The sequence below is a fragment of the Aliiroseovarius sp. S1339 genome, from assembly GCF_023195695.1.
Classification (GTDB): domain Bacteria; phylum Pseudomonadota; class Alphaproteobacteria; order Rhodobacterales; family Rhodobacteraceae; genus Aliiroseovarius.
The window spans coordinates 1-112,592 of the sequence record NZ_JALPQG010000002.1 but is presented as its reverse complement, the minus strand read 5'-3'; the positions used below and the strand labels follow the sequence as shown (position 1 = coordinate 112,592).

109 protein-coding genes, 3 tRNA genes, 1 pseudogene and 1 other annotated feature (1 of these 114 running past the window's edge) are annotated in these 112,592 nt (G+C 57.6%); of the genes and pseudogenes, 54 read left to right on the top strand and 59 right to left on the bottom strand.

What is annotated here, in order from left to right; translation table 11 throughout:
- The 3 genes from MUY35_RS03575 to MUY35_RS03565 form a co-directional block, all read right to left on the bottom strand.
- Positions 1-694, bottom strand: partial view of an ATP-binding cassette domain-containing protein gene (locus MUY35_RS03575; RefSeq protein ID WP_248363987.1) — the 5' portion only. It extends 95 nt beyond the left edge of the window; the window shows 694 of its 789 coding nt (coding positions 1-694); the start codon lies at positions 692-694; its stop codon lies beyond the left edge, outside the window.
- Position 695: 1 nt separating this feature from the next.
- On the bottom strand, positions 696-1,817 hold the full coding sequence (locus MUY35_RS03570) for an ABC transporter permease (protein ID WP_248363986.1): 1,122 nt from the start codon (positions 1,815-1,817) through the stop codon (positions 696-698).
- A gap of 70 nt (positions 1,818-1,887) precedes the next feature.
- Positions 1,888-2,838: a sugar ABC transporter substrate-binding protein gene (locus MUY35_RS03565; protein ID WP_248363985.1), complete on the bottom strand. Its 951-nt coding sequence runs from the start codon at positions 2,836-2,838 to the stop codon at positions 1,888-1,890.
- A 185-nt stretch (positions 2,839-3,023) separates the two neighbouring features.
- On the opposite strand from MUY35_RS03565, the gene MUY35_RS03560 reads away from it, so the two are divergent.
- Positions 3,024-4,022, top strand: a complete 999-nt coding sequence (locus MUY35_RS03560; RefSeq protein WP_248363984.1) for a LacI family DNA-binding transcriptional regulator — start codon at positions 3,024-3,026, stop codon at positions 4,020-4,022.
- 2 nt (positions 4,023-4,024) lie between these two features.
- Here MUY35_RS03560 and MUY35_RS03555 read toward each other — a convergent pair whose 3' ends face one another.
- From MUY35_RS03555 to MUY35_RS03545, 3 genes are read right to left on the bottom strand one after another with little or no spacing between them, the layout of a single operon-like run.
- Positions 4,025-5,182, bottom strand: a complete 1,158-nt coding sequence (locus MUY35_RS03555) for a Gfo/Idh/MocA family oxidoreductase (protein WP_248363983.1) — start codon at positions 5,180-5,182, stop codon at positions 4,025-4,027.
- A gap of 12 nt (positions 5,183-5,194) precedes the next feature.
- Positions 5,195-6,088: a TIM barrel protein gene (locus MUY35_RS03550; RefSeq protein WP_248363982.1), complete on the bottom strand. Its 894-nt coding sequence runs from the start codon at positions 6,086-6,088 to the stop codon at positions 5,195-5,197.
- 21 nt (positions 6,089-6,109) lie between these two features.
- Complete coding sequence (locus MUY35_RS03545; RefSeq protein WP_248363981.1) at positions 6,110-7,216, bottom strand: Gfo/Idh/MocA family oxidoreductase; 1,107 nt, start codon at positions 7,214-7,216, stop codon at positions 6,110-6,112.
- A gap of 120 nt (positions 7,217-7,336) precedes the next feature.
- Between MUY35_RS03545 and iolD the strand changes: the two genes are divergently transcribed.
- Genes iolD through iolG form a run of 5 tightly spaced genes read left to right on the top strand, consistent with a single transcriptional unit; the run spans position 7,337 to position 12,859 of the window.
- Complete coding sequence (iolD, locus tag MUY35_RS03540) at positions 7,337-9,208, top strand: 3D-(3,5/4)-trihydroxycyclohexane-1,2-dione acylhydrolase (decyclizing) (protein WP_248363980.1); 1,872 nt, start codon at positions 7,337-7,339, stop codon at positions 9,206-9,208.
- Positions 9,208-10,188 carry a 5-dehydro-2-deoxygluconokinase gene (gene iolC, locus MUY35_RS03535; protein ID WP_248363978.1) on the top strand — a complete coding sequence of 327 codons (981 nt, stop codon included), beginning with the start codon at positions 9,208-9,210 and terminating at the stop codon, positions 10,186-10,188. The genes iolD and iolC overlap by 1 nt, the downstream gene beginning before the upstream one ends.
- 13 nt (positions 10,189-10,201) lie before the next feature.
- Positions 10,202-11,044, top strand: a complete 843-nt coding sequence (locus tag MUY35_RS03530) for a 5-deoxy-glucuronate isomerase (protein ID WP_248363977.1) — start codon at positions 10,202-10,204, stop codon at positions 11,042-11,044.
- The gene (locus MUY35_RS03525) at positions 11,041-11,871 is read left to right on the top strand and encodes a class II fructose-bisphosphate aldolase (RefSeq protein WP_248363976.1); all 831 of its coding nucleotides are present in this window, start codon (positions 11,041-11,043) and stop codon (positions 11,869-11,871) included. The genes MUY35_RS03530 and MUY35_RS03525 overlap by 4 nt, the downstream gene beginning before the upstream one ends.
- A gap of 1 nt (position 11,872) precedes the next feature.
- Positions 11,873-12,859, top strand: a complete 987-nt coding sequence (gene iolG / locus MUY35_RS03520) for an inositol 2-dehydrogenase (protein WP_248363975.1) — start codon at positions 11,873-11,875, stop codon at positions 12,857-12,859.
- Positions 12,860-12,984: 125 nt separating this feature from the next.
- On the opposite strand, the gene MUY35_RS03515 is transcribed toward iolG, so the two are convergent.
- Both MUY35_RS03515 and MUY35_RS03510 read right to left on the bottom strand, forming a co-directional pair.
- The gene (locus MUY35_RS03515) at positions 12,985-13,668 is read right to left on the bottom strand and encodes a Crp/Fnr family transcriptional regulator (RefSeq protein WP_248363974.1); all 684 of its coding nucleotides are present in this window, start codon (positions 13,666-13,668) and stop codon (positions 12,985-12,987) included.
- Between the two features lie 117 nt (positions 13,669-13,785).
- Positions 13,786-15,660, bottom strand: a complete 1,875-nt coding sequence (locus tag MUY35_RS03510) for a cation:proton antiporter (RefSeq protein ID WP_248363973.1) — start codon at positions 15,658-15,660, stop codon at positions 13,786-13,788.
- Between the two features lie 530 nt (positions 15,661-16,190).
- Between MUY35_RS03510 and MUY35_RS03505 the strand changes: the two genes are divergently transcribed.
- Positions 16,191-16,280 (top strand) — tRNA-Ser (locus tag MUY35_RS03505).
- 306 nt (positions 16,281-16,586) lie between these two features.
- On the opposite strand, the gene MUY35_RS03500 is transcribed toward MUY35_RS03505, so the two are convergent.
- The gene (locus MUY35_RS03500; RefSeq protein ID WP_248363972.1) at positions 16,587-16,787 is read right to left on the bottom strand and encodes a hypothetical protein; all 201 of its coding nucleotides are present in this window, start codon (positions 16,785-16,787) and stop codon (positions 16,587-16,589) included.
- A 1,057-nt stretch (positions 16,788-17,844) separates the two neighbouring features.
- Here MUY35_RS03500 and MUY35_RS03495 point away from each other — a divergent pair.
- From MUY35_RS03495 to MUY35_RS03485, 3 genes are all read left to right on the top strand, one after another.
- Positions 17,845-18,138 carry a DUF1127 domain-containing protein gene (locus MUY35_RS03495; RefSeq protein WP_248363970.1) on the top strand — a complete coding sequence of 98 codons (294 nt, stop codon included), beginning with the start codon at positions 17,845-17,847 and terminating at the stop codon, positions 18,136-18,138.
- A gap of 128 nt (positions 18,139-18,266) precedes the next feature.
- Positions 18,267-18,746, top strand: a complete 480-nt coding sequence (locus tag MUY35_RS03490) for a DNA starvation/stationary phase protection protein (protein WP_248363969.1) — start codon at positions 18,267-18,269, stop codon at positions 18,744-18,746.
- Between the two features lie 252 nt (positions 18,747-18,998).
- Positions 18,999-20,255 carry an MFS transporter gene (locus MUY35_RS03485; protein WP_248363967.1) on the top strand — a complete coding sequence of 419 codons (1,257 nt, stop codon included), beginning with the start codon at positions 18,999-19,001 and terminating at the stop codon, positions 20,253-20,255.
- Between the two features lie 30 nt (positions 20,256-20,285).
- Here the strand turns inward: MUY35_RS03485 and MUY35_RS03480 are convergent, their stop codons facing one another.
- From MUY35_RS03480 to MUY35_RS03465, 4 genes are all read right to left on the bottom strand, one after another.
- Complete coding sequence (locus MUY35_RS03480) at positions 20,286-21,329, bottom strand: PLP-dependent cysteine synthase family protein (RefSeq protein WP_248363965.1); 1,044 nt, start codon at positions 21,327-21,329, stop codon at positions 20,286-20,288.
- Between the two features lie 265 nt (positions 21,330-21,594).
- Positions 21,595-22,854 carry a D-amino acid dehydrogenase gene (locus MUY35_RS03475; RefSeq protein ID WP_248363963.1) on the bottom strand — a complete coding sequence of 420 codons (1,260 nt, stop codon included), beginning with the start codon at positions 22,852-22,854 and terminating at the stop codon, positions 21,595-21,597.
- Positions 22,855-22,979: 125 nt separating this feature from the next.
- The gene (gene rnk, locus MUY35_RS03470; RefSeq protein ID WP_248363961.1) at positions 22,980-23,411 is read right to left on the bottom strand and encodes a nucleoside diphosphate kinase regulator; all 432 of its coding nucleotides are present in this window, start codon (positions 23,409-23,411) and stop codon (positions 22,980-22,982) included.
- A gap of 48 nt (positions 23,412-23,459) precedes the next feature.
- The gene (locus MUY35_RS03465) at positions 23,460-23,912 is read right to left on the bottom strand and encodes a hypothetical protein (protein ID WP_248363959.1); all 453 of its coding nucleotides are present in this window, start codon (positions 23,910-23,912) and stop codon (positions 23,460-23,462) included.
- 568 nt (positions 23,913-24,480) lie between these two features.
- On the opposite strand from MUY35_RS03465, the gene MUY35_RS03460 reads away from it, so the two are divergent.
- From MUY35_RS03460 to MUY35_RS03450, 3 genes are all read left to right on the top strand, one after another.
- On the top strand, positions 24,481-24,786 hold the full coding sequence (locus MUY35_RS03460) for a DUF1127 domain-containing protein (RefSeq protein WP_248363958.1): 306 nt from the start codon (positions 24,481-24,483) through the stop codon (positions 24,784-24,786).
- A gap of 485 nt (positions 24,787-25,271) precedes the next feature.
- Positions 25,272-26,159 carry a universal stress protein gene (locus MUY35_RS03455; RefSeq protein ID WP_248363957.1) on the top strand — a complete coding sequence of 296 codons (888 nt, stop codon included), beginning with the start codon at positions 25,272-25,274 and terminating at the stop codon, positions 26,157-26,159.
- Positions 26,160-26,344: 185 nt separating this feature from the next.
- The gene (locus MUY35_RS03450; protein ID WP_248363956.1) at positions 26,345-26,560 is read left to right on the top strand and encodes a hypothetical protein; all 216 of its coding nucleotides are present in this window, start codon (positions 26,345-26,347) and stop codon (positions 26,558-26,560) included.
- Positions 26,561-27,219: 659 nt separating this feature from the next.
- On the opposite strand, the gene torD is transcribed toward MUY35_RS03450, so the two are convergent.
- The 8 genes from torD to MUY35_RS03410 form a co-directional block, all read right to left on the bottom strand.
- Positions 27,220-27,900, bottom strand: a complete 681-nt coding sequence (torD, locus tag MUY35_RS03445) for a molecular chaperone TorD (protein WP_248363955.1) — start codon at positions 27,898-27,900, stop codon at positions 27,220-27,222.
- Between the two features lie 7 nt (positions 27,901-27,907).
- The gene (gene torA, locus MUY35_RS03440; RefSeq protein WP_248363954.1) at positions 27,908-30,427 is read right to left on the bottom strand and encodes a trimethylamine-N-oxide reductase TorA; all 2,520 of its coding nucleotides are present in this window, start codon (positions 30,425-30,427) and stop codon (positions 27,908-27,910) included.
- Positions 30,428-30,441: 14 nt separating this feature from the next.
- Positions 30,442-31,671, bottom strand: a complete 1,230-nt coding sequence (torC, locus tag MUY35_RS03435) for a pentaheme c-type cytochrome TorC (protein ID WP_248363952.1) — start codon at positions 31,669-31,671, stop codon at positions 30,442-30,444.
- Between the two features lie 68 nt (positions 31,672-31,739).
- Entirely contained in the window at positions 31,740-31,928 is a 189-nt protein-coding gene (locus MUY35_RS17080) for a hypothetical protein (protein ID WP_282569176.1), read from the bottom strand.
- 372 nt (positions 31,929-32,300) lie between these two features.
- On the bottom strand, positions 32,301-33,041 hold the full coding sequence (locus MUY35_RS03425; RefSeq protein WP_248363950.1) for a pirin family protein: 741 nt from the start codon (positions 33,039-33,041) through the stop codon (positions 32,301-32,303).
- 50 nt (positions 33,042-33,091) lie between these two features.
- Positions 33,092-34,027, bottom strand: coding sequence for a pirin family protein (locus tag MUY35_RS03420; protein WP_248363948.1), 936 nt, complete (start codon positions 34,025-34,027; stop codon positions 33,092-33,094).
- Positions 34,028-34,044: 17 nt separating this feature from the next.
- Complete coding sequence (locus tag MUY35_RS03415) at positions 34,045-34,629, bottom strand: NAD(P)H-dependent oxidoreductase (protein WP_248363946.1); 585 nt, start codon at positions 34,627-34,629, stop codon at positions 34,045-34,047.
- Positions 34,630-34,664: 35 nt separating this feature from the next.
- Complete coding sequence (locus tag MUY35_RS03410; RefSeq protein WP_248363944.1) at positions 34,665-35,096, bottom strand: DoxX family protein; 432 nt, start codon at positions 35,094-35,096, stop codon at positions 34,665-34,667.
- Between the two features lie 111 nt (positions 35,097-35,207).
- Between MUY35_RS03410 and MUY35_RS03405 the strand changes: the two genes are divergently transcribed.
- Positions 35,208-36,113, top strand: a complete 906-nt coding sequence (locus MUY35_RS03405) for a LysR family transcriptional regulator (protein ID WP_248363943.1) — start codon at positions 35,208-35,210, stop codon at positions 36,111-36,113.
- Positions 36,114-36,193: 80 nt separating this feature from the next.
- Here the strand turns inward: MUY35_RS03405 and MUY35_RS03400 are convergent, their stop codons facing one another.
- Positions 36,194-36,451 carry a hypothetical protein gene (locus tag MUY35_RS03400; RefSeq protein ID WP_248363940.1) on the bottom strand — a complete coding sequence of 86 codons (258 nt, stop codon included), beginning with the start codon at positions 36,449-36,451 and terminating at the stop codon, positions 36,194-36,196.
- Positions 36,452-37,085: 634 nt separating this feature from the next.
- Complete coding sequence (locus MUY35_RS03395) at positions 37,086-37,988, bottom strand: dihydrodipicolinate synthase family protein (RefSeq protein WP_248363939.1); 903 nt, start codon at positions 37,986-37,988, stop codon at positions 37,086-37,088.
- A 161-nt stretch (positions 37,989-38,149) separates the two neighbouring features.
- Here MUY35_RS03395 and MUY35_RS03390 point away from each other — a divergent pair, with 161 nt between their 5' ends.
- From MUY35_RS03390 to nagB, 7 genes are read left to right on the top strand one after another with little or no spacing between them, the layout of a single operon-like run.
- Positions 38,150-38,887, top strand: coding sequence for a FadR/GntR family transcriptional regulator (locus MUY35_RS03390; protein WP_248363938.1), 738 nt, complete (start codon positions 38,150-38,152; stop codon positions 38,885-38,887).
- 58 nt (positions 38,888-38,945) lie between these two features.
- Complete coding sequence (locus MUY35_RS03385; protein ID WP_248363937.1) at positions 38,946-39,908, top strand: sialic acid TRAP transporter substrate-binding protein SiaP; 963 nt, start codon at positions 38,946-38,948, stop codon at positions 39,906-39,908.
- Between the two features lie 60 nt (positions 39,909-39,968).
- On the top strand, positions 39,969-40,448 hold the full coding sequence (locus MUY35_RS03380; protein ID WP_248363936.1) for a TRAP transporter small permease: 480 nt from the start codon (positions 39,969-39,971) through the stop codon (positions 40,446-40,448).
- A complete protein-coding gene (locus MUY35_RS03375) occupies positions 40,445-41,719 on the top strand; it encodes a TRAP transporter large permease (RefSeq protein ID WP_248363934.1) in 1,275 nt (424 codons plus the stop codon). The genes MUY35_RS03380 and MUY35_RS03375 overlap by 4 nt, the downstream gene beginning before the upstream one ends.
- Positions 41,720-41,724: 5 nt before the next feature.
- Positions 41,725-42,411 carry a putative N-acetylmannosamine-6-phosphate 2-epimerase gene (locus tag MUY35_RS03370; protein WP_248363932.1) on the top strand — a complete coding sequence of 229 codons (687 nt, stop codon included), beginning with the start codon at positions 41,725-41,727 and terminating at the stop codon, positions 42,409-42,411.
- Positions 42,408-43,316 (top strand): ROK family protein, encoded by a 909-nt coding sequence (locus tag MUY35_RS03365; RefSeq protein WP_248363930.1) that lies wholly within the window; start codon positions 42,408-42,410, stop codon positions 43,314-43,316. The genes MUY35_RS03370 and MUY35_RS03365 overlap by 4 nt, the downstream gene beginning before the upstream one ends.
- Positions 43,313-44,095, top strand: a complete 783-nt coding sequence (gene nagB, locus MUY35_RS03360) for a glucosamine-6-phosphate deaminase (RefSeq protein WP_248363929.1) — start codon at positions 43,313-43,315, stop codon at positions 44,093-44,095. The genes MUY35_RS03365 and nagB overlap by 4 nt, the downstream gene beginning before the upstream one ends.
- Before the next feature lie 1,050 nt (positions 44,096-45,145).
- Here nagB and MUY35_RS03355 read toward each other — a convergent pair.
- From MUY35_RS03355 to MUY35_RS03335, 5 genes are all read right to left on the bottom strand, one after another.
- Entirely contained in the window at positions 45,146-45,874 is a 729-nt protein-coding gene (locus MUY35_RS03355; RefSeq protein ID WP_282569175.1) for an amino acid ABC transporter ATP-binding protein, read from the bottom strand.
- Entirely contained in the window at positions 45,874-46,704 is an 831-nt protein-coding gene (locus MUY35_RS03350) for an amino acid ABC transporter permease (RefSeq protein WP_248363928.1), read from the bottom strand. The genes MUY35_RS03355 and MUY35_RS03350 overlap by 1 nt, the downstream gene beginning before the upstream one ends.
- Before the next feature lie 11 nt (positions 46,705-46,715).
- Entirely contained in the window at positions 46,716-47,537 is an 822-nt protein-coding gene (locus MUY35_RS03345; protein WP_248363927.1) for an ABC transporter substrate-binding protein, read from the bottom strand.
- A gap of 179 nt (positions 47,538-47,716) precedes the next feature.
- Positions 47,717-49,012: an HlyD family type I secretion periplasmic adaptor subunit gene (locus MUY35_RS03340; protein ID WP_248363926.1), complete on the bottom strand. Its 1,296-nt coding sequence runs from the start codon at positions 49,010-49,012 to the stop codon at positions 47,717-47,719.
- Positions 49,002-50,741: a type I secretion system permease/ATPase gene (locus MUY35_RS03335; RefSeq protein ID WP_248363925.1), complete on the bottom strand. Its 1,740-nt coding sequence runs from the start codon at positions 50,739-50,741 to the stop codon at positions 49,002-49,004. The genes MUY35_RS03340 and MUY35_RS03335 overlap by 11 nt, the downstream gene beginning before the upstream one ends.
- 602 nt (positions 50,742-51,343) lie before the next feature.
- Between MUY35_RS03335 and MUY35_RS03330 the strand changes: the two genes are divergently transcribed.
- The 13 genes and pseudogenes from MUY35_RS03330 to MUY35_RS03270 all read left to right on the top strand — a co-directional run bounded on the left by MUY35_RS03330 (position 51,344) and on the right by MUY35_RS03270 (position 65,237).
- Positions 51,344-52,105, top strand: a complete 762-nt coding sequence (locus MUY35_RS03330) for a metallophosphoesterase family protein (protein WP_248363924.1) — start codon at positions 51,344-51,346, stop codon at positions 52,103-52,105.
- 135 nt (positions 52,106-52,240) lie between these two features.
- Positions 52,241-52,972 carry an ABC transporter ATP-binding protein gene (locus MUY35_RS03325; RefSeq protein ID WP_248363923.1) on the top strand — a complete coding sequence of 244 codons (732 nt, stop codon included), beginning with the start codon at positions 52,241-52,243 and terminating at the stop codon, positions 52,970-52,972.
- 2 nt (positions 52,973-52,974) lie between these two features.
- Positions 52,975-55,338 (top strand): ABC transporter permease, encoded by a 2,364-nt coding sequence (locus MUY35_RS03320; RefSeq protein ID WP_248363921.1) that lies wholly within the window; start codon positions 52,975-52,977, stop codon positions 55,336-55,338.
- A 4-nt stretch (positions 55,339-55,342) separates the two neighbouring features.
- Positions 55,343-56,557 (top strand): HlyD family efflux transporter periplasmic adaptor subunit, encoded by a 1,215-nt coding sequence (locus tag MUY35_RS03315; protein WP_248363919.1) that lies wholly within the window; start codon positions 55,343-55,345, stop codon positions 56,555-56,557.
- A 383-nt stretch (positions 56,558-56,940) separates the two neighbouring features.
- A complete protein-coding gene (locus MUY35_RS03310; RefSeq protein ID WP_248363917.1) occupies positions 56,941-58,041 on the top strand; it encodes an ABC transporter ATP-binding protein in 1,101 nt (366 codons plus the stop codon).
- Positions 58,042-58,153: 112 nt separating this feature from the next.
- Positions 58,154-59,260: an extracellular solute-binding protein gene (locus tag MUY35_RS03305; protein WP_248363916.1), complete on the top strand. Its 1,107-nt coding sequence runs from the start codon at positions 58,154-58,156 to the stop codon at positions 59,258-59,260.
- 122 nt (positions 59,261-59,382) lie between these two features.
- On the top strand, positions 59,383-60,657 hold the full coding sequence (locus MUY35_RS03300; protein WP_248363915.1) for an ABC transporter permease: 1,275 nt from the start codon (positions 59,383-59,385) through the stop codon (positions 60,655-60,657).
- A gap of 11 nt (positions 60,658-60,668) precedes the next feature.
- A pseudogene (locus MUY35_RS03295) lies at positions 60,669-61,517 on the top strand (ABC transporter permease); the annotation flags it as partial.
- A 239-nt stretch (positions 61,518-61,756) separates the two neighbouring features.
- Entirely contained in the window at positions 61,757-62,386 is a 630-nt protein-coding gene (locus MUY35_RS03290) for an ATP-dependent Clp protease proteolytic subunit (protein WP_248363913.1), read from the top strand.
- Between the two features lie 163 nt (positions 62,387-62,549).
- Complete coding sequence (gene clpX / locus MUY35_RS03285) at positions 62,550-63,818, top strand: ATP-dependent Clp protease ATP-binding subunit ClpX (RefSeq protein WP_248363912.1); 1,269 nt, start codon at positions 62,550-62,552, stop codon at positions 63,816-63,818.
- 182 nt (positions 63,819-64,000) lie between these two features.
- Complete coding sequence (locus MUY35_RS03280; protein ID WP_248363911.1) at positions 64,001-64,375, top strand: NADH:ubiquinone oxidoreductase subunit NDUFA12; 375 nt, start codon at positions 64,001-64,003, stop codon at positions 64,373-64,375.
- Between the two features lie 47 nt (positions 64,376-64,422).
- Positions 64,423-64,878 (top strand): outer membrane lipid asymmetry maintenance protein MlaD, encoded by a 456-nt coding sequence (locus MUY35_RS03275; protein ID WP_248363910.1) that lies wholly within the window; start codon positions 64,423-64,425, stop codon positions 64,876-64,878.
- 53 nt (positions 64,879-64,931) lie between these two features.
- Positions 64,932-65,237 carry a DUF2155 domain-containing protein gene (locus tag MUY35_RS03270; protein WP_248364304.1) on the top strand — a complete coding sequence of 102 codons (306 nt, stop codon included), beginning with the start codon at positions 64,932-64,934 and terminating at the stop codon, positions 65,235-65,237.
- Here the strand turns inward: MUY35_RS03270 and aat are convergent.
- From aat to MUY35_RS03240, 6 genes are all read right to left on the bottom strand, one after another.
- Complete coding sequence (aat, locus tag MUY35_RS03265) at positions 65,201-65,857, bottom strand: leucyl/phenylalanyl-tRNA--protein transferase (RefSeq protein WP_282569173.1); 657 nt, start codon at positions 65,855-65,857, stop codon at positions 65,201-65,203. The two genes, MUY35_RS03270 and aat, sit on opposite strands and share 37 nt — an antisense overlap.
- 7 nt (positions 65,858-65,864) lie before the next feature.
- Positions 65,865-67,217 (bottom strand): acetyl-CoA carboxylase biotin carboxylase subunit, encoded by a 1,353-nt coding sequence (accC, locus tag MUY35_RS03260; RefSeq protein WP_248363908.1) that lies wholly within the window; start codon positions 67,215-67,217, stop codon positions 65,865-65,867.
- A gap of 10 nt (positions 67,218-67,227) precedes the next feature.
- Entirely contained in the window at positions 67,228-67,731 is a 504-nt protein-coding gene (gene accB, locus MUY35_RS03255; protein ID WP_248363907.1) for an acetyl-CoA carboxylase biotin carboxyl carrier protein, read from the bottom strand.
- 176 nt (positions 67,732-67,907) lie between these two features.
- Positions 67,908-68,315, bottom strand: coding sequence for a hypothetical protein (locus MUY35_RS03250; RefSeq protein ID WP_248363906.1), 408 nt, complete (start codon positions 68,313-68,315; stop codon positions 67,908-67,910).
- Positions 68,316-68,420: 105 nt separating this feature from the next.
- Positions 68,421-68,963 (bottom strand): helix-turn-helix transcriptional regulator, encoded by a 543-nt coding sequence (locus MUY35_RS03245; protein ID WP_248363905.1) that lies wholly within the window; start codon positions 68,961-68,963, stop codon positions 68,421-68,423.
- A 575-nt stretch (positions 68,964-69,538) separates the two neighbouring features.
- A complete protein-coding gene (locus MUY35_RS03240; protein ID WP_248363904.1) occupies positions 69,539-69,820 on the bottom strand; it encodes a glucose-6-phosphate isomerase in 282 nt (93 codons plus the stop codon).
- 392 nt (positions 69,821-70,212) lie between these two features.
- On the opposite strand from MUY35_RS03240, the gene MUY35_RS03235 reads away from it, so the two are divergent.
- The 8 genes from MUY35_RS03235 (at position 70,213) to MUY35_RS03200 (ending at position 79,161) form a co-directional block, all read left to right on the top strand.
- Positions 70,213-71,553 carry a helix-turn-helix transcriptional regulator gene (locus MUY35_RS03235; RefSeq protein WP_248363903.1) on the top strand — a complete coding sequence of 447 codons (1,341 nt, stop codon included), beginning with the start codon at positions 70,213-70,215 and terminating at the stop codon, positions 71,551-71,553.
- Between the two features lie 141 nt (positions 71,554-71,694).
- On the top strand, positions 71,695-72,063 hold the full coding sequence (locus MUY35_RS03230; RefSeq protein ID WP_248363902.1) for a response regulator: 369 nt from the start codon (positions 71,695-71,697) through the stop codon (positions 72,061-72,063).
- 54 nt (positions 72,064-72,117) lie between these two features.
- Positions 72,118-72,432 carry a hypothetical protein gene (locus tag MUY35_RS03225; protein ID WP_248363901.1) on the top strand — a complete coding sequence of 105 codons (315 nt, stop codon included), beginning with the start codon at positions 72,118-72,120 and terminating at the stop codon, positions 72,430-72,432.
- Positions 72,432-75,143: an ATP-binding protein gene (locus tag MUY35_RS03220; RefSeq protein ID WP_248363900.1), complete on the top strand. Its 2,712-nt coding sequence runs from the start codon at positions 72,432-72,434 to the stop codon at positions 75,141-75,143. The genes MUY35_RS03225 and MUY35_RS03220 overlap by 1 nt, the downstream gene beginning before the upstream one ends.
- A 58-nt stretch (positions 75,144-75,201) precedes the next feature.
- Positions 75,202-76,212, top strand: a complete 1,011-nt coding sequence (locus MUY35_RS03215) for a flagellar motor switch protein FliM (RefSeq protein WP_248363899.1) — start codon at positions 75,202-75,204, stop codon at positions 76,210-76,212.
- An 82-nt stretch (positions 76,213-76,294) separates the two neighbouring features.
- Complete coding sequence (locus tag MUY35_RS03210) at positions 76,295-76,621, top strand: TraR/DksA C4-type zinc finger protein (protein WP_248363898.1); 327 nt, start codon at positions 76,295-76,297, stop codon at positions 76,619-76,621.
- A 68-nt stretch (positions 76,622-76,689) separates the two neighbouring features.
- The gene (locus tag MUY35_RS03205) at positions 76,690-76,902 is read left to right on the top strand and encodes a hypothetical protein (protein WP_248363897.1); all 213 of its coding nucleotides are present in this window, start codon (positions 76,690-76,692) and stop codon (positions 76,900-76,902) included.
- A 165-nt stretch (positions 76,903-77,067) separates the two neighbouring features.
- Positions 77,068-79,161 carry a 3-hydroxyacyl-CoA dehydrogenase NAD-binding domain-containing protein gene (locus tag MUY35_RS03200; protein WP_248363896.1) on the top strand — a complete coding sequence of 698 codons (2,094 nt, stop codon included), beginning with the start codon at positions 77,068-77,070 and terminating at the stop codon, positions 79,159-79,161.
- Positions 79,162-79,194: 33 nt separating this feature from the next.
- Here the strand turns inward: MUY35_RS03200 and MUY35_RS03195 are convergent, their stop codons facing one another.
- The gene (locus tag MUY35_RS03195) at positions 79,195-79,410 is read right to left on the bottom strand and encodes a hypothetical protein (RefSeq protein ID WP_248363895.1); all 216 of its coding nucleotides are present in this window, start codon (positions 79,408-79,410) and stop codon (positions 79,195-79,197) included.
- A 155-nt stretch (positions 79,411-79,565) separates the two neighbouring features.
- Here MUY35_RS03195 and MUY35_RS03190 point away from each other — a divergent pair, with 155 nt between their 5' ends.
- Positions 79,566-79,823 (top strand): DUF2312 domain-containing protein, encoded by a 258-nt coding sequence (locus tag MUY35_RS03190; RefSeq protein ID WP_248363894.1) that lies wholly within the window; start codon positions 79,566-79,568, stop codon positions 79,821-79,823.
- 68 nt (positions 79,824-79,891) lie between these two features.
- On the opposite strand, the gene MUY35_RS03185 is transcribed toward MUY35_RS03190, so the two are convergent.
- Positions 79,892-80,767, bottom strand: a complete 876-nt coding sequence (locus MUY35_RS03185; RefSeq protein WP_248363893.1) for a hypothetical protein — start codon at positions 80,765-80,767, stop codon at positions 79,892-79,894.
- Between the two features lie 89 nt (positions 80,768-80,856).
- Between MUY35_RS03185 and MUY35_RS03180 the strand changes: the two genes are divergently transcribed.
- From MUY35_RS03180 to MUY35_RS03155, 6 genes are all read left to right on the top strand, one after another.
- Complete coding sequence (locus MUY35_RS03180; RefSeq protein ID WP_248363891.1) at positions 80,857-82,518, top strand: iron ABC transporter permease; 1,662 nt, start codon at positions 80,857-80,859, stop codon at positions 82,516-82,518.
- A gap of 47 nt (positions 82,519-82,565) precedes the next feature.
- Positions 82,566-82,641 (top strand) — tRNA-Thr (locus MUY35_RS03175).
- A gap of 206 nt (positions 82,642-82,847) precedes the next feature.
- Positions 82,848-83,297, top strand: coding sequence for a hypothetical protein (locus tag MUY35_RS03170; protein ID WP_248363889.1), 450 nt, complete (start codon positions 82,848-82,850; stop codon positions 83,295-83,297).
- A 259-nt stretch (positions 83,298-83,556) separates the two neighbouring features.
- Positions 83,557-84,312 (top strand): phage Gp37/Gp68 family protein, encoded by a 756-nt coding sequence (locus tag MUY35_RS03165; RefSeq protein ID WP_248363887.1) that lies wholly within the window; start codon positions 83,557-83,559, stop codon positions 84,310-84,312.
- Between the two features lie 12 nt (positions 84,313-84,324).
- Entirely contained in the window at positions 84,325-85,464 is a 1,140-nt protein-coding gene (gene tcmP / locus MUY35_RS03160; RefSeq protein ID WP_248363886.1) for a three-Cys-motif partner protein TcmP, read from the top strand.
- Between the two features lie 167 nt (positions 85,465-85,631).
- On the top strand, positions 85,632-86,813 hold the full coding sequence (locus MUY35_RS03155) for a PIN domain-containing protein (protein ID WP_248363885.1): 1,182 nt from the start codon (positions 85,632-85,634) through the stop codon (positions 86,811-86,813).
- A 255-nt stretch (positions 86,814-87,068) separates the two neighbouring features.
- On the opposite strand, the gene MUY35_RS03150 is transcribed toward MUY35_RS03155, so the two are convergent.
- From MUY35_RS03150 to MUY35_RS03130, 5 genes are all read right to left on the bottom strand, one after another.
- Positions 87,069-88,280 (bottom strand): hypothetical protein, encoded by a 1,212-nt coding sequence (locus tag MUY35_RS03150; RefSeq protein ID WP_248363884.1) that lies wholly within the window; start codon positions 88,278-88,280, stop codon positions 87,069-87,071.
- A 166-nt stretch (positions 88,281-88,446) separates the two neighbouring features.
- Positions 88,447-88,662, bottom strand: a complete 216-nt coding sequence (locus MUY35_RS03145; RefSeq protein WP_247037741.1) for a hypothetical protein — start codon at positions 88,660-88,662, stop codon at positions 88,447-88,449.
- Between the two features lie 138 nt (positions 88,663-88,800).
- A complete protein-coding gene (locus MUY35_RS03140) occupies positions 88,801-89,013 on the bottom strand; it encodes a helix-turn-helix domain-containing protein (protein ID WP_248363883.1) in 213 nt (70 codons plus the stop codon).
- Positions 89,014-89,120: 107 nt separating this feature from the next.
- Positions 89,121-89,798, bottom strand: coding sequence for a hypothetical protein (locus tag MUY35_RS03135; protein ID WP_248363882.1), 678 nt, complete (start codon positions 89,796-89,798; stop codon positions 89,121-89,123).
- A gap of 55 nt (positions 89,799-89,853) precedes the next feature.
- On the bottom strand, positions 89,854-91,017 hold the full coding sequence (locus tag MUY35_RS03130; protein WP_348984493.1) for a tyrosine-type recombinase/integrase: 1,164 nt from the start codon (positions 91,015-91,017) through the stop codon (positions 89,854-89,856).
- A 501-nt stretch (positions 91,018-91,518) separates the two neighbouring features.
- Positions 91,519-91,574, top strand: a sequence feature (sul1 is cis-regulatory element that is thought to sense ions involved in sulfur or methionine metabolism; They are found in Alphaproteobacteria).
- A gap of 73 nt (positions 91,575-91,647) precedes the next feature.
- On the opposite strand from MUY35_RS03130, the gene MUY35_RS03125 reads away from it, so the two are divergent.
- Positions 91,648-93,144 carry a SulP family inorganic anion transporter gene (locus MUY35_RS03125; RefSeq protein ID WP_248363881.1) on the top strand — a complete coding sequence of 499 codons (1,497 nt, stop codon included), beginning with the start codon at positions 91,648-91,650 and terminating at the stop codon, positions 93,142-93,144.
- 12 nt (positions 93,145-93,156) lie between these two features.
- The gene (locus tag MUY35_RS03120; protein WP_248363880.1) at positions 93,157-94,008 is read left to right on the top strand and encodes a universal stress protein; all 852 of its coding nucleotides are present in this window, start codon (positions 93,157-93,159) and stop codon (positions 94,006-94,008) included.
- Between the two features lie 97 nt (positions 94,009-94,105).
- On the opposite strand, the gene MUY35_RS03115 is transcribed toward MUY35_RS03120, so the two are convergent.
- Together MUY35_RS03115 and MUY35_RS03110 are read right to left on the bottom strand one after the other, a co-directional pair.
- Positions 94,106-94,339: a DUF6552 family protein gene (locus tag MUY35_RS03115; protein ID WP_248363879.1), complete on the bottom strand. Its 234-nt coding sequence runs from the start codon at positions 94,337-94,339 to the stop codon at positions 94,106-94,108.
- Between the two features lie 7 nt (positions 94,340-94,346).
- Positions 94,347-95,051 (bottom strand): SDR family oxidoreductase, encoded by a 705-nt coding sequence (locus MUY35_RS03110; protein WP_248363878.1) that lies wholly within the window; start codon positions 95,049-95,051, stop codon positions 94,347-94,349.
- Positions 95,052-95,149: 98 nt separating this feature from the next.
- Here MUY35_RS03110 and MUY35_RS03105 point away from each other — a divergent pair, with 98 nt between their 5' ends.
- Both MUY35_RS03105 and MUY35_RS03100 read left to right on the top strand, forming a co-directional pair.
- Complete coding sequence (locus tag MUY35_RS03105; RefSeq protein WP_248363877.1) at positions 95,150-96,028, top strand: LysR substrate-binding domain-containing protein; 879 nt, start codon at positions 95,150-95,152, stop codon at positions 96,026-96,028.
- A gap of 158 nt (positions 96,029-96,186) precedes the next feature.
- Complete coding sequence (locus MUY35_RS03100; RefSeq protein ID WP_248363876.1) at positions 96,187-96,990, top strand: lytic murein transglycosylase; 804 nt, start codon at positions 96,187-96,189, stop codon at positions 96,988-96,990.
- Positions 96,991-97,141: 151 nt separating this feature from the next.
- On the opposite strand, the gene MUY35_RS03095 is transcribed toward MUY35_RS03100, so the two are convergent.
- The 16 genes from MUY35_RS03095 to MUY35_RS03020 all read right to left on the bottom strand — a co-directional run bounded on the left by MUY35_RS03095 (position 97,142) and on the right by MUY35_RS03020 (position 112,064).
- On the bottom strand, positions 97,142-97,627 hold the full coding sequence (locus MUY35_RS03095) for a hypothetical protein (RefSeq protein WP_248363875.1): 486 nt from the start codon (positions 97,625-97,627) through the stop codon (positions 97,142-97,144).
- Between the two features lie 192 nt (positions 97,628-97,819).
- Complete coding sequence (paaZ, locus tag MUY35_RS03090) at positions 97,820-99,847, bottom strand: phenylacetic acid degradation bifunctional protein PaaZ (RefSeq protein ID WP_248363873.1); 2,028 nt, start codon at positions 99,845-99,847, stop codon at positions 97,820-97,822.
- Positions 99,848-99,885: 38 nt separating this feature from the next.
- Positions 99,886-100,644 (bottom strand): Phenylacetic acid catabolic protein, encoded by a 759-nt coding sequence (locus MUY35_RS03085; protein ID WP_248363871.1) that lies wholly within the window; start codon positions 100,642-100,644, stop codon positions 99,886-99,888.
- 22 nt (positions 100,645-100,666) lie between these two features.
- Positions 100,667-101,731, bottom strand: coding sequence for a 1,2-phenylacetyl-CoA epoxidase subunit PaaE (paaE, locus tag MUY35_RS03080; protein WP_248363870.1), 1,065 nt, complete (start codon positions 101,729-101,731; stop codon positions 100,667-100,669).
- 20 nt (positions 101,732-101,751) lie between these two features.
- A complete protein-coding gene (gene paaD / locus MUY35_RS03075) occupies positions 101,752-102,213 on the bottom strand; it encodes a 1,2-phenylacetyl-CoA epoxidase subunit PaaD (protein ID WP_248363869.1) in 462 nt (153 codons plus the stop codon).
- Positions 102,213-102,974, bottom strand: coding sequence for a 1,2-phenylacetyl-CoA epoxidase subunit PaaC (paaC, locus tag MUY35_RS03070; RefSeq protein WP_248363868.1), 762 nt, complete (start codon positions 102,972-102,974; stop codon positions 102,213-102,215). The genes paaD and paaC overlap by 1 nt, the downstream gene beginning before the upstream one ends.
- Positions 102,974-103,258 (bottom strand): 1,2-phenylacetyl-CoA epoxidase subunit PaaB, encoded by a 285-nt coding sequence (gene paaB / locus MUY35_RS03065; protein ID WP_247036633.1) that lies wholly within the window; start codon positions 103,256-103,258, stop codon positions 102,974-102,976. The genes paaC and paaB overlap by 1 nt, the downstream gene beginning before the upstream one ends.
- Positions 103,259-103,269: 11 nt before the next feature.
- Positions 103,270-104,262 (bottom strand): 1,2-phenylacetyl-CoA epoxidase subunit PaaA, encoded by a 993-nt coding sequence (paaA, locus tag MUY35_RS03060; RefSeq protein ID WP_248363867.1) that lies wholly within the window; start codon positions 104,260-104,262, stop codon positions 103,270-103,272.
- A 2-nt stretch (positions 104,263-104,264) separates the two neighbouring features.
- The gene (gene pcaF / locus MUY35_RS03055; RefSeq protein ID WP_248363866.1) at positions 104,265-105,467 is read right to left on the bottom strand and encodes a 3-oxoadipyl-CoA thiolase; all 1,203 of its coding nucleotides are present in this window, start codon (positions 105,465-105,467) and stop codon (positions 104,265-104,267) included.
- A 142-nt stretch (positions 105,468-105,609) separates the two neighbouring features.
- On the bottom strand, positions 105,610-106,551 hold the full coding sequence (locus MUY35_RS03050; protein WP_248363865.1) for an AEC family transporter: 942 nt from the start codon (positions 106,549-106,551) through the stop codon (positions 105,610-105,612).
- Complete coding sequence (locus MUY35_RS03045) at positions 106,552-107,352, bottom strand: MBL fold metallo-hydrolase (RefSeq protein WP_248363863.1); 801 nt, start codon at positions 107,350-107,352, stop codon at positions 106,552-106,554.
- Complete coding sequence (locus MUY35_RS03040) at positions 107,352-108,167, bottom strand: TatD family hydrolase (RefSeq protein WP_248363861.1); 816 nt, start codon at positions 108,165-108,167, stop codon at positions 107,352-107,354. The genes MUY35_RS03045 and MUY35_RS03040 overlap by 1 nt, the downstream gene beginning before the upstream one ends.
- Positions 108,168-108,183: 16 nt before the next feature.
- Positions 108,184-109,314: a DNA polymerase III subunit delta' gene (locus MUY35_RS03035; protein WP_248363860.1), complete on the bottom strand. Its 1,131-nt coding sequence runs from the start codon at positions 109,312-109,314 to the stop codon at positions 108,184-108,186.
- Entirely contained in the window at positions 109,311-109,949 is a 639-nt protein-coding gene (gene tmk, locus MUY35_RS03030) for a dTMP kinase (RefSeq protein ID WP_248363859.1), read from the bottom strand. Before tmk ends, MUY35_RS03035 begins: the two co-directional genes overlap by 4 nt.
- Before the next feature lie 9 nt (positions 109,950-109,958).
- Entirely contained in the window at positions 109,959-111,158 is a 1,200-nt protein-coding gene (locus MUY35_RS03025; RefSeq protein ID WP_248363858.1) for a D-alanyl-D-alanine carboxypeptidase family protein, read from the bottom strand.
- A gap of 39 nt (positions 111,159-111,197) precedes the next feature.
- On the bottom strand, positions 111,198-112,064 hold the full coding sequence (locus tag MUY35_RS03020; RefSeq protein WP_248363857.1) for an SPOR domain-containing protein: 867 nt from the start codon (positions 112,062-112,064) through the stop codon (positions 111,198-111,200).
- A 200-nt stretch (positions 112,065-112,264) separates the two neighbouring features.
- On the opposite strand from MUY35_RS03020, the gene MUY35_RS03015 reads away from it, so the two are divergent.
- A tRNA-Ser gene (locus MUY35_RS03015) sits at positions 112,265-112,354 on the top strand.
- Positions 112,355-112,592: the final 238 nt, after the last annotated feature.

Genomic DNA, 112,592 nt, shown 5'->3' with positions numbered 1-112,592 from the left:
CAGCAGTGCCCAATGTCTGACCCCGGTTCAACACGGTAAAACGGTCGCCTACAGCCATTGCGTGGCGTACGTTGTGGGTGATCAGAACCACCGCAATGCCTTGTTTGCGCACCTTGTCGACGGTCGCCAGAACGTTTGCTGTTTGGCGGACCCCCAGCGCTGACGTTGGTTCGTCAAGAATCAACACCTTCGCCCCGAAATGCACCGCGCGTGCGATGGCGACGGTCTGGCGTTCGCCTCCCGAAAGGGTGCCGACAGCCTGATCGGGACCACGCAGGCTGATGCCCATCTTACCCATCTCTTCCATGGTGATCCGGTTGGCTGTTTCATGGTCGAAAAAGCCGATTGGCCCGAGCTTCTTAATTGGCTCATTGCCCATGAAGAAGTTGCGGCTGACTGACATCAGAGGGATCATCGCGAGGTCTTGATAAACCGTCGCGATTCCAGCGGCGATTGCGTCGCGGGGGCGGTCGAATTCCATCGGCTTGCCCTCAAAAATGATCTCGCCCTTGGTGGGTTTATGAACCCCGGCCAATGCCTTGATAAAGGTCGATTTCCCGGCACCATTGTCGCCCAGAAGGCAGTGGCATTCGCCGGGGAACACGTCAAGCGACACCCCGGCCAAAGCGATAACCGCGCCAAAGTGCTTTTCGATGTTCTTCATCTGGACGATTGGTTTGCTTTTATCGGACATGCTATTTTTCCCCCGTAATCATGCGACGGATATAGGTGTTCAGGATCACCGCAAGCAGCAAGATCACCCCAAGGAACACACGGAAGAGCGAGCTTTCGACGCCCGCAAAGAACAGCCCCTGCTGCACCACGCCGAAGATCAGCGCGCCCAAAGCCGCGCCAATCACCGACCCATAACCGCCGGTCAAAAGCGCGCCACCGATGACCACCGAGATGATCGCCTCGAATTCCTTCAGCAGGCCGCGATCCGCGCCCGCCGAGCCGAATTCCATAACTTGGCAGGTGGCAAAGACTGTGGCGCAGAACGCGGTGAACATGAACATCAGAATTTTTACGCGGTTGACCGGCACCCCGGTATAGCGGGCGGATTGCGCGTCGCCGCCCGAAGCGAAAATCCAGTTTCCGAACCGTGTGCGGGTCAGAAGGATGTGGCCAAACACGATCAAAACGAGTGCCCAGACGATCAGCATCGGGATGCCGTCGACCACTGGTTGGCCCTTGCGGGTGCCGCGTTCAAAGACCTCAATCAGTCCGGTATCTCCCATCCACTGAAAGAAACCGGTCAGAATCTTGCCGCCAAATATGGCCGCCAGCCAGTCGCCTTCGGCCACATCGCGCACGCCGCCAATGATGGTTTTGCGGGTCGTGGCAATGGCTGCGAAAATGGTCAGGCCGCGAAGGATATAAAGAAACGCAAGGGTGACGATAAAGCTGGGCAGGCCGGTCTTGATCACCAGCCAGCCGTTCACCGCGCCCAATGCGGTGCACAACACGAAGGTCGTGATGATTGCCATCCACATCGGCCAGCCCATCTGAACCGACAGGATGGCGATAATAATACCCGCAAAGCCGATCATCGAGCCGACAGAAAGGTCAAACTCGCCTGCGATCATCAGTAAGCACGCGCCGACTGCGATGATGGCGAATTGTGCCGACACGATCGACCAGTTCATCACGCCAGCCGGTCCGAACATTCCGGAATCCGCGGCCGTCAGAAGGAAGAAGAAAAACACCAGAATGATCCCGGCGATCCCACCCAGTTCGGGTCGGATCAAGGCTTCGCGAAACCGCGAGCGCGCGATGATCCGCTCGTCATCAGGTGGATTAGTCGGAGTATCAGACATGATCAGCCCTGCGTATTTTGAGTGGAAAAAAGGGCGGCCCGATTAGTCCGGCCGCCCGTTCGGGAAGGTATCAGCGGTATTCGCCCGCAAACATCTCGACCTTCTCAAGCCCATCAGCGGTTACGAAACCGGGGCCCGAGTTGATATTGTTGCCCGGCAAAACGCCGTAGCGGTCATAATTGGTCAAGATAACAACCGGCAAATAGGCTTGCAGGAAGGGCTGTTGGTCGATGCCCCACTGAATGATCCCGTCTTTGATGCCTTTGACGATGTTTTCGCCCAGATCGAATGTGCCGAAATAGATGTCACCAGCCAGCCCCATTTCTTCCAGCGCCAGAATGGTTGGATCGGCCGAGGTCGGCCCAAGCGTCAGAACCGCATCGGTGTCCGGATTTGCATTCAGATGCGCAATCACCCGGTTTTTAATTTCGGCCGGGTCCTGTCCCGAGTCGATCATAGAATTACCCAACTCGATCCCCAGACCGTCAGCAAAGCCACGACAGCGTTCAGCGACGACTGTGTTCGAAATCACGTGGTTCACGCAGACGAACGACGTGATGCCGTCGCCCTTGGCGCGCAGCCCGGCGGCGTATCCGGCGTCGTATTCCGGCTGCCCCACAAACATCAATGCACCCACTTCGCGGGTCTGTTCAGCCGTGCCCGAGTTCATGATAATCACGTTGATGCCCTGATCGACGGCGGCGCGGATCGGACCGCTCAGCACGTCGAAATCCGCCAGCGTGGTGATAATGCCGTTCGGACCAGAGGCCGCGGCTTGTTCGATGATCCGGGCCATGTCGGCCAGATCGCCGGTTGGCGGGTTGCGGTATTCAACCTCGACCCCCATTTGCTCGCCCGCCAGGGCGATGCCGTTTTTGATGGTGTTCCACCAGCTGTCGCTGTCCGGCGCATGGCTGACCAGTATGTATTTTTCGCCTTCTGCCGCAGCCGTGGTCGCGGCCAGCAGTGGTGCCGCGACAACAGCCGTCGCAAGCACGAGTTTTCTTATCAGTGAAGTCATGATTTCCTCCCAGGTTTCACCGTCGTCATGGCAAAAGACCGGTCTTTGCCGATCCGTCCGACTCAAGGTAACCACATCTTTCCCTTTTTTGCAACCGGTTGCAAAAAAGCCCCGACCTTTTTATGCTGTCCTTAGGTTGCATCTAAGATACAAGGACGCCGCCACAGAACAGGGACACAAACAAGATGGTCGTAACGCTTAAGGATGTCGCGAGACGCGCGGGTGTATCCCGCTCTGCTGTTTCGCGCACCTTCACTGATGGCGCATCGGTCTCGGACAAGATGCGGCGGAAGGTGAAAAAGGCTGCGAATGAATTGGGTTACCACCCGAATGCGCTCGCCTCCAGCCTCACGACCGGGCGCACCAAACTGATCGGCCTTGTGTCCAACAACTTTCACAACCCGATCTTCCTCGAGGTGTTCGACCTTTTCACACGCGGACTTCAAGACCGGGGTTTGCGCCCGCTTCTGGTCAATCTGACTGATGAAACCGATCCCGGAAATTCGGTGCGAATGCTGCGCCAATATTCTGTCGATGGTGTCGTGGTTGCCTCGTCTACCCTGCCGCCGGGATTCGCGAAGGCCTTTCGGGACGCGGGGGTGCCAGTGGTGCATTCTTTCGGTCGTTCATCCAGCGCGCCACAGGTGCATGTTGTCGGCATAGACAATGTGGAAAGCGGGCGCATGGCCGCAAGTGAACTGGTGGCGCGCGGCTATAATTCGGTCGGGTTTCTTGGTGGGCCCGAGGCTGCAACCTCGACCCAAGACCGCTTTCAGGGCTTCATGAGCGAGCTTGCCAAACACCCTTCGATCAAGGTCAGCCACTCGTTTGCTGACGCCTATACGTTTGACGCGGGCCGACGCGAGATGCTGCGGCTGTTGCAAAGCGTCCCGGCGCAGGCCTATTTTTGCGGCGACGATGTGCTGTCAATCGGTGCCCTTAGCGCGGTGCAGGACAGCGGGCTGGCGGTCCCGCAGGACATTGGTCTGATCGGGCTGAACGATATGGAAATGGCCGGGTGGGAGAACATCAATCTGACCACGATCCGTCAGCCGATCCGGCAGATTGTGTCATCGACAATCGAGTTGATGGTCGCGATGCTGGACGAGCCGGATCGTTATCCCGAAGCACGGGTCTTTCCTTGCACGCTCGTCGAACGCGGCACCCTGAAGCCCCGCGTCTAAGCTCAGCGGAACATTGGCGGGCGGGCGTCCACCCATGCGCCATCGGCTTTCCCGCTTTCGGCAACCGCGAACACCGCCGCCATCGAACGCAACCCATCCTCCGCACGTGGATACAGGTCTGCGGCCGGGTCCATCGGACGGCCTTCCTTTCCGGCGCGGATCGCTTCGGCCAGATCGGTATAGATATTGGCAAATGCGAGCGGCATTCCCTCTGCGTGGCCGATGGTTACGCGGCTGGTGCGGTCAGCCTCGGGCGACAGGTTTGCCTCGCCGCGTTCGATGATTTCCAACCGCCCGTTCAGGGGCATCCAAAACAACTGGTTCGGCTGTTCCTGCGCCCAGCGCAACCCACCGTTTTCGCCGAAGACTTGCAAGGTCAGACCATGCTGCCGTCCGATTGCAATGGACGAGGTCCAAAGCCGCCCGACCGCGCCGCCGTCCATGCGAAGATTGACCATCGCGTCATCCTCAAGTTCGCGACTGGTGATGCAGGACACCGTGTCGGCCGACAGCTTTTCAACTTGTTGACCGGTCACGAAGGATGCCATGTGCAACGCGTGAATGCCACAGTCGGCGAATTGCGCCGAAACGCCCGCCTGCGCCGGATCATAACGCCAGCGCACCCGCGGATTATCCGCGTCCGCCGCGTCAGCGTGATGGCCATGGGCGAATTCAGCCTTGATGAGACGGATCTTGCCCAAGTCGCCACGCGCCACCATCGCTTTCATGTGGCGCACCAGCGAATAGCCGGAATAGCCGTAGTTCACCGCGCAAATCTTTCCGCTGGACTTGGAGAGGCGCACAATCTCTTCGCCCTCTTCCACCGTCATGGTCATCGGCTTTTCGCACAGCACATGGAAACCGGCTTCAAGGAAGGCCTTAGTGATTTCGAAATGTGTTGCATTGGGCGTTGCGACGGTGACAAGATCAACGCGGTCGTCGCGCGCCCGTTCACCGTCCAGCATCTCGCGCCAATCACCATAAGCGCGATCAGCGGCCAGGCCCAGCCGTTGGCCGTAAGCGCGCCCCGCGTCCGGCCTATGGTCTAACGCTCCGGCAACAAAAGAGAATTCTCCGTCCAATCCCGAGCCCAGCCGATGCGCTGGCCCGATTTGGCTGCCTTCGCCACCGCCGATCATGCCCCAATTCAGTTTTGTCATAGTCGTCTGCCCTTAGTTAAAACCGATGCTTTCAAGGTATTCACGATTAAGCCGCGCATCGCCCAGCGGGTCGGGGTCAAGCGTTGGGTCGCAATCCTGTTCGACAGTGCACCAGCCTTCAAAACCAGCGTCCAGAAGCACTTGGCGTACAGCCGGGAAATCTACGTCGCCATCGCCAAGATTGCAAAAAATGCCCTGTCCGCAAGCGTCGTAGAATCCGGTGCGATTGGCAATGACGTCCGCCTTCACTTTGGGATCGATATCCTTGAAATGCATGTAAGATATCCGATCAATATGGCGTTTCATGAACGCCACCGGATCGAAACCCGCATAAGAATGATGCCCGGTGTCGAAACAGATTTTCAGGATGCTTTCATCGACTTCGTTCAGCAGCCGTTCCAACTCCGGCTCGAAATCCATGAAGCCGCCAGCATGGGCGTGGATGCCGACGGTCAGGCCGTAGTCCTCAGCGCCCATTTTCGCCACGGTGGCGATGCGGTCGCGATAGGCAGTCCATTCCGCCCGATCCATCTGCACGGCTTCCTCAGACCTGCCAGCGGTGGGTGCGCGCTGCGGCGAGATTGAATCGATCAGCACCAGATGTTCGGCCCCGTGCGCCTTCAGGGCCTTGCAAGTGCGGACGGCCCCATCCATCACATCGTCCCATGCGTCGGGATCGTGAAAGGCGCGAAATACAACGCCGCCGATCAGCTCAAGACCGTTTTCGTTCAACGCCTCTGCCAGCACCTCAGGGTCTTCGGGCATGAAGCCAACCGGTCCCAACTCGATGCCGGTATATCCCGCAGCTGCGCAGTCACTTAGCACCGAACGCCACGACGGATTGCGCGGATCGCCTGCAAATTCCACACCCCACGAGCATGGCGCGTTGCCAATTTTGATGGTCATATTTCCGTGCCTTTCACAATCTCAGAAGGTTTCGACATTCTGCCACGATTTGGTCCGGGATGCCTCCATCGCCGCGGCAATCACGAGGTTCACGTCAAGCCCGTCGCGGAAGGTTGGCCACACGGCTTTCCCGGTTTCAATCGCGTACAGAAAATCGCGGGCTTCAATGATGATCTGGTCTTGATATCCGGTGCCATGCCCCGGTCCCTGACAGAATGGCAGATAGTCGGGATGCGCCGGGCCAGTCAGGATTTTACGGAACCCACGCGTCGCCTCGGGATCGTCCATGCGGTATAGCCACAATGCGTTTTGATCTTCCTGATCAAACCGAATGGCACCCTTGGTTCCGGTGACCTCATAGGCATAGCCCATCTTGCGGCCTGTCGCGATGCGGCTGAAATACATCTGGCCCATCGCGCCATTCGTAAACCGGCACATCATCTGGGCGTGATCGTCATTGTCCACTTTGCCGCCGGGGCGATCCGTGTGAACCGTTTCAACCTCGGCGATCAGGCTGCTGATCGGCCCCAACAGCGCCAAGGCCGCGTTGATCATATGTGGGGCCAGATCGCCCATGGTGCCATTCGCGTCGCCCGATGTGCGCCATGTGGCTGGCGCGTTCGGATCGGCAAAAAAGTCCTCGGTGTGTTCCCCGCGAAACCAGGTGATGTCTCCGATTTCACCCGAAGCAATCAATTGGCGCGCAAATTGGCTGGCGGGGGTGCGAATGTAGTTGAAGCCAACCATATTGGGAGCGCCCGCAGCCTCGGCGGCGCTTACCATAGCGCGCGCATCTTCCAATGACGCGCCCATTGGTTTTTCGCAAAACACCGGCTTACCAAGCGCAAAGGCAGCCTCGGCCACGGCGCGGTGGGTGTCTTGAGGTGTCGCGATGACAATCGCCTCGACCTTGGGGTCACTCACCAGCACCTGCCAATCGTCGGTGGCGCGCGCGAAACCAAAAGCCGAACGATAGTGCTCAGCCGAGGCCACAGTGCTGGCGCAGACCATCTCAAGGCGCGGGCGCAGGGCTGTGTTGAACACCGCGCCGACGGCAGACATCGCAACCGCATGCGCCTTGCCCATATACCCGCCGCCAAGGATTCCGATACCGATTGGTTTCGTCATTTGCGTCACCTTAAGAAAATACGGTTTGCAACCGGTTGCAAAACTTGTATCCTCAGAATCGAATTCTCGCAAGCTGCAATCGGTATGAAGCCGGATTTTCCCGAGAGGTCCAAGGGTACAATGAACATATCACAAGACTGCATTCGCCTGACCACGGCGCAGGCCATCATTCGGTATCTGTCAAACCAGTTTATCATGATTGATGGCGAAGAAATGCGCGTTTGCGGTGGCGGTTTCGGCATTTTTGGCCATGGAAATGTGACCTGTCTGGGCGAAGCACTACATGGCGTGCAGGAAGAACTGCCGCTGTATCGCGGTCAGAACGAACAAAGCATGGGCTTCGCCGCAGCGGGCTATGCCAAGCAATGGTTGCGCCAACGCTTTATGTTCTGCACGGCTTCGGCTGGCCCAGGTACGTCGAACCTTTTGACAAGCGCGGCGCTGGCCCACGCGAACCGGTTGCCGATGCTGTTGCTGTGTGGTGATACCTTCATCACGCGCCTGCCCGATCCGGTGTTGCAGCAGATGGAGCATTTTCACGACCCGACCCTTGGCGTGAACGACGCGTTCAAACCGGTGACGCGGTACTGGGACCGGATCACCCATCCAGCGCAGATAATCCAATCATTGCCAGCCGCCTTGGCGACACTGCTGGACCCCGCCGATTGCGGTCCGGCCTTCCTTGGTCTGCCGCAGGACGTGCAGGGCTGGACTTATGATTACCCAACCAAGTTCTTTGAAAAGAAAGTGCACCGGATCCGCCGCATGGCACCTGATGTAGACGAAGTTGCTGAGGCTGCCGGGTTGCTGGCTCAAGCCAAGCGCCCGATGATTATCGCAGGCGGCGGTGTGCAGTATTCACGCGCGGTGGACGAACTGACGGCATTTGCCGAAGCGCACAACATCCCAGTGGTTGAAACCATCGCCGGGCGCGCCAACATGCTGGCAACCCATCCGCTGAATATCGGCCCCGTGGGTGTCACCGGTTCAAACAGCGCAAATGAAATTGCCGAACAGGCGGATGTGATCGTTGCGGTCGGCACGCGACTGCAAGACTTCACCACCGGGTCGTGGACCGCGTTTGCCAAAGACGCACGGTTCATTTCGGTGAACGCCGCGCGCCATGACGCGGCCAAGCACCTGTCGCTGCCCGTCGTGGGCGACGCGAAACTTGCGCTGACCGCGCTAGGCGCGCGCGCCAAGGGCTATGCCGCGCCCACTGACTGGACCGCAAAGGCGCAAGCGCTGCGGGCGGAATGGGACGCCGAGGTGGCGCGCAATGTGGCCCACGGCAACCGGCCAAATTCTTATGCACAGGCAATCGGCGTGGTGAATGAATTGTGCACACCCCGCGACCGGATCGTCACCGCCTCAGGTGGTCTGCCCGCCGAGGTCACTGCAAACTGGCGCACGTTGGACATCGGCACGGTTGACGTCGAATTTGGTTACTCCTGTATGGGGTACGAGATCGCTGGCGGCTGGGGCGCGCGCATCGCGCAGGCGCAGCGCGAACCAGATATGGACACCATCGTCATGGTCGGCGATGGCGCCTATCTGATGCTGAACTCTGACATCTATTCATCGGTTCTAAGCCAGAAAAAGTTGATCATCCTGCTGTTGGACAATGGTGGCTTTGCGGTCATCAACAAGCTGCAGAACAACACCGGCAACGAAAGTTTCAACAACCTGCTTGCCGACTGCCCGACGGTGCCCGAACCTTTTACGGTGGATTTTGAAGCGCATGCGGCCTCGATGGGTGCCAGCGCCGAAACGGTTGCCGGCCCGGCCGAACTGGGTGACGCGTTCAAGCGCGCCAAGGCCAGCGACAAGACCTATGTGATCGTCATGCAGGTCGCAGCGCATGACAGTTGGACCGAAGGCGGCCACGCTTGGTGGGAGGTCGGAACCCCGCATATCAGCGAAAGCGACAAAGTGCGCGCCGCGCATGAGGAATGGGAATCCAGCCGCGCCAAGCAGCGCAAAGGTGTCTGATGGCCAATCTGGACCGTATCAGGGGCAACGACTTTGTCATCATCGGGCGCGCCGGGATGGATTTATACCCAGACCCGCCGGGCACGCGAACCGAAGACGCGACGCAGTTTTTCACCTGCCTTGGTGGATCCAGCGCCAATATAGGCGTTGCGATCAACAGGCACGGCGGCAAGACAGCATTGGTCACCAGTGTTGCCGATGATGCCATCGGGCGGTTCTGCCTGAACGAGTTGGACAAATATGGTATCGACCGCAAGCATGTGAAAAGCGTCGGTGGCGAGGCGCGCAATTCGCTGGCCGTGGTCGAAAGCCGCATCGAGGATCACCAGTCGGTGATTTATCGCAATGGCGCCGCCGATTTCCAGATGACCATTGAGGACGTCGAGGCTGTGGATTATGCAAGCTACAGCGCGCTGATTACAACCGGCACCGTTTTCGCCGCCGAACCTTCCCGCAGCGCTGCGTTCCGGGCTTTTGATCTGGCCCGCGCCGCCGACCTGCCGCTGATTTTCGACCTGGATTACCGCCCCTACAGCTGGCCTTCGCCACAGGACGCCGCCGACACATACTCGCGCGCCGGAGCGCTTTGCGATATTATCATCGGCAACGATGTCGAATTCGGCTTCATGGCAGGCAATTATACCCAAGGCCTCGATAAGGCACGTGAACTGGCGCAGGCCAACGCGCAGATCGTCGTCTACAAGATGGGCGAAAAGGGCGCGATCACCATCACGCAGGACAAAGAATTTCGAACCGGCATCTTCCCGGTCACAGCTTTGAAACCCACCGGCGCCGGTGACAGTTTCATGGGCGGCTTCATTGCGTCCCTCGCGGCCGGTCATGCATTGAAGGATGCGGTGCTGCGCGGCTCTGCCTGTGCCTCAATCGTCGTCAGCCGCGTCGGCTGCGCGCCTGCCATGCCCACAACTGCCGAGCTTGAGGCTTTCCTGTCCTCGCATCCCGGCCCCACACACGATTGAAAGGACCAGCGACATGCATATCGCCCCCTATGACAACCAGAACAAACCCATAGTCGACGCCGATAACGAACTGGTTCCACTTAACTATTTCAATATCGTGAAGCTGAAGAAAGGCGATGCGTTCACCTATCAGGTTCCGGGCTATGAAACCTGTATCGTGCCTGCGACTGGCACTGTGGATGTCGAGGTTGAAGGCGTTGCCTTTCCATCCCTCGGCAAACGCACGGTCGATGTCTGGGATGGCGAGCCCGAAGGCGTTTACGCGCCCGTCGGCGCAAAGGTCACCATCGTCTGCACCTCGGATCAGACCGAAACCTTCATCGCTGGCGCCAAATACGAAAAGGTGTTGGAGCCGTTCGACGTGCGCGTCGATGGCATCGACAAAGTTCAATATGGCTCGGATGACACCAAGACGCATCGCAAGATCAAACATATTCTGGGCCAGAAGCAGCATGACAAGGTTGGCCGATTGCTGGTCAGCGAACTTTATACAGTCGGGCAGGGCGGTTGGTCTGGCTTCCCGTCGCACAAACACGACACCGACCGCTTGCCCGACGAAACTCGCCATGACGAGACCTATAATTTCCGTTTCCGCCCCAACTACGGCTCGGGCATGCAGATGCTGCAGCGTGAGGACAACGAACCGGGCGACGCCTATCACATCGTCGATGGATCGACGATCATGATCGACAAGGGTTATCATCCCTGTGCGGTGCTGCCGGGTTATGAGATGTATTATTTCACCATTTTGGGAGGGCTCAGCCAACGCTCTCTGGTGCAATATTTCCAGCCGACCCATGCAGCACAACTGGAAACAATTCCCGGCATCAAGGACATGATCGCGAAGTTTAAATGACACTGGCAACCCTTTCAGACGTGCTCCAGCCCGCCTTGAGGGGTGGCTATGCGGTGGCTGGGTTGGTGACACTGGGTTGGGAGGATATGCGGGCCTATGTGGCGGCAGCCGAGGCCGAAAATGTGCCGGTGATCCTGCAGGCTGGTCCGTCCTGCCGCGAACACACGCCACTGCCGATCCTTGGCAAGATGTTTCGATATCTGGCCGAACAGGCGAGCGTTCCGGTCGTGGCGCATCTGGATCACGGCTATACGGCCGAGGACTGCCGGATCGCCATCGACAGTGGGTTTACCTCGGTCATGTTTGACGGCTCGCGCACGCCATTGGCGCAGAATATCGAAGACACCGCCGCGATCGCCGACATTGCTCATGCGGCAGGTGTGTCTTGCGAAGGCGAGATCGGATTTGTCGGATATTCGGGTGGCGAAGGTTCAGCCGGGACGGACCCCGACGAGGCCGCGAAATTCGCGCGCGAGACCGGCATTGACGCAATGGCCATTTCGGTCGGCAACGTCCATCTGCAACAAGAAAAACAAGGCGGTCTGGACCAAACTCGCATTCGCGCGATCGAAGCGGTGACGGATTTGCCCTTGGTGATTCACGGCGGCTCTGGTGTGCCGGTGGCGCAGCGCACCGCCTTGGCGCAAAGGTCGAAAATCTGCAAGTTCAACATTGGGACAGAACTGCGCATGGCCTTTGGCGAGGCACTGCGCGAAGCGGTGAACAAGGATCCGGCCCGCTTTGATCGCGTGCAAATCCTGAAGGAAACCCACGACCCACTGGTTGCGAAAACGCGTCACGTATTGCGCGCGTTCAAGGGAGGATAACATGCTGAACATCGGACTTCTGGGATGCGGCCGGATCGGTCAGGTCCATGCCCGTTCAATCGGTCGACTGGATGGCGTCCGCGTGGTTGCTGTGGCCGATGCCTTTCCCGAAGCCGCGAATGCGCTGGCCGCCAAAACCGGGGCCGAGATACGTGACACCGCCCAAGTGATCGCCAGCGCCGATATTGATGCGGTGGTAATCGGCACGCCGACCGACACGCATTACGACCTGATCCATGCGGCAGCAGCGAGCGGCAAGGCTATTTTCTGCGAAAAGCCGGTGGATATGTCAGCCGAACGTATCGTCGCCTGCCAGCACGCTGTTAAGGCCGCGGGCGTGCCGTTTCTGACCGCGTTCAATCGCCGCTTTGATCCAAACTTTGTAAACCTGCAGGCGCGGCTGCGCGCGGGCGAGATCGGCGAGGTCGAGATCGCCACCATCCTCTCGCGCGATCCAAGCCCGCCGCCGATCAGTTACATCAAAAACTCCGGTGGGATATTCCGCGACATGATGATCCATGATTTTGATATGGCGCGATTTCTTCTAAATGAAGAACCGGTTCAGGTCTTTGCCGTTGGCGCCGCGCTGGTCGATCCCGAAATCGGAAAAGCTGGCGATGTTGACACTGCTGCCGTTGTGCTGACGACCGCAAACGGGAAGATCTGCCAAATCTCGAATTCCCGCCGGGCCACTTATGGCTACGACCAGCGCATTGAGGTGCATGGATCAAAGGGAATGCTGCGCGCGGCCAACGTCTTGGAAAACACGGTCGAAGCTGCAACGGGCACTGGGTTTCGGACCGCACCTGCGCAGCATTTCTTTTTGGAACGTTACGAGGCAGCCTACCAAGCAGAAATGGCGCATTTCGTCGAGGCCGTGCAGAACGGCACAGCGCCGACACCAAGCATTGACGACGGATTGCGCGCGCAACTGCTGGCCGATGCAGCCGCGCAATCTCTGGAAACTGGCGCACCAGTGCAGCTCTGATCAAGGTGGCGGATCACGGTCCACACTGGCTGGCATGAAATAGGCGATGTAACATTTTCAAACCACATGCCAGACTTGTCGAAACTGGCGAACAGGTCTTCGACCGCGATGCATTTCGGTTCGCCTTAGCCGTCGTTGCGGGCGTAGTCGCGCAACTTCTGCACATCGCTGATGATCGCACTGCTCTTGTCGATCTGCACCCCGAATGCCCCCAAGCGGGAAAACGCACGTGACAGGCTTTCTGGCTTCATGCCCAGACGTCCAGCGATCAGCACCTTGTCGTAGGGCAATTTTATCGAGCAATCGCTTGGCGCCCCATTACACAGGCCCAGCAGAAACTCTGCGACCCGCTGAGGGGCGGTCTTGGCCTTCAACTGCTCAAGCTGGGTAACCAGCCCGTGCAGGTGGGTAAACGTCGATGACAGGATCGACAACGCAACCTCGGGATCACGCTTTACAAGCTGGACCAGAACACTGGTCGGTATGTGCATGATTTCGCAACTTGTGGCGGCTTCGCCAGACACCGGATAGGGCAGATTTCTCAACGCGACCGCTTCGCCAAAGCTTTCGCCCCGCGTAAAGACGCTGACCACGGCTTCTTTGCCACCACGGGTCATGCGGTAGAGTTTGACCCACCCGTCTAGAACGATGTGAATCGCTTCGGCAGGGTCTTCTTGCATAAACAGGGTCTCGCCACGTTCAAAATGACGCCATGTCGCTTGCGACAGAAGCGCCTCGACATGCGCATCGGGCAGGGCACGCATGAAAAGTGAATTGCGCGCAATGATTTTATACGTTTCGTGTGGCACTTTGTGTCCCCTGTAAGTGGCACCGTGCAAGCTGCGTGCCATCCTGTAGCGCCATGAAGTCTACCTGTGCTGCCAGCCGCCGTCCACCAAGTGGATTGGGCCGCCAACAGGTTCGACCTAATCAGCGATTTTCGTTGCGTTTGATACCCTTCCGGCCAGTTGTTCCTGCCAAACTTCCATCATCTCGCTGACCCTTTGCATATAGGCGTCGTTTTCCACCGCAGGTATGTTAATGTCGTGAAGTTCAGCGAGATCAAGCATGACCTCGCGATCAGATGTATCGAATTCGGCGACCATGCGTTCGGCAGTTGCGCGGCTGTGGCCCAACGCCTCAAATGCCGATCGGGTGGCACGTAATGAACTGTCATAGGTCTCGCGGATAACATCGCGGCATCCAACGGACCACAGGTCATAGACGTGGTTGCGGTCGACAGCGCGGGCAATGACATGCACATGCGGGAAATGCGCGCAAACATATCGGGTCAACTCGGTAATTGCGTCTTTGCCGTCAATGGCCACGACAAGGATCTTGGCCTCGCCAATGCCAGCGGCTTGCAGAAGGTCGGGGCGCGTTGCATCGCCAAAATGCACGCTGATTTTGAAGCGGCGCAGCAGGGCCAACTGCTCTGATGAATAGTCGAGCACCGTCGTATCATGCCCAGCGGCCCGCAACCCCCGGTTCACGATGCCGCCGAACCGACCATGACCCGCAACGATGATTGGGGCGGGCTCCTCGATCATATCTGCTTCGCGCTCTTCTTTGTTTGAATAACGCGGCGCGATAACGCGGTCATATAGGATGAACAGGGCAGGGGTCAGCAACATCGACAAGGCCACGACCAGAAGCAGAATGCCCGCGATGTCCTTGGGAATAACGGCATTCGCGACGGTGAAGGACAGCAGGACAAAACCGAACTCACCAGCTTGCGCAAGTCCCAGCCCGAACAGCCATTTGTCGCCCCCCTGCAGCCGGAAAGCCCGCCCCAGCGCCAGCAGGATAACGCATTTCAGAGCAATCAGACCAAAGGTCAAACCCAAAACCAACACGATGTTCTGGCCCAACAGCCCAAAATCAATGCTTGCCCCGACGGTGATAAAAAAGACGCCCAGAAAGATGCCCTTTAGTGGGTCAATATCGCTTTCCAATTCATGCCGGTATTCGCTACCGCCCATCACCACGCCCGCCAGAAACGTGCCCAAAGCCGGTGATAGTCCGACCAAAGTCATCAGAAGCGCAATGCCAAGCACCATCATCAAGGCGGTGGTGACAAAAAGCTCCCGCAGTCGGGCGCGTGCAACGAACCGGAAGACAGGTGTGGTCAGGTAGGTGCCAATGAAGACAACAGCCGCGATGGCCGCCAGCGTAACCAGACCTGTCTGCCAGCCATTCAACCCGTCAACCAGACTCAGGTTCAGACCGCCCTCGCCGTGCGCCCCTTCGCCCGTGGCACCATGAGACATCGCTTCCGTCAGTTCAGGCAGTGCAAGCAATGGGATTAACGCCAGCATCGGAATCACCGCGATATCCTGCATCAGCAGAACCGAGAAGCTGGCCTGCCCACCGTCCGACCGCAACAGACCTTTTTCCCGCAAGGTCTGGTTTACGATCGCGGTCGAGGACAGGGCGAGGACCAGACCAATGGCCAGCCCGATGCTCCAAGGTTGGCCAAAAGCCATGGCGATTGCCATGACGATCAGCGTTGTGACCACGACTTGCAGGCCACCGAGTAAGAAAATGCGAGACCGCATCGCCCAAAGCGATTTCGGGTTCATTTCAAGTCCGACAATGAACAGCATCATGACGACGCCAAATTCCGAGAAATGCTGAAGCGCAACCACATCCGTGCCGACCCAGTGCAGGAACGGGCTGATAAGGATGCCGGCTGTCAGATAGCCCAGCACTGACCCAAGGCCGAGCCACGATGCGATGGGCACAGCCAGAACCCCAGCCAGAAACAGCGTGAAGGCGATCAGCATGAACTCGGCGGTCATTGAATTTCCTATTCTGTCAGGCGTGATGGGTCAGGGAGCCGCCGCGCAACTCCTGGCGATATGATTACAGGCGCTTTTTTGCAGGCAGCGCATGTCTTGCCGCCGTCTCTCTGTTGTATTGCGACCATTATCTTAACGTGTTCACTTCTTACTGAAACCTTTGCGTCCAACGGGGTCAAGAGATTGCATCTTTTTTGCGCAGAGCAGATCCAATGGACATGGCAACGGGCCAACGCCGTACGACCTAGATGGGGTGTGCCAAGGAAGGTTTCTGAAGGCGCTCCCTCTGCAGGGGGGGGCACCAAGCCGATCCGTGCGGTTTCGCAGCGCTAGGATTGGCGCTGCGAACGTAGTGGCCGCTGCGCATCCGCGATCTTGTGTTCTCCGATCATCCTGTGCGCAACAGCACAACTGACCATGACACTCGATTGTGCACCCGTCATTACATGATGCGGTAATAGCCAGCCCAACAGGACATTTTTTCCATTTCGCCCTTGCCCCGTCTTTTTGAGATGGATAAACGGGTCAGCGGAGACGTGGCCGAGTGGTCGAAGGCGCTCCCCTGCTAAGGGAGTAGGCCCGGAAGGGTCTCGAGGGTTCGAATCCCTTCGTCTCCGCCACTAATTCCAGCTAAGGTTTTGGGATTGAACATAAACTTTTCTTTCCTCCCAGTTGCGGTACATTTCAGGGTGCAAATTTGGCGAACGTATCAGCCCTTGTGCGTTCTTCGTCGCAAGAGCGCAGGGTCGCAAATCGTACAATGTTACGTGATTGAACCCCATATTTTTCGACGGTTTTGGCCGTTGTAGCGTTATGAGTTTGGGAGCTTAACCATCACGCTTAGTTTGTCGCCTTTGATCAGGCAGTTAGTGGGGGTTTGCGCCTTGTTTTGTAGGCGTTTCACAAAAATGTGGGTGCATCAGAATTCACCTTTCTTCGTCCCCATCCCAATAATCATCTGGTTGGAACACAGTGACCTCCCCAAGGTCAATGTCGAGGTGTTTAAGGTCAAGTTCACTTTCGACAAATACAATATCTTCTTCGTCCGTTCCAACGTCAAAGACGTATAGGGTGATCGCCGCGCGGGCCTCTGCTTCTTCGTCAACATCAAGCTCACGTCCGCCCACTTTGTCTGCGTGACATTGCTCTTTCAACTGCCAAATGGCGCCGCAAAGCACAGGAAGAGAACCAGCCGAGCAATCGAAAGAAGTATTTTCAACGATCTGCCTATCCCGCCTTGCTGTCGCTCGTTCCGTTGCGCGTCAAAGATTTGGATTGTTTGCTGATCGGAAGCCACATCGTGCGTCAAGAAGGTGGGTGGACGCTGAATGTCACATCCAGAAAATCAGAATTTCGCCACAGTGGAATCCTTCATCATAGTTTGACACCTTATCGGGATGAACTCCTCCTTTATGGCAAAGGCAGGAATTGTCGGTCACGCTATGCCGGGCGTCGGGGTACGCCACTGTTCACGAATGATATGAACGAAGCCTTGTCAGCGAGGGCCATGCCGGGAAGTTTCAGAGTTGCGACGGGACACTCACCTCATATAGCAGGGACCCTTGTCCATGATACCGTGGCGGTCTATGGCGCTCGCGGCAGCGATCTGGCTCGTATACTTTGTGGGCAGACAAGCGCTCAAATGCCAAGATTTATGAAGTCCACGCAGAACGGGCCCCGGGCCGAGAGGGCTCAAGAAGTGTTGTCAGACATTCATGAGAAGGTGCTTGGGGTGAGTGCGGGGTCGATCGCCTACACTAAGAATGTCGTCTGACCCCGCGTCGCGTGAATGGAAGGACGGGTCTGAGATTGGCTTATTTCGTTGAAAACTCTTCCTTGATCGAAGCATGAACTGCTCATCCGCATGCTGCTGCTTGGGTATTGCTTCGGCATCCGATCTGAGCGCATTCATGCCAATGGGTGATATGGCGTGATTGATGCCTTGAAAGACCACATCACGAGGCCCATATGAGGGTTATGATGTTGTTCAGCTTTCATAGAAGGTTCCCGATTGTCGCGGGAAGACTACTGAACCGCCTGTAGCCCCAGGCGGACGCAGCGTTCGCGCGCGTCCCTGCTCTGGGGTTATTCTGATCTCTCATCCAATGCATGAAAATGAACGAAGATGACCCGCCAGCGGTGCGGGAAAATCCAAGTTCCATCTTATCAGAATCGGAGGATAGCATGTCCATTTATCTGACTAGAAAAATGATCAACATTCCTACGCACGAAGATCGGGCAGACGACGGTATGGGTCTTTTCGCGCGGTTGCGTTATGCAATGATCGACAAGTGGCAACGCCGTAGAATGACCGTTGAATTGCAGCACCTCGATGACCGAATGCTCACTGATATCGGACTTCGACGAGACGAGATTCCCAGTTTTGTGGCTGTCTGCCACGAGCGAAAGGCACGGATCAGCCCGCGTCAAGCCGGTGTCGATAACATCAATCAGCTGGGCGCGTTGCGACCGTCGTGATAGGGTTGGCAGCTGGAAGCAGCGCGCTGTCGCGACACTCGATGTCGCGCGAACAGCGTGCAACTTCACCATCCCTATCCCGGCACGAATGCACATCGCAAAGCACCTCTTTCAGAATTGGAGAAGACATGACCACGACTTTGAAACAAACTGCCATGACCGACACCCCAAAACCCGACATTCGGAATGCCAAGCCGGTTGTCGACGCACTGGCTGAGGTGTTGAACGACACCTACGCGCTTATCATCAAGACACATACCTATCACTGGAACGTGACCGGTCCGTTGTTCTTTGCCGTGCACAGTCTGACGGAAGAGCAATACGACGAGATGTTCGCGGCGGCAGACGTGATTGCCGAACGTATCAGGGCGCTGGGTCAGCTGGCATCGGTAAAGGTCTCGGACACGGACAAAAGCGCGAACGAAGCGCTGAGCGCGGTTCAGATGATCAACGACCTTCTGGCGGATCACGAAACGCTGACAGAGCGTGCACGTGCCTTGGTTGAAATCGCGGAAGCGGAAAATGATCCGGCGACCGCCGACCTTGCAACGGAACGCGCCGCTTTTCATGAAAAAACGGCTTGGATGCTGCGGTCACTGGCCGCCTAGCCTCATTCAATAATCTAGACAAACAACAAGCCCCGGCATCCCCGGGGCTTGTTTCATCTGTTCGCGTCAGACATGCTTGCCATCCGTTCCGGTATTGATCCCACTTGTGATGGCAAAGCAGGACATGGCTTGCAAACAGCCATTCATTAAATATCGACAAAATCGGTGTTTCTAGGCAGGGTTGTTGAAGGCATACCCTTGCCCACACTTCCTTGCACACAGCCTCACAAGGGCGAAGACCGGAGCACGAACTTGGCACAAAGCATTCGCGAAATTCTTGTCTCGGTAAAAGCCCTTTTGGGAGGTACTGCAGCCTTCATGATCGGTAATAGCCTTCTGGGTGTCATACTGCCGCTTCGGATGGAGGGTGCTGGTTATCCCGTCGCCCTTACCGGCGCGATTATGGCGGCCTATTACCTTGGCCTGGCATTGGGCGGTCTGCGCGGCAAACACGTGATTTTTCGCATCGGCCATATTCGAGCCTTCGCCGTTTTCGCGGCGCTGACCGCTGCTGCGACACTGGCTTATGCGGCCTTTTTCCATCCCGTGGCGTGGCTGATCCTGCGCATTGTCAACGGCTTCTGCATCGCTGGTTTGACGGCCACGATTGAAAGCTGGCTGAATACCCGCAGCAGCAACGAGACGCGCGGGCGGGTTCTCAGTTTCTACATGTTGACCTTTTATCTCGCGATTGCGACGGGGCAGACGCTGGTCAACATCGCCGATGTCTCTGGTCCAGACCTCTTCATGTTGGCGGCGTCCCTGATCGGACTTGCACTGATCCCGGTTGCAATGACCAGCTTGGGCGAACCCAATCTAAGCGAAAGCCGTGTGCTGAACGTCAGGGATCTTTATTCGGCGTCGAAGGTTGGCGTGGTCGGTGCAGGCGTGGCAGGCCTGATGGTCGGGTCCTTCTATGCGATGGGTGTCGTGTTTGCGCTTAAGATCGGGCTGGGCGTGTCGCAAGCAGCCATGTTCATGAGCGCCGTGGTTCTTGGGGGGCTGGTTTTCCAACTTCCTATGGGCGTGGTGGCAGACCGGTTCGACCGGCGTATTGTCATGTCAGGTGCATTGATCGCGGTCGGCACCGCTTGGGGGATATTGGCCACATTTGTCGCCTCTGGTCTGCCGTTTACGACCTTGCTGACCATGGCCGTATTCTTTGGGGGGGCGATGAGCAGCGTCTATCCGCTCTGCGTTGCGCAAACCTTCGACCGTTTGGAACGGAAATACTACATCGCAGCGTCTGGCCGCTTGCTTATGGTATATTCAATCGGGGCGACGATCGGCCCGGTGCTCGCCGCGACGCTTATGTCAGCCTACGGTCCGTCCAGCTTTTTTATCTTCGAAAGCGCCGTCGCAATTCTCTATGCAGTTTTCGTGCTGACCCAAGTCGCCATACGGCCAGTCATTCCAGCAGACCAACAGGAACGGTATGTGCCGCTTCCGGATGTTACGCCCATCGCTATGGCACTTGATCCCCGCACGGACCCCGTCAAACCAAAATAGTCATTCTGTTGATCAGGCTACAGTGAATGGTCAACCATGGGCGGCCACCAACTCTTCGTGATATCTTTGGCAATCACCGATACAGTCACTGACCCAATCAGAATTGTAATAGGTGTCAAGATACCGTTCCCCACTGTCGCACAACAACGTGACGATAGAGCCTTGGCGACCTTCCTTGACCATGTCCTGAGCAACCCGCAAAGCCCCCCAAAGATTTGTCCCTGTTGATGGCCCTGCCTTGCGTCCGATCAGCTCTTCCAGCCACAACATCGTGGCTATGCTGGCGGCATCAGGCACTTGTATCATGTGGTCGATCACGCCGGGTTGAAACGAGTGTTCTACCTTTGGGCGGCCGATCCCTTCCACCCGGCTGGATTTGTCGGAAATCAGACTGCGATCACCGCTAATGTAGCTGTCATAGAAGACTGAATTTTCCGGATCAACGACCGTAAGTTCGGTGTCATAGCCTTTGTAGCGGATGTAGCGTCCCAGCGTCGCCGACGTGCCGCCCGTGCCAGCGCTCATGATCAAATGCGCAGGGATCGGGTGAGGTTCGCGTTCCATCTGCGTGAACACGCTTTCAGCGATGTTGTTGTTGCCACGCCAATCTGTGGCTCGCTCGGCATAGGTGAACTGATCCATGAAATAGCCATCAATCTCGCGGGCCAACTCGACCGATGCACTGTGCATTTGCGGAGCGGCATCCACAAAGTGAATTTGACCGCCATAGAATTCAATCAGCTTGATTTTGCTGCGCGCGGTGCTTTCGGGAACAACAGCGATGAAGGGCACGCCGATCATGCGCGCGAAATAGGCTTCGGACACGGCGGTGCTTCCAGAAGACGCCTCAACGACGGTCGTGTCTTCCCGAATTTTGCCGTTGCACAGCGCATACAAGAACAGCGACCGAGCAAGCCGATGCTTGAGGCTTCCAGTCGGATGGGTGCTTTCGTCCTTCAGGTAGATGTCCACGCCCTCAAGACGCGGCAGAGGGAGCTTGAAAAGATGTGTGTCAGCCGAACGATGCGCATCCGCGTTGATCTTTCCGATTGCGTCAGTAACCCAGCTGTTCATCCAGTGTCCCTTCTGGCGGTTGTGCCAATCCGGCACCTTGGCTTTCATCTTATCAGGTTCGCCTGCCCAGGTGCACCCAGACAAGTAACGGACTGCGACAGATCATAGTTTCACCTTTGGACCACGAACGCATCTGATCCAGATGGTTCTTGGTCTGCGAAGATATTTTGCGAATAGGCTGCCCGCGCATCCTAGATCGCAAGCCCGAAACCTGTTTCGTCAACCGTCTGCGGTCGCGCTTCCTGCCAGACCGCAGACGCGCGTGCTATCGTGCGTATCGAGCCGCCGTCAGCCCATCCATAGAAATCTCTGGTGTCTTTCCCAGCACGATGTCGGCCACCGCGCGGCCTGAGCCGCAGGCCATCGTCCAGCCCAGCGTCCCATGCCCAGTATTCAGAAACAGGTTGTCAAACTGCGTTGGGCCCAGAACCGGCGTTCCATCCGGCGTCATCGGGCGCAGACCGGTCCAGCCCTCGGCCTTAGAAATATCTCCGCCTTTGGGAAACAGATCTTTGATCACGTGCTTGACGGTATCCGTGGCATGTGGGCCTAGGCGATCGGAATAGCCCGCAATCTCGGCTTGTCCTGCAACACGGATGCGATCCCCCAAACGCGTGATCGCGACTTTATGGGTTTCGTCCATGATCGTGGATTGCGGTGCGAACGCATCGTCGGTGACAGGCAAGGTCACCGAATAGCCCTTGACCGGGTAAACCGGCAGTTTGATCCCGATTGGGGTCAGCACGTTCACTGCATAGCTGCCCATGGCACAAACATAAGCGTCCCCGCTGATGCGACCGGCGATTTCCGTGTCAACACCTACAACCTTGTCCCCCTCGACAGCGATCGATTTGATGGATTGGCCATAGTGGAATTCAACCCCCATCTCGCTGCATTTTTCGGTCAGGGCGATTGTGAACATGCGGCAATCGCCGGTGCGATCCGCGGTCAGACGCAGACCACCGACGAACTTGTTGCGCACTTCTGCGAGCGCAGGCTCAACGGCGATACAGGCATCGCGACCCAGCGCGTCGTAAGGCGATCCATATTCCGCCAAGATGTCCTGATCGGCCTTCGATGCCTTCATCTGTTTGGCCGTGCGGAACAATTGCAGAGTGCCCTGCTGACGCCCGTCATATTCGATGCCGGTTTCGGCAATCAGATCTGGCATGACATCGCGCGAGTAGCTTGAGACACGCACCATGCGCCCCTTGTTGATGCGATAGCTTTCCTCGTTGCAGTTGCGCACCATCTGCACGCACCATTTCCACATGGTGGGGCTGATCAGCGGCCAGATAAACAGGGGGCGGCGCTTCATGAACATCCACTTGACGGCTTTCATCGGAATACCGGGGGCTGCCCATGGCGATGTCATGCCATAGCTTAGCTGCCCCGCGTTGGCATAGCTCGTCTCAAGACCCGGCCCGGTCTGACGGTCGATCACCACGACTTCGGCGCCTTGTTTTGCCAAATAATATGCTGTGGTGACGCCAATGACACCCGCGCCCATAACGACAACTCTCATCACAAACACCTTTCGATTGCAGTGCGCAGCATGAACTACGCCAAATCTTTTATCTATCTGCTGTCAGGCGAGCGCCGTGCCGCAAGAGGGTGCTCGCCTGAACGGTCTGTTCCGCAACGCGGGCTTCAAATATCGGTCTCAGGTTGCTCTACGCCGATGATGGTCAACGTGCGGCGCTGGTTTTCCCGTGTATCCCAGTAAAAACTTGCCCCTTCGGCCAGCCCCAGAAGGGCCACACCGATAGGTGTCATCACCGACACTCGAAACTGCGTGATATCGGCGTCTTCGGGATAGACCAGAGTCACCGTTTTGTTTTGCCCCGTGCTTTCATCACGGTAGGTTACGGTGCTGCCAATGCCCACCACATTTTTTGGCATCTTAGCAGGCGACACAATCCGCGCCCGACTGATTTCATCAAGCAGGCGGTCAGCGAGCGCCGGATGACGTCTCATCATGCCATCGACCAGTCCTTCCAAATGCGTAAGATCATCCGCGTTGATGACGATTTTCGGGTTCCGATTGCGTGATGTTTTCGGTGTTTGGATAGAGGTAGACATTGAACGTCTCCTTTCGTTCATAGGTGAGTGCAGGACCTGGCCAGGGACCTAGATCGGGCTTGTGACGTCGATTACGGCAAGCCTGCCAATGGTTCCGTCTTCGTTCAGAAGCGGCGCACGTTGACCGACCCGCATCCCGATCAAGGTGGCACCAAGCAATGACGCAACAGGGACTATACCGCTGGGCAATCCTGCTCTGGCCCGGTGGACAAGCAAACCTGTCTGGGGCGTTTCGCCATCAATCGCATAGGTGACGCGTGATCCACCGACCGCCAGATCAGAACAATGCAACCCATCCACGGGCCGCGTGTTCATCAGCTTGTTTGCCAGCACATACGCCAGAAGTTTAGAGCGGGGGCGCAAAGCGCAATCACACGCATCAAGATGTTCCTGCAGTTTCTGGTGATCGGTCTTGGGCAATGCCAAAGGCGTGTTCTGCAGTGCTCTGCTAAGGGAATGGACTGCGATGGTTGCCCGGTCAGGCTGACTGAGATCGAACATAATTTCTCCTCCGGCGACAGACGCCGTGTTCACGTTTCAGGAATGTGAGGAGACCCCGGGGGTGTGGCAGGCGCGGACGCGCCTAGACCGCCCGGGGAAAGGGGCGGTTCAGCAGTAGAAATCGAAAATGTTCTGCATGTACCATCATGTAAATGGACCTAGGTATTGATGGACTAATAGTCAATCCAGAGACGCAAACATAGGCACTTTGGGCGTTCTGTGGCCCAAATGGCCCACAAACCGATGGGCCGGCTTCGAAATCCGCTGATTTAATCTGTCAGGATTGAAAGCGCGGCTCATACGTCCCATATAAGAAACATGATGATGACCTGCTTGCATAAGAGGTTCCTGCCTTTCGCAGGAAAGACACTGAACCGCCGGTAGCCCCGGGCGGGGCTGGCAAATGTTGCCGCTTCACGCCTCGGGGATATTACAGATCATCTGGATCTGAATGAGAAGACGCAGGTTTTGCACCGCATAGCTTACGCTTGCGATATTTCGCCTCTCGAAATTCCACGACAGCAAAATCGACGTCACGGCTTCAGCTATCTTATGCTTGGAGGATGACATGCATCCCATATTGTTCCACCACAATTTCTTGGATCTGCGACCGAACTGGGCAGAAATGAAAACCGTTTCCGTGTCGGAAGAGGACGGATTTTTGCGCCACTGGTGGCGCACAGCCATCCGAGGCTGGAAACGGCGCAAACTGATCGCTGCGTTGCAAGCGTTGGACGATCATGTGCTCAGAGACATGGGCGTCCGTCGTAAAGACATCGGGCGCATTGTCGACGGGTTCGATGATCGTGAACTTGGGATGGTTCCGCTGGCGGTGGATCAAAGTTCAATTGGAGAATACCAAGGCGCCGTTTGATCGGCCGTCTGTTCGCACCCTCGTCGGATTGGGTCCGCCTTCGCGCGTCAAGGCCGGACCTGCCCCACAAAGAACGACAACTATTTTAATCGAAAGGGCCAATCCAATGATGATTAGCAAAGCTGACTTTGAAGAATTATTGCCACATTTGTTCTCGCCCAAGGCAGGAGCGGCAGATGACCGATCATTGAGGGCTGCACCAGCACCTTCTGTGGGTAAAGTTCATGCGATGCCTGCAGTTATGCTATATGATGCGACGATGTGGACGGCACGGTCCATGCTGGCCAGTTTTGGGTCCATGGCCGGACCAGAAGGGGCGCGCGCCAAACAAACACCGAGGCTGCGCGCCTTGCCCGCAAGTCGCAGCTGTCCAGCCAAACAGCCAACAAATCAGACCGGTTCTGCCCCAGACGCGCGGTTAGGAAAGATGATCCTTGCCAGATAGCCGCGTTGGAATAAAGTAACTTTACGCAGAGGCAAAGGCCATGACACACTTCACTATCCTCGCTGCTATTGGGCAACTTCCGCAGGATGTTGCCGTCCTTCATCGCGCTCTTGAAATATCAACGGCGTCTCGGTCTGATTTGCACATTGTCCACGTTCTCGATCTTCCCGGAGACATCGCGGATCTGACTGACATCACCACCTTTCTGGGTCAGGCAGCCTTTGCGGCGCGCGACGTTATCGCAGGCGCCATAGCCGAACTGGGGACAGACCCTTCTGACGTTCAGATACACATTGAGTTGGGATCGCATGCTTTTCGGCTGATCGAGGTATGTAATGAGATATCGCCTGATCTGATTGTCATGCGCACTCACCAAAGGGTGAAAATCACCGAAAGATTGCTTGGCTCGACAACGGACAGGGTGATTGGCGCAACGCAGATACCGGTGCTTGTGGTGAAAAGACCCGTCGAACGTCGATATGGCGGTGTCATGCTGGCAACCAATGGCAGCGACGACGCGGTGAATGCGTCTCGTTTTATATCCGCCCTTCTGCCGGAAAATCGGTTGCATGTGGTCCAAGTCGTACAAATCCCGCCCCAACTCAAAGAAGCCATGTTGCGCGCCGGGTCCCAGACGGCTGATCTGGCGGCCTATCTGCGCAACCTGGTGAAGAATGCCCATGATCACTTGAAAGATCTGACGGAAAAGTGCGGGCGGAGTGTCACGTCAGAGGTGTTGAAAGGCGACCCTGCAAAGACGCTGACACGCCTGTGCCGCAATCAAGATTTCGATCTGATCGCGCTTGGTCAAGGGCGATCCAGCCTGATCAGGCGCGCATTTATCGGCAGCGTCTCAAGGCATCTTCTGCGAGATGCGGCCTGCGATGTATTGATCTGGAACCCGAAGCCTGTCGGCGCAGCGACTTGATATTGGCGCCAAACGTGGTGTGGGCCCAAGCTGCAAGGATCTCGAAGCAGGTTTTTGCCGCTTGAAGTGTGTGATTGATCACGCAATCCGGGGCGATGTCTGAGTAGAGACAACCCCGGTGCGCAGTCCGCTGACTACGACACCGTCGATCACGAAATTTGGTATTTGTTAACAGGAGAAATGTCTTGGCTTATCTTGGAAATTACAACTCACCGACCGATCTGATGAATGATCAGACTTTAAGCCGCGATGAAAAGATCAACATGCTTCAACAATGGCGTGACGATAAAAAGGCGCTTCTGCGCGCGGCAAATGAAGGCATGCAGGGTGGCGACCCCTCGGACGTTCTTAGGAAGATCAAGAAAGCCTTGAGGTGTCTCCAAACGGATTCGAACGATTGAACGCCAGGCGGTCGGCTTTCGCAAAGCTGCAATTGAAGAGGAAATGTTGACAGAATACGGCGAATGGAATGGCTTCAAAAAAGAAAGAGCTCCGCGAGAGCCCGCGCCAATTCGCGCTTCAACCGACGGTTCTCTGCCTCACACACGACGGACGCAGGGGGGCCGAAAGGCCGGGCGATGTGCGGATTTCGTATCTTCAATACTCATGCGATCCGATTGTATTTAACGAACCAGCTTCCTTTTTGCGCACCGGAATGGATGCGAGAGCCGCCTGCGGTTGATGTTTCGCCGAATATTAAATCTGTGCCGGTCGTGACGCAGGTCCAACTTGCCGTCGACATGATGCTCGCGAACGCGGCACCTGCCGGCTACGGCCATGCCTACTACGGCCCGGATTATGTTCGGCCACGGGTCGCCGTGACTAACCCGAACAATTGGACTGAAGCTGACAGTGCGAGATTGGTAGCACATTTGATGGCGGTTTCGGGCGGGAATGCAGGAACGGAAAACGATAGCGCTTCGGGTCTTGCCGCCAAGAGTAGATGTAAACTGACAGGTGCAGGGAGCACCGCGATCAATCTGTCGTTGGCCTCAGCAAGGGGGAGTTTGACGACATTGATACACCGACGTGAGGTGAAAACAGAACTGATTGAGCCTGTTCAGGACGCGTTCACCGGCGAACTGTGTTCGGCAACCTCTCGAATGAAACCCGCGTCGAGCTTGACCACAGCGATCAGCAGGGCGGCCAGCGCCGGATAGACGTCGTAGCGCGGCGACGCTTCCTGATTGGCTTCGTTGAAACTAGGCAGCCAGGTGAGCAGGGCATCCTCCAGAAAGGCGAGTTGATCACGCGCAGCGGCGACGATATCCGTGGCCTGCGCTTGTTCTTCCGTGATGCGTGCCATCACCGCGAGGTAGACGGCCAGGTGATCGGCGGGTTCTTTGAATTCATCCTGAACGGCCAATGACGCACCGGCCAGAAAGCTCTGCATACGCGCCTCGGCCGGACCATAGAGCCGCTTTTCATCGGCGTCATAGACCGACGCATAAGGCAGCGCACCGGCCTTTGCATCCATCAGAAACATCTGCGCGAAATCTGCAGCCAGTTCCAGATGCGCATGGTCCACGTCGCGCAAAGCCTCGATGCCAGCTTGGATGCGCTGGACTTCGGCGTCCAGACCGAGGACGGAAAATGCCGTAAACGGAGCGTCCTCGCCCGCCAGATAGGATGCAAGCACGTCTTTGGGGATTTCGCCCGCATAGAGCGTTGAGAACCAGCCATAGACCAAGGCCCGCTGCTTGCTGACCTCGGTCCATTCGCTGGTGCTCAGATCTGCCATGGCGGCGTCAGGCATCGCTTTCAATCGGATTACCGTCCGGGTCGACTTCCGTCGGACCGCCGAATGCCGTCACTGCTGGTGCTTCGCCGACGAATTTCTCCATCTCCACAATACAGGTGTTGGCGCTGGGGGCCTGTGCCAGACTTGAGGTGCCGATGTCCAGGGTCAGCGTGTTCGGGTCGCCATAGGTGTCAATTGCGCCGATTTCGGGGCCGGTCGGGCCATACCAAGCGCCTTCCTCGATCCGCACGATGCCGGGCGGGAAGTTATCCGAAACATGTGCACCAGCGATAAGTTGCCCGCGATCATTATAGGCTCGCACCAGATCGCCATGTTCGATGCCACGTGCAGCGGCGTCTTGCGGGCTCATATAGATCGGCTCGCGCCCCTGAATGGCATAGGTCTCGCGCAATGGCTCGGATTCGCAAAGTTGCGAATGCAGGCGATTGTCGGGGTGAACCGATTGCAGCCACAACGGAAAACGGTCCGATCCGGGGCCGCCATGTGACCGTTCGGCCTTTTCCATCCAGATCGGGTGGCCTTTGCAGTCATCATAACCAAAGCTCTCGATCTTGCGGCTGAAAATCTCGATAAAGCCGGATGGCGTTCCCAGAGCGTTGACCTCGGGATCATCGCGGAAACTGGCATGACGCACCCAAGGCTTGCCTTCGGGAAACATGTGATAGCCCTTTTCCCAGAACTCGGCGAAAGACGGCATCGGCATCTCTGTGCGCACGTTCTCTGTGACGCATTCATTGTAAAGGAACTCGATCCACTCCATCTCGTTCTTGCCGCGGGTGTATTCCAGCTCGCGGTTGAAACGACGGCACAGTGCACTGAAAATCTCAAAATCGGGGCGGGAGTTATACATCGGATCGATAAGCTTGTGCATCGCAAGAATGCCACGGTTGCTGTAAGACCCGTAGGCGTCGATATCGTTGCGTTCAAAAGGCGTGCAGGCTGGCAGCACGATGTCGGCAAAGCGGCAAGTCGCGGTCCAGTTGTAGTCAATTGCCACCACCGTTTCGAGGGTCTGGTAAGCCTCTTTCATGCGGTTGCGATCCTGGTGGCGGTGCCACTGGTTGTGGCCGGTGAAAATGCCCATCTTGTAGGGCGGCAGCTTGACCTTGTGGCCGTTGAAATCAATTTCTTTCCCCGGCTCGATCAAAGCGTCGATGGCGCGGGAAATCGGGATGACGTTGCTGTAGCCCTGATAGTTGTTGTTGTCATGCTTGGGGAAGCGGCCCGGATCAAGGTTGAGCGGGAAAGAGCCCGGCATTGCCGCACCCGAAGACGACACACCCACCGAACTGTAGTGGTGCGAATAGCTGATGCCGCCACCGGGCAGACCGATCTGGCCAAGCAGCGTCGCAAGGATCGCGCCCATCCAATAGGGTTGTTCGCCGTGCTGTTGACGTTGAACGGCCCAGCCGAACACAAGCTGGGTGCGATTGCTGGCCATCAGCCGCGCCAACTCGCGAATTTGATCGGCCGGGACGCCGCAGATTTCCTCGGCCCATTCCGGCGTCTTCTCGACCATATCCTCGGTCTCGCCTTCCAGATACGGCAGGAACCGATCAAGGCCAAGCGCGTAGGTCTCGATGAACTCCTTGTCATACAGGTCTTCCTTGACCAGCGTATGCGCCATCGCCAGCATCATCGCCACGTCGGTCATCGGGTTCACGTATTGGTGTTCACAGTCGAGGTAGTTCAGCGTCTTGCTGCGCACCGGATCGACACAGATCGCCCGGATGTCGCCGCTGGCGATCTTGTCTTTCAATTGCGCGTAATAGGCATAGGCTTCGTGGGTTTCTGTGTTCCAGCCCACCTGCAGGTTCTTGATCGGGTCATTGGCCCAGAAAACGACAAGATCGCTTTCCTCCAGAATGACATCCCACGATGTGCCCTGCGAATAGACCTCGGTCGAGCCAAGAATATAGGGAAGGATGACTTGTCCCGCGCCTGTCGAATAGTCGCCGATCGTGCCGACGCTGCGCCCGTGCATGCCGACCGCGCGCACCATGTGGTTGCCGCAGCTGTGCATCTGGCCGACTGACCGCCAGCCGACACCTGCCGTGTGCAGCGCCCAAGGGCCGTAATCCTTCTGCACCCGTTCAAGTTCTTCATAGAACATGTCGATCGCTTCGTCCCAGCCAACGCGCACGAAGCGGTTGTCGCCGCGCTTTGTGGTGTCGCTGTTGTGGCGGTTTTTGTACCAGTCAAGGCGCACCATCGGATAGCGGATGCGCGACGTGCCGTAGATCAGACCAGGAATGCCCTTGATCATATCAGTGGGGTGTTCGTCAAACTCCAGAGGCTGCACCTCAACCACCCGATCGCCGACCACCTTGGCGCGGATCGCACCGAAGTGAGAGCCGGAAATCTTCCAGGTGGTGATATCGTCGGTCATCGCGCTGTCGTCTGTTTGCGCCTGAGCGGCGCGCGCGGTCAGCAGGCTGGGTCCGACCAGTGCCGCACCCGATATCGCTGCCATCGCTTTCAGAAAGTCTCTCCGCGGAAGGTCCATTGGGTTCATCCTCGTTATGGTCGGGCCGATTGAATGACGCCTTTGGTGGGGTCGCCACCATGGGCTGTCTCGATAAAATCGGACGAGTGTTTTTGCAGATACTTGAGCACCATCTTGGCGGTGTCGTCATCCATGCTGGTGAAGCCCACCATGCCGCCAAACTGGGCGGGCCAGCTGTTGGCGTCAAAATGCGCCACCTCGGGCTGGCGATGGCAGGTGCTGCATTGCTGGTTGTAGCTGGCGGCCGCGATTTCCCAGATTTCCTCGGGGCTGTCGATCAGGCTTGCGGTCGGCATCCACACTTCGGCTTTGACGTTTTGCCATTCCAGCCCTGTTGCCGGGTCTTCCTTGGACTCCAGCACGCTGACAAGATTTTCGTCGCGCGATACTTCTTTGCTTAGAATGGCACTGGTGATGTTCAGCCCAAAATTGCTGTACCACACTCTCCCAAAGCCCTTGTTCTTGCGCCACAAATCTAGTTCTACCCGTTGGGCGTCGTCGTTGGCTTCCAGCACTGTCACCTTGGCGGCCACCTCGATCGAACCGATCTCTTGGGTCAACTCTGCATCTGCGTAAATCTTGTGCGGCAGGACCGCGTAATAGTCGTCCTCTGCCTTGACGCGCGTTGACGAGGCCGCCGAAACCAGCGTGTCGAAGGCGGGGTTATGCGTGCCCTTCAGATCCGGCAGATGGTGGGCGATCCCCTTGTGGCAACTGATACAGCTTTCGTCGCGTTCAGCGGCGGCGCGCATCGCCACCTGCGAGGTCGGGCGCATCAGGTTGATGTCCATGTCCTTGTAGTCATGGCAGGCGCGGCATTCGCGCGAGTCGTTTGCTTCCATCCGCGCCCATTCACGCCGCGCCAGAACAACGCGATGTTCTTCGAATTTCTCACGTGTGCCGATGGTGCCGACAAGCTGCCCCCACACTTCGCGGCTGGCCTGCATCTTGCGTGCAATCTTGTCGGTGAATTCGTGAGGCACATGGCAATCCTGACACTCTGCACGTACCCCGGACCGGTTGCTCCAGTGCACCGTTTTCTGCAACTCCGGCAGCATATTGTCGCGCATGGTATGGCAACTCAGACAGAACTCTTCGCTGTTGGTCACCTCCAAAGCCGTGTTAAAGCCCTGCCATGACGCGGCGCCAGCGATGAAACCACCGGTCACCAATATTCCAAGGCCGATTTTCACCGATGGCTTCAGGAACAGATCCCGGGTTGCTCTAAGGGTCTTTTTTATCATGGCGTCCTACCCATACGGCTAAATGGATTATTCATTTATATTTCCACGTGAGCTTCATTGCGGAAACATCAGGTGGGCGGTCCCCAAAACAGGATTTGCATAAACCACACGATGAACCCGTAAGCCGCAATCGCGCCAACCATCAAAATTGGCAACAAGACGAAGGCAAGCAGCAGGAACAGCGTGACCTCACGTCTGCCTGTCCCCCCCGTTTCGGCTGCGACAACTGAGGGTCTATTTGCTGCCGTTTTGTTCATCTCGAACCCCACTTCCTATCGGCTGAATGCGAATGGAAAGTGGTTTCAAACCTGCAAAACCTTGGATTCGCTTAACCAGCCTTAATGCAACTATAGTGACGCCGTTTCAGGGCGTCCATCTTATTAATACAACCATAGCGAACGTATTGCTTCGGTCCAGACTTGGTTGCATAACGCCGCGTGAATATGTCTGGTTGATCAGCGGCGTCATATTGGGACGTCTGCGTTCGGCCGCTTTATCGTGCTCTAATTCTCAGCCCATTCAACCACGCTAGGTTCGTTTGCTGTGGAAACGGCCAATCAGCCGAACTTCATTGCCGCGTTGGGTGCCGCTTAGCCGAGACATAGATTCGCCAGCCTCGTTCGTCAGCCCTAGTGGGCAAGGTCGAAGAACAGGGCCTCAGCGGTTTTGCCTTGGTCAAAGGTCAGCGCGCCGCTGCCGTCAATGGCAAGCCCGTCACCCTTCGACAAAGCGATCCCATTCACCTTCAATGACCCATCGGCAACCTGCACCCAGCCTTTGCGTCCAGCGCGAAGCTCTGTGCTGATCGTTTGATCGCCGTCCAAGGTCGCTGCATAGACACTTGCGTCTGCCTGGGTCGTCATCGACCCGTCGCGCCCATCACGGGACAGGAACAATTTCAGCTTCCCACTCTTATCCTCGTCCGACAGATCAATGGTGTCATATGCGGGCTTGGTGTTCTGCACCTCTGGCAGCAACCAGACCTGCAAGAACCGCATTTCATCGGTCGCAGATGGATTGAACTCGGAGTGGGTCACGCCCGATCCGGCGCTCATATATTGAACGCCGCCTGCGCTGACAACTGATCCGTTGCCCAGCGAGTCCTTGTGTTCCAGCGCGCCACCTAACACGTACGAGAAGATCTCGGCGTTCTGGTGCGGATGCTGGCCAAACCCTTTGCCACCCGCGACAAGGTCATCGTTGATGACGCGCAGATTTCCAAACCCCATGTGCTTGGGATCATAGTAGTTTCCAAAGCTGAAACTATGCGCTGACTTCAGCCACCCAAAATCGGCCTGCCCCCGTTCACTGGCGGGGCGAACGGTGAAGCTCATGCCACCTTGCTGGATGGTGTTTTGGTCGATAATCATCTTATTCGTCCTTCGTTAGTTCCTTGCTCGGCCGCAGACGCGACAGTCGCTTAGTCCGGCAAGGGAATGAATTCGTCTTTGTCTGTTGGCGGCAATTGGAAACGACCGTGTTCCCAGTCCCCTGCGGCCCAAGCTTCCTTGGCGGCGTCGATCTTTTCTTTTGAAGAGGCGACGAAGTTCCACCAGATGTGGCGTGGGCCGTTCAGTGTCTCGCCGCCAAGCAACATCAGCCGCGCACCAGCCGGGCCAGCTTTGACGGTGATTGCGTCGCCGGGACGGAACACCATCATCTGACCAGATTGAAAGACATCGCCGGCGACTTCGATTGAGCCGTCAGTGACGTAGATGCCGCGATCTTCATGGTTGTCGGGCATGGGCAGCATTGCACCGGCTTCCAGGATGGCGTCGGCATAGAACATCTCGGTAAATGTCTTGGTCGGCGCGCGTTCACCCCAAGCATTGCCAACAACAAGCCGCACCTGTTTACCTTCCCCTTCGATGAACGGCAGCGCCTCTTCCTTGTGGTGTTCAAAATCAGCCTCCATGTCTTCGGCTTCCTCGGGCAAGGCCACCCATGTCTGAATACCGAACAGGCTGCTTGGCCCTTTGCGGGTCTGCGCGCTTGTGCGTTCCGAATGGGTGACGCCGTTTCCGGCGATCATCCAGTTCACTTCACCGGGATAGATCATCTGGTCCGTGCCAAGTGAATCCCTATGTTGGAACTCTCCCTGGTAAAGATAGGTCACCGTCGCCAAGCCGATATGCGGATGCGGGCGCACGTCGATGCCTTGTTCGGTGATGAACTCTGCCGGACCCATTTGGTCGAAGAAGATAAACGGGCCGACCATTTGGCGTCTGGGTGACGGCAAGGCGCGTCGGACCTCGAACCCTCCGATGTCACGCGCGCGTGGCACGATCAGTGTTTCGATGGCATCGACGCCATCTGCACCGGGACATGTTGGTTCAATTGAAGGGTTCCAGCTCATTACGTGTTCCTTTCATTCTATCTTGATGCGTCCGATACAGCGCGCGTTGTCATGATCAGTTGGTCGACCGTGGCCTTCAAAAACTGGGCCTGCTGCTCGTTGTTCAGGGTGCCAGAGTCATCAAACGCGCTTGCACCATTGGACACGGCCACCTGATTTGGCACGACCGTCACGCCGATATTTCCCAACATCATGCGCAGCGGAACAAGACCCCGCAAGCCGCCCAAAGCACCGGGTGCGACCGCACCAAGGGCCGCGACTTTGCCATTATAGGCCCAAAGCGGTGGTTCATCCTCAATATGCTTGCGCGATATCCAATCCAAAGCATTTTTCAACAAAGGCGAAATCGAGCTGTTATATTCCGGCGAGGCGATGAACAGACCGTCATGATCGACGAAGAGCTGTTTTAGCCGCTTTGCGTTTTCTGGCAGGCCGGTCTCTGCTTCGATATCGCCATTGTAAATTGGCATCTCGAAATCTTTCAGGTCGATCAGGGTGACATCAGCGCCCGCGTCTTGGGCAATGCTCGCAGCCAAGGCTGCGAGCTTCTTGTTTGTCGACGCTTTGCGCGCGCTTCCGGCGAACATAAGAAGTTTGGTCATGGATTTGGCTTTCTGCTAGAAGCGAGTGGTTTGTCTTAAGCTTTCAAGAGCTGTGGGATATATTCGTCGATCACCGGCAGTTTGCGCAGGGCAAATGCACCAGCGCCCTGAAGGGCGACTGCCACGGCAAGAAGCACCAGCAGCACCGGGAATTCCCATCCGCCATTTGGTGCGCTGAACAGCCAGCCGTTGCCTGCATGGGCCCAGACCGAGCCGATCAACAGCGGCAATGACAGCAGCGCCGCCAAACGGGTGTACAGGCCCAGAATGATCGCGGTGCCGCCGACGATTTCGGCGAAAATGGTCAGGTAGGCAGCGATTGCTGGCAGCCCAAGGCTTTCAAAATAGCCGACGGTTCCGGGGATGGTGAAAACCAGCAGCTTCAAAAGGCCGTGGGCCAAAAGGATGCCGCCAAGGGAAACGCGAGTGATGAATGCGCCGTAGTTCGGGTTTGTAAGCTGTGTCATGTTCTTTCTCCAGATGAGTATTCGTTGTGCTGGAACTAAGATTGCATTTCAGAGTTCACTTGATAATACTGATATCTAGAAGATAACTCATTCCATTTGGTTGATAATAGCATGGATCACATATCCCGCATCGGCGTCTTCATTGCCGTCGTCAAAGCAGAAAGTTTCGCAGGTGCTGCGCGCGCGTTGGGCATCACCAGTTCAGCCGTGTCCAAGCAGGTGCAGAACCTTGAACATGACCTGCAGGTCAAACTGCTGAACCGCACCACGCGGAATGTCTCTGTCACCGAGGAGGGCGCGGTTTATTATGAACGCGCGGCGCGTGCGTTGGAGGATTTGCAGGAAGCACAGGAACAAATCTACGAGTTGAAATCGCGTCCCCGAGGGCCGTTGAAGGTCAGTTTCCCGCAGAGCTTGGGCATCAAATACTTCCGCGAAACGATCGCGTCTTTCGCAGCAAAGTACCCAGAGGTGGAGTTGGACGTGAGCTTGGATGAGCGTTTCGTCGATATCGTCAACGAGGGGTTTGACCTTGCGGTGCGTATCGGGGCGCTTAAGGACACGTCACTTATCGCGCGGCGCATGGCCTCTTGTCCCTTCGTGGTATGTGCAAGCGCGAGTTATCTTGAAACCCACGGCACGCCCGAGGAACCGGGCGATCTGGCACATCACAATATGCTGGCATTCACGGGAAACACCGGGCTGCACGAGTGGCGCTATCAGGACGCGACAGGCCAGATCGGTCAGGTCAGCTTGCGCGGTAATTTCAAGGCAGATTCCGGCGACATCTTGTGCAGCGCGGCACTGCAAGGCGTTGGCATTTCCATTCTTCCCGTTTTCTACGTGGCTGAGCACCTCAAGAACCAAGCTCTGCAAGCGGTGTTGCCTGATTACGCGACATCGCCCAAACGCGACATCTACGCGGTGTTTCAGCCCAACCGCTTCCAGTCAACTCGACAGCGGCTGTTCGTTGATCATCTGGTCTCGACGTGCAAAAGGCTTCCGTGGGAAGGCTGAAGCCGCAACGATAGGAATGTCGGGTGGGTTTCTTCCCGAACATCCATTTCAGAAATGGCTACGTCCGAGACCGACGCGACCTACCAAACTGGCGCTGGCACGACTGCCACATCGGACCAGTCGGCCAAATTCTCACCAAACGTGACGAACTTGACCGCATCAGTGCGCAGCCCTGGTTTTATTTCGCCGTTGATCACCAGGAAGGTTCCCGGGGCGGTTTTCACAACAGCCGACCTGGTGTTTGGGAGCGCCGGGACTCTGCCGAGATCGCCCCAACTGTTCGCGGCGGCATCGTAGGCAAGCACCATGTCGTTCCAGCGGAAATCTTTCGGATGCATACCCATATAGCCGTTTACGACAGCCCTCCAGCCGTCAGGAACGGCCTCCTTGTCGATGGCAAGAAGCCCGACAAGATACTTGTCGAAAAGTCATTTGTTGTATCCCCCATGATGGCAATGCGGCCATCGGCTAGTAGTCACCGCGCTGGCGCCCAGCAGGTCGACGGGCGTTGAGGTGTCCAGCGGTTCCCGAGTATTTGCTTCGGGGTCGTAACGGCTGACCGTGTCGAAGATCACCGGAGATGTCGCGTCGGGCGTCGCGTTGCCGGACCCGCTGAAGACGTAAGGAGCGCCGTCCGAAACCGCGGTGGCGGGTTGCGAGGGCGCTGGCCCTTCGAATTCTGCGAGCGCTTGCCAGCCAGCAGTCGTGTCATTCAGGTCCAGTCCGAAGACTTGGGTGCCGGCGCTGCCCAGACCGACAATCAGCCTGTTGCCAATGCGTTCTGAAATCCCGTTTTTGACCCAGACGGGCAGGTTAGGCTAATCCTCGGAAGTGGCAGATGCTGCGGTCGCGACGAGGGCGAGCATACCCACCCCACCAAGCATATGATTGCTTAGTGACATAATGCATCCTCCTCCTGATCCACAATTGCCGGAGACCGGCGTCAAAATCTGGGTTCAAGAAAAGCCAGGCCTAGACGAGCCAGGGTTTGACCTCGGGCCGTTCGAGCACGGCGCGCATATGTGCTTCGGCTTTGTCCTCGGACATGCGCAAGGCCATTGGCGCACGCGTCAGCCCGCAGTCGATGCCAAGGACGCGGAATGCGGCCTTCATGCCGGGCAACACGCCGGTTTCCAAAAGCGCTTCGACGAAGATTTGCGAGGTGTCCTGCAACTCTTGTGCGCGGGCCAGATCGCCTGCGCGCAGAGCAACGTCGAGTGCAGCATACAGCTTGCCAAGGATGTTGTAGGTCGTGCCGATGCCGCCATCTGCACCCAACACACCGCCCGTCAGATATATTTCATCGAAGCCGAAGAAATAGCTGATGTCGGGGCGACGACGGCGCAGCATTGAGAATTTGAACAGGTCGGTCGAAGTGAACTTGATGCCCGTGACGTTCGGCAGATCAAGAATGCGCTCAAGCGAGTCAAGCGGGATCGGCCGACCGGTGCGCACCGGCACCTCATAGACGATCAGCGGAAGGTCAGTGGACCCTGCCAAATCGTGGTAATAGCCTTCAATCTCGGCGTCGCTGAAGGGATAAGAATGGGGCGGCAGAGCGGACAAGCCGTGATAGCCCAAGTCCGCTGCCTGTTTCGCAAGGCGGATCGAATCGCGCAGGTTCGGCATCCCGACATGGGCGATCAGCTTCGCTGCACTTCCCTTGGCGCAGTCGGCGACGATGCCTTGCTGCACTGCAAGTTCATCGACACCCAGAAGACCGGATTCGCCGCTGCTGCCACCAACATACAGTCCAGTCAGGCCTTGTTTCAGCACATAGTCAGTCAGGTTACGTTGCCGGGCCTCGTCAAACTCTCCAGCATCGTCGAGGCCGGTCATCAGTGCGGCATACATGCCAGTCAGTCGTTCGGTCATTGGTGTCTCTACCTTCTGTTCTGCGGTGCAACCGTGGGAGGCTGTCTCATAATTTGGCCTAACAATTGCAGGGCGTTTTGTTCGCCTGCTACTATACGACAGATTTTTAGTTTGACAATAAATTTATATGGTAATACCAAAAGAGTAAGAGGAGGAGTTGGATGCCAGAAGATGTCGTTTTTGATGATGCTCGGGAACAGCGGCGCACGCCGGATCTGATCGCCGACGCCTTGATCGCTGAGATCCGGGACGGCACGTTCCAACCGGACTCGCCCCTGCCAACCGAACGCCACCTATGCGAACGTTTCTCCGTCTCGCGACCCACAGTGCGTGAAGCGCTGACCCAGATGCAGGCGCGCGGTTATGCTGTCGCTGGGGCGGGCAAGCGGCCCCGCGCGGCCCTTCCGTCAATCGCGACCGTGCTCAGCGGTGTTGGCGATCATATTCGTGAGATTTTTGGCGATGCTGAAAGCGGCGCTCATCTGGAGCAGATGCGCCAGTTCATTGAAACAGGGGCCGCCCGCGAGGCCGCCAAGCGGGCCGACACCGTCCAGTTGGCCAAACTGCAATCCGCACTCGAACGCAATTTCGACGCCATCGGCACCAGTGATTTCGCTGCGACCGACATCGCGTTCCACCGCGCACTGGTCTCGGTCGTTGGAAATCAGGTGATCCTGACGCTGCACGACATGTTCGTCAGCACAATGATCGCACATCGGCCTTCAACCGAGGATGCGGAACGCTATGACCGGATCGCCTATGATGAGCACCGTGAGATCTATCAGGCGGTCTTGGAGGGCGATGTCGTGACTGCGACCGATGTGATGGACCGCCATTTGACCCGATCCTATCGCGCACGCCTAAAGGCGCCGCTTCTGACGCCCAAGAACGGCGAGTGACCCAATTACCAAAACTGGCGGGTTTGCCCGCCGCTTATTGAAAATCAAGGAGGATATGATGAAACTGAAAACCACTCTACTCGCCTGTGCGGCGACACTGGCGATGGCCATCCCAGCTATGGCCGAGCGCGAACTAACCTTCGGTCTGCAGGACAACGAAAGCTCGAATGTCTACAAGGGCGCTCAGGAATTCGCCAGCAAGCTGGAAGAGCTTTCGGGGGGTGAACTGACCGTAAACCTGTTCCCGTCCTCGACGCTTGGCGATTTCAAGGCGATGGTCGCACAGCTTCAGGCGGGCGAGTTGGACATGGTCATCACCGGCTATCCCGACATGAGCTACATCATTCCCGAGTTGAACCTGATTGGCGCGCCCTATGTCGCGGACGATTTCGCGCACCTGAAGGAAATCATCGCTGGTCCATGGGGTCAGGAGATGTCGGCCAAGTTCGAGGAAAAAGGCGTTAGCCTGCTGGACGTGTGGTATTACGGCACGCGCCAGACCACATCGAACCGGGCCATCGAGTCCATCGATGACATGGCAGGATTGCGTCTGCGCACACCCAACGTGCCGTTCCTGATTGCATATGCCGAAAACGTCGGCGCCACCCCGGCTCCGGTCGCTTTTGCCGAAGTTTATCTGGCGCTTCAAACCAACCAGGTCGATGCAGAAGAGAACCCGCTGCCCACAATCGAAGCGATGAAGTTCTACGAAGTGCAGTCGCATGTTGCGATGACCAACCACTTCATCGCATCCGCGGCGGTGCAGATCGCTGACGGTCTGTGGGATAGCCTGAGTGAAGAAGAGCAGGGCTGGATTGCTGAAGCGGTCGCGGCCGGTGGCGAGCTGAACAACGGTCTGACCGTGCAAGCCGAACAAGACCTGATCGCCACTTTCGAAGGGCGTGGTCTGACCATCACGCGTCCTGATCTTGCGCCTTTCCGCGAAGCGATGAAGCCCTATTACGACTCGCTCGAAGAGCAGTTCGGCGAAGGTGCGATCGCCCGTGTGCGCGGCAAGTAAGCCAATTTCTCCGCAGGCGTTCGCGCGTCTGCGGAGATCAACCGAAACGGGGGAAAGCCGTTGGAGAACCCACGCAAATACAGCATCGAAGGCATTGTTGCCTCGGTGTTCTTCATCGTCCTGATCGGGGTCGTGTTGATCCAGGTCTTTGGCCGCACACCGCTGTTTCGTGGGCCGGTTTGGACCGAGGAAACCGCGCGTTGGCTTTGGGTCTGGATGGCCTTCATTGGCATTTCCGAGGTCGAGCGTCAGGATGGCCAGCTTAAGATGGCCTTTCTTGCCGACCTGCTTCCCGGTGGCGCTCGTCGCATCCTTTATACCGTGATCGACCTCGTTTATCTGGGCATCGTCGGCCATCTCATCTGGATCGCCTACAAGACCGTTTTGCGGACATCAGACAACGTCTCTGTGACCCTGCCAACCACCGATGCGGTGCTTTACGCGTCCGGTCTTGTCGCCACCGTCCTCATTCTTCACCGGATCGTCCGCCGACTGCTAAGCCGTCGCGACGTCACCGTCACGCGGGAGCCCACGCTATGATCCTTGCCACCGTTGGTATTCTCTGGCTGATCTTCGTGCTGATTGGCGTGCCTATCGGGGTCGCCATGATCTTCGTGTCGATGGGCTATTTCTATTACACCGGTATGGGCGTTAGCTTTGCCATGCAGCGCATGGTGGACGGGCTCAACAGCTTTCCGTTGCTCGCGGTGCCGCTGTTCATCCTGGCTGCGGGCGTGTTGAACTCGGCCGGGATCACACATCACCTTTTCGGCTTTGCCCGGTCTTTGGTCGGGCATGTCACGGGCGGGCTGGGCCATGTCAACGTGCTGGCCTCTCTGTTCTTTTCCGGCATGTCCGGATCGGCGCTGGCCGATGCTGGTGGCTTGGGTAAGATGGAAATCGAGGCCATGCGCGAAGCGGGCTACGACGACGATTTCGCCGGTGCCGTGACCGCTGCGTCTTCGATGATCGGGCCGCTTGTTCCGCCGTCGATCACCATGGTTCTGTATGGTGTGATTGCCAACGTATCCATCGGTAAACTGTTTCTGGGTGGGATCATCCCGGGCGTCATGTGTGCGGCGGCCCTGATGGTCATGGTCTGGTTTATCGCCCGCAAGCGTAACTACCCACGCGATCCGCGCAGCAGTGCAGGCGAAATCGGCATACTTTTCGTGAAATCTCTGCCCGCATTGGCGACCCCTGTCGTCATCGTCGGCGGCATCTTTTCTGGCCTTTTCTCGCCAACCGAGGCCGCCGCGATCACGGTCCTTTATGCGATCATGATCGACCTGATTTTCTACCGCGAACTGACGTTCCGCAAACTGTGGGATACGATCTATGAAACCACCGCCACCTCGGCATCAATTGCGACCATCGTCGCGGGCGTCGGCCTGCTTAGCTTCATCATGGCGCGCGAACAGGCCCCCCAACAGATCGCGACGTTCTTCCTGTCGATCGCCGACAGCCCACTGACCTTCCTGATCGCGGTCAACGTGATGATCTTCTTTCTGGGCTGCTTCATCGAGGCGTTGGTGATCTTGCTGGTTGTCGTGCCGATCTTGGTGCCGGTCGCTATGGGGTTCGGCATTGACCCGGTACATTTTGGCATCATCACGGTGCTGAACCTGATGATTTCGATCCTGACGCCGCCCATGGGCATGGCCCTGTTCGTTGTCGCACAGGTGGGGGACATCCCGTATCAGCGGCTGGCAAAAGCGATTTTACCATGGCTGATCCCACCTTTCGTGGTGCTGATCCTGGTTTGCGCCTTCCCGATCTTGTCAACCGGCCTGCCGAGCCTGATGGACTGACAACCATGAGCGCACTTGATACCTTGCGCGGCGGTCTCGTCGTGTCCTGTCAGCCGGTCGACGACGGGCCGATGGATCGTCCTGAAATCGTGGCCGCCATGGCCGCGGCCGCCGTGGCAGGTGGTGCAAATGGTCTGCGGATTGAGGGCGTCGATAACCTCGTTGCCGTGCGACAAGTTGTGTCTGTTCCGATCATCGGAATCCTCAAACGCGATCTTGACGACAGCCCGGTGCGCATCACGCCATATCTGGCCGACGTAAAGGCGCTGGCCGAAGCGGGCGCCGACATTATCGCCTATGACGCCACTGACCGGCCCCGCCCCGAAACGACAGCGGCTATCGTCGCTGCGATCCACGCGGCGCGTGCCCTTGCAATGGCCGATTGTTCGACGCTTGCGGACGGGCAGCGCGCCTTGGCCGAAGGCGCAGCGATCCTTGGCACCACGCTTTCGGGCTATACGGCAGAAACCAAGGACCGCGTCGAGGGCGTGGATCACGACCTGATCCATGCGTTCCACCAGCTTGGCGGTTTTGTCATGGCCGAAGGGCGGGTCAACACGCCCGAGCTTGCAGGCAGCGCGATGGCTGCGGGCGCTGATGCCGTCACCGTCGGCACCGCACTAACGCGGCTTGAACATGTCACCGGTTGGTTCCAAAGCGCAGTCGCGCAGGCTGTTGAGGCGCGATCATGAAGGATTTGCCACGCAACGCCCTGACAGGGTTCGCCGCCGACCTGGGCGGAACCAAAATCGCCGCCGCACGCATTGAAAACGGTATGGTCATCGACCGCCTTCTGGCGCCGACCGACAGCGCCGCCGACCCCGAAGCGCAAATCGCCGCCATTCGCGCCCTGCTGGACCGGCTCGGCCACAGCGAAGGCGCGCCGCTTGGCGTTGCTGTCGCGGGACGAGTCGATGCAGCGGGTGCTTGGCATGCGGTCAACCGCGGCACACTGCCCGCGATCCTTGGATTTCCGCTGCAACAGGCACTGGCGCGTGACCTTGGCGCCGCCACTTGCCTGAACGATGCCGCCGCCGCCGCCTTTGCCGAAGGGCTTTACGGTGCCGGAAGCGCCAGCGACAACTTCGCCTATATCACCGTCTCAACCGGTGTCGGTGGCGGGCTGGTCATTGGCAACCGTCTGATTTCCAGCGCCAACGGCTTGGCGGGCCATGTCGGGTTCGTGTCCAGCCGCTTCGCTGGCGGCCCTTGCGGCAGCGGCCGGATGGCGACGGTAGAGAGCATTGCCGGGGGGCGCGGGATCGCCTCGGTCGCCGCGGCGTCTGGTCACGAGGGCATTGATGCCCGCGCTGTGTTCAATGCTGCCTTGGAAGGTCAAGGCTGGGCAGACCGGATTGTCGCGACCTCGGCCAGTGCGGTCGCGTCGCTGATCGGTGACCTGACGGCCATTCTGGGCCTCGATACCGTGGCAATGGGCGGCAGCATCGGCCTTGCCCCCGGCTATATCGATCGCACCCGCGCCGCGCTGAGCGATGAACCAGACCTGTTCCGCCCGCGCCTTGTGCTGGCAGAGCTTGGCCATGATGCGCCGCTGATCGGCGCGCTGGCCGCCCATCTGAGAAAGGAAATCCCATGAAGGTCCTGATCCTTCCCGATGCGCAGGCCGCCATCCAGCGCGCCGCCGACATCATTGCCCGCACTGTGATCGCCAAACCCGACGCCGTGCTGGGGCTGGCGACTGGTGGCACGATGCTACCGCTCTACAAGGCGCTTGCGCAGCGCCACCGCGACGAGGGTCTGTCTTTTGCCAAGACGACCAGCTTCAACCTGGACGAATATATCGGCCTGGCCCCGGATCATCCCTGTTCCTATCATCACTACATGCAAGAAGCGTTCTTCGCGCATGTCGATATCGACCCCGCGCGCGCTCATCTTCCGAAGGGGGACGCGCCTGATCCGCAGGCGGCCTCGCTCGACTACGAAGCTTTGATCGAGGCGGCGGGTGGTATTGATTTGCAACTTCTGGGCATCGGGCAGAACGGGCATATCGGCTTCAACGAGCCGACCGCCAGCCTCGGGTCTCGCACTCGGATCAAGACGCTGACCGACAGCACCCGCCGCGCCAACCAACGCTATTTCGCATCCTTCGAAGAAACGCCGCGCTACGCCATAACCACGGGCGTTGCCACCATCCTTTCGTCGCGGAAATGTCTGTTGGTCGCCACCGGAGAGGACAAGGCCGAGGCCGTTGCCAACATGGTCGAAGGGCCGGTCAGCGCGGCTTGCCCCGCCTCGGCGTTGCAGTTCCATGCGCGGGCCACGATCATCCTTGACGAAGCCGCCGCCAGCGCGCTGAAACTCACCGATTACTACGAGAATGTTCATCCGCAAGGACAGGACAGCATCTTTGACTGAACAGCGAAAACCGCATTGACCGTCTCGCCCTCAAGCAACGTCTTGGCTACAATCCGTGTTTTCACGGCATCAGGCCAACGACGTTGCCCGTTCGGTCCTCGCCGGACATCTACGAGTAACTCAGACATAGGCTCCATAGAGAAACTCCCTCAATTCAACGAGGAGAGGACTCGCTAATTAGAAACCAATTGGGAAGGGCGGGCCAAAACACCGCTTACATTGGGTTGGGAACCACCACACATAACTGAATTTGCGCTGACTACGGATGATCCGGCAAGAATTGATGGATGTCTGTTATGCGGACAAAGTTGCCGTTCAACGATGGCAATGAAAGGTCCGCTTTGAGCAGACCGTTCGCTAGCCTTTGCCCTGATGAACCGTGTCGCTAAGACGCCAAGGCGATCCCGTTCAAGCTCAAACGGGCGATCAGATCGGCAGTCCCGCGCGAAGAGCCCATCTGCGTCGCGAAAATCAAGTGCTTCGCGCGCGGGGAACAACTGGGGCTATCATGAAAACTTTCATGGTTGAAAACGACTACCTCGTCAACGCAAAGCGCCTTTGGGGCGCTGGCCACGGACTATCACGCGCTGAGTGAGGTCATGCAGGGTCTGGCCTCTTTCTATGGTTTCCTCGGCGGGGGCCCCGGCCGTCGCATCGTCACGCGTTTACTACGATTTCTCGGATACGATCTCGTTGACCAATGTCAGCGACGTACTTGGCTCAAGCGCGAATGTCGTTGCAACCAACGATCTTGGATAGAACTTCAAGATGACGAACAACGTGACGACGCGTGTCAGCCACCGGAACGAATACAATTCAGAACCACTGCCTTGTTTTTGAGGAATTCGACAACACGATGGTATGTCGCTGGTTCTTGGTTTCTGATCAGCCGCACGACAATCTTTCATTTCGATTACTTTGGGGCGGAGCAATCCGCCCCCTTCTTTTTTTGGGGGCCGCAGATCGGATCGAAATCGCCGCGAATTGCTTCCGCTCCCTGGCGTCGCCTTAAGGGGGCGCAGGAGTGGTGAATGGAAAGGCCAACGCCTGTCACAAAACGGTAGCCAGAAACTCACGCGCGCGCTTTGTTTGTGGGGCGTTGAATATCTGATCAGGCGTGCCGGTCTCAATTATTTTTCCGCCATCCAGCACGCACACACGGTCGGCCGCCTGCTTGGCGAAGCCCATTTCATGGGTGGCCAAGATCATCGTCATTTTCTGGGCTTTTAGTGTCAGCAGCACATCCAGCACTTCGCTGACCAGTTCGGGGTCCAGCGCCGATGTCACCTCGTCAAACAGCATGATGCTGGGGCGCATTGCAAGCGCGCGGACGATGGCGACGCGCTGTTGCTGACCGCCGGACAATTGGTCCGGGTAGGCGTTCATGCGGTCTTTCAAGTTGAACCCTTCAAACAGCCGTGTGATCTCTGGCAGCAGGTCTTTTTTCGACCTTTTGAAAACGCGCGAGGGGGCCAGCAGCACGTTCTCAACCGCCGTCATGTGCGGGAACAGGTTGAAGCTTTGGAACACCAGACCGATCTTGCGGCGAATGGGCTGCGGCGCGACATCGGGCAGCGAGATGTCGTGGCCGTCAAACCAGATCTCGCCCTCATCAATCGGCTCGAGCAGGTTGATTGTGCGCAACAGCGTGGACTTGCCAGACCCGGACGCGCCGATCAGGCAGATCATCTCACCCTCTTCGACGGCAAGATCAATGCCGCACAATACTTCGCTGTCGCCAAAGGATTTTTTTACGTTCGATAGCCTGAGAATGGACATCACCTGCGCGCCTTATTCTGTTTTGCGATCAGGTAATCGGCAAGGCGTGTGACGGGAATTGTCACTGCAAGAAAGATGATCGCGGCACCCACATAGGGGGTGAAATTTGCGAGCAGGGACTTATGAACACCAGCTTGGCGCAACAGCTCGACCGGGCCGATGAAGGACAGAAGGGCCACGTCTTTTTGCAGGGCGACCAGCATGTTCATGTTGGCCGGCACCACGCGGCGGATCGCCTGAGGCAGAACGACATAGCGCATGATGTCAAAATGCGACAGGCCCAGCGATTTGGCCGCCGCCCGCTGGCTTTCATGGACGCTTTCGATGCCCGCGCGGAAGATCTCGGCCACATAGGCGGAATAGGTCAGGATCAGCGCGAGTGAGCCCCAGATATAGGGGCTGTTCCAAGGGCGTTGCAGGCCAAGGCCCGGGATGCCGAAGCCAATCAGGAACACGATCAGAATGACCGGAACGCCACGGAAGATGTCGGTGTACAGCACGCCGAAAACCCGCAGCGGGAACAGGGCGGGCGCACGGGCATCACGGCACAGCGCGATGAATAGACCAAGGAAAGCGATGGCGGGGGTGCACCACAGAAAAATGGCGACGTCCCAACGGAATGCTGCCAATAACGATGGGAAGGTCTTGGTCAGAATCTCCCAGTTGAAGAAGCTGCTGCGCACCCGGTCCCAGCCCGGTGTCATCGGCAGAAGGACGATGATCAGGCCCAACACGACGACGGTGCTGAGCGTCGCCACCGCAATGGATTTGCGCCGCGCCTTTTGCTCGTGGATTTGGCGGGCCGTAAGGCCCGCGCTGTGGTTTTGCATGAAGTGTGTCGTTATTTGATAAGCGGGACGCCGGTGGTTTCTTGCAGCCACTCAGCTTCGATGGCGGCCAGTGATCCGTCCGCCGTCATCGCAGCCAGCGCTTCGTTGACGCAGGCTTTCAACGGGCTACCTTCTTCCATCAATATGCCGAACTGGTCGGGGTTTTCGCTGCGGTCGGCGGCGAATTGACCCAGAAGTGCTCCGTCGTCCAGTACGACGGCGCTGAGATACAGCGCGGTTGGCAGGTCGAAAAGAGCCGCGTCAATCTGGTTGGCCTTCATCGCTTCGACGACGTTCACATTGTCATCATACAGCAGCGGCGCATCCGCAGGCGCAATCGCCGTATTCACGGTTTCCAGCGCGGTTGTACCAGCCATGACACCCCATTTCAGCGACTTCAGCGAGTCGATTTCAGCTGTCGCCCCCCCCTCAATCGTTGGTTTGCGCACCAGAACCGCCATCGCGGCCGAGTAATAGGGGTCAGAGAAGTCGACCACCTTTTCGCGGTCTTCTGTGATCGAGAATTGCTGCAGATTGACGTCAAATTCTTTTGCGCCCGGTTGGATCGACTGATCAAAAGTCGCGCGGGTCCAGACGACGGCGTCCTTTTCGAAGCCCATGCGCTTGGCAACTTCATAGGCGACGGCGGCCTCGAACCCAGCACCGCTGGTCGGGTCATCATCCATCACCCACGGGTAGTAGGCTGGGTTTCCGGTCGCGATGGTCAGAACGTCGGGCGTTAACGTCTTTCCTTCGGCGCAATGGTTGTCGGCGAAGGCGGATGTTGCCCCAAACAGGCTGAACATCAGGGCGGTTGTGAGGATCGGTTTCATCAGAGTCTCCAAATTTGGATGGCGCTCGTGACTTTAGGGCGGGCTGATCTGGACTGTCCAGATCAACCTGCAAATTGATGAGACCACCACCCCATTTTCGGACAAAGGTTGATGAAAGCGTTTGTTTGATCCGTTTTGACTTGGTGGCGCGCGGCCCCGATCCGGGGCCACGCATTCTGTCATTCTTCGCGAAACGCCAGATCAAGATAGTCTGTGAACGGTTTTAGCAAATAGGACGCGGGGCTTTGGGCACCAGTCTGGATGAATGCTTCGACCGGCATGCCTGGTATGATCTCGTGCTCGCCCAGCAACTCATAGGCTGATGGGTCGATTGCGACCTCGCCTGCGAAATAGCGCTGGCCGGTTTGTTCATCCATCATCGCGTCCGCCGAAATCAGGCTGACCTGACCGGACACTTCGGGGGTTGTGCGCGCATTGAAGGCGGGGAATTTCAAGACCGCCTCCTGTCCGACAGTGACGCGGTCAATTTCGGTGGGGGCCAGTTGCACCGACACGATCAGTGCGCTTTTGTCCGGCACGATTGCCGCCACTTCGCCACCAGCAGGCACGACTGAGCCGACTGTGAAAACATTCATCCCATAGACGATACCATCCACCGGCGCCGTCAGGTTCAGCCGTGCCAATCGCGTTTCAACGGCGCGCAGTTTTTCCTGCAATTCCGACTCGCGTGGTTGCAGGCTTCTGATCTCCTCTTGGGCACTTTCCTGCCGCTCGGACCGGGCTTGCAGGCGCTCAATCTCGTACCCTGCGATGGCGTTGCGGGTCACGGCAATCTGCGCCTCGGTTTCTCCGGTCTGGCCGTCAATCTGGGCGCTTTGCTGTTGCAGTTCCAAAACCTGCGACCGTTCCGTCAGCTTTCTGTCCAGAAGATCCTGAAAGGTCTTCAGGTTTTGCTTGATCAGTTCAGATTGCTTTTGGTTGGCCGACAGTTGCTTTTCCAGACCCACGATCGAGGCTTCGGATTGCGCGCGACGTTCGCGCAGTTGATCGTCCGTTTGGCTGAGTGTCGTGCGTCGGGTGTCAAACAGGGTTTGTTGCGCGTCCAAGATACGTTGCAGGTCGGCGTCGTCTTTGGTGTCTGCAATCAGCGCGGGGCGAAAAGTGATCTGATCGGCCTCGACCGCTTCGGCGGACAGGCGGTCGATATTGGCCTGCACTTCAAAAAGGGCGCGGCTCAGGATGTTCTGTTCTGATTGCAGTTCGGCGTCATCCAGCAAGATGATCGCTTCGCCCGCTTTGATGGTGTCCCCGTTGCGCACCAGAATTTCGGCGACAACGCCCCCGTCCGGGTGCTGAACGACCTGCTTACGTTGGTCCACTTCGATGAAGCCTGACGCTACGACTGCGGCGCTGATCGTGGAATAAGCGCCCCATGCGATCAGCCCGCCAAACCCAATCACCAAGGCCCAGAGCCCCTGCGCCACGTATGATTTTGAGTTCCACTCACTTGACATTTTCAAGCCTCCGACCTTGTTGCGCTGGCACGACAGCCGGGCCTTGTCTGACGAATTTCTGCAGCACTTCCTGACGTGGCCCAAAAGCACGCATCCTGCCTTTGTCGATCAACAGAACGCGTTCACATTGCGCCAAAGCGGATGGGCGGTGCGAGATGATCAGGACGGCCTGACCTGCTTCTTTCGCGTCCGAAATCGCTTGGTTAAGCGACCGGACACCGCTGTCATCAAGGCTGGAGTTCGGCTCATCCAGGATCAGCACTGCGGGTGTGCCGAACAGCGCGCGGGCCAACCCGATACGTTGGCGTTGACCGCCGGACAGGCCGCTGTTGCCATCGGTGATGGTCGTGTCATAGCCGTTTGGAAGGCCAAGGATCAGATCATGCGCCCCGGCGGCACGGGCCGCTTTGACGATATCGTCTGGGTCGGCCTTGGGGTCAAAGCGCGCGACGTTCTGTGCGATTGTTCCGGGAAACAACACAACGTCTTGTGGCAAATAGCCCAACAGGCGCCCCAGACGGTCTGGCGGGTATTGATTGAGCTCTGCGCCGCCCAGCCGTATTTCGCCGGCGCGCGCGGGCCAAACCCCGGTCAACGCCTTGGCAAGTGTGGATTTTCCCGCAGCACTTGGCCCGATCACAGCCACGGCCTCGCCGGGTTGGATGTCGAAGGTGACGCCAACCAGAAGGGGTTTGGTTGCGCCTGCGGGGATCACGGCAAGCCCAGTGACTTCCATCCGGCTTTCGGGGGCGGGCAGGGCCATGACCTGTTGCGCTGGTGGGGTTGTCGATAACACGGCTTTAAGCGAGCGCCAGCCTTGCAGCGCCCCTTGGAAGACCGCCCATTGCGCGACTGATTGTTCCACAGGTGCAAGTGCGCGACCCAGCAGGATAGAGCCCGCGATCATCGCGCCGGGTGTCAGTTCACCTTTCAGAACCAACCACGCGCCCAAGGCCAGAATGCCCGACTGTAGCAGCAGACGGAACGCCTTGGTGGTTGCTGCCAGTCTTCCGCGCTTGTCAGCCGCAAAGATGCGGCTGGTCAGCGCTTGGCGGCGCACGTCGCTCCAGCCGTCGGTCAACGGCTCTTTCATGCCAAGCCCTTGGACGGTTTCGATCGACTTGCGCATATATTCGGTGCGCCCTTCAGCATTGGCAGCCAGTTGGGCGGCTTCTAATTGGGCCGCTCCGGTGACGCGTTGGTTTGCAAAGGCAAGAACCAGCAAGACGCCGCCGCCAGCAAGCGCGAACCAACCCATCATCGGGTGAAACACGAACAGCAGCGCAAGGAAGGCGGGTGCCCACGGCAGGTCAATCAAGGCAGTCAGGGCGGGCGAGGCCAGAAGGGATTGGATGCTGGTCAGATCGCGCAGGCCCGTAGCCGGGCGCGCGCGCTGATCGGCGTTTTCGGCCTGTTGCAGCACGGCGTCAAAGACGCGGCGGTCAAGCGCGGACTGAAACCCGGCACCAACGCGCGCAAGCACACGGCCCCGCACGTGATCCAGAAATCCCATCAGCCCGTAAAGGAACACCACAAGGCCAAACAGGGCCACCAGCGTCGCCGATGACCGGCTGGACAGCACCCGGTCATAGACCTGCAACATGAACAACGGGCCGGTCAGCATCAAAAGGTTGACCGCTGCGCTGAACACGGCGACCCCGATAAGTTCGTATCGAAACCCCGCCAATGTGCGACTGAGTTCGCGGGATTGTTTTCTTGGATCGGGCATATCCGCTCCGTTTTCTTGTAAGTTGTGGCAGCAGGCGCGCCTTTGCAGAAAGGCGGCACGAATTAGACGCAGACCGCGCAGGTCTGTCGGGGGAACGAGGCTCAACTGGGCTCAATCCAACCATCGAAAAACCCGACGCAGTGCGCCTTTGAGTTTTAGGCGGGCGTCAGCGATGATTGGGTCACAGCAACGGTGCTCGTTACTCGATTGTGGTAGTTCTTCTCCGTGAGTGGTCAGCGGCGTAGAAACGATGAATTTGCACTCTCCGGTAGTTCCTATCCAGTGCCTGCCACTGTTCGGCGAGCATGTGCTTGTTTTTAAGGTTTGCTTCGGCAAGCTTGTGCCAACGGGCCATTGCGCGCTTCGTCAGACGGTGAATCCGCCGAGCCCGACCAGCAAAAATGGCATGAAAACGCCGATGGCACCCGATTGGCTGCGACTCGGCTGTGGTCAGGTCAACCAGCCATATTCGGTTTGCGCCCGCCGACCCATTGAGTCGCTGCACTGGTCTTTACAGCCGGGACTGCCTTATGTTTGTGACACTGAATGAACCGCGTGGCACGCGCGCAGCGCCTAGGGGCAAAGAAAGGGCAAATAAGCCGATGCGTTGGATCAAGCGCTTGACCCGAACCAAACCCGATTTGGATACAGCCAACTTCGACGCGCCAGTGCAGCCGGGCGCGCCGTTTTGTGCTGTTGGGGACATTCATGGTCGGATGGACCTGTTGGTCGCTGCGCTTGACCGGATCAACGCACAGGCGCCAGATCTGCCGGTGGTTTTCGTTGGCGATTATGTCGACCGTGGCCCGGACAGCGCGGCAGTGCTGCGCCACCTTTATGAGCTGCAAGACGCGGCCCCGGATCGGTTCATCTGCCTTGCCGGAAACCACGAGGATTTTCTGCTTGGGTTTTTGGATGACCCGTTTCGCCATCATCGCCTTTGGTCGAAGAACGGCGGGGATGCGACACTTCAAAGCTTTGGGGTCCGCATTTCGGTTGATGCGCCCTCTGCGGACGAAGTCGAGAACATTCGTGATCAGTTGCAGCAGGCGATGGGCGCGGATTTGCTGGCTTGGCTGCGCGAACTGCCAACAACATGGCGTGTGGGCAATGTTTGGGTGACCCATGCTGGCGGCGATCCGACCGTCGACCTGGACCGTCAGGACCGTAGCGCGCTGCTTTGGGGGCACCCCGATTTTCGCAAGATTGCACGGCGTGACAATCAATGGGTCGTGCATGGTCATACAATTGTGCCCGAGGTCGAAATACGCGACGGACGCGTTGCAATCGACACCGGGGCGTATCGGACCGAACACCTGTCTGTTGTACGCATCACTGACGGGAATATTGACGTTCTGTGCTGACCACGCGCTGGATTGCGACGATATAACCCTGAACGCGTGACGAATACGGGTTGATGCGCGCGGCAGGTGTGACAACATCGGGTTGGGAAGCAAACCGGGGCGATGCGCGCCCTAAGCTGAAGAGCGGTGAGAACCATGAGCTCTGTTAATAGCACTGCCAGCCGCGATCCGATTTACCGGATGCAGGATCTGACCAAAACCTACCGAACCGAAGCGGTCGAGGTGCATGCGCTGCGCGGCGTCACCGCCGAGCTTCCGGCGGGTGAATTTGTCGTTCTTCTGGGGGCGTCCGGGTCGGGTAAGTCTACTTTGCTGAACATTCTGGGTGGGCTGGATACGGCCACATCGGGCAAGGCTTGGTTTCGCGGCAACGAGCTGACAGCGAAATCTGACCGCGAGCTGACCCAGTATCGTCGCGACCATGTGGGGTTTGTGTTCCAGTTCTACAATCTGGTCCCGTCCCTGACCGCGCGCGAAAATGTCGCTCTTGTGACCGAGATTTCCGCCCACCCGATGGCACCCGAAGAGGCGTTAGAGCGTGTCGGCCTTGGCCACCGCATGGATCACTTCCCGGCTGAAATGTCAGGTGGCGAACAGCAGCGTGTCGCCATCGCGCGCGCGATCGCCAAACGGCCCGAGGTGCTATTATGTGACGAACCCACCGGCGCGTTGGACAGCAAAACCGGCGTGCAGGTTCTGGAGGCGCTGGAAAAAATCAACAAAGAACTTGGCACATCGACGCTGGTGATCACCCACAACGCAGGCATTCAGGCGATGGCGCATCGGGTTGTGTTCTTGGCAGACGGCAGCATTTCGGAAATCCGCGAAAATGCTGAACGGATCGAGCCGTCTGAGATCGTGTGGTAGCGATGCGGGTGCTGGACAAAAAACTGCTCCGTGATGTCAGGCGGCTTTGGGCGCAAAGCCTGGCCATTTCGGCGGTTCTGGCGGTGGGCGTGATGATCATGGTCATGTCCAACGGGGCCGAACGCAGCCTGCGCGAAACGCGTGACACGTTTTATGAACGCAATCGATTTGGTGATCTTTTTGCCAGTGCCTCGCGTGCGCCGGACGCGTTGGCGGCAGATATTCTGTCCATTGATGGCGTTGTGCGGGTGGATACGCGCATCTCGAAATTCGCGATCCTTGATATCGCGGATATGTCTGAGCCTGCAATGGGGCAGGTGTTGTCTTTGCCTGCCTCGGGCCTGCCCTTAATGAACATACCCACGATCACCAAGGGGCGTATGCCTGAACCCGGACGTCGGGACGAAGTTTTGGTTAATCAGAACTTTGCCGACGCGCACGGGTTTTCACCCGGCGATTGGTTTGGCGTCACTTTGAATGGACAAAAGCGGCAATTGACCATCACGGGCACCGCGCTAAGTCCTGAATTTATTTACACGATCGGACCCAATTCGATTATGCCAGATGATCGTCGGTTCGGCATCTTGTGGATGGCCGAAGATGTGCTGGGCGCCGCTTTCAACCTGACCGGAGCATTCAACGCAGTGTCTGTGCAATTGGGTCGTGATGCCGACCCCGACGCGGTCACCGATGCTGTGGATGATCTGCTAAAACCCTACGGCGGCACGGGAGCGTATCCGCGCAAAGACCAAATCTCGAACGCCTTTCTGGATGGCGAGTTGAAGCAGCTTAGCGTCATGGCCGAGGTCGTGCCGCCGATCTTCCTCGTGATTTCGGCCTTTCTGGTGAATATGGTTCTGGGGCGATTGATTGCCCTTGAACGCGAACAGATCGGTCTTCTGAAAGCGCTCGGATATCAACGATCCGAAATCAGTTGGCACTATATCAAGCTGGCCCTTGTGATCGGTTGCGTTGGCGTGGCGCTGGGATGGGGCTTTGGTATGCTCGCCAGCCGCGGCATGGCCCAGCTTTATGCCGAGTTCTTCCATTTTCCCTATCTGGTCTTTGTCCAATACCCTTCCATCTATGCGGTTTCTGCTGGGGCAGGGCTGCTGGCCGCTGCGCTTGGCGCGATTGGGGCCGTGCGGCGGGTGGTGGGGTTAAGCCCCGCCGTTGCGATGGCCCCGCCGGCCCCGACACGGTTTCGGCGTGGTGTGCTGGACCAGTTGATCGTGTGGCTAAAGCCGCGCCAGCCTACGATGATGATCCTGCGCGCCATTGGTCGCTGGCCCCTGCGGGCGGCCCTGACAACGCTGGGGATCGCCACATCAGCCTCGGTAATGATTGCAGCGCTGTTCATGTTTGACGCAATGGACGAGCTTTTGGATGTCAGCTTCGTTCAGATCAATCGTCAGGATGCGGTCTTGGAATTTGCCCTGCCACGCAACATTGATGTGCTGGAAGATGTCGCCAATCTGCCCGGTGTGCTGGCCGCTGAAGGCGTTTGGGCGATGCCTGCCAGACTGACCCATGGTCATTTATCGCGGCGCATTGCGATTGAAGGGCGCCAACCGGGTGATACGCTATCGCAAGTCTTTGACACCGAAACACGCGTTCTTGTGCGCCCTGAACACGGTATTGTTCTGGCCCGACGGCTGGCCAGCCATCTGAACGTCGGCGTCGGCGATGTGTTGGATGTTGAATTCCTGACAATTCCCGACAGCCTGCACAAGCTGACGGTGACGGGTCTGGCCGGGCAATATTTTGGGTTGGGCGCCTATATGGATGCGACCACATTGGCGCGGTTGCTGGACAGCCCAGTGCAAGTCAGCCAAGCGAACCTGTTAATTGATGCCGCGCAAGAGGATGCCTTGTTTCACGCCATCAAGGGTGCGCCTGCGGTGGCTGGGCTGACGCTTCTTACGCAAGTGCGCCGCGCCTTCGATGAAACGATTGCGCAGAATGCGGGGATGACGACGACGATCAACTCGTTTTTGGCCGCGTTGATCGCCATTGGGGTCGTCTATAACTCAGCCCGTATCCAACTGTCCGAACGTGCCCGCGAACTGGCCAGCCTACGCATCCTTGGCTTCACCCGTGGCGAGGTCAGCTATATCCTGCTGGGCGAACTTTTTCTGCTGACCGCTGCGGCGGTCCCGCTGGGGCTTGTGATCGGTCGCCTGCTGGCAGGCGCGATGGTGGCAAGCTTTGATAGCGATTTGTATACCATTCCGCTGGTTGTGTCGCGCGGAACATATATGTGGGCCGCGGGCGTCGTGGCCGTCGCTTCAATCGTTTCGGCGCTGATTGTGCGTCGACGGATCGACCGGATGGATCTGGTCGCCGTTATGAAAACAAGGGAGTAACCCGATGAGCTGGAACATGCGCAAGACAACACTTGCCGGCGCGGCAGCGGTTGCGGTGGCGGGGTTCGCCTATTTCGCGACCAAACCTGAACCTGTGCCGGTCGATATTGTCACGATTGCTGAAGGGTCGATTGAAGTGACGGTCAATGCCGAAGGCTATACCCGCGTGCGCGATGTCTATGAAGTGTCGGCGCCCGTATCGGGGCAACTTGCGCGCAGCCCCGTCTCGATCGGTGACATGGTGGTGGCTGGCGAAACCATCGTCGCCCGGATTGCGCCGGGTGACCCCGCCTTTCTGGATGTCCGGTCGCGTGCGCAGGCCGAAGCGGCGGTGGCGCAGGCCAATGCTTCCGTGTCGGTTGCGCAGGCACAGATCGCCATGGCCGAGGCTGATTTGGCGCATGCACAGACCAGACTGAACCGGTTGCACGACCTGCATGCACGCGGCACGATCCCGCAGGCGCAGTTGGATGACGCCGAACTGGGTGTCGATGTGGCCGCCGCCAAACTGGACAGTGCACACGCCGCGTTCGACATGAGGACGGCAGAGCTTGAAGCGCAAAAAGCCACTCTGATCGAGCCGCGCGAACATGATGATCTGGCACTCAATGAAGCATGTTGCATCAACGTCAAGGCGCCGGTTTCGGGAACTGTCTTGGGCGTCGCCAGTGAAAGTGCCCGGCCTGTCATGCCGGGCGCGCCTATCCTCTCGATTGGTGAAACAGATGATCTGGAAATCACTGCGGAGATCCTGTCCACCGACGCGGTGCGTCTGGCGCCGGGCGCGCCTGCCTATGTCGAACGTTGGGGCGGTGATGGGGTGTTGGACGCGCAGGTCCGTGTGATCGAGCCTGCGGGCTTCACCAAGGTCTCGGCCTTGGGCATCGAAGAACAGAGGGTGCGCGTGGTTCTGGACCTATTGACTCCGAAAGAAGACCGCGCGGCGCTGGGCCATGGGTTTCGAACCTTCCTGCGCATTGTTGAATGGCAAGGCGAGGGCTTGATTGTTCCTTTGTCCGCGCTTTTTCGCGATGGCACTGATTGGGCGGTTTTTGTGGTCGAAGACGATCAAGCTGTCTTGCGCGCAGTCATGCTGGGTCACCGCAACAGCGAAGTAGCCGAAGTCACATCAGGTCTTGCGCCGGGCGAGCAGGTCGTCACCCACCCCGGCGACCGGGTCGCGGATGGTGTTTTGGTGGTTGATCGCGCCACGCTTTAGGGCCGATCAACCGACAGTCTAACCTGCAGGTTGGACCGCCGCCCGCCAAAAACCGCGCCATCCGCAGCGATGGTGGCAACGCTCTGTGCCACGGCTATCCGACCGCTCGTGGGCGGGTGATCAACAGGTTCTTTGAAAGCTAAGGGCAGCTTCAAGACGACCAGCTCGGGTATGGCCTTGATCACAACATCGTGTCCGTATGACGCTAAATTTCCGAAAAGCGTCGGGTTCGAACCATATATGCGCAACAAATATATACAGGCTGGGCCCGCAGCGATCTTAAATTTCGCAGCAGCTCCGGTTTTGTAGTTGAATTTCAGCTTCGGTTGGTGTTGGCTTATGCCAAACAAATGAAAAAGAAAAAAATAGACCAGGGGGGTCACTTGGCTGATACAGCTTCCGACGACGGTTTCGTCGTTTTTGATCGTGTCCAAAAAAGCTATGATGGGGAGACTTTGGTTGTCAAAGACCTGAACCTATCAGTTGCTAGGGGCGAATTTCTTACCATGCTTGGACCGTCAGGGTCGGGCAAAACAACATGCCTGATGATGCTGGCCGGTTTTGAAACCGCGACCCATGGCGACATCCGGCTCGGTGGGAAACCGATCAACAACATCCCGCCCCACAAGCGCGGAATTGGGATGGTATTCCAGAATTATGCGCTGTTCCCTCACATGACGATTGCTGAAAACCTGTCCTTCCCGTTGGAAGTGCGCAAGATCGGCAAATCCGACCGCGAGGCGAAAGTCAAACGCGCGCTGGACATGGTTGAAATGGGTGACTTCGGTGGGCGTCGCCCGGCTCAGTTGTCTGGTGGGCAGCAGCAACGTGTGGCTTTGGCGCGTGCGCTGGTGTTTGAGCCTGAACTGGTGCTGATGGACGAACCATTGGGCGCGCTTGACAAACAACTGCGCGAAAAGATGCAGTTCGAAATCACACACCTTGCGCACCAGTTGGGTATCACCACGGTGTATGTGACCCACGACCAGACAGAAGCGCTGACAATGTCCGACAACGTTGCCGTTTTCGACGATGGGCGCATCCAGCAGCTTGCACCGCCAGATGAACTCTACGAGCGGCCGGACAACAGCTTCGTTGCTCAGTTTATCGGAGAAAATAACACGCTGGAAGGTGTGGTGACCGAAATCAAGGGCGACACATGCATCGTGAAACTTGACGATGGCGAGGTGCTGGACGCAACACCGATCAATGTGAACAAAGTGGGCGACCGAACCGTTGTGTCGATCCGTCCCGAGCGTGTTGAGTATAACAAGGAACGTCTGCAGGAAGGGGTGCACACCCTGAAAGCAGAGGTGCTGGAATTCATCTATATGGGTGATATTTTTCGCACGCGCCTGCGGGTGGCCGGCAATGATGAGTTTATCATCAAGACCCGAAACGCACCCGACGTAGAGCGTCTGACACCCGGCCAACAGATCGAGATTGGCTGGCTGCCATCCGACTGCCGCGCGCTGGACGCCTGAAACGAATTGCTTCGGAGCCAATGATGGCTCCGGGCATTTTAGCCAGGGGTTCGCCATGTACCCGTTCATGCGAACCCACCAAACAAACGGGGATAACTAGGGAGAATATAGTATGAAACTTGTGAAAACTCTTTTGGCCAGCTCTGCGCTGACTGTCACCGCAGGTGCGGTTTCGGCACAGGACATGGCCAACGAGATGACCCTCGTTTCTTGGGGTGGCGCTTACCAAGCCAGCCAGGTGAAGGCTTATGTTGAGCCTTATTTGGAAATGCACCCTGAGGTAAAAATTACATGGGACGAAAGCTCGGCTGAAGCCGTCGCCAAACTGCGTGCCATGAACGAAGCCGGCAACGTCACATGGGATCTGGTCGATGCGGTCGCATCGGATTCCATGCGCCTGTGCGATGAAGGTCTGGCGGAAGAGCTGAACCATGATGAAGTGCTGGCTGCTGCACCCGATGGCACTTCTGCATCAGAAGATTTCGGCGATTTGCTGGTGTCGGACTGCTTCGTCCCGCAGATCGTTTACTCGACCACATTTGGGTACCGCACCGATCTGGTTGGTGCAGAAGCGCCGACCACGGTCTGTGACATCTTCGATCTGGAGAAGTTCCCAGGCAAACGCGCGCTGCAGAAACGCCCGATCGACAATATGGAATGGGCTTTGTACTGCGACGGTGTTGCCAAGGACGAACTGTATGAAGTCATGGGCACCGACGAAGGCGTAGAGCGTGGTCTGGCCAAGCTCGACACGATCAAGGACCAAGTTGTCTGGTGGACCGCTGGCGCGGAAACACCTCAGCTGCTCGCTGACGGCGAAGTTGTGATGGGTTCGACCTTCAATGGTCGTCTGTTCTCGGCGATTGCCGAGCAGAACCAGCCGATCGAAATGCTGTGGGACATGCAGTCGTTTGACCTTGATGGTTGGGTCGTACCCGCAGGTCTGCCCGAAGACCGCAAGGCCCGTGTGATGGACTTCCTGAAGTTCGCCACCGACACGCAACGCTTGGCTGATCAGGCCAAATATATCTCGTACGGCCCGGCCCGTAAGTCGTCAGCTCCGCTGGTGGGTAACCACGAAGAGCTGGGCATCGAAATGGCGCCGCACATGCCGACCGATCCTGCGAACGCAAGCAACGTTCATGTCTATGACTATGAATGGTGGGCGGACAACCGTGACGACCTGAACGCCAAGTTCGAAGCTTGGCTGGCCAAATAAGTCTGGCTTTCGGAAGGGGCCGTTTGGCCCCTTCCACCCCAACCGACCATTATTTTTGCGCTATTCGTTTGTCAATTTGACCGCTTCGAAACAAAAAACAAGCTTACGCTGACAGGGAAGATATGAGCGATATGACCGATACAAGCGGCCCCGTTCTGGCCGCAGATGGAACCCCGCTAAAGCGCAGCTTGGCAAAGGCCCTCAGGCGCCAAAAACTGCGCGCGCTGTTGCTGATTTCGCCATTGCTGTTGTTTATCTTAGTCAGCTTTATTCTACCGATCGCGGATATGCTGTATCGCTCGGTCGATAACAAAATTGTCGTCCAGACGTTGCCGCGGACCGTTCAGGCCCTATCGGATTGGGACGCCGACTCTGGCCAATTACCGGAAGAAGCGGTCTTTGCGGCGATGGCAGCGGATCTGAAAGAAGCCGCCGCCGCCAAGACCCACACGAAAGTCGGATCGCGTTTGAACTATGAAAACCCCGGCATGTCGTCGATCTTCCGCAAGACGGGGCGCAATGCAAAGAAGTTTGACATCGAAGCGGGTGGTCCCTGGAAAGAAGCGCTGATCGAGATGAATGACGACTGGGCCGACCCGGACGTCTGGCGCACCATTCAGACCTATTCCCCCCCAACGACGGCTGGGTATTTCTTGAATGCCGTCGACATGCGTGTTGGGCCGGATGGGGCGGAAATGCGCCCTGAAAGCGAACAAATCTACATGAACCTGCTGAAGCGGACGTTGTGGATGTCGCTGTTTATCACCTTCTCGTGCATCGTGCTGGCTTATCCGGTGGCGTGGATTTTGGCCAATCTTCCAACACGGCAGTCCAATCTTCTGATGATCCTTGTGTTATTGCCGTTCTGGACATCGCTTCTGGTGCGGACCTCGGCGTGGAAAATCCTTCTGCAACAACAGGGGGTAATCAACGATGTTCTCGTTTGGATCGGGCTTGTGTCGGATGACGCACGCCTTGTGATCATCAACAACCAGTTTGGCACGATCGTGGCAATGACCCACATCCTGCTGCCCTTCATGATCCTGCCAATGTACTCGGTGATGCAGACCATCCCGCCGACCTATCTGCGCGCCGCCAAAAGCCTTGGCGCAACGGATTGGACGGCCTTTTGGCGGGTCTATTTCCCGCAGACCATTCCGGGCATTGGCGCGGGGTCGATCCTCGTGTTCATTCTGGCCATCGGCTACTACATCACGCCTGCGCTTGTTGGTGGCACGAAAGGGACGTTCATTTCGAACCAGATTGCGTTCCACATCTCAACCTCGCTGAACTGGGGTCTTGCCTCGGCGCTGGGTGCAATTCTTCTGGCGGTCGTGCTGGTCCTGTATTGGGCTTATGACAAGATCGTCGGCATTGACAACGTGAAGCTGGGGTAACGGATATGGCAAAACTTCCTCCTTATGCAACGACGGGCCAGCGCATCTGGCACTATGCGTTCCTGGTGATTTGCGGGTTGATCTTCTTCTTCCTGATTGCGCCGATTGCCGTGGTTATCCCGCTCAGCTTTAACTCGCAGGATTTCTTTACCTTCACCAAAGAGATGCTGAGCTTTGATCCCGCGGGCTATTCGCTGAAGCACTATCGCGACTTCTTCTCGAATCCCGATTGGCAGGATGCGATGTGGAACTCGATCAAAATCGCCCCTGTTGCGACGGTGATTTCGGTAAGCCTTGGCACGTTGGCCGCCATCGGGCTGAGCCAACCGCATGTTCCTGCACGTCGGGCCATCATGGCGATTCTGATTTCGCCAATGATTGTGCCGCTGATCATTTCGGCGGCTGGCATGTATTTCTTCTATTCGAAAATCAACCTTGCGGGCACCTATTGGGGCGTTGTTCTGGCCCATGCGGCGCTGGGCATTCCTTTCGTGATTATCACCGTGACGGCGACTCTGGTTGGATTTGACCGCTCTCTGACGCGGGCGGCTGCGAATATGGGGGCCGACCCGGTCACCACGTTCTTCCGTGTGCAAATGCCGTTGATTCTGCCGGGCGTGATTTCCGGCGCATTGTTTGCTTTCATCACATCTTTTGACGAGGTTGTGGTGGTGATCTTCGTCGGTTCGGCCAAGCAGCAAACCCTGCCATGGCAGATGTTTACCGGCCTGCGCGAACAGATCAGCCCAACCATTCTGGCGGTCGCCACTCTGCTTGTCTGCGTCTCGATTGTGTTGCTGACAGTCCTTGAGCTGTTGCGTCGCCGGTCCGAGCGGCTGCGTGGAATGAGCCCAGGTTGACCCACAACCCAAGCCAAACAGAAAGCGGCGTCCTGCGGGGCGCCGCTTTTTATTTTGGCGGGGAAAGCTCTCTACCCTGCAAGGTTTTGTTAACCAAAATCGGGCATCCCTGACGCGAATGTGCCCATACGGGTCAGACAGGTTGCCCACCCCCCCTTGCAGCCCGTTTCCACCGGCACTAACATCATGCGTCAGGGGCCGGATTGGTGGCCTTGGCGTGAACATGAAAGCAGGCTGAAATGCACGACCCACACGAAATCTATAACAATACTCTTGTGCCTATGGTGGTTGAACAGACATCGCGGGGCGAACGGGCCTACGACATCTTTTCGCGCCTTCTGAAAGAGCGGATCATCTTCGTGAGTGGCGCTGTCCATGACGGTATGTCCAGCCTGATCGTGGCGCAGCTTCTGCACCTTGAAGCGGAAAATCCGAAAAAAGAAATCTCGATGTATATCAACTCGCCGGGTGGCGTGGTGACGTCGGGTCTGTCGATTTATGACACAATGCAATATATTAAACCCGCCGTGTCCACACTGGTTATTGGGCAGGCGGCGTCGATGGGCTCGCTTCTGTCGGTGGCCGGTGAGAAGGGCATGCGTTTCTCGCTGCCGCATTCGCGCATCATGGTGCACCAGCCGTCGGGTGGGTTTCAGGGGCAGGCCACGGATATTATGATCCACGCAGCCGAAACCCAGAAGGTCAAAGACACGCTGAACCAGATCTATGTCAAGCACACTGGAAACACGCTGAAAGACGTTGAAAAAGCGTTGGAGCGCGACAATTTCATGTCGCCGCAAGAGGCCAAGGACTGGGGCCACATCGACGAGATTGTGGAAAACCGCGCCAAAGGCGATGACGAAGAATAATGGTTTTGCCCGGCCAATGTCGGGCGAAACCACACCGGGCAGGGAACTCCGAAAAACCGGATTGTACCTACCCGGCCACTGGCCTAGACTTGAGGCCAACATAGATACGACGGCTCGAACGGGCGCAAACCGGATCCAAACGTGGACCCAATAGGACTATATGATGGCGAATAATTCCACCGGCGACAGCAAGAACACCCTCTATTGTTCGTTCTGCGGCAAAAGCCAACATGAAGTGCGCAAGCTGATCGCGGGACCAACCGTGTTCATTTGCGACGAATGCGTCGAACTATGCATGGACATTATTCGCGAGGAAACAAAGACATCCGGGCTGAAAGCCGCCGATGGCGTGCCAACCCCGATCGAGATTTGTGATGTGCTGGACGATTACGTCATCGGGCAGGCCCACGCCAAGCGCGTGTTGTCGGTGGCCGTTCACAACCACTATAAACGTCTGAACCATGCCGCTGCCGCGGGGGACGAGATTGAACTGGCCAAATCGAACATCATGCTGATTGGCCCCACGGGCTGCGGCAAGACGCTTTTGGCTCAGACGCTGGCGCGCATTCTGGATGTGCCGTTCACCATGGCAGATGCGACCACACTGACCGAAGCGGGTTACGTGGGCGAAGATGTGGAAAATATCATCCTGAAGCTGCTGCAAGCATCCGAATACAATGTAGAGCGTGCGCAGCGCGGTATCGTTTACATTGACGAAGTCGATAAGATCACCCGCAAGTCCGACAACCCTTCGATCACTCGCGACGTGTCGGGCGAAGGGGTTCAGCAAGCGCTGTTGAAGATCATGGAAGGCACGGTCGCCTCTGTGCCGCCGCAGGGTGGTCGCAAACATCCGCAGCAAGAATTCCTGCAAGTGGATACGACGAACATTCTGTTCATCTGTGGTGGGGCCTTTGCGGGCCTTGATAAGATTATCGCGCAACGCGGCAAAGGTTCGGCTATGGGCTTTGGTGCTGACGTACGCCGCAGCGACGACCGGGGCGTGGGCGAGCTGTTTCAAGAACTTGAGCCGGAAGACCTGCTGAAATTCGGCCTGATCCCGGAGTTCGTTGGCCGCCTGCCTGTCATTGCAACGCTGGAAGATCTGGACGCCGAAGCGCTGGTGACGATCCTGACCAAGCCCAAGAATGCGCTGGTGAAGCAATATCAGCGTCTGTTCGAACTGGAAGATGCTCAGCTGTCATTCACCGAAGACGCGCTGAAGGCCATCGCCAAACGCGCTATTCAACGCAAGACGGGCGCGCGCGGGTTGCGTTCGATCATGGAAGACATCCTGCTTGATACCATGTTTGACCTGCCGGGGCTGGAGAATGTTGATGAGGTTGTGGTGAATGAGGAAGCTGTGAATTCCGACGCCAAGCCCCTGATCATTTACAGCGAAGGCGTGAAAGAAGAGGTCAGCGCAAGCTGATCGCACACTGGTGCGCGCAGTCCGGAAATCAAGCCGCCGCCTGTGCGGTGGATTCTTCATTTGGTGCATCGGAATGGTTATGCTGCCGGGTTTTGCCCGAAGACCGCTCAATCGGGTGCAAAACACTGGACCTTCGGTGCCGCTTGCGCCATATGAAGTGAGAGTAAAAACCGGAGACTGACATGCGTTTCATCTTGTCCCTGCTGACTTGGTATCACCGCGAAACCATCGGCACCCGTCTGTTCACCTGGCGTAAAGGTGTGAGGGTGGGTGAAGATGAGCAAGGCAATGTCTTCTATCGTGACCGGGACGACAAACGCCGCTGGGTGATTTTCAACGGCGAGCCCGAAGCAAGCCGCGTCAGCCCCGCTTGGCATGGCTGGCTGCACCACACGTTTGACAACAGCCCGGCAGACGCGCCGCTGACCCATAAAGCCTGGGAAAAACCGCATCAGGTCAACTTGACCGGCACTGATCTGGCCTATGCGCCCGCAGGGTCGTTGCGTCAGGCGAAACCCGCCGACCGCCGCGATTACGAAGCCTGGCAGCCGGAATAGTCGGCAGACGTTTTCAAACACGTATTCCCTGATCGAAAGGGGCTGGCATGAGCGATAGCCACACAACAGAAGTCGTCACTGGCAGCGTGGTCTTGGCCGCAGCCGTCGGATTTTTCCTGTATGCGGGCCAGATTGTTGGCCTTTCGGGTGGCGGCGACAGTCATAGCTACAGCGCGTCGTTTCGCACGGCGGACGGCATCTCGGTTGGGACCGATGTGCGCCTTGGCGGCGTGAAGGTCGGCACGGTGACAGGAATCGACCTGAACGCTGAAACCTTCCGCGCAGATACCGCGTTCACCGTCCAGGCGGATGTGGCTCTGCCCGACGACACTGCGATCATCATTTCGTCCGAGGGACTGCTTGGCGGCTCGTATGTTGAACTGCTTCCGGGCGGCTCACCTTTCAACCTTGAGCCGGGTGCTGAGATTGAAGACACGCAGGGCTCGGTCAGCCTTGTGCAACTTCTGCTGAAATATGTCGCCGGCAGCGAGGACTCCGAGTGATCTTGCGCGCCGCAATGACTGCCGCTGCGGTGCTGGCCTTTGTGCTGCCTGCTATGGCGCAGACCGGCAAAGCAACCGGTGCGATGTTGCGCGGGTTAGACAAAGTGTCGGGCACCCCCATTGATTTTTCCATGAAGGTCGGCGACACGGTCGAACTGGGCAGGCTTCGCGTCACACTGGGCGAATGCCGATATCCGACCGACAACCCTTCGGGTGATGCCTATGCGTGGCTTGTGGTGCGCGACGGTAATGATGACAACACGACATTTGAAGGCTGGATGATCGCCTCGTCGCCTGCGCTGAACGCGCTTGATCACCAGCGCTATGACGTCTGGGTGTTGCGCTGCACAACAGACTGAGCATCGGGCAGGGGCCGCGACGTGATGTCGGCCACACCTTGCGACAATGCGCCTTCCAACATGTCATGATAGGTTTTACGGGCAATTTCAACCGCCCCAAGACTGGCCAAATGCGGTGTCAGGAACTGCGTGTCAAATAATTTGAAGTCAGTATTTGACAGATGGCGGACCAGATAGGCCAGCGCGATCTTTGATGCATCGCGACGACGCGAAAACATGCTTTCCCCAAAAAAGGCCCGTCCCAGCGTGACCCCATAGACGCCGCCGACAAGGGCATCCCCCTCCCACAGTTCCAGCGAATGCGCGTGGCCCATGCGGTGAAGGTCCATGTATAGATCGAAGATCGTGGTGTTGATCCACGTCTCGTCCCGTTCAGCACAAGCCGCCACTGTACCTTGGAAATCTCGATTCAATGTGACCACAAACGGCGCGCGGCGCATGGTGCGCGCAAGGCTGCGCGACACGCGAAAACGATCCAGAGGGAAAATGCCGCGCGCTTCTGGATCGACCCAGAACACGCGCGGATCGTCGCGCCCTTCGGCCATGGGAAACACCCCCATGGCGTAGGCGCGCAACAGCAGATCAGCGCTCAGGGGCGGCGGATCTTTGGGCGGGGCCAATTGGCCCTCAGCCCAGGTTCTTAGCCAGCCAGCGTTCCAGCCAGTGGATGTTGTAATTGCCGGTCTGGATGTCTTCCTCGGCCAGCAACTGGTGGAACAGTGGCACGGTCGTTTCGACGCCATCGACGATCAACTCGCTGAGCGCGCGATCGAGGCGGGCCAACGCTTCGGACCGATCGCGCCCATGCACGATCAGCTTGCCAATCAGACTGTCGTAGTAAGGTGGGATCGAATAGCCGTCATAGAGCGCGCTGTCCATCCGCACACCCAAACCGCCCGGCGCGTGATATTGCGTGATTTTGCCCGGGCAGGGGGCGAAGTTGGGCAGGCGTTCCGCGTTTATACGAATTTCGATTGCGTGGCCGTTCAAGACAAGATCGTCCTGCCCAAAGGACAGCGGCATACCTTCGGCGACGCGGATTTGTTCGCGCACCAGATCGACACCGAAAATGGCTTCGGTCACCGGGTGCTCCACCTGCAGACGAGTGTTCATTTCAATGAAATAGAACTCTCCGCCTTCATACAGAAACTCGATTGTGCCAGCACCGCGATAGCCCATTTCGGCGATGGCGTTGGCGCAGATCCCGCCAATATGCGCGCGTTCTTCGGGTGTGATGCTGGGGCCGGGCGCTTCTTCAAACACTTTCTGGTGACGGCGTTGAAGCGAGCAATCACGTTCGGCCAGATGCACACCGCCGCCTTGTCCGTCGCCAAAGACCTGCACTTCGATGTGGCGCGGTGTTTGGAGGTATTTTTCCATATACACTTCGTCATTGCCAAAGGCGGCTTTTGACTCGGACCGCGCGGTCGAGAATGCAGTGTCGATATCCGCTTCCGTCTCGGCAACTTTCATCCCGCGACCGCCGCCACCGGCAGTGGCCTTGATAATCACCGGATAGCCCATCTCGGCGGCCACTTTGCGGGCCGTCTTAAGATCAGGCACACCACCCGCCGAGCCCGGAACAACCGGGATACCCAAGTTGATCGCGGTTTCCTTGGCAGTGATCTTGTCACCCATCATGCGGATATGTTCCGCCGACGGGCCGATAAACGTGATCTCGTGGTCTTCAAGAACCTGAACGAATTGCTCGTTCTCGGACAGAAAACCATAGCCGGGGTGAACCGCCTGTGCACCAGTGATTTCACAGGCCGCGATAATGGCAGGGATGGACAGATAGCTGTCAGTGCTTGATGGCGGGCCGATGCAGACGCTTTCATCCGCCATGCGCACATGCATTGCGTCGACGTCAGCGGTTGAATGCACCGCCACGGTTTTTATTCCCATCTCGCGTGCGCCGCGGATGATGCGCAATGCGATCTCTCCGCGGTTGGCGATCAGGATTTTGTCGAAATGGGCCATGTGATGTCCCTTATTCGATGATCATCAGGGGCGCACCAAATTCAACAGGGGCACCATCTTCGACCAGAATACGTTTCACCGTGCCGGATTTCGGGGCAGGGATTTGGTTCATCGTCTTCATTGCTTCAATGATCAGCACGGTCTGACCCTCTTCCACCTTATCGCCAATGTTAACGAAGGCGGGCGTGCCGGGTTCGGCCTGCAGATAGACTGTGCCGACCATCGGCGATGGAACGGCGCCGGGGTGGCTTGCGGGGTCTTCTGCTGCAGGGGCAGCGGTGCCGCCATCCGTCGCAGCTGGGGCCGCTGCGGAGGTAGCCGCTGCAACGGGCGCAGGTGCGCCGGCGGTTGCGGCCATGTGCACCACTTCTTTGACCCGGCTGACACGCACATTCAGGCTATCATTTTCGCCATAGTCGCGCATGATTTCCAACTCGGTCAGGTCGTTTTTCTGCAAGATACTTGCCAGAGCCTCGATGAAGGCTACGTCAGCGTCATGTTGTTTTTTCGTCATGGGTACTCACCCTTATTTGTTTGCCCATTGTTCGCGCGGGCAATGCATGATTGCAACGCTTATAAGACGCCACGTAAGGGGTGAAAAGCGATTAGGTTCGTGAAAACAGAAAAACGACAGGCCAAAGGGGATCGTTGGTCTGCCTAATGTCTGTCTGACGTGGCGCGCGTTTGCCCTTAATCAGCCTGTGGCGTTGCCTTTTGCGGGCTGGGTACGCCATCTGACCCATCATCATTCGCAAGCGTGGCGACCGAATGGTCGTCCCGTTGCGCACGCGCGCGATCCGTTTCGATCCGCGCCAGTTTCTGCTGCAGCTGTTGATCCATTTCCAACACGTTGACCTGAAAACTGGGTGGTGGACCGGCCAACGTATCGGGCCCGATCTCATCCTCAGATGCAGTTCGAGCAGCCGTTTCACGCTCGGAAAATGGAGTGTGTTGTTTTGTCGAGTTATGCATGTCCGCCCGCGCCTTGCCTGCATCGGGGGCGGTTTCCACCTTCGAGCTGTCCGGTGGTTTGCGCACCGGCGTATTGGCCAGCAAACTGGCCTGTGCCCCAAGAGGGGCCGGTTTCGTAAATTCCATTGTCTTGCTCCGTCTACTTACGAAGCCCCCACCGAAGGTGAGATTAATTAATGTTCCCTACGGAAAGGTTAATCTGAGCCAGCATTCGCGAAAGCAGGTTAACCGCTAAAGCGGCATACCCGAGAATTTCGCGACCAGTTCCGGCAATTTGCGCGCGCCGAATTTCTGCAAAAGCCGGGCGCGGTGTGCTTCGATCGTGCGATAGCTGAGGTTGAGTTCCAGGCCGATCTCTTTCGAGGTGCGGCCCTGACAGGTCAGGATCGCCACCTCCCGTTCGCGCGGGGTCAGTTCGACGAACGGGCGCTCGGCGGACAGATCGGCAAAGCTCCAGACGCCTTGCTTGAAAGGGTCATCAGGGGTCAGGCTGGTGCCGCGTACCCGGCACCAGAAAAGATCACCGTTAAGCCGCCGCATGATGCGTTCATCCTCGTAACGCCCTGTTTTCCTAAGGATATCGCCGCCAATCTGTTCAACTTTCTCATAGTCCTTGAGTGACGGGTAAAGCCGTTCAAGTGGCATGTTGGTGAATGCATCAACCTGATCGCCGAACACCTCTGCAAACCGCAGATTGCATTGCTGCACGATCCGGTGTTCGGTCAACGCAAGCCCTGTCGGCGCGTGCATGAAGGCAAGGTCCATTGGCGTCATGTCTGCATCCTGCCAAAGCTTTCATGGCAATACAATCAAAGGCCGTCTTGCGAAAGGGTTACCACCTACTGGGTCGCAGCCGACAGTCGGCTGCGACAGCGTGTTTGGGCAGTGGAAAAGGTGCAGACGAACCTCGCTTTGAGATTAGAGCGGTCGGCGAAGGTTCTTGTTGGTCAACCTGCCATCTTTCATGGCGCAAAGCTGGTGTTGGTGACATCTGAGTTTGGGGATGGGCTGGCTGCTTTGACCGGGCTTTCGCTGGTAGTTGTCACAAACGGCGAGTTGATACATGTGTGCGATGCACCAAGGTCTGTCGTGCCGCGCGTCTGGCCTCGGGCGGCACAACATCTATCCGCGTGAAGTCGAAGAGGTGCAAGCCCAGTAGGACGAGGCGCGTTGATGGCTGTTGCCTTGCACATATCGCGCGATTCAAGCGACCGAAGGCCAGTTCCGCCCTGATGGAATTGCCCAAAAACAACTATGGCAAGGTTTTGAAAACTGATCTTCAGACGTGACTGACCTCACAAAAAAGGCGCACCCTAGGATGCGCCTTTGCTGTTCAATTTGTGGGTCAATCAGACCGGGCAAGGACGGGTGCGGTAGGTTCCGTCGCCGTTCGAATACGCGCATTGGTTGGTATAGCTGTTGCGTGCAACCATGATACCTGCGGCCGCGCCTGCCAAAGTGGTCAGTACGGTCCAGTTCTTGTTCGCGCCAATCGCGTTCGCGGTGATCAGGCCTGCGCCGATCCCGGCCACACCACCAACGATGGTTTTTTCCTGATCCGTCAGCGGGCGGTTACAGGCAGGCAAAGCCAGCGCAGCAACGCAAGCGAGGGTCATAATGGTTTTCTTCATAGTATCCTCCAGGATGAATTGTAACTTCACCTTAGTTTGTAGTGATTTGTGTGGGCAAGGGAATGTTCTGCGATGGGTTTACGCAAGAAGCGGCGGGAACCCGCCAAGTTCCTGTAACGACACCCTATTGGGGCGGCCCCGCGGCATGTTTTCCCTGCGCGGTGGTTGATGCAATGTGAAACATTTGCAGGCAGCGGCCAAGGGCGCGATCAGCGGTTTCTGTCATGGTTTTTGCCTTTACACATGCGACCTGTGCGGCTGATAGCGCAGAAAAACCGCTCTCAACCTCCTTGAATACAACCAAATTCTTGTAAACAGGCTGAAAAGGCGGCAGTATTTTTGTAAAGCGGGCCAACGTTACGCCGGCGTCGAAAACGAATGGGGAAACCAGAATGACCCAGTCCCGACTGACGGGCAGCCGAATTCGCGAACGCCGTCTGTTTCTTGGCCATAAGCAATCCGCTCTTGCCAAGGCGGTCGGTATTTCGGCGGCTTATCTGAACCTGATCGAACACAACCGTCGCCGGGCCGGGAGCGGGTTGTTGGACGACCTTGCCCGCGAGTTGAAAACCGACCCCCGTTCGTTGAGCGAAGGGGCCGAAGTTGCACTGCTTGGTGCGCTGCGCGAGGCCGGGCAACGGTTGCCAGAGGTCACACCGGAATTGCACCGTTCCGAAGATTTTGCAGGGCGATTTCCCGGCTGGTCCGCGCTGGTCGCAGCACAACATCAGCGCATCCGAGATCTGGAACACTTGGTCGAAGCCCTGTCGGATCGGCTGACCCATGACCCCGAACTGGCCGCGTCATTGCATGAGGTGATTTCGGCCGTCACGGCAATCCGTTCAACCGTGGGCATTCTGTCGGGCGGCGGCGAGGTCGACGCCGAATGGCAATCGCGCTTCATGCGCAACATGCGTGACGAGGGGCGCCGCCTGTCCAGCGCCGCGCAAGGGCTGGTCGAATACCTTGACGCGGGCGCAGATCAGGACATGGCGCCCGTTGTGCCGGGTGAAGAACTGGCGGCATATCTGGACCGCCGCGACCACCATTTATCTGAATTGGAGGGTCTAAACGCGGCGGACGCTCAGGAAATTGCGGCGACAATCGCCGCGCTGATTTCGCAAGTGGGAAGTTTGCAAACCGCTGCGGCCAAGGACGTCGCGCGGCGCCAGTTTCAGCAATATGTCGAGGACGCCGTCGCGATGCCTCTTCCCGCATTTCAAGCCGCACGCAAGGATGTGACGGGCGACCCAAGCCGTTTGGCTGCCCATTTTGCACAGCCGCTGCCGTCGGTCATGCGCCGTCTGGCCTTCGTTCCGCCCGACGCTGAAGCGCCCCCGGTCGGGCTGGTGTCATGTGATGGATCGGGCACGCTGATTTTACGCAAGGCTTTGCCCGGTTTTGCCGTGCCGCGCTTCGGTGCGGCCTGTCCCTATTGGCCGCTGTATCAGGCGTTAAGCCGCCCGGGTCACCCATTGCGTGCGGTGGTCGAGATGCCCGGCCCGACGCCGCGACGGTTCTTGTGTCAGGCGGTGTGCCTGCCGCGCGAGGCGTTGCGATTTGATGTTCCGCCCGTCTTTGAAGCAATGATGTTGATCGAACCTGTTGATGATGCACAGGCACATGGCGCGGACGGCCCGGTGCTTCCGGTTGGCTCGTCCTGCCGGGTCTGCCCGCGCAGTGATTGCGCCGCCCGGCGCGAGGCGTCGCTTCTGTCTGCCAACCCTGCGTGACGCCTCGAAAAATCCGGCAATCAGCGTTGGTTGTGCAGACCTTGCACCGTTCGGCGCTTGGGTTTGTTTTGACATGGGTCTGCGCATTGTCGATATTCATTCGCAGGGAAACGGCGCAAGCCTGCCCGAGCGGAGGGACATATGACAAAACGGGTGCTCGTCATTGAGGACGAACCAAATATTGTCGAAGCAATCAGCTTCATCCTCAGTCGTGACGGCTGGGCGGTCGCAACACATTCCGATGGTGAAACAGCAGTGCAGGCGGTGTTGGATGCTGTGCCTGACGCGTTGATCCTTGACGTCATGCTGCCGGGTCGGTCGGGTTATGACATCTTGCACGACCTGCGTGCGCATGACCTGACCCGCAGACTGCCCGTTCTGATGCTGACCGCACGCGGCCAACGCACCGACCGCGAACAGGCCGAGCGGTTGGGGGTGAATCGGTTCATGACCAAGCCATTTTCAAACGCCGAAGTTGTGGACACGCTGAACGAGCTTGTACCGGGATAGATACGTCATGAAGTGCTGGGCGATCCCCACTTTAACCAAACGGCGCGCATCCGCATGAGATTTCGACGCGAGCCCCTTTTTCTGGCACGCCAAAGTTATCGGCGGCGCAGGTTGGAAGATGCTGCGCGTCTGCTGCCGATTTTGGGTGTGTTCCTGTTTCTTCTGCCGCTTCTCGCCACGGGGGCGGGCACTGCCGGGCAGGGGATGTATCTGTTCGCAGCATGGTTTGGCTTGATTGTCGCGACCGCGATGATCTCGCGGGGTTTGAACCGCTGGCCAGACATGTCGCACGACCCCGATGAAGAAGCGTCTTCACATACACCGGCGAAACCGTCCGACCCCACTTCCCAAGACGAGGGGCGTGACTGATGCTCAGCTTCAACACGCTGGTCGCGGTTTGCCTGCTTTACGTGATCTTTCTGTTTCTGGTGGCATTTGGCGCCGACAGAAGTGCCGCGCGAAACAAGAGCCGTTTTCTAAACTCGCCCTTGATCTATACCCTGTCGCTGTCGGTTTATTGCACCGCGTGGACCTTTTATGGCGCGGTCGGTTATGCGGCGCGATCTGGCTTGGAATTCGTGACCATCTATTTGGGTCCAACCCTTGTGATGATAGGCTGGTGGTGGTTCTTACGCAAACTCGTCCGGGTTGGGCGCGCGCAGCGTGTGACGTCGATCGCGGATCTGTTGTCGTCACGGTATGGCAAGTCGAACTTCCTGGGCGTTATCGTGACGGTGATCGCGGTTGTCGGCACGACGCCCTATATCGCGCTGCAACTGCAATCGGTCACGCTGGCCTTCTCGGTATTCGCCCGAGATCGCTCGGCGGGGTGGAACGCACCTGATCTGGATGCGACAGCGCTGTGGGTCGCTGGCGGGCTGGCCCTGTTTACCATTCTGTTTGGCACACGGAACTTGGACGTGAACGAGCGGCACCACGGCGTTGTCACCGCCATCGCGGTCGAAGCCGTGGTGAAACTGGTCGCGCTTCTGGCGGTTGGTGTGTTTGTCGTCTGGGGCGTCGGTGGCGGCCCCGCGGGCATCGCGGACGCGATTGACGAGGCGATGCGCAATACTCCGGGTGAGGCGTGGGCGATAACTGGCGGGCGTTGGGTCGGGCTGACGTTCCTATCCGCTGCCGCATTTCTGACCCTTCCGCGCATGTTTCATGTGCTAGTGGTTGAAAATATAGGCGAACGACAGCTTGCTGTAGCCTCGTGGGCCTTCCCGACTTACCTGTTTTTAATGAGCCTTTTCGTCGTGCCCATCGCCGTGGTCGGGCTTGGCACGCTTCCTGCCGGGGAAAACCCGGACCTGTTCGTATTGACGATTCCGCTACATTTCGATCGCGATGGTCTTGCCATGCTGTCGTTTCTTGGGGGCTTCAGCTCGGCCACATCGATGGTCATCGTTGCATCAATCGCGCTGGCCACGATGGTGTCCAACCACATCATCATGCCAATCTGGCTGTCGATCCGGTCGGAAGAGGCGTCGGTTTCCGGCGACGTGCGCCAAGTTCTTCTGTTGGCGCGCCGCCTGTCCATCATTGGCGTTCTGGTGCTTGGCTATCTTTATTTTCAGATGTCCGGCGGCGGCACGGCACTGGCCGCGATCGGTATGATCTCGTTTACCGGTGTTGCGCAGGTTTTGCCTGCGATGGCGGGTGGGCTGTTCTGGCGCGGCGCGTCACGCAACGGCGCGGCTGCCGGGTTGATCCTGGGGTTTACTGTCTGGGCCTACACGCTGTTTCTGCCCAGCTTCGGCGAGGCCGGCGTGATGAGCGCGACTCTGCTCGCCGAAGGGCCATTGGGCATCGCGTGGCTGAAGCCACAGGCGCTGTTCGGGGTCACCGGGCTAGACCCGGTGGTTCATGCCGTTTTCTGGTCAATGATCCTGAACAGTTTTGCCTTTGTCGGCGTGTCCCTGATGTCTTTTCCCGGTCCGTTGGAACGGTTGCAGGGCGCGCAATTCGTGAATGTCCTTGATCAAACCCGCCCGGCGCAGGGCGGCAGTTTCCCCGCAGCGGCGGCCGAGGATCTGCTGGTTATGGCGCAGCGCACGATGGGGGCGGACGCGGCACAGGCGTTATTTCAGACACAGGCCAGCGCACAAGGCAAAGAAGGCTACTTGCCCGACACCACGCCCGATTTCATCGCCCTACTGGAACGCGAGCTTTCCGGGTCAGTCGGTGCCGCAACAGCCCATGCGATGATCGCACAGATCATGGGAGGGGCCACGGTCTCAGTCGACGATCTGATGGCAGTGGCGGACGAGACCCAGCAGATGCTGGTCTATTCGTCCCAACTGGAAGAAAAGCAGAAAGAGCTGACCACCACTGCGCGCCAGCTTTCGACCGCGAATGACAAGCTGACGCAACTGTCCATTCAGAAAGACGGGTTTCTAAGTCAGATCAGCCACGAGCTGCGCACGCCAATGACCTCGATCCGCGCGTTTTCCGAGATCCTTCGCGATGGTGGAGCGAAGGATGCAGAGGCTGCGGGGCGTCATGCCTCGATCATCCATGACGAAGCTGTGCGTCTGACGCGGCTGCTGGATGACCTTCTTGACCTCAGTGTGCTGGAAAACGGGCAGGTGCAACTGAACCCACAGCGCGAAGTGCTGTCCAAAGTGTTGGATCGGGCCGTTGCTGCGACGCAGTCTTTGATAGCCTCGCAAGACCTGCGCATCCACCGCGATCAAGGGCGAGAGCAGGTTATCATTACGACGGATACCGACCGTCTGGCGCAGGTGTTCATCAATCTGATCGCCAATGCCGCCAAATACGGCGACGCCAAATTCAAGCGTTTGACCATACAGGTGGGCGAACGCGACGGCGCGCTGCGCATTGATTTCGTTGACAACGGCTCTGGCATTCCGACAGAAAGCCAGGTGATGATTTTCGAAAAGTTCTCGCGCCTGACCGATAACGCGGCAGCGGGCGGGGCAGGGCTTGGGCTGGCCATCTGTCGCGAGGTTATGGACAGGTTGGGTGGATCGATCACCTATCTGCCGGGCCAAAGCGGTGCGGCGTTTCGGGTGACACTCCCGCTGGAAAAAATCCCACACCACGTCGCAAATTAAATCATTTGTAAACCTTGTCTTGGCAGGTCTGGTTCTATGCGACCAGAACGGACCAGACATGGCTGACCCCGAAAAGATCAGCGCGATCCGCCAAAAGGCAGGTGCGCGCCGCCTGCCACCAGAGATTGCTCCGGTGACGGCAGCGGGCGCGCTTGGCACGGCGCTTGCGCGCGCGGGCGAAGCGACGGCGGGTCTGGTCATCACCGCGTCTGATGTTGCAGAAGACCGAACAGTTCTGTCTGCGCTTGAAGGCCAGATATCCGACCACGATCTGCTGGCTTTGGTCGAAGGGCCAGACAGCAGGTTCGGGATGTTGGTCGCTGATCCCAATCTGATCGCCGCGCTGATCGAAATGCAGACGGTCGGGCGTGTGCTGCCCGCGCCCGCGCAACCACGGCCCGCAACCCGAACCGACGCAACCATGTGCGCCGATTTCTTCGATCGCGTGTTGGAGGTCTTAGAGGCCGAACTGACCGCCGCGCACCCGCCCGTCGCCCCGTTGATCAGCGGTTATTGCTTCGCGGTGCGTCTGGAAGACTACCGCGCGGCGAGCATGGTCTTGCCTGATATTCCTTACCGGCGGTTCCAAACGACGCTTGATCTGGGCGAGGGCGGCAAGCAAGGTGCCCTGTCTTTGCTGTTGCCGTTCGCCGCGACGGGCCGAAACGGCCAAACGACTGCCACCCCTGCCACGGCTGGTGGGTCCGACACGCCCGGCATTGTTCTGGGGGCCCGCGCCGAACTTCACGCGGTTTTGCACCGTGTCAGCATGTCGTTGGACGAAGTGACCGCATTGGCACCCGGTATGACCGTGATCGTGCCGCGCGAGGCGCTGAGCACCGTGGCGCTTGAGGATATGAAAGGACAGGTGCTTAGCACATGTCGACTGGGGCAGGCAAAGGGTCAACGCGCGCTTCGAATTGGCACAGAATTGCCGGACGACAGCATGAGTTCGCAAGCCCAAGGGCTGTCGCATTCAGCCGACCCCGCGCCCGCCTTGTCGAAGGCCAACGGACCCACGCCTGCGGACAATGCTCAGCATGTTACGGCGACGCAAGAGCCGGTGTAATATCTGCCCCCGATCTGCTTGACCTGTATCAAAGCAACTCCACGCCCAAAGCCCCAATATCAAGTAGAAAAGGAGAGACGTTATGGTTGATGTGAGCAAGTATCGCAGCATGCTGCAAGCCCGCCTGAAAGAGCTGGACGTTCGACTGCACGAGATCGAAGCAGAGCTGGAGAGCCACAAATCCAAGGACTGGGAAGAGTTGGCAGTCGAGCGTGAAGAAGATGAAGTCCTTGAAGGCTTGGGCACTTCGGGGCAAGATGAGATTATCAAGATCAACGCAGCGCTTGCGCGGATGGATGACGACGAATTCGGTTACTGCGCCACCTGTGGCACCGAAATATCGCCAGAACGCCTTGATATCGTTCCTCATACACCGTTCTGCCGCGACTGTGCCGCGAAACACGCCTGATGTGCCGATAGTGCAGGCAAAGCACGCGCAATCGACCGAAATCAACAATCAGACCTTAGGAGGAGAAGATGGCATTTGAAGAACTTAAAGCCTCAATCAGCATGATCTTGGACGAAATTGCCAAGCGGCCCGAAGACCGTCATGTGTTGCAAGAACAGCTGCGCGAAAAGATTTCGGAGCTTGAAAAGATGGGTCAGCCAGTACCGGAGGATTTCCGCAAATTCGAAGCCGACCTTGAAGATGATGACGCCGATGATATTTTCGACAATTTGCCGGTCTGACCAAAACTTGTGCGCGTCTTTATCAAGGCGCGCCCGCTCAAATGCTGTGTCCTGCGCGCGGCATTATCGACCATCTGGTCTGGAATGATCAAGTTTTCGCCCCTAGGCCATTGACAAAAGGCGCTTTAATCTGGCGACTAAGTGCAGGCAGGGACGGAGGCGCAGATGACAGCACAAGTTCAATACGACGTCGTGGACGGCGTAGCCCTCATCAAAATTTCCAACCCTCCTGTGAATGCGCTTAGCCAAGTGATCCGGCAAGGCCTATTGGACGCGTTCGAACGCGCCGACAACGATGACAGCGTTGGGGCCATTGTCCTGTCGGCTGATGGCAAAACCTTTCCAGCGGGCGCTGACGTGCGTGAATTTGGCCGGCCGCGTGCAGCCCCCATCCTGTCAGATGTTTGTGCCCGGATTGAAGTCTGCAAAAAACCGGTCCTGGCCGCCATTCATGGTCACGCGCTGGGCGGCGGGTTCGAGTTGGCCTTGGCCTGCCATTACCGCATTGCGTTGGAAGGCACGACGCTGGGCTTGCCCGAGGTCAATCTGGGCGTTCTGCCGGGTGGAGGTGGCACGCAACGGGTGCCGCGCATCGTCGGCGCGAACGCGGCTTTGGACCTGATGATCACCGGAAAACCGATCTCGGCTGAACGGGCCGCCCAAATGGGCCTGATCGAAAAGGTAATCCACAATAATCTGGATCGCGCCGCGCTGGCCTCGGCCAGAAACATGATTTCGCAGGGCAGCCCTGCGCGTCCGACCCGCAACCGGGACGAAGGCTTGGCAAACCCGACCGGCTTTACCGAGGCCGTGCGGTCCTGGCGCGCCCGCGTCGCCGGAAACTTCGTGCCGTCTGTGCGTTGCATTGTGGATTGTGTGGAAGCTGCGCTTTTGTTGCCCTTCGACGCCGGGATCGCGCTGGAGCGCCAATGTTTTGACGACTGCGAAACGGGGGCCGAGGCCACCGCGCTGCGCCACGCCTTCTTCGCCGAACGCCGCGCCGCAAAAGTGCCGGAACTGGAAGGTGCCACTGTGCGCGATGTGTCCACCATCGGTGTTGTTGGCGCAGGCACAATGGGCACCGGAATTGCCATTGCTTGCCTTGACGCGGATTTCCCTGTGATCCTTGTCGAACGTGATGACGATGGGCTGACCCGCGGTGTGGACCGGATCAAGGACAATTACGAAAAATCCGTCGGCAAAGGGCGCATTGATCAAGCGACTGCCGACAAGCGCCTGTCGCGCCTGCAAGGTACAACCGATATGACCCGTTTGTCACAGGTCGATCTGGTCATCGAAGCTGTGTTTGAAGATGACGCGGTCAAACGCGGCGTGTTTGCCCAATTGGACGACGTTATGCGCCCGGGTGCCATTCTGGCGACCAACACGTCCTATCTGGACATTGACGCTTTGGCCGCGACCATTTCGCGCCCCGAAGATGTCGTCGGCTATCACTTCTTTTCGCCTGCGCATATCATGAAACTGCTCGAGGTCGTGGTCGGCGAAAAGACCCATCGTGATGTCGTGGCGACCGGCTTTTCGCTGGCCAAGAGGCTTTGGAAAGTTCCGGTGCGCGCTGGTGTTGCAGATGGGTTCATCGGCAACCGTATTTTGGCGGCCTACCGTTTGGCGGCCGATTTCATGCTGGAAGATGGCGCAAGCCCCGCGCAGATCGACGCCGCGATGCGCGCCTATGGCTTTCCGGTCGGACCGTATCAGGTGTTGGATATGGCCGGGCTTGATATTTCGTGGGCGCGCCGTAAACGGCTTGCCGCAACCCGTAACCCCAATGATCGCTATGTCGCGATTGGCGACAGGATGTGTGAAAAGGGCTGGTTCGGGCAAAAGGCCGGGCGGGGCTATTATGTCCACGGCCACGGGCTTGGGCCAGTCGAGAATGAAGAAGCGCTTGCGATCATTCAGGACGAGCGACGCAAGAAGGGCATCACCCCGCGCGCGTTCTCGGCAGACGAGATTCAGCAGCGGTGTCTGAATGCGATGGCCAATGAAGGTGCGCACCTGCTTGAAGAAGGTGTGGCACTGCGACCCTCGGATATCGATGTGGTTTTGCTGTATGGCTATGGGTTTCCACGGTTCCGTGGTGGCCCGATGATGGCCGCCGATCAGCGCGGCTTGTTGGCCGTACAGAAGGCGTTGAAGGCTTATCAAGAGGAAGAGCCGACATTCTGGGCCCCATCGCCGTTGTTTGATGAGTTGATCAAAAACGGACGGCATTTCAGCGATATGAATGGCGACTGATCGCGAATAAAAACCGCGCTGGGCTGTCCGTCGTTAGGACAAAGACACGCCCAAAATCACGCACATCAACCCGATGACAGACAGGGCCAACCCACCCATATTCAGCGCCATCGCCTTTTGCACACGGGCGCGCAGCGCAGCATCGTCAAGGTTTTCGCGCTTGGCTTTCATGACCCTGAAAGCGCTGGCCAGCAGTCCGACAAGCCCGCCGAACGACAAGATCGCTCCGATGATGATCAGCCATTCCATGGCGTCCTCCTTAGCTGTGGGGATCGCGTAGCGTGCGCGGCGCGTCTGCGCAACCCCCGGCGGCACATCGCCATCGCGCAACAATGCACGCCGCGCAGGTCTTGAAGCGGGCAGGGGGACGGGCTAATCAGGGGCAACCCGAAAAAGAGGATCCCATGGACGAAAATCAGGCCGACAACAGCTACCGCGTGACCGCCAACGAACTGCGCCAGTTCGTCGAGCGTATCGAACGGCTGGATATGGAAAAGAAAGACCTTGCCGATCAACAGAAAGAGGTGATGGCCGAAGCGAAATCGCGCGGCTATGACACCAAGGTGATGCGTAAGGTCATCGCGCTACGCAAACGCGACGCGGACGATATCGCAGAAGAAGAAGCGGTGTTGGAGATGTATAAAGAAGCGCTGGGCATGTAAGCCCAACCTTTCGCAAAGACCAGAAAACCCGCCCCACCGGCGGGTTTTCGTGTTTTCAGGTTATGATGTCAGGCCACCAATAGTGTGACACCGGGTATGCGCTCGATCTCATCCAGATCATGATCGTAGGCTTCGGTTAGTTCTTCGATCAGTTCCGCCGTCCAGCCCGGCAAGTCGATTTCCTCTTCGATCTCATCGGCAATCGCGTATTTTTCAAGAAAAGCCGCGATCACGCGACGGCGCTGCTCTGGGCTTGGGACCTCGGTTTTGGCCAAGTAGTCCTGCATCCGCTCAAACCCATCTTTCATCATGATGGGGCCGAGGATATCCAGCGTACCCTGTAACCCCAAGCTTTCGTCCACGCCAGTGATTGCGTGCATGATTTCAGGCCACAAAAGCGGGGTGTCTTCGTTGCACCAAACGGTCATCGGGGTGGTTGGGTTGGCCTCGCGGATTGACAGCAGCATGTCCGACCAACATAGATCGCGCGGCTCGATAGGTGCAAGAAGGGAGGCGCGGTTGGCCTCGGGCGCATCTTTCAGAATAGCGGGCACGAAGGTCGCTGGGTTGCGCATACCGATGAAAAAACTGACTTCGTGGTTGGCAAAGAGATTGCGCAACCAAGCCGTATTGCGTTCCGCCAAATGATAAAGCTGGCTGTGTTCGATCGACCGATGTGGCGCACCCATGAAGTTCTTATGGCCCAACACCAGCCGTTTGGCGTCATGGCTGTCGACGAACGTGTCCAGCAGCATCTCTTGCGTGGCGTCGTCCGCGCGCGCGCCTTGAAGTTTGACCAAGGCATCGGCTACCAGGCCACGATACCGCCCTGGGCCCGGCACCGCGACACCCTCTTTCGCCAATTGACCGCTGTTTTTCAGCAGAGATTTGATCAATTGGTCGTCATCCGTGCAATGGGCACCAAGATGGATAGAGATTTGCATTCAGGTATGGCCCTTGTTTCGCTCGAACCTGTGAAACATATGGTGGATTTCTGGACAGTTAAACCTGTTTCAGGTTAAACGGGCAATTGATGACTGACCAAAAGACTCAGATTGCAGCGCCACGTCGCGCAACCCGACTACCTGACCTTTGGTCGGTGGGGGCTTTCGTAATTGCGCTTTTGGTTCTTTTGCCGATCCTTTCGATTGTTTGGCTGGCGATGACGCCTGCCGAAAACGCGTGGCCGCACCTTCTGAATACGACGTTGCCTCGCTATGTCTCAAACACGCTGCTGCTATGCGTGACCGTGGGCAGCCTGTCGGCCGCAGTGGGCACCGGCTCGGCTTGGCTGATTACGATGTATCGCTTTCCCGGCGCGCGCTGGTTAGAGTGGTTGTTGCTGACCCCGCTGGCAATCCCCGCCTATGTGGGTGCCTATGCGTTGGTGGATTTCATGGAATATGCCGGGCCCGTGCAGACAGGTCTGCGCGCCATTATGGGCTGGGACAGCGCGGCAGATTACTGGTTCCCGCAGATCCGGTCGCGCTGGGCGGCAGTTGTTGTTCTGGCAGCGGCCTTGAACCCCTATGTGTTCTTGCTGGCGCGTGCAGCGTTTCGCGAACAATCCGGTGATGCCTATGAGGTCGCGCGCGCCCTTGGCGCTGGCCCCTTCGCGCGCTTCTGGCGGGTGGGTATGCCGCTGGCACGTCCCGCCATCGCAGCAGGCGTTGCCATTGTGATGATGGAAACGGTGTCGGACTTCGGCGTCGTCGATTATTTCGCCGTGCAGACCCTGACGACCGGTATCTTCACCGTCTGGCTTGAAAGCCACAACGCCGGAGGTGCCGCGCAGATCGCGATGGTGATCCTGGTGTTTGTATTCCTTCTGGCGGCACTGGAGAAGATCAGTCGATCCCGCAGCCGGTTTTATCGCATGTCGCGCCAAAGCCGCCCGGTCGAGGCGCGTGCGCTCAGTTTTTGGCCCGGCATCGGCGCGCTGATCGCCTGTGCAATACCCTTCATTGTGGGTTTTGTCCTGCCGGTTGGTGTTCTGATCGGCCATGCCGTCGCCAAACCGGAATACTGGCTGTCAAACGGACTTTTCTCGGCGCTGTGGCACACCCTGACGGTCGGAAGTATCGCCGCAGTTGTGACCGTCACCGCCGCGCTGTTCCTAGTCTATGGAGTGCGGCTATCGGGCCATGCGTTGCCACGCAAGCTCATGCCACTGACGACAATTGGCTATGCCGCGCCGGGTGCCGTATTGGGGATTGGCATTTTGATTCCGATGGCCGCGACCGACAACGCGCTTGCCGATGGCGTGCTAGCTGTGACCGGCTGGGATCCGGGCCTGATGATGACGGGCACGGCGTTTGCGGTCATCTATGCCTATTGCGTGCGGTTTTTTGCGATCGCACAGGGGGCCGCTGACGCTGCGATCGAACGTGTGTCGCCAAACTTGCCGATGGCCGCGCGATCACTGGGTCGTTCTGCCCGTGGTGCCTTGTCAGAAGTTTATGTCCCCCTGATCCGAAGTTCCGTGGGCACCGCGCTGCTGCTGGTCTTTGTGGATAGCGTGAAAGAGCTCCCCGCAACACTGCTTTTGCGCCCCTTCAATTACGGCACGCTGGCCACGCGCGTTTACGAGCAAGCCTCGCTCGAACAACTCGGCCAGGCCGCACCACCCGCGCTAATGGTCATCGCCGTGGGCCTATGCGCCGTCGCCCTGATGGCGCGTGCGAGCCGCCGCTAAACCTTTTGCTTGAACCCCGCCGCAGAACCCCTTAAATGCGCACCAGTGCCCCTATAGCTCAGCTGGTAGAGCAACTGATTTGTAATCAGTAGGTCCGCGGTTCGAGTCCGTGTGGGGGCACCATTTTACAAATAAAATCAGTGTCTTGCGTGATTCTTCGATGCGGCAATAATCGACCTAAAAAATCCGGAAGCATATCGGAAGCAGGTTTTAGGTTGTGGCAGGAGAGTTACGGTCAAGTGATAGATTCGGATTGCTGCTTTCATTCAACAGGCTTCTCGGTACTGAAGAAATGCTACCGTAGTAAAAATTGAAGAAGGGCACCGGTAATGCTCAACAAATCCACTCTAATTGCGAGCCTCTTAATGGCGCTGTCGAGTTCCCCATTGGCCGCGCGTGAGACTGTTCTTTATTGCGTTGCCAAACACACGGTGGGAATGATCGCCGAGAACGGAGACTGGAAGCCGACCTACGAAAACGAAGCATCGGGTAAAAGATATACCATCCGCTTTTCTGACGACTTCAGTCAGGTTGTTGGGGTGGAAGGCACTGACACCGCTTACAACTGTCAGCGCGCGTTTCCGAACAAAGCTCCGGATGTCGTGACATGTCTAAACTCTAGAGTTTTGACTATGGTATTTAATTACTCCACAGAAACTGGACGGTTCCTTCTCAGCATGGTTTCGCCCGGTGGCTGGCTTGGCGTGGATACGAAGAGAACCCATGAAATTGGTTTGTTAAGTGATCATATTGTAATGGGCGAATGCCAGAGTTTTTAACTTTGGCGGTGTGAGGTGTGCGAATGCGCCCAACAGGCACATCGGCCCTTTGCTGACGTTGAGAGTGATCGGCGGTTCGGCTGTGCCACTTGACAGAAGCTGATCTTCATTCAGAGTGCAGCAATCTCGTCTTCAGACCGTCAATTCTAGACAACAGAGGTCCTATCATGGTGTTTCACTTTTTGGCCATTCAGCTAGAAAATGAGTTCCTTGATCGCCCACTCTACTCTAGACTTATCCACAAAAAGGATCGAGTAGCATGGCACAGAAATCCGAAATTGAGTGGACAGATGCGACATGGAACCCAGTTACGGGTTGCACAAAAATCGGCCCTGGCTGTGACAATTGCTATGCAGAGCGGTTTGCAGAACGCTGGCGCGGCATCGAGGGGCACCCCTATGAGCAAGGCTTCGATCTACGCTTGTGGCCGTCTCGCCTAGGCCAGCCCGCGCAATGGAAAAAACCTCGCATGATCTTCGTCAATTCGATGAGCGATCTATTTCACAAAGACATTCCTAAATCGCATATCGACGCCGTTTTTGACGCAATGGAAGCTGCTGATTGGCATGTTTATCAGGTGTTAACAAAGCGTTCTTCACTAATGCGAAACTACGTCAAGACCCGTTACGAAGGCGCAAGTGTACCGTCACACATATGGATCGGTGTCTCTGTCGAAGACAGCGGGCACAAAAGCCGGATCGAACACCTTCGCCAAATTAATTCTGACGCGCGGTTCATTTCGTTTGAGCCGCTGTTGGGGCCAATTGGCGAGGTGGACCTTTCAGGTATCGCATGGGCAATTGTCGGCGGCGAGAGCGGGCCTAGAGCGCGTCCTATGGAGGCCCCATGGGCAACCGAACTACGTCTCGCCTGTGAGCACTTCGACGTAGCATTCTTCTTTAAGCAATGGGGCGGTGCGCGACCAAAATCTGGGGGGCGGACCCTTGAAGGTGAAGAGTGGAATGGTTTCCCATGGCAGATTGTTCCCAAAGCGATCATGGCTGAGTTACATTAGTGAAAGAATTTAATGGCCGCAGATGTAGAGCTTTACCGCGATCGAGAACAATCGTTCATCAAACATCAATTTTTGACTAAATACCTGCAAGCCGCAGCCTATAAGACGCTGCAAGGGCATTCGCAGACATTTAATTTCGTTGACGCCTTCGCTGGACCTTGGAAGGTATCCGACGAAGCGAAGTATTCCGACGCCTCGTTCGACCAAGCCATCAACACGCTCGAAGCTGTGCGTGCCGATCTCGGCAAAAATGGCGTCGCCGGTTTGAAAATCAGGTTTTGCTTCTGTGAACAGCGTCCTGACGCTGTTGCTCGTCTGCGCGAATACGCTGCTACGAAAAGTAGGTTCGAAATTCACATCTTCGAAGGTGCGTTCGAAGACAATTTGGACGGTATCGCTGCAAAACTGCCTGATGGTTTCACGTTCACATTTATTGACCCAACCGGATGGAATATTCGAAACGAAGAGGTGTTCCGCTTCCTTCGCAGTCAAGGTGGGGAATTCATGCTGAATTTCATGTCTGACCACATCAATCGTCACGCTGAGTATGAAGAGGTAGCGGCATCGTTTGGGAGATTCCTTGCAGATGCACAGTGGGCTGAAGAATTTGTTCATTTGCCCAGTGACTGGGGCAACGAACGAAAGATGCTACACCTGATGAAAGAGGCGATGCGGTCGCACAAAATCGCGACCTATGTTCCTGACTTTTCAATCATGGTGCCGAAGAAAGAGCGCGTGAAAATGCGGCTGATCCTCGGCACGCACAGCCCCAAGGGTCTTGAGGTCTTCCGAGACGTTCAAGAGAAAGTCGAAAAACAAGAAATGGAAATGCGTCACAACCTTCGCGAAGGCGACAATCCACAAATCAGTCTGTTTTCAGCAGAAGACGTTGTGGCGTTCCAGCAGGAGCAAAAGGGGGTTGGTTGCAAGGCGAACCGAGACATCGCAGAAACCGCTATCATCGACTTCCTGCGAGGTCGTAGCCACGCTTTTCCTGGCCCAATGTTCAACATTGCGATGGAAACCGTTCCGATTAGGCGAACACAACTGAATCAGCTGTTAATGGACATGCGTCAGCGCGGCGTCGTCCACTTCGATCTTCCTGCGCGCAAGCGTGTGCCGCAGAAGGATACACAGATTGCTTTGGCTTAGCGTTATGGCCTTTAATTGTGATGGGACGCAGTGTTAATCAAGCTCCAATGCGGGTATAGCTCAATGGTAGAGCATTTGCTTCCCAAGCACGTGGCGATTGTTCGATTCCGTTTACTCGCTCCAATTCCCATAGCGCAGTCTTTGTACCGTGCGACGAGGTCTTTGACATGCCTATTCTAAGCGACGAACAACTTGTGGCTTTGCTGGCGGAAAGCCGTATTACTGCCATTTCAGTCGACACCAGCATATTCGATCAAAAGCGCCTACAGCTTAACTCGGCATCAATGCAGGCTTTGGCCGGGTTGAAAGATCGCCCATTCGATTTTTTGCTATCCGGTACTGTCGCAAAGGAAGTCCTAACCCATCTTGAAAAAGCAGCAGCCGAAGCACTGCAATCAGCAAAGAAGTCGATAGGAAAAGCACTTTTTGCGTTTGAAACGAACCAACCTGAACGGGAGGCCTTACTTGCTCAGATTTCTGGTGGGAGAACGCCGCTTGAAGCTTCCATTCAGCGCTGGGACAAATATATCAAAGACACAGGTTGTGAGGTGCTCAACGATACGGATTTGGTGAGTATGGCGACCATCTTTGATGGTTACTTTTCTGGTGAACCGCCCTTCGGTTCGGGAAGAAAGAAAGCTGAATTTCCAGATTCTTTGGCGCTCAACGCCCTTGAACGAGTAGCAGTTGAACGCAACATAGGCATTCTGGTGATCTCAAAGGACGGCGACTGGAAAGAATTCTGTGAAAAATCTAGTCGTTTGTACTTGGTGCCCGAGATTGAACGTGCACTTTCCCTTATCACCAACGCTCCGCTAGGCCTAAGAACGACGATTTCGACATGGCTTCAAGAAGGCGAGGACAGCTTAGTTGAACTCCAGAGCGATATTTCTGCAGAAGTGGAACGTCTCGAATTTACCGCCAATGCCCACCCAACACATGGGGAAGTCGAATTGTCTACTTGGGCGGGTGAACTCAAGAGTTTGGAGTGGCCCGGCGAAGATGAAATCGATTTCATCGAATTGCCGGAAACCGGTGATAAAGAAATGCTGAGAGTGGTTGTCAGTTTGCCTTTAAACCTAATGGTGAAGGTTCCTGTCGAGCTAAGTTTCTCGATCTGGGATAGCGTCGACAAAGAATCTCTCGGGATGGGTGGTCGCATGATCGAAGTTGACGAAGAGCTCGAGGTGCGCACGACCGTCACGCTCGATGTGCATTGCTTTGGCACCGAGGATGAAGAAGTTGTGTTTGTGGAGAGTGAATTGGACAGCCTATATCACGAGATCGAACTCGGCGAGGTCGATGTCTACGATCTGCAAGACTTGTTTGATGTGAACGAAGAAGATTGACGACGGCGTGTCACAAGATATCAAATTCTGTTTTACTTCAATGGCAGCTTTGATGGCGCCGCGCCACTGAATCCCATGTTGCAGCGAATGACCGCAATCCGCCCAAGTCATCTGTGGGAGCCTTAGGAAAACTTGGCGAACCGTACATAACATAAGCGCCCTATGTTACATTACATAAGGCGCTTACTGGGTTCTGTCGGCCCCTATGTAAGGTAACATTACGTAGCCACTTGCCTGACCACCCTTACATATACGTTACGTAGGCGGCTCACCTGTTTTCCTTACAAACACATACCGGTCCTTGGCGTCCTGCAACTGCTTGGCGGACCGCTCTGGGTTGTCGTTGGCGGTTGCGGTCATTCGTTCGGCAATGCCGTTGAACGCGGTGGGCAGTTCTTCGTGATCCCACCCTTCCAGTGCCGCGATGGTAATGGATGTGCCTGTGATCTGTTTCAACAAGCTGGCGATATGTTCCACGCGGTGAACTTCCTTCATGGGGTTGGGGTCCGCCCCACTGCGCATCTCGATCAGGTCGTCATTCATTTCGGCGCAAACAACATCCCAAATTGGATGATTGGGCCAACGTGAGCGGTTGCTGTCGGACGGGTCAGGTTCGGTGTATCGGACCAGCTCGCCCGTTGACCGGCACAGGTCGCCGTAACGGTCAAAGAATTGTTCCCATGTACGAATGCCCCAGCGGTCTTTCAGAAGGTCTTTGCCCGCGCGGAATTCGACCCGCCAGACTTGGTTGTGCTTGGCTTTGTTCGCATCAGGGGTCAGGGGGCCGGTCGGCTGTCCCTTATGTAAGGTAACAGCCGCGTTGGTGTTGCCCAGACCGTTACGTAACGTGTGGTTCCAAATGTCCCACCAGTAGGTCTTGCCACGGGCGATCACCTCGGACCGTTTGTTGTAAATGATCACTTGCCGGTTTGCGATGCTGCCCGCCGTGACCGATGTTTGCCAACCGGACTTCCCGTGTGCCACCACATCGTCATATGTAATGTTATCGCGCCGACCTGTTGAACTGTGCATCACCAGATTGTCGGGTTTCAGGATCAGACTGTTCACCAGTACATCCACACAAAAGTCTGCCCGCGATATGCTCACATCATCGGGGCCAAAGCGAACGCCCAGACGGTCCAGTACACGCTCACAATGCGCCTTGGCCGCGCCCAGGCCATAAGTCGCCAGAAAGAACGAACCGAAGGTGATGCGAATGCCCCACTTGTCCCGCGCGTTGGGCTTTTTGATCGCCCAGCTTGCGCCATCGCGACCACCATCCAGTAAGAAACGATAGCCTTTCCCGCCATAGGGTTTGAGCAAGAATTGCAGCCCCTCATAGGTGATCAGGATTTCGCGTTGTTCATCCTCGGCAATCGCTTTCTGCGCGTCCAGATATTCAAACAGCTTGGGGCCGATATTGGCCTGAATAGACAGCGCCAGAGTGTCAAAGCCACGATGCAACACGGTGTAATCTCCCGGCGGTTCTGTATTTCCAGAGGGGGGTGCTACTATCACCCCCCTCTTGGGGGTCGCCCCATTCGACCGGCGGGATGCGCCGCGCTGGTGGGAGCCTCCGGCGGGGTAGCTTTTGTTTTGGGGCCGTGAGTGGTGTTCGGTGTTCAGGTTCGGTTTAGTCATTGGTCTGTCTCGCAATCCAATTCTCGGCGCGTTCCGCGCATTTGGCGATGTTCAGAAGGTCCGCATGGGCATAGCTTTGCGTGCTGTGCCAATCGCCCTGGCCGTCCTTGTAGGAGCGTGTGAAGTCGACGGAATAGAAGCTGTCATTCTTCCAGATGGTGGCTGTGATCAGGCCAAGCCTGAACTTGAAGGCGGGTTGGTTGGACATGGTGTCCCTTTCCTTGGTTTAAGTTGTTGGCAGACATAGAATGGGCGCGAGGTGGCGACACCCCGCGCCCCGTTTGAAAGCCTCTCGGCCCCAAAATCCCCGCAACCGCTACCAACTGTTGCGGGGCAAAACTGAATGTCAGATGGTCTGCGAGGTGTTGGACACCGTGCGGTCCGCGATCCACTTTTCCAGATCAGCGCGGCGATAGCGGATCGACCGGGCGGACACTTTCACAAAGTCCGGTCCGCCGCCGCGATGTCGCCAGTTCTGCAAAGCGCGGACGGAATAGCAAAGGATCGACGCGGCTTCGCGTTCGTCAATAAGTTGGTCAGGTTGATAAGCGCGTGTCATGTTCACCTCGTTGTCGCTCGTTGCGTTGAGATGACAATGAAGCGTTTTGGAAACGTCCAGTAACATCACATAGGGATTTTTTCAGACCCTATGTGATGTGGAACAAATCAATCTCTACGGAGCACCCGATTGATGCGATTTCCAAGTGCAATTGGTGTGCCGAAACTACCCGGCACGAATTCGTCAAGAAATGCCTTCGCCATAAGAAAGAATTTGCCGTTGAACTCGTCTTTAGCAGTTTCGTCGCGGTAGCAATGAGAACGTGCCGAATGCCCTGTTTCCGTTTCATACAATGCTGCCAAGTCAATGAGCATTTGATCTAGTGAAGGGTTCAAACTGCCTTTTTTAACACCTTTGGTCGAGTTGAGGTGATCTAACTCACCGTGACAAACTTCGAGAATTCTCTCGCATGCGAGCTTTGCTTGCTCCAATGTTTCATCAGTGGGGGGCAAGTCCTGATCCTTGTTGAAAAAGTCGAAACCTTCCCACCTGTCATCATGCGTAATATGATCCAACTGCGTGTTGATATCGCGTACAACTTGATCATGCAGTTCAGTTAGCGCACTTAAAAATCCCGAAGTTTTATCGCGAAGCCGAGAAACTTGCGTACGACGCTCCTTTCGCGTGACCTGCGGGGTGTTCGCCAAGTAACGTTCGTATCGGGTCAAGAAATGCACCAACCTATCTTTGAACAGGTGAATTTCACGTTGCCCTTCAATGAGTTGGTGGAGCCTGTCGACAATCTCGTCCGAAACCCGTTCGGCAATTTCTTCTCGTGAGCTCATTCCAAGCTAACATCTTTCAATTGGCTGAATATTTCTTGCCTACAATCTAGATGGGTTACGCCACACTTCCCAGCGCACTTGCAAGTCGATTGGCAATCTGTCCCGCTGCTTTCTGCACGGCATCATCTGAAAGGTGCGCATAGCGCAACGTCGTGGATAGGTTCTTGTGACCAAGAATTTCTTTCAAGGTGAACGGATCAATCCCATTCATAACCGCGACCGATGCATAGGTGTGTCGCAGGTCATGCACGCGCACATCGCTCAATCCGGCCCGTTCCCGAATTTTGCGCCACGGCTTCTGTAGGTCGTTGTAGTAACCGTCTGCATGCGTCCCTAAGATCACGTAGGGGTTGCCCTCACGACGTTCTAAGGTGTCAAGAAGCGCGCGACCTTCGCGGGGCAGGGGGATGCGTCGTCGCCCCGTTTTACTGTCTGGCAGTTCCAGATGGGTGCGGGTGACGTAATCCCATTTCAACTTCTGGATTTCCCCAAGGCGACACCCTGTCAGCAACAGCAAATAGAAGGCGGCAAAAACGTATCGCGTGATTTCTTCGTTTTGCAGCATGTTCGCCAGAACCGTGCCAAGCCGTTCTTGTTCGCCTTCGTCCAAATAGCGTTTCTTTTCTTCCTCCGGATAGCGTTTGATGCGGCGCGTTGGGTTGGAGTTCATTGCTCGTAATCCCCAATCCTCGGCAAGGTTCAGCATTTTGGATAGAACCATAACCCCACGATTGGCTTGATAGGGCGTATCGCGTCGTTTGAGGTGAAACGCTTGAATGTCGGTGAAGGTAATCTCGGAAACCTTGATGCTACCAAGAACGGGGTTCACAACCCCGCGCAGCATGTTGCGATAGTCGTATAAGGTCGTGGGCTTGCAATGCAGTGCCACATGGTCCGTCAGGAACCGTTCGCCTAGTTCTTTGATCGTGGGGCTGCGCAGACGCGCCTTGCGTTCGGCTGAGGGGTCAGACCCCCGCGCCACGTCCGCTTGCACCAGCTTAGCGTCCTTGCGAGCTTCCTCGGCGGTCAGAACGCCATGTTGTCCGAGGTTCTTTCGCCGTGTCCGTCCGTGCAACCGATACTGCACCACATAGACCCGTCGCCCAGTTGGATAAATTCTAACACCAAAGCCCGCCAACTCATCATCCCAAAGGATGCGTTCTTTGGGTTCTGGTGATAAGCTCTCAACAAGTCGTTTGGTCAGTTTTGGCATCGTCATTCCTACTCTTGATCACGAAATCCGGAAGCATATCGGAAGCACTGTGCAGCGTTTCGTGGCGTTCAAGATGTAGGGTGGGCGTGCGAGCCGTCAATAAAAACTGTTTGTATTCATGCATTTATGACGGTTTGGCGAGGTGCAGCGAAAACCGGCGAAAACCCATTTTGGCCGTTTGTAATCAGTAGGTCCGCGGTTCGAGTCCGTGTGGGGGCACCATTATTTATGGCAATAACAAATGAACGTATGATTCTGCGAAGCTGTGTGAATCATCTTTAACATCTGAAATCCGGCTTGGCGCTGCTGTAAGCTCTGTACCGTCAACGGTAGATTTGGATAGCCGATCTTTCAGGTCTCTGCATCCCTAAGACGATTTATTAAGTTTCTTGATTTACCAGTCAAAACCCGACCCCCTTTTTCCATCGGCTCATCCAAATAACTTTACAGCGGCCCTTTGACCCTTGAGATTTCCCCGGAAATCAAGTTTATGCACTGCTGATAGCATTAGGACCCGGTGAAAGTCCGGGTGGCTCTTCTGGCCGCTGATCCGCCGGACAACCCTTTAAATATGCTCAAGTTGCACTGCCGGATCGCCTTGCGAAAGACATCCCGACAAAGGGTATTGGACTATTCATGATTTCACTTTCTGACTACCAACAACAATGGTTTGGCAACATTCGCGGCGATCTGCTTGCTGGTCTCGTCGTCGCCTTGGCGCTGATCCCCGAGGCGATCGCCTTTTCCATCATCGCAGGCGTGGACCCGAAAGTGGGGCTTTATGCCTCTTTCTCGATCGCGGTTCTGATCGCCTTCACAGGTGGGCGGCCCGGCATGATCTCGGCCGCCACAGCCGCCACCGCAGTGCTGATGGTCACGCTGGTGAAGGATTATGGCCTGGAATATCTGCTTGCGGCGACCGTTCTGGCGGGGCTGCTGCAGATCGGGGCGGGGCTGCTGAAGCTCGGGCGCTTCATGCGCTATGTGTCGAAATCCGTGATGACGGGATTTGTGAATGCGCTGGCCATCCTGATTTTCATGGCGCAACTTCCGGAACTCAACTTGGGCAATGCCGGTGTCACTTGGCTGACCTATGCGCTGGTCGCGGCGGGCCTGGCCATCATCTATCTGTTCCCTCGTATCACGAGGTCGGTGCCATCTCCGCTTGTCACGATCATCGTTTTGACAGCTCTTGTGCTGATCACAGGATGGGAGGTGCGGACCGTGGGCGACATGGGCGCTCTGCCGGATACGCTTCCGGTCTTCCTGATCCCGCAAATTCCGCTGACATTCGAGACGCTGCTGATTATCTTTCCTTATTCATTGGCTGTCGCCGTTGTCGGTCTGTTGGAAAGCCTGATGACGCAGAATATCGTCGATGATCTGACCGATACCAAATCCAACCGAAATCAGGAATGTATCGGTCAAGGCATTGCCAACACGGCGACCGGTTTTATCGGCGGCATGGCGGGCTGTGCGATGATCGGTCAGTCTATTATCAACGTGAAATCTGGTGGTCGTGGCCGTCTTTCGGCCTTCACCGCAGGCGCTGTGCTGCTGATCCTTGTCGTCGGATTGGGCGATCTGGTCGCGCGTATTCCGATGCCTGCATTGGTCGCGATCATGATCATGGTGTCCATCGGCACGTTCTCGTGGTCGTCAATCAAAGATCTGCGGGTGCATCCGCGTTCGTCATCCATCGTGATGATCGCAACGGTGGTCACTGTGGTTTATACCCACAACCTTGCCATCGGCGTGTTGGTTGGCGTTCTGCTGTCCGGCATCTTTTTCGCGGGCAAGATTGCCCAGCTGTTTCGCATTTCGTCGACCATTTCTGCGGACGGGCGCGAACGGACATATGTGCTTGAGGGTCAGCTATTCTACGGCTCGACCGAAGATTTCGCAGATGCTTTCGATTTCAACGAAGCGCTTGATCGTGTCACCATCGACGTTAGTCAGGCTCATATCTGGGATATCAGTTCTGTGCAGGCGCTTGACATGGCAATCCTCAAGTTCCGTCGTGAAGGCGCGACGGTTGAGGTCATCGGTTTGAACGAGGCGTCAGAGACCATCGTTGACAAGCTTGCCATCCATGACAAGCCGGGCGCGATGGACAAGTTGATGGGGCACTGAGGAAGGAACGACATGGACAAGATACTCACGCTGCTGGACGGCTCGGCTTATTCCGAGAGCGTCTGCCACCATACAGCCTGGATCGCGCAAAAGCTGAATGCTGATGTTGTGGCGATGCATGTGCTTGGTCGCCGCGAGGGCTCGGCATCCCCGGACCTTTCAGGGGCCCTGCGCCTTGGTGCCCGGTCAGCACTGCTGGAAGAGCTTTCGACGCTTGACGAACAATGGGCCAAGCTGGCGCAGACGAAAGGCCACGCCATTCTGGAAGATGCGAAGGCCATTCTGGAGCAAGATGGCGTTCCCGACGTGAGCTTGCGGTTGCGCAAAGGCGATCTGTTGGATGCTGTGCGCGAGGTCAAAGACGACATTCGCGCAATCATCATCGGCAAACGGGGCGAGGGTGCAGATTTTGCTACGGGACACCTCGGGTCGAACCTAGAGCGGATCGTGCGTACCTCAACCGTGCCGGTGTTCGTGGCCTCGCGAGAATTCAAGCCCATCACGAAGGTTCTTGTCGCCTATGATGGAAGCGCCAGCGCTAAAGTTGCGATTGAGCGCATGTCGACAAGCCCGGTTTTCGAAGATCTCGACGTTTGCGTGCTTTGTATTGGGCAGGAGCAAGCCAGTGCTCAGATGATTGCTGAAGAAGCGGTTACCAAGCTGAAGGCTGCCAATATCTCGGCGTCGCCGCGTATTGCCGTCGGAGAACCTGATGAAGTTCTGGCCAAGCTGGTCGCAGACGAAGGCTTCAATCTTCTGGTCATGGGCGCATATGGCCATAGTCGGATCAGGCAGTTGATCATTGGATCGACCACGACGGCAATGATCCAGACGGTGAAAATTCCGGTGCTTCTGTATCGCTGAGGGTTTGCTGAGGCGTAGCAGACTAGCGCCGATAAAAAGACTAGCCGGGCGCGGTAACAAAGACCGCGACCGGTAAATACCGATGCTTATGGTCGCTTCAGCTGCTGCTCATCCCGACCAGCATGGCGCCTAAAGCGACGATGTGGATCAGCATGATCGCCCTGTCGTTCCATAACACGCCCACCGCAAACCAACCAAACAGGCCGACAAGGAACAGATAAAGGTTCCAAGGCGTCCAGCCAAAGGCGGTCGCCGTGTAGCCCATGATCTGGATGATCGACGCCGCCCATTTGAGTATGAATGTGACGCGCATCGTTGTGGGGGCGGCCATTGCAGCATCAAACGGCACGGGTCAGCCCCCCGTCGATGCGCAGGTTCTGGCCGGTCATGTAGGCACCGCCCGCGGACGCCAGCCATGAGATCAGCGATGACACTTCATCCGCCCGCCCGTAACGTCCCATCGGGATACGCGCGCGGCGGTCATCGGTTTCGAGCAGACTGTCGATGAAGCCGGGAAGGACATTGTTCATGCGGATATTCTCGGCCGCGTATTTGTCCGAATAAAGTTTAGTGAACGCAGCAAGGCCCGCGCGAAATACGCCTGACGTCGGAAACAGCGGGTCGGGTTCAAACGCGGCGAAGGTCGAAATGTTGATGATCGCCCCGCCGCCCTGCGCTTGCATCAGCGGCGTCACCAGTCGGGTGGGCCGAATGACGTTCAGCAGATATACTTCCATACCCAAGTGCCAGTCGTCATCCGAGATGTCCAACACAGGGCCTTTCGGTCCATGCCCTGCAGAATTGACAAGCACATCGACACGGCCCCAGCGATCCGCCGCCCCTTGCACCAGTGCGGTCAGGTCGTCCGCGTTGAGATTGGAGCCTGTGACGCCAAATCCGCCCAACTCTTCACCCAGCGCCTCGCCTTTGCCCGAGGATGACAGGATTCCGACCCGAAAGCCGTCTGCCGCCAACCTGCGCGCAGCGTCGGCACCCATGCCGCTTCCACCTGCTGTGACCAGAGCTACTTTTTCTACTGACATCGCATCCTCCATCATTGTCTTGCAGCTAATCTAAGCGGAATAAATGTGATTTTCGCACCAGAATTGATATTCTCTGACAGTAGGAATACTATCGGCAAATGACACAGTTGCCGCCCCTTAACAGTCTACGCGCCTTTGATGTGACAGGTCGCCACCTGAATTTCCGCGCCGCCGCCGATGAAATGGGCGTGACGCAGGGGGCCGTTGCGCAGCAGGTGCGCCAGCTTGAGGCGCATCTGGGGATGGCGCTGTTTGAAAGGTTGCCGAAAGGGCTGGCCTTCACGCCATCCGGACGCAGCTATCATGCGCGGATCGCGACAGCCTTTGAGGAGCTGCACGCCGCCACCGAAACCTTGCGCCCTGAACCGAACAAGGTCGTGATCAGTGTCACACCAACCTTTGCCGCCAAATGGCTAATCCCCAACCTGCCGGAGTTCTCAGCTGCATATCCGGAAATTGATTTGCGCATTCTTGCGACGGAAAAACTGTCAAGTTTTCATAGTGATGGAATCGATCTTGCCATCCGCCACGGGCAACCACCGTTCGGTGCCGCGCTGGATGCGATCCGGCTGTTCCGCCAGAAAATCATCGCTGTGGCCGCCCCTACGCTGATCGCGGGGGAACGCCTGCCGCTCGATCTCGCGACGCTGTCTCGTCTGCCCAAACTGCACGATTCCCACGATCTCTGGCCCGCGTTTCTTAAACAGCTGAACGTTGAAGATAACGGCGGGCATGGGCTACGCTTGAGCCAGACTGCCCTTGCGATGGATGCAGCCCTTTCGGGTCAGGGCGTCGCGCTTGTCAGCGACTTTCACGCGAAGCGCGATATTGCCGCAAATCGACTGGTTCAGGTGATCCCTGACGCACTAATGGGCAAACAGGATTTCTATTTGCTGGCCCCGCGTGGGTCGAAACGCGGCACATCAACACAAACCGTCGTTGATTGGCTCACGTCAACTGCGCTCGCTGGCGCCTAGCTCCGTTTTGCTTGAGCTGCTTCCCAACTGGCGGATGCGGGTGGTTGGTATGTTTCCCTGCTGTGTGGGACGCGGTCCATGACAGCACAAATTGTTCACTTTGCGCCAGCATCTGACCTGTGCAACAATATGCCGATATTTGATACGGAGCTTTTCTAATGTCCATTTTCAGAACGCTGGCTTTCGCGGGTATTTCGTTGAGTTTATCTGCAGGGATCGCCGTGGGTGCAACTTGCGGCAACAATTCGAGCGGTTTTGACAAATGGAAGGCGTCGTTTGCCGCCGAGGCCAAAGCTGCGGGTGTTGGCCAACGTGGATTGAAGGCTCTGGCATCCGCAAGATATTCGACTGCAACCATCAAGGCCGACCGTAGCCAACGGTCATTCAAATACTCGTTGTCCAAGTTCATGCAAGTGCGCGGAGCAGATACAATCGTTGCCCAAGGGCGCAAACGCAAAGCCCGCAACGCTGGTTTTTTGAGCTCGCTGGAGAAACGCTATGGCGTTCCAGCCGGGGTGTTGCTGGCAATCCACGGGATGGAAACTGGCTTTGGTGGCTTCATGGGTAACAGTGCGGTTGTGTCGGCGATTACAACGCTGGCTTACGACTGCCGCCGCTCGGATTTTTTTAAGCCCCACGCGATCGGTGCGCTGATGTTGGTGGATCGGGGCATGATTAATGGTGACACGCGGGGCGCCAAACATGGCGAATTGGGCCATACGCAATTCCTTCCGGGTAACGCATTGCGCTATGGCGTCGACGGGTCTGGCGATGGGCGCGTGGATTTCTACAATCAGGCAGACGCACTGGCTTCGACCGCAAATTTCCTGCGCAAAAAGGGATGGAAGCCCGGCAAAGGTTACCAAGAAGGCCAGCCCAATTTCAAAGTGATCAAACAGTGGAATGCGGCCACCGTGTACCAGAAAGCGATCGCAATCATGGGTGCGCGGATCGACGGCTGATTGCGGCTCGGGCAACTATGGTATCAGGGGCGGACAAGCGTCTGGGTGCGAGATTTGACGCATCGGATCGAGCGGCGATTCCATCTAGGTTTGATCTCCATTCGCCCTAACTGACATAATGACCCGTGTCAGAGCATCGCGATGGGCCGTTTCAAGATACCGTATAGTCAAAATCTGCCGCGATGAGCTTCTGCCAGCGTCTTTGCCTGTGTTTATAGAAGTGGCGGGCGAACACCGCGACCAGGGGTGTCAAAACGCCCGCTTCGATCTTCACGTAATCGGTGTATCGGGTGCCGCCTTGGGCAGGCTCGACTATCATTGTGTGATCCCAAGTCGGTACCATCCAACCACGGCCATTGTCGCGCAATCGGTGTGGCCGTCCCTGATCTGGCAAAAACTCAATGTCGATGACCTGCCACCCCATCGGCAGCAGGCCCCATAAATACTTACGAACTCTGTATTGGCCTGCTGACCAACGCTCCGGAAAAGCACTGGGGTTAACGGGTTTAAACGTCAGCACCCCCTTGGCCACAAAACAAAAAAGACGCGGCTGAAGAATATGATCCCAAACAATTGCGGTGTCCGCTGGTAGAAAGACTTCCAACTCAATTGTTTGCATGGCGCGACGTTTCAGCACTGTGGGTTATCCTCAATTCACCTGCCGGCATTACCTGTTGATACGTCTCATGATCGAGACTCAAAACCGCGCTGGCTCCGCCGTCTTTCGGCGCAACCGAATACCCCCACACATCGCCAATGCCCCGAACGCAGGTCGGGACGGATTGCAGGTCTTGTGGAAGTAGTAGGCCAAATCCACTGGCCCATCGCGTCAGTAGGCGTTCATGGTCAACAGTTCGTATTCCGCCACCAGCTCTTGATCCTGATTGGTCAGGGTTACATGCCAACGCACTTCGCCATACTCATCTGTGCGACGGGTCTTGGCCTTAACGGTCAGGCGGACGGCGATGCTGTCGCCAGCCTCGACCGGTTTCATGAAGCGCAAGCTATCAAGCCCCGTATTCGCCAGCACCGGGCCTTCGTCGGGTTCCACGAACAGCCCTGCCGCAAAGCTCAGCAGTAGATAGCCATGCGCCACGCGGTCCGGGAAGAAGGGGTTCCGTTTCGCCGCTTCGCTGTCCATGTGGGCATAGAACGTGTCGCCGGTGAAATGCGCGAATTTCTCGATATCATCGGTCGAGATTTCGCGCGACTTGGAATGTAACGTCTCTCCGATCGAAAGCGCGCCGAATTTGCGGGTGAAGGGGTGGGCAGGGCCTTTGATCTCGGTCGCGCCGGGCACCCATTTGCCGCCAATAGCGGTCAGGATGTCAGGGCTGCCCTGAATGGCGGTGCGTTGCATGTAATGCAGAACGCCGCGCACGCCGCCCATTTCCTCGCCGCCGCCCGCGCGACCGGGGCCGCCATGCACCATGTGGGGCAGGGGACTGCCGTGGCCGGTGCTTTCCTTCATTGAGGTTGCGTTGTTGAAATAGAGCCGCCCGTGGAACGCGCCTGCGCCCATCGCGACCTCGCGCGCCACCTCGCCGGAGGCTGTGATGACAGAGGCCACCAGCGATCCTTCGCCCTTGTTGGCAAGGTCGATGGCGTGCGCAATGTCACGATAGCCCATGATGGTTGAGACGGGCCCGAAAGCTTCCGTCTCGTGCACCACCGTGGCGGTGTCGGGGTCTTCGCAGTGAAAGAGCATTGGTTTCACGAACGCACCCGCATCCACCCCACCCGCGAAGTCGTTGTCGTCCGGGTCGCCATAGACCAGTTTGCTTTCCGATCCGATGGCCGCGGCTTTTTCCAGCACGTCGATCTTCTGACCCGCAGATACCAAAGCACCCATGCGGGTCGCTTCATCGCGCGGGTCACCGATGACGGTTTTTGCCAGTCGCGCGGACAGCGCTTCGATCACGTTTTGAACCTGTGCGTCGGGTGCGATGATGCGGCGGATGGCGGTGCATTTCTGCCCCGCTTTCGTGGTCATCTCGCGGTGCACCTCTTTGATGAAAAGGTCAAATTCCGGGGTGTCCGGCGTGACATCTGGACCTAGGATCGACGCATTCAGGCTGTCTTGTTCCGCCACAAACCGCACAGAGTTCTTCAGGATATTCGGGTTTGACCGCAACATACTGGCGGTTTTCGCCGAACCGGTGAAGCTGACGATATCTTGTGGGCCAAGCCGGTCCAGCAGATCGCCCGTGCCGCCGGAAATCAACTGCAACGCGCCCTCAGGAAGAATGCCGCTGTCCAGCATGATGCGCACGGCGACTTCGGTCACATAGCACGTCGAGGTCGCTGGCTTTACGATGGCAGGCACGCCCGCCAACAGGGTCGGGGCGAGTTTTTCCAACATCCCCCAGACCGGGAAGTTGAAGGCGTTGATGTGCACGGCCACGCCTTTCAGGGGCGTTGCAATGTGCATGCCAAGGAAGGTGCCATTGCGGCTCAGCTGTTCGATCTCGCCGTCCAGATAGATTTGGCCGTCCGGCATTTCGCGCCGACCCTTAGAGGCGAACACAAACATGGTGCCGACGCCGCCATCAATGTCGATCATGTGATCGGATTGCGTGGCGCCGGTGTCGAAGCTCAGGTCATAAAGCGCCTGCTTGTGCCCACCCAGATGGGCGGCCAGTGCTTTCAGCATTTTGGCGCGGTCGTGAAACCCCATGGCGCGCAGGGCAGGGCCGCCCACATTGCGCCCATAATCCAGCATCGCCTGCTTGTTGATATCTGCCCCACCGGCTTCGGCGATCTTCGCGCCGGTAATGGCCGAGGCGATCGGGCGCGCATTGGCGCCGGGGGCAATCCATTTGCCAGCCGCGAAGCTGGAGACTTTCATCAGGGTCATGCTCTGTCCTTCGTCGGAAATGTCAGGGGGCGGGCGGCTTAGGGCGCGCTTAGGCCAAGTTTTGAAAGCTCGGTCGCGGCCGTGGCTTCCCATTCCTCGCGCAGTTCGGCATTGGTCGAGTTGCGCAAGCCGAAAGCCTGCAATTGCGCCGCGCGGGTCGAGATATCCTTGCCGAAGCTTGCCGCCACACGCGGCCACCAGTAATCGACGCTGGCTTGCAGTGTCGCGATGTCGGTGCCGGTATCAATCAGTCGGGCAATTCCTTCGGCGGCCAGTTCGGCGTGACGGGCTTCAACCGGCGCAATGGCACGAAATACTTCAGCCAGCGGCGCATAAGACACCCGCTTGAACTCGCCCATCTGCACACCGACGGCCAGCCCCATCAGAAGGTTCATCACCACCGCGTCCGACCAGCCTTCCAGCGGGTAGTTGAAGACGGCCAGCCGCATGTCCGTATCCGTGCGCGAGGTGCCAATATCGGCGTCGCGGGCCAAGCGATCCGTCCACGGGTGGTGGTTGGCATAGCGTGCAGTGTCCGCGCCAAATTCGCCCATGATCGACAGCACCTTGTCGGCATTGTCAGTCTTTTCCAGCACAATCTTTGAGGCTGCGATACGTTCCTTGATGCCGGGGCCCTGGTTGACGATATCGGCAAAGCCAGCTGCCCCCGCCAGCGCGCTGTCCACGAAAGTTGCCATCAGGCGCATAAGCTCGGCCCGATAGCGTGCGGGCACATTGCCCGGTGCGGTCAATACGCCCCCTTGGGCCAGATAGTCGGTGATGCTCATCTCAGACATGGCGTTCTCCGTTCCGTTGGGGTTACTGGTCGTAATCGACGACGACTTTTGCTGACTTGGCATAGGATTGGCAGGACAGAACATAGCCCTTCTCGACCTCGTAATCTTCCAATGCGTGGTTGGTCAGCATTTCGACATCGCCCTCGATCACCTTGCAGCGACAGGTCGAACAGACCCCGGCCTTGCAGGCGTAGGGCGCGTCGATGTTGTTGGCCAAGGCCGCGTCGAGGATCGAGGTTTCGGCGTCCATCGTGAAGGACCGGCTGGCCCCGTCCAACGCGACGACGGCTTTGATCCCGTCGCCTTTCACTGCCGCTTTGCTGGCGGCTTTCTTTGCAGCGCGACCGGGTTGGCCCGAGGCGAACAGCTCAAACTTAATCTGCGCGTCATCCAGCCCGTGGTCGCGAAGCGCCTTGGCAATGCCCAGCATCATAGGTTCGGGTCCGCAAATGAAGGCAGTGTCGACCGACTTGATGTCGATCCAGTGCTTGAACAGTTGGGCGCATTTTTCTGCGTCCACCAGCCCGGTGAACAGGTCGATATCCTGCGCGTCGCTTTCAAGGATGTGGATCACGTTGAAGCGGCCCATATAGCGGTTCTTGAGGTCTTCCAGCTCTTCGCGGAACATGATCGTGTTGATGGCCTTGTTGGCATAGACCAGCGTGAACTGCGCATTCGGTTCGCGTGCCAGTGTCGTCTTGATGATCGACAGAACCGGTGTGATGCCAGACCCCCCCGCAAAGCCCAGATAGTGGCGGTCCAGATCCGGCGCCAAGGGCACGAAGAAGTTGCCCATGGGAGACATGGCCTCAACCGTGTCGCCCTGCTTTAAGTCCTCGTTCGCCCAAGTCGAGAACGCGCCGCCATCGACCCGTTTGATGCCAACTTGCAGCTTGCCATCGTCCAGCCCCGAACAGATCGAATAGGAGCGGCGCAATTCCTGCCCGTCGAAGTCGCGGCGGAAGGTCAGATATTGGCCTTGGGTATAGTTGAAGGCCTCAGGATCGTCCGGAGTCAGCGTCACCACCACCGCGTCACGGATGGTTTTCTGGATGTCGGTCACGGTAAGGCTGTGGAAGCGCGCCATGTTGGGTCTCCTCAATGCAGTCAGATGCACTTGAAATAGTCGAAAGGTTCAAGGCAGTCGCGGCATCGCCACAGTGCCTTGCAGGGGGTCGAGCCGAACTGGCTGGTGCGTTCCAGATCGTGACCACCACAATTGGGGCAGCGTTCCGGTTCGCCCTTGGCCGACGGTGGGGCGATGCCGAATTTCTCAAGCGCCGCCTTGCCCTTGTCGGTCAGCCAGTCGGTGGTCCAGGCCGGGGAAAGCTGTCGGTGTAGTGTCAGCTTTTCGATCCCGTGGTTCTTCAACGCGGTTTGGATATCAAGGTTGATGATCGTAGTGGCCGGGCAGCCCGAATAGGTGGGTGTGACGGTGACATTCAACATGTCACCTTCCCACTGCACGTCCCGGATGATGCCAAGATCGACCAGCGAGATCACTGGGATCTCGGGGTCGGGCACTTGGTCGAGCCAGTCCCAGATCGTATCAACCGAGGGCTGGCCCATTACCAGGTCGCACCGGGATAAGCGCGTTGCAGCCACTGCATGCTGGTCAGAAGGTGGCCCAGATGTTCGGTGTGCATATAGCCCGTGCGCCCGCCTTTGTGGTGGAACACGTCTGTCGGCACTTTCAGGGTGGCCTCGGACAGCACCTTGTTCACCAGCGCGTCGTATTCTTCGCGCAAGGACGCGGGATCGGGGGCAATGCCGGCGGCGACCATGGCCGCATCAACCTCGTCGCCGTCAAACATCTCGCCCACATAAGGCCAGAGGTAGTCGAGCGCGGCTTGCATCCTTGCGTGGCTTTCCTCGGACCCGTCACCAAGACCAACCACGGTGTCAGCCGACCGCTCGACGTGATAGGCAATTTCCTTCGAGGCCTTCTCGGCGATATCAGCGATGCGTTTATCACTGCTCTTGATCAGGCGACCGACCATGATCGACGACCATGCGTCGTAAAGAAACTGGCGCATCATGGTCTGGCCGAAATCGCCGTTGGGCAGTTCGACCATAAGCACATTACGGAAATCCCATGCGTCGCGCAGGAAGGCGAGGTCATCAGCCGTGCGGCCTTTGTCTTCAACCTCGCCCGCCAGACCCAGCCAGAATTGCGTCTGACCGATCAGGTCCAGCGCGGTGTTGGCCAGTGCGATGTCTTCTTCCAACACAGGCGACAAGCCGCACCATTCGCTGACCCGGTGGCCAAGGATCAGGCTGTTGTCGCCCATCCTGAGAAGAAATTGAAACAGAGCTTGCTGATCTTTCATCACATATGTCCCACGTCTTCAGGAATGTCGAAGAAGGTCGGGTGACGATAGACTTTCGAGTTCGACGGCTCGTAAAGCGGGCCTTTTTCTTCGGGGCTTGAGGCCGCGATGTGGCGCGCTTCGACCACCCAGATCGACACGCCTTCGTTGCGGCGCGTATAGACGTCGCGGGCGTTCTTGATCGCCATTTCTTCGTCCGGGGCGTGCAGGCTGCCCACGTGACGATGGCTCAGCCCGTGCTGACCGCGGATGAAAACTTCCCAGAGGGGCCATTCTTTGGACATGTGATCTTTCCTTATTCAGCGGCTGTTCGGGCAGCGGTTTTCTTGCGGGCGTGGGCCATAAGCCCGTCGCGCACCCATGCACCGTCTTCCCAAGCTTTGACGCGGGCTTCCATCCGCTCGACGTTGCAGGGGCCTTTGCCCTTGATGACGTTGAAAAACTCGGTCCAGTCGGGTTCCGAGAAGTCGTGCGCACCGCGGTCCACGTTCCATTTCAGGTGCTCATCCGGGATCGTCAGGCCAAGGTATTTGGCTTGCGGCACGGTCTGGTCGACGAAGCGCTGGCGCAGCTCGTCATTGGTGTCGATCTTGATCTTCCACGCCAGCGATTGGGCCGAATGAACGCTGTCCTTGTCGGACGGGCCGAACATCATCAGCGACGGATACCAGAACCGGTTCAGCGCATCCTGCGCCATGCGGCGCTGGGCGTCGTTGCCTGCGGCCATCTTCATCATGATGTCGTAGCCCTGGCGCTGGTGGAAGCTTTCTTCCTTGCAAATGCGGATCATCGCGCGGGAATAGGGGCCATAGGATGTCCGCTGCAACGGCACCTGGTTCATGATCGCCGCCCCATCCACCAGCCAGCCAACCGCGCCAATATCGGCCCAGTTCAGCGTGGGATAGTTGAAGATAGAGGAATACTTCATCCGGCCCGACAGCAATTCTTCGGTCAGCTCATCACGGGTAACGCCGAGCGTCTCAGCCGCACCGTAGAGATACAGGCCATGACCGGCCTCGTCCTGCACCTTCGCCAACAGGATCGCCTTGCGCTCCAACGTGGGTGCGCGGGTGATCCAGTTGCCTTCTGGCAATTGGCCGACGATCTCGGAATGGGCGTGCTGGCCGATCTGGCGGATCAACGTCGCGCGGTAGTCGTCCGGCATCCAATCCTTCGGTTCGATCTTCTCATCCCGATCCACGCGATTTTGAAAATTCCGTTCTTCGTCAGACATTTCCTCGCGGGTCTTAACGCCAGTGCCTGCGGTTTTCACCAATTGAGCATACATCGTCAGATCCTTTCCAGAATGAGGGCCGCACCTTGGCCCACGCCCACGCACATCGTGCACAGCGCATAGCGCCCGCCTGTGCGTTTCAGTTGATAAGCCGCCGTCAAAACAAGGCGCGCGCCCGACATGCCAAGCGGGTGGCCAAGCGCGATTGCGCCGCCATTTGGGTTTACACGCGGGTCATCATCCGCGACGCCCAATTCGCGCAAGGTGGCAAGACCTTGTGCGGCAAAGGCTTCGTTCAATTCTATCACATCCATCTGGTCGATGGTGAGACCTGCTTTTGCCAACACCTTGCGGCTTGCTGGCACAGGGCCGATGCCCATGACGCGCGGGGCAACGCCAGCGGCTTGCATGCCGATAACGCGCGCCATTGGGGTCAGGTTGTTCTTTGCAGCGGCGGAATCGGACGCGATCAACATCGCCGCCGCCCCATCATTTACGCCCGACGCATTACCCGCCGTGACCGTCAGGTCCGGGCCGTTCACGCCGCGCAGGCCACCCAGCTTCTCGGCCGAGGTGCCGGGACGCGGGTGTTCGTCCGTATCGACCACAATCGGGTCACCTTTGCGCTGCGGGATCGTCACGGGAATGATCTCGTCCGCAAAACTCCCAGCCTCGTGTGCGGCCGCCCAGCGGGCTTGGCTGCGTGCGGCAAAAAGGTCCTGATCTTCGCGACTTACGGCGTAGTCCTCAGCCACATTGTCAGCGGTTTGCGGCATCGAGTGGGTGCCGTGCATCTTGTCCATCTTCGGGTTCACAAAGCGCCAGCCGATGGTGGTGTCATAGACCGCATTGGCGCGGGTGAAGGCGGAGGTCGCTTTGGGCATCACAAAAGGCGCGCGGCTCATGCTTTCAACGCCGCCAGCGATGCACAGATCATAGTCGCCCGCTTTTATCCCGCGCGCCGCCATCCCGACCGCATCCATGCCCGAGGCACAAAGGCGGTTAATTGTTGTGCCCGGCACGTCTACCGGCAGGCCCGCCAGCAGTACTGCCATGCGGGCCACGTTGCGGTTGTCTTCGCCCGCCTGATTGGCTGATCCATAGATCACATCATCAACCGAGGCCCAGTCAACATCCGGGTTTCGTGCGATCAGGGCGGCAATGGGTAGGGCCGCCAGATCATCGGCGCGCACGTGCGACAGGGCACCACCGTATCGTCCGATGGGGGTGCGAACTGCGTCGCAGATCAATGCGTCCATGTGGTCCTCCCAAACCCGAAAGCGGCGCCAACTAAAGCTGACCGTTTGGTCGACAATACTTTCGGCGCCGATTCGTGGCAAGGAGTATGTTACCGGAAATCGGCTTGGGAACAGATGTCGTAACGCTGCGTACAACGCTGGCTTAAAAGCCCGCCGCAGCCAGAAGCGCCAGCCACGCCCAGACGGTCAGGATCGACAATCCCGTGCCCACCAGAACCGTCGTCGCAGCAACGCGCTTTCCGACGCCATAGAGGTTCGCGAAGATATAGGCGTTGATCCCCGGCGCCGAGGCCGCCGTGATGATCGCAGACCGGAACTGATCAACCTCCAAGTTGAAGGCCCGGCCAAGGCCCCATGTTATCGCCGGATGCACAACAAGCGAGATCACACACAGATAACTGACAATCCGCAGGTCACCTTCGGGGCGATAGCGGTATAGCACGCCGCCCAGCGCGAAAAGGGCGGTGGGCAAGGCCGCGCGACCTACTAGGCTTAACGCTTCGACCAAAACACCAGGCATGGGGACGTGAAGAAGGTTCACCACAAAGCCCGCCGCGATCGCCAGCACCAGCATATTGCTTGCCATCGCGCGAACAATCTGGCGGATGGTGTCCAGTGGGCCGGCCCCTTGGGCGCGCGCAATCTCCATCGCGGTGATGCCGATCGCATAGCAAATCGGCGCGTGGATTGAGATGATGGCGTAGTTGCCCGCCAACGCATCTGCCCCGAAGGCGCGTTCGGTGATTGGCAGTCCAAGCAACAGCGAGTTCGAAAACAGCGACACGAACCCGAAGGCCACCGCATCGGGCCACGGGCGGCCAAACAACAGGCGTGCGCCTAACAGGCCTGCAAGAAAACCTGTGATCGCGCCGGTATAGAAGCTGCCCAGAAGGGCCCCATCGAATTCGGCGCTCAGGTCCAGACGGGCAATGGCGAGGAACAGAAGGCATGGGATGGCGACGGATTGTGCAAAGCGCATCAAACCGTCGATGGCATCATCATCCAGCATCCGCCGCCAGCGCACAAGATAGCCAAACCCGATCACCAGAAAGACGGGCAGGACGATATCTATCAGTGTGCTCATTCAGACGGAAAAGCTAAGCGTCATGCCATCATAAGCCGGGGTGATATGCGCGGGCGTCTCGGCGTCGACGGTGCTGTGGTCAAGGTCGATATGCATGTTGGTCAGCACGCCTTTTTTGGCACCGATCCGGTCGATCCATTCAAGCGATTGCTCCAGATGGAAATGCGTTGGGTGGGGCGCGCGGCGCAGCGCATCCAGCACGAAGATGTCCAATCCTTCCAACACCGGCAGCACGTCGTCAGGGATTTCGTTGACGTCGGGCAGATAGGCCAGATCGCCGATGCGGAAGCCAAGCGCGTCCATCATGCCGTGGCGCACCTCGAACGGGGTCAGACGGATCTCGCCGCCTGCGCCGCCGATGACCACGTCACCGTTGATGAAATGCAGGTCGAGGATCGCGGGATAGTTTGACCCTTCGGGCTGCACAAAGGCATAGCTAAAGCGGGCGAGGAGGGCATCTTGTGTGGGACCATCCGCCCAGACCGACAGGCGCTCTTTCATGTTGAAAACCACCATGCGCAGGTCGTCAATACCGTGCATATGGTCGGCATGGCTGTGGGTATAGACGACCGCGTCCAGTGTGCCGACGCCTTCGCGAAGCAGCTGGTGGCGCATGTCAGGCGACGTATCAATCAGCACCCGCGTGACACCGCCATCATCGCCCGTGCGGGTTACCAAGGCAGAACACCGGGTCCGGCGGTTCTTCGGGTTGTTAGGATCGCAATCGCCCCAGTGCCCGCCCAGGCGCGGCACCCCACCGGACGAGCCGCAGCCCAATATGGTGAAGTCAATCCGCGCCATCAGGCAGACGCCTTGTAAGCGGCGGCTTTGGTGAATAGCCGGTCGAAATTCTGTTGGGTATGCGCTGCGAAATCTTCGTAGGACAGGCCGTAAAGCTCTGCCCCCACTTTCGCGGTATGTGCGGTATAGGCTGGCTCGTTTCGCCTGCCGCGATAGGGCGGTGGGGCCAGATAAGGGGCGTCTGTTTCGACAAGAATGCGGTCGACGGGGGCGGCAGCGAAGATATCGCGCACCTCTTGGCTACGGGGGAAAGTGGCGATGCCGGACATCGATAGATAGAAACCCAGGTCCAACGCGGCGCGCGCAAGCTCTGGCCCTGAACTGAAGCAATGCATGACACAGGAATAGGGGCCTTTGGCATGTTCCTCGGCCAGAATGCGGGCCATATCATCATCCGCGTCACGTGCGTGAATGATCAGGGGAAGGGAGGTCCGGCGCGCGGCCTCGATATGAATGCGCAGGCTTTCGATCTGCATGTCCCGGCTATCAGCAGTATAGTGGTAATCCAACCCGCTTTCGCCAATCCCGACGAATTTCGGGTGATCGGCCAGCGCGACCAGTTCGTCGACCGTCACCATGGGTTCGGCCGCTACGCTCATCGGGTGAGTGGCAGCGGCAAAAAACACGGGCGCGTGCGCTTCGGCAATCGCGCGCACCTGATCCAGATTGGCCATCTTAGTGCAGATGGTCACCATCCGAGTTACGCCTGCATCCGCTGCGCTGGCGATGATCTGATCCAACTCGCCTTCGAAATCAGGGAAGTCCAAATGGCAGTGGCTGTCAGTAACTAGGGCTGCGGTCCGGGGCGTGCTCATAGTGGGCGTCCTTGCCTCAGGCAGCTTGGCGCGCCGCCGTGTCGTTGATCCTGAAAACCATATCAAGGATGAGCGCGGCGGGGTCAAGGTTCACAGCCCGACCATGGCCCGCGCGGGCTGACAATTCCTGCTGCAAACTGGCCCAAGCGCGGGCTGCATCAGGGCCGGGGGATAAGCGGGCCAAGCAGGCGGCTTCGCCCGGAGCAGCCTCGGCGGCTGGCAGGAAGCCTGCCCCGTGGCGGGCAAGGCGGGCAAGAAACAGATCAAATAGCCGCAAGATCAGCTCGAACCGGTCCGCATTCGCTTTGCCCACAGCACTGTTTGCAAGCTGAAGCGCGCGCGGACGGTCAAATTCGCGCCCGGCTGCGAAAATGTCGATCAAGGCGGCATAGGTCGCTAGCCCGCCGAGGTGCTGAAGTCTGAGCGCATCGCCTGCAGACCCGGCCGCCAGTTCGCCCAAACGCAGCGTGTCTTCGGCCGACGGCGTTTCATCAAGACCGGCCATCACCTGTGCAAGATCGGCCGGGGCCAGCGGCGCAAGACGCAATTCGCGGCAGCGTGACCGGATTGTTGGCAACAGGCGCGACGGTTGGTGGCTGATCAGCAAAAGCACAGCCCCTTCCGGCGGTTCTTCTAGCAGTTTCAAAAGTGCATTAGCCGCCGAGACGTTCATTTCGTCTGCCACATCGACGATCACAACGCGCCGCCCACCACCCGCCGCGGATAGCGCGAAGAAATGCTTCAGCTTGCGCACCTCATCCACGGTGATGTCGCTTTTCAGCCGCTTGTTCTTTTCATCCCACGGGCGGCGCAGCAAAAAAAGGCCGGGTTCGGACAGGACCAAAAGGCGTCGCGCGACTGGGTGATCGGCCGGGATGTCCAGACTGGTCGGGGGAGGGGCGGCAAACATCCCGCCTTCATCGGGGGGTGTCGCCAGCAGAAACCGCGCAATGCGCCAGGCAAGCGTCGCCTTGCCCACACCACGCGGCCCGGTGATCAGCCAGCCGTGATGCAGCCTGTCCGAGGTATACGCGTCCAGAAAAGCAGCCTCCGCAGCGTCCTGACCAATCAGGCGCGTCGCTTCACGTGGGTGGGGTGCGCCTTCGATACGATCTGGTTCGGGGATATCAACGGGATCGGTGCTCATGCGGTTGGCTCGGCGGCGGCCAGTACGTCACAGGCAACCTGAACCACATCCGCCGCGACCGTGTCGACATCGCGAGTGCCGTCAATCACGCGGAAGCGGTCGGGGTTTTGGCGGGCAAGGTCCAAAAAGCCGGCCCGCATTTTGTGTTGCAGATCGGCGCCAAAATCCTCGAACCGTTCTTCGGTGCCGCCACGCCCTTTGGCGCGCGCCAGCCCGATGTCGGGGTCCATGTCGATCAGAAAAGTCAGGTCGGGTTCGCGCCCGATAACAAGGTCATGCAATTGGTCAACCATGGCGCGCAGATCGCCCGACCGGGTGCCCTGATACATGCGGGTGCTGTCAGCGAACCGGTCGGTGATGACGATCTTTCCCGCCGCCAGTGCGGGGTTAATCAGACGCTCCAGATGGTCGCGGCGCGCGGCGGTAAACAGCAACAACTCGGTCTGCGCCGACCAGCGATCCGGCTCGCCTTCTAGCACCAACGAGCGGATTTCTTCGGCCCCCGGACTGCCGCCGGGCTCGCGGGTCAGGACAACCTCCTGGCCCATATCTTCAAGCGCGTTTGCCAATAGTTTGGCTTGGGTGGATTTGCCCGAGCCATCAATGCCTTCAAAGCTGATAAAAAGTCCGGCCATCTAAGCGCGTCAGTTGCTTGCCGGTGCGGCGTCGGGCTGGATTGCAGCGGGCGGCGCGTCTTTTCCCATCACGAGTGCCAGAACGCGTTCAGCCGCCACCGTCAGTCGTTTTCTAAAACCCGCATTGCCCACGCCTTCTTCGGCAAACAGGGGGACAACCGTGTCGTTCAACCCGTCGCGGCTGATCACCATTTGTGCCAGTTCCTGACCCTGTGCAATCGGGGCGGCAATCGGGCCGTCCCAGTTGATCGTGGCAGAAATACCTTCGCGTTGAGCCGCCGGGATCAAAAGATCAACGTTTTGTGCAGGAACAAGCCCGACGGTGTCGGCAGCGCCCAGCCAGACATCCGCGACGGCGACACGTTCGCCAGCCTTCACTGTGGTTTTCATGGTGAACTGACGAAATGCCCAGTTGACGATCGCCTCGGCTTCTTCAGCGCGTTCTTTTTCAGAGGTCATGCCCGAGATTACGAAGACGATCCGCCGGTCACCCTGACGGGCCGAGCCGACCAGCCCATAGCCTGCTTCCTGCGTGTGCCCGGTTTTCAAGCCATCCGCGCCGATGCCAAGGTCCAGCAATGGGTTGCGATTGAACCGATTGTCAGGTGCGCGCCCTTTGTAGTGGTATTCGGACTGACCGAAGTAATGGTAATAATCCGGCAGCTCGACGATCATGTGGCGCGCCAGAATAGCAAGGTCTTTCATCGACATGCGCTGCATCGGATGCGGCCAGCCTGACGAATTGCCGAAGCTTGAGTTTTCCATGCCCAAATCGCGGGCACGCTCTGTCATCATGCGGGCAAAGGCGTCTTCTGTGCCGGCCAGCCCTTCGGCGACGGCCACACAGGCGTCATTGCCCGACTGAACGACGATGCCTTGGATTAAATCCTCGACCGTGGGGCGGTCCGAGCGTTCCAGAAACATGGTCGAGCCACCGATAGCGGCGGCCCGTTCGGACACACCAAATGGTGTGCTCATCGTCACCCGCCCGTCAGCCAGTGCTTCAAACAGCAGGTTGATGGTCATCAATTTCGACATAGAGGCGGGTGGCAGGGGCACCTCGGCGTTTTTTTCCATCAGAACGGTGCCGGTATTGATATCCAACACATAAGCCGAGCTAGCGCGGGTGTCGAACGCGCGGGCGGGCAGGCTGGCGGCAACCAACACAGCAATCAGGGTAGGGATGAACACAGTCAGACGGATACGCATCGCGGATCAGAGGCCTCTTTAGGTTAGCCCGTTGGGGCGTTAGTTCGAAACGGAATAAGCATCGGGAAAGCCAAGTCCGCTGGTTTGTTTCAGCAACGTTGCGCGCTCGACTTTCGTGGCGGCCGGGCCGACCAGAACACGCCAGAAGGACTTGCCGTTTGACGTCCCCGGTTTGATGGCCGTGGTCATGCCGGCTTGCTGCAATTGTTCGGCCGTGCGCTTTGCGTTGTCTTCAACCGAAAATATCCCGATTTGGACATATGGCTTGGACAAGGCACTTTCCTTGGCTGCGGGCGCAGGTTTCGGCGCGGCCGGTTTGGGTGGCGGCGCCGATTTGGCCGATGCGGCTTCGGTCTTGGCCAGCGCAGCAGACGCCGCCGCGATCGGATCGTCCAGTGGTTTTTGTTCAATGCCGCCGGGCGCTTCCAGATCCTCGGCCGCAGGCTCGGGGGCTTCGGTGATTTCTTCTTTGCGTAGCGCAGTCACGCTCAACTCGGCAGGTGCGCCCGCGAGCATGCCAAGCGCTTCTGCTGCGTCGGAGGAAACTTGGAACCGCGGCCCGGGAACTTCACGTTCGCGCCGGAACAGCGCGCCGACCACCGACTTGCCATTAGCCTGATTGCGCACAATCACCCGCTCAGGGTCTTTTGCATCCGGGTGCGCCACCCAGACACCGCCAAGGCTGGGGCGACCGTCCCACAGACCTTTTTCGGCCACCTGGAAAATCTCGGGCGCCTCCACGTCCTGTTCGGTGGTCCGTGTGCGTTTGCCTTGGCTTGCGGACGCGGTTTTCGCATCCTTATTGCCGTTTTTCAGAAATGCGGGAAGCTTGACGTCGTCACATCCCGAAAGAAACAGTGCGCCGCCCAACACCATGGCCACTTTCAGAGTGGTCTTGCTTGCCATGTCTCGCCCCTAATTGTCATGCGGGCCGTGGGCCCGGAACTGCTCTGCCGCCGGGTATAGATCCCGATTAAGCGGCAGTCTAACGACACATCGCGCGCGTGGGAAGGCTCTCGCGTAACGCGATCTTTCTGTGGGCAAAAACCAGCCCGCGAAAACCTGCTTTCAGAATCGCAAAACCGACGTTATCCCTTCACCTCGTCGGAGGAGTGGCAGAGTGGTTGAATGCACCGGTCTTGAAAACCGACGTAGGTGAAAGTCTACCGTGGGTTCGAATCCCACCTCCTCCGCCATATAGACATGTAAGCATTTGATAATTAAAGTAATTTATTACTCACATGCTTCTATCCCTCAACCTATCCCCCAGCGAGGTGCTGTATCTTTGTCTGCATTGCATTGTGTGCGAGCTTCCGAGTAATTCTACGCTGTGGTAAAAAAAACGGCCCATTGCAGCCATTGACCTGACCAATCTTTGCAGCGGCGCGCTTCCCCAGTGCGGACGTTGGTCGATAGCGCAGCATTTTGGCCAAC

What these genes read in the sequence shown, in the direction of transcription:
- MUY35_RS03570 (WP_248363986.1), bottom strand. Translation starts at nt 1,817, where the DNA reads ATGTCTGATACTCCGACTAATCCACCTGATGACGAGCGGATCATCGCG.
- MUY35_RS03565 (WP_248363985.1), bottom strand. Translation starts at nt 2,838, where the DNA reads ATGACTTCACTGATAAGAAAACTCGTGCTTGCGACGGCTGTTGTCGCG.
- MUY35_RS03560 (WP_248363984.1), top strand. Translation starts at nt 3,024, where the DNA reads ATGGTCGTAACGCTTAAGGATGTCGCGAGACGCGCGGGTGTATCCCGC.
- MUY35_RS03555 (WP_248363983.1), bottom strand. Translation starts at nt 5,182, where the DNA reads ATGACAAAACTGAATTGGGGCATGATCGGCGGTGGCGAAGGCAGCCAA.
- MUY35_RS03550 (WP_248363982.1), bottom strand. Translation starts at nt 6,088, where the DNA reads ATGACCATCAAAATTGGCAACGCGCCATGCTCGTGGGGTGTGGAATTT.
- MUY35_RS03545 (WP_248363981.1), bottom strand. Translation starts at nt 7,216, where the DNA reads ATGACGAAACCAATCGGTATCGGAATCCTTGGCGGCGGGTATATGGGC.
- iolD (WP_248363980.1), top strand. Translation starts at nt 7,337, where the DNA reads ATGAACATATCACAAGACTGCATTCGCCTGACCACGGCGCAGGCCATC.
- iolC (WP_248363978.1), top strand. Translation starts at nt 9,208, where the DNA reads ATGGCCAATCTGGACCGTATCAGGGGCAACGACTTTGTCATCATCGGG.
- MUY35_RS03530 (WP_248363977.1), top strand. Translation starts at nt 10,202, where the DNA reads ATGCATATCGCCCCCTATGACAACCAGAACAAACCCATAGTCGACGCC.
- MUY35_RS03525 (WP_248363976.1), top strand. Translation starts at nt 11,041, where the DNA reads ATGACACTGGCAACCCTTTCAGACGTGCTCCAGCCCGCCTTGAGGGGT.
- iolG (WP_248363975.1), top strand. Translation starts at nt 11,873, where the DNA reads ATGCTGAACATCGGACTTCTGGGATGCGGCCGGATCGGTCAGGTCCAT.
- MUY35_RS03510 (WP_248363973.1), bottom strand. Translation starts at nt 15,660, where the DNA reads ATGACCGCCGAGTTCATGCTGATCGCCTTCACGCTGTTTCTGGCTGGG.
- MUY35_RS03495 (WP_248363970.1), top strand. Translation starts at nt 17,845, where the DNA reads ATGTCCATTTATCTGACTAGAAAAATGATCAACATTCCTACGCACGAA.
- MUY35_RS03490 (WP_248363969.1), top strand. Translation starts at nt 18,267, where the DNA reads ATGACCACGACTTTGAAACAAACTGCCATGACCGACACCCCAAAACCC.
- MUY35_RS03480 (WP_248363965.1), bottom strand. Translation starts at nt 21,329, where the DNA reads ATGAACAGCTGGGTTACTGACGCAATCGGAAAGATCAACGCGGATGCG.
- MUY35_RS03475 (WP_248363963.1), bottom strand. Translation starts at nt 22,854, where the DNA reads ATGAGAGTTGTCGTTATGGGCGCGGGTGTCATTGGCGTCACCACAGCA.
- rnk (WP_248363961.1), bottom strand. Translation starts at nt 23,411, where the DNA reads ATGTCTACCTCTATCCAAACACCGAAAACATCACGCAATCGGAACCCG.
- MUY35_RS03465 (WP_248363959.1), bottom strand. Translation starts at nt 23,912, where the DNA reads ATGTTCGATCTCAGTCAGCCTGACCGGGCAACCATCGCAGTCCATTCC.
- MUY35_RS03460 (WP_248363958.1), top strand. Translation starts at nt 24,481, where the DNA reads ATGCATCCCATATTGTTCCACCACAATTTCTTGGATCTGCGACCGAAC.
- MUY35_RS03455 (WP_248363957.1), top strand. Translation starts at nt 25,272, where the DNA reads ATGACACACTTCACTATCCTCGCTGCTATTGGGCAACTTCCGCAGGAT.
- torD (WP_248363955.1), bottom strand. Translation starts at nt 27,900, where the DNA reads ATGGCAGATCTGAGCACCAGCGAATGGACCGAGGTCAGCAAGCAGCGG.
- torA (WP_248363954.1), bottom strand. Translation starts at nt 30,427, where the DNA reads ATGGACCTTCCGCGGAGAGACTTTCTGAAAGCGATGGCAGCGATATCG.
- torC (WP_248363952.1), bottom strand. Translation starts at nt 31,671, where the DNA reads ATGATAAAAAAGACCCTTAGAGCAACCCGGGATCTGTTCCTGAAGCCA.
- MUY35_RS17080 (WP_282569176.1), bottom strand. Translation starts at nt 31,928, where the DNA reads ATGAACAAAACGGCAGCAAATAGACCCTCAGTTGTCGCAGCCGAAACG.
- MUY35_RS03425 (WP_248363950.1), bottom strand. Translation starts at nt 33,041, where the DNA reads ATGATTATCGACCAAAACACCATCCAGCAAGGTGGCATGAGCTTCACC.
- MUY35_RS03420 (WP_248363948.1), bottom strand. Translation starts at nt 34,027, where the DNA reads ATGAGCTGGAACCCTTCAATTGAACCAACATGTCCCGGTGCAGATGGC.
- MUY35_RS03415 (WP_248363946.1), bottom strand. Translation starts at nt 34,629, where the DNA reads ATGACCAAACTTCTTATGTTCGCCGGAAGCGCGCGCAAAGCGTCGACA.
- MUY35_RS03410 (WP_248363944.1), bottom strand. Translation starts at nt 35,096, where the DNA reads ATGACACAGCTTACAAACCCGAACTACGGCGCATTCATCACTCGCGTT.
- MUY35_RS03405 (WP_248363943.1), top strand. Translation starts at nt 35,208, where the DNA reads ATGGATCACATATCCCGCATCGGCGTCTTCATTGCCGTCGTCAAAGCA.
- MUY35_RS03400 (WP_248363940.1), bottom strand. Translation starts at nt 36,451, where the DNA reads ATGCATCCGAAAGATTTCCGCTGGAACGACATGGTGCTTGCCTACGAT.
- MUY35_RS03395 (WP_248363939.1), bottom strand. Translation starts at nt 37,988, where the DNA reads ATGACCGAACGACTGACTGGCATGTATGCCGCACTGATGACCGGCCTC.
- MUY35_RS03390 (WP_248363938.1), top strand. Translation starts at nt 38,150, where the DNA reads ATGCCAGAAGATGTCGTTTTTGATGATGCTCGGGAACAGCGGCGCACG.
- MUY35_RS03385 (WP_248363937.1), top strand. Translation starts at nt 38,946, where the DNA reads ATGAAACTGAAAACCACTCTACTCGCCTGTGCGGCGACACTGGCGATG.
- MUY35_RS03375 (WP_248363934.1), top strand. Translation starts at nt 40,445, where the DNA reads ATGATCCTTGCCACCGTTGGTATTCTCTGGCTGATCTTCGTGCTGATT.
- MUY35_RS03370 (WP_248363932.1), top strand. Translation starts at nt 41,725, where the DNA reads ATGAGCGCACTTGATACCTTGCGCGGCGGTCTCGTCGTGTCCTGTCAG.
- MUY35_RS03365 (WP_248363930.1), top strand. Translation starts at nt 42,408, where the DNA reads ATGAAGGATTTGCCACGCAACGCCCTGACAGGGTTCGCCGCCGACCTG.
- nagB (WP_248363929.1), top strand. Translation starts at nt 43,313, where the DNA reads ATGAAGGTCCTGATCCTTCCCGATGCGCAGGCCGCCATCCAGCGCGCC.
- MUY35_RS03355 (WP_282569175.1), bottom strand. Translation starts at nt 45,874, where the DNA reads ATGTCCATTCTCAGGCTATCGAACGTAAAAAAATCCTTTGGCGACAGC.
- MUY35_RS03350 (WP_248363928.1), bottom strand. Translation starts at nt 46,704, where the DNA reads ATGCAAAACCACAGCGCGGGCCTTACGGCCCGCCAAATCCACGAGCAA.
- MUY35_RS03345 (WP_248363927.1), bottom strand. Translation starts at nt 47,537, where the DNA reads ATGAAACCGATCCTCACAACCGCCCTGATGTTCAGCCTGTTTGGGGCA.
- MUY35_RS03340 (WP_248363926.1), bottom strand. Translation starts at nt 49,012, where the DNA reads ATGTCAAGTGAGTGGAACTCAAAATCATACGTGGCGCAGGGGCTCTGG.
- MUY35_RS03335 (WP_248363925.1), bottom strand. Translation starts at nt 50,741, where the DNA reads ATGCCCGATCCAAGAAAACAATCCCGCGAACTCAGTCGCACATTGGCG.
- MUY35_RS03330 (WP_248363924.1), top strand. Translation starts at nt 51,344, where the DNA reads ATGCGTTGGATCAAGCGCTTGACCCGAACCAAACCCGATTTGGATACA.
- MUY35_RS03325 (WP_248363923.1), top strand. Translation starts at nt 52,241, where the DNA reads ATGAGCTCTGTTAATAGCACTGCCAGCCGCGATCCGATTTACCGGATG.
- MUY35_RS03320 (WP_248363921.1), top strand. Translation starts at nt 52,975, where the DNA reads ATGCGGGTGCTGGACAAAAAACTGCTCCGTGATGTCAGGCGGCTTTGG.
- MUY35_RS03315 (WP_248363919.1), top strand. Translation starts at nt 55,343, where the DNA reads ATGAGCTGGAACATGCGCAAGACAACACTTGCCGGCGCGGCAGCGGTT.
- MUY35_RS03305 (WP_248363916.1), top strand. Translation starts at nt 58,154, where the DNA reads ATGAAACTTGTGAAAACTCTTTTGGCCAGCTCTGCGCTGACTGTCACC.
- MUY35_RS03300 (WP_248363915.1), top strand. Translation starts at nt 59,383, where the DNA reads ATGAGCGATATGACCGATACAAGCGGCCCCGTTCTGGCCGCAGATGGA.
- MUY35_RS03290 (WP_248363913.1), top strand. Translation starts at nt 61,757, where the DNA reads ATGCACGACCCACACGAAATCTATAACAATACTCTTGTGCCTATGGTG.
- clpX (WP_248363912.1), top strand. Translation starts at nt 62,550, where the DNA reads ATGGCGAATAATTCCACCGGCGACAGCAAGAACACCCTCTATTGTTCG.
- MUY35_RS03280 (WP_248363911.1), top strand. Translation starts at nt 64,001, where the DNA reads ATGCGTTTCATCTTGTCCCTGCTGACTTGGTATCACCGCGAAACCATC.
- MUY35_RS03275 (WP_248363910.1), top strand. Translation starts at nt 64,423, where the DNA reads ATGAGCGATAGCCACACAACAGAAGTCGTCACTGGCAGCGTGGTCTTG.
- MUY35_RS03270 (WP_248364304.1), top strand. Translation starts at nt 64,932, where the DNA reads ATGGCGCAGACCGGCAAAGCAACCGGTGCGATGTTGCGCGGGTTAGAC.
- accC (WP_248363908.1), bottom strand. Translation starts at nt 67,217, where the DNA reads ATGGCCCATTTCGACAAAATCCTGATCGCCAACCGCGGAGAGATCGCA.
- accB (WP_248363907.1), bottom strand. Translation starts at nt 67,731, where the DNA reads ATGACGAAAAAACAACATGACGCTGACGTAGCCTTCATCGAGGCTCTG.
- MUY35_RS03250 (WP_248363906.1), bottom strand. Translation starts at nt 68,315, where the DNA reads ATGGAATTTACGAAACCGGCCCCTCTTGGGGCACAGGCCAGTTTGCTG.
- MUY35_RS03245 (WP_248363905.1), bottom strand. Translation starts at nt 68,963, where the DNA reads ATGACGCCAATGGACCTTGCCTTCATGCACGCGCCGACAGGGCTTGCG.
- MUY35_RS03240 (WP_248363904.1), bottom strand. Translation starts at nt 69,820, where the DNA reads ATGAAGAAAACCATTATGACCCTCGCTTGCGTTGCTGCGCTGGCTTTG.
- MUY35_RS03235 (WP_248363903.1), top strand. Translation starts at nt 70,213, where the DNA reads ATGACCCAGTCCCGACTGACGGGCAGCCGAATTCGCGAACGCCGTCTG.
- MUY35_RS03230 (WP_248363902.1), top strand. Translation starts at nt 71,695, where the DNA reads ATGACAAAACGGGTGCTCGTCATTGAGGACGAACCAAATATTGTCGAA.
- MUY35_RS03225 (WP_248363901.1), top strand. Translation starts at nt 72,118, where the DNA reads ATGAGATTTCGACGCGAGCCCCTTTTTCTGGCACGCCAAAGTTATCGG.
- MUY35_RS03220 (WP_248363900.1), top strand. Translation starts at nt 72,432, where the DNA reads ATGCTCAGCTTCAACACGCTGGTCGCGGTTTGCCTGCTTTACGTGATC.
- MUY35_RS03215 (WP_248363899.1), top strand. Translation starts at nt 75,202, where the DNA reads ATGGCTGACCCCGAAAAGATCAGCGCGATCCGCCAAAAGGCAGGTGCG.
- MUY35_RS03210 (WP_248363898.1), top strand. Translation starts at nt 76,295, where the DNA reads ATGGTTGATGTGAGCAAGTATCGCAGCATGCTGCAAGCCCGCCTGAAA.
- MUY35_RS03205 (WP_248363897.1), top strand. Translation starts at nt 76,690, where the DNA reads ATGGCATTTGAAGAACTTAAAGCCTCAATCAGCATGATCTTGGACGAA.
- MUY35_RS03200 (WP_248363896.1), top strand. Translation starts at nt 77,068, where the DNA reads ATGACAGCACAAGTTCAATACGACGTCGTGGACGGCGTAGCCCTCATC.
- MUY35_RS03195 (WP_248363895.1), bottom strand. Translation starts at nt 79,410, where the DNA reads ATGGAATGGCTGATCATCATCGGAGCGATCTTGTCGTTCGGCGGGCTT.
- MUY35_RS03190 (WP_248363894.1), top strand. Translation starts at nt 79,566, where the DNA reads ATGGACGAAAATCAGGCCGACAACAGCTACCGCGTGACCGCCAACGAA.
- MUY35_RS03185 (WP_248363893.1), bottom strand. Translation starts at nt 80,767, where the DNA reads ATGCAAATCTCTATCCATCTTGGTGCCCATTGCACGGATGACGACCAA.
- MUY35_RS03180 (WP_248363891.1), top strand. Translation starts at nt 80,857, where the DNA reads ATGACTGACCAAAAGACTCAGATTGCAGCGCCACGTCGCGCAACCCGA.
- MUY35_RS03170 (WP_248363889.1), top strand. Translation starts at nt 82,848, where the DNA reads ATGCTCAACAAATCCACTCTAATTGCGAGCCTCTTAATGGCGCTGTCG.
- MUY35_RS03165 (WP_248363887.1), top strand. Translation starts at nt 83,557, where the DNA reads ATGGCACAGAAATCCGAAATTGAGTGGACAGATGCGACATGGAACCCA.
- tcmP (WP_248363886.1), top strand. Translation starts at nt 84,325, where the DNA reads ATGGCCGCAGATGTAGAGCTTTACCGCGATCGAGAACAATCGTTCATC.
- MUY35_RS03155 (WP_248363885.1), top strand. Translation starts at nt 85,632, where the DNA reads ATGCCTATTCTAAGCGACGAACAACTTGTGGCTTTGCTGGCGGAAAGC.
- MUY35_RS03145 (WP_247037741.1), bottom strand. Translation starts at nt 88,662, where the DNA reads ATGTCCAACCAACCCGCCTTCAAGTTCAGGCTTGGCCTGATCACAGCC.
- MUY35_RS03140 (WP_248363883.1), bottom strand. Translation starts at nt 89,013, where the DNA reads ATGACACGCGCTTATCAACCTGACCAACTTATTGACGAACGCGAAGCC.
- MUY35_RS03135 (WP_248363882.1), bottom strand. Translation starts at nt 89,798, where the DNA reads ATGAGCTCACGAGAAGAAATTGCCGAACGGGTTTCGGACGAGATTGTC.
- MUY35_RS03130 (WP_348984493.1), bottom strand. Translation starts at nt 91,017, where the DNA reads ATGACGATGCCAAAACTGACCAAACGACTTGTTGAGAGCTTATCACCA.
- MUY35_RS03125 (WP_248363881.1), top strand. Translation starts at nt 91,648, where the DNA reads ATGATTTCACTTTCTGACTACCAACAACAATGGTTTGGCAACATTCGC.
- MUY35_RS03120 (WP_248363880.1), top strand. Translation starts at nt 93,157, where the DNA reads ATGGACAAGATACTCACGCTGCTGGACGGCTCGGCTTATTCCGAGAGC.
- MUY35_RS03115 (WP_248363879.1), bottom strand. Translation starts at nt 94,339, where the DNA reads ATGGCCGCCCCCACAACGATGCGCGTCACATTCATACTCAAATGGGCG.
- MUY35_RS03110 (WP_248363878.1), bottom strand. Translation starts at nt 95,051, where the DNA reads ATGTCAGTAGAAAAAGTAGCTCTGGTCACAGCAGGTGGAAGCGGCATG.
- MUY35_RS03105 (WP_248363877.1), top strand. Translation starts at nt 95,150, where the DNA reads ATGACACAGTTGCCGCCCCTTAACAGTCTACGCGCCTTTGATGTGACA.
- MUY35_RS03100 (WP_248363876.1), top strand. Translation starts at nt 96,187, where the DNA reads ATGTCCATTTTCAGAACGCTGGCTTTCGCGGGTATTTCGTTGAGTTTA.
- paaZ (WP_248363873.1), bottom strand. Translation starts at nt 99,847, where the DNA reads ATGACCCTGATGAAAGTCTCCAGCTTCGCGGCTGGCAAATGGATTGCC.
- MUY35_RS03085 (WP_248363871.1), bottom strand. Translation starts at nt 100,644, where the DNA reads ATGTCTGAGATGAGCATCACCGACTATCTGGCCCAAGGGGGCGTATTG.
- paaE (WP_248363870.1), bottom strand. Translation starts at nt 101,731, where the DNA reads ATGGCGCGCTTCCACAGCCTTACCGTGACCGACATCCAGAAAACCATC.
- paaD (WP_248363869.1), bottom strand. Translation starts at nt 102,213, where the DNA reads ATGGGCCAGCCCTCGGTTGATACGATCTGGGACTGGCTCGACCAAGTG.
- paaC (WP_248363868.1), bottom strand. Translation starts at nt 102,974, where the DNA reads ATGAAAGATCAGCAAGCTCTGTTTCAATTTCTTCTCAGGATGGGCGAC.
- paaB (WP_247036633.1), bottom strand. Translation starts at nt 103,258, where the DNA reads ATGTCCAAAGAATGGCCCCTCTGGGAAGTTTTCATCCGCGGTCAGCAC.
- paaA (WP_248363867.1), bottom strand. Translation starts at nt 104,262, where the DNA reads ATGTATGCTCAATTGGTGAAAACCGCAGGCACTGGCGTTAAGACCCGC.
- pcaF (WP_248363866.1), bottom strand. Translation starts at nt 105,467, where the DNA reads ATGGACGCATTGATCTGCGACGCAGTTCGCACCCCCATCGGACGATAC.
- MUY35_RS03050 (WP_248363865.1), bottom strand. Translation starts at nt 106,551, where the DNA reads ATGAGCACACTGATAGATATCGTCCTGCCCGTCTTTCTGGTGATCGGG.
- MUY35_RS03045 (WP_248363863.1), bottom strand. Translation starts at nt 107,352, where the DNA reads ATGGCGCGGATTGACTTCACCATATTGGGCTGCGGCTCGTCCGGTGGG.
- MUY35_RS03040 (WP_248363861.1), bottom strand. Translation starts at nt 108,167, where the DNA reads ATGAGCACGCCCCGGACCGCAGCCCTAGTTACTGACAGCCACTGCCAT.
- MUY35_RS03035 (WP_248363860.1), bottom strand. Translation starts at nt 109,314, where the DNA reads ATGAGCACCGATCCCGTTGATATCCCCGAACCAGATCGTATCGAAGGC.
- tmk (WP_248363859.1), bottom strand. Translation starts at nt 109,949, where the DNA reads ATGGCCGGACTTTTTATCAGCTTTGAAGGCATTGATGGCTCGGGCAAA.
- MUY35_RS03025 (WP_248363858.1), bottom strand. Translation starts at nt 111,158, where the DNA reads ATGCGTATCCGTCTGACTGTGTTCATCCCTACCCTGATTGCTGTGTTG.
- MUY35_RS03020 (WP_248363857.1), bottom strand. Translation starts at nt 112,064, where the DNA reads ATGGCAAGCAAGACCACTCTGAAAGTGGCCATGGTGTTGGGCGGCGCA.